This window comes from Pseudoalteromonas apostichopi (assembly GCF_030297135.1).
Lineage (GTDB): Bacteria > Pseudomonadota > Gammaproteobacteria > Enterobacterales > Alteromonadaceae > Pseudoalteromonas > Pseudoalteromonas apostichopi.
Genome location: NZ_AP028065.1, coordinates 807,399 through 922,741 on the forward strand (window position 1 = coordinate 807,399; position 115,343 = coordinate 922,741).

Annotated in this window: 100 protein-coding genes and 6 tRNA genes (1 of these 106 only partly in view); 28 read left to right on the forward strand and 78 right to left on the reverse strand. The window is 41.6% G+C overall.

The window, feature by feature from the left end; translation table 11 throughout:
- Positions 1–39: 39 nt before the first annotated feature.
- The gene (locus QUE86_RS03605; RefSeq protein ID WP_054551284.1) at positions 40–231 is read left to right on the forward strand and encodes a hypothetical protein; all 192 of its coding nucleotides are present in this window, start codon (positions 40–42) and stop codon (positions 229–231) included.
- 526 nt (positions 232–757) lie between these two features.
- Here the strand turns inward: QUE86_RS03605 and QUE86_RS03610 are convergent.
- On the reverse strand, positions 758–1,681 hold the full coding sequence (locus tag QUE86_RS03610; protein WP_286259262.1) for a hypothetical protein: 924 nt from the start codon (positions 1,679–1,681) through the stop codon (positions 758–760).
- Positions 1,682–1,804: 123 nt separating this feature from the next.
- On the opposite strand from QUE86_RS03610, the gene QUE86_RS03615 reads away from it, so the two are divergent.
- Positions 1,805–2,272 (forward strand): YcxB family protein, encoded by a 468-nt coding sequence (locus QUE86_RS03615; RefSeq protein ID WP_286259264.1) that lies wholly within the window; start codon positions 1,805–1,807, stop codon positions 2,270–2,272.
- A gap of 27 nt (positions 2,273–2,299) precedes the next feature.
- Here the strand turns inward: QUE86_RS03615 and csrA are convergent, their stop codons facing one another.
- The 6 genes from csrA to QUE86_RS03645 form a co-directional block, all read right to left on the reverse strand.
- Positions 2,300–2,491: a carbon storage regulator CsrA gene (csrA, locus tag QUE86_RS03620; RefSeq protein WP_036970495.1), complete on the reverse strand. Its 192-nt coding sequence runs from the start codon at positions 2,489–2,491 to the stop codon at positions 2,300–2,302.
- Between the two features lie 93 nt (positions 2,492–2,584).
- Positions 2,585–3,802 carry an aspartate kinase gene (locus tag QUE86_RS03625; RefSeq protein ID WP_130050821.1) on the reverse strand — a complete coding sequence of 406 codons (1,218 nt, stop codon included), beginning with the start codon at positions 3,800–3,802 and terminating at the stop codon, positions 2,585–2,587.
- Positions 3,803–3,808: 6 nt separating this feature from the next.
- A complete protein-coding gene (alaS, locus tag QUE86_RS03630) occupies positions 3,809–6,409 on the reverse strand; it encodes an alanine--tRNA ligase (protein WP_286259269.1) in 2,601 nt (866 codons plus the stop codon).
- Between the two features lie 17 nt (positions 6,410–6,426).
- On the reverse strand, positions 6,427–6,879 hold the full coding sequence (locus QUE86_RS03635; RefSeq protein WP_130050819.1) for a regulatory protein RecX: 453 nt from the start codon (positions 6,877–6,879) through the stop codon (positions 6,427–6,429).
- Positions 6,879–7,673 carry a BPSS1780 family membrane protein gene (locus tag QUE86_RS03640; protein WP_130050818.1) on the reverse strand — a complete coding sequence of 265 codons (795 nt, stop codon included), beginning with the start codon at positions 7,671–7,673 and terminating at the stop codon, positions 6,879–6,881. The genes QUE86_RS03635 and QUE86_RS03640 overlap by 1 nt, the downstream gene beginning before the upstream one ends.
- A 78-nt stretch (positions 7,674–7,751) precedes the next feature.
- Positions 7,752–8,378: a GTP cyclohydrolase II gene (locus tag QUE86_RS03645; RefSeq protein WP_130050817.1), complete on the reverse strand. Its 627-nt coding sequence runs from the start codon at positions 8,376–8,378 to the stop codon at positions 7,752–7,754.
- Positions 8,379–8,921: 543 nt separating this feature from the next.
- Between QUE86_RS03645 and QUE86_RS03650 the strand changes: the two genes are divergently transcribed.
- Entirely contained in the window at positions 8,922–9,995 is a 1,074-nt protein-coding gene (locus tag QUE86_RS03650) for an energy transducer TonB (RefSeq protein ID WP_250661142.1), read from the forward strand.
- Between the two features lie 190 nt (positions 9,996–10,185).
- On the opposite strand, the gene QUE86_RS03655 is transcribed toward QUE86_RS03650, so the two are convergent.
- A complete protein-coding gene (locus QUE86_RS03655; protein ID WP_286259274.1) occupies positions 10,186–10,635 on the reverse strand; it encodes a low molecular weight protein-tyrosine-phosphatase in 450 nt (149 codons plus the stop codon).
- Between the two features lie 9 nt (positions 10,636–10,644).
- The gene (locus QUE86_RS03660) at positions 10,645–11,151 is read right to left on the reverse strand and encodes a DUF3087 domain-containing protein (RefSeq protein WP_130050814.1); all 507 of its coding nucleotides are present in this window, start codon (positions 11,149–11,151) and stop codon (positions 10,645–10,647) included.
- A 118-nt stretch (positions 11,152–11,269) separates the two neighbouring features.
- Here QUE86_RS03660 and QUE86_RS03665 point away from each other — a divergent pair, with 118 nt between their 5' ends.
- The 3 genes from QUE86_RS03665 to QUE86_RS03675 are packed head-to-tail and all read left to right on the forward strand — an operon-like array spanning position 11,270 to position 13,064.
- Positions 11,270–11,917, forward strand: a complete 648-nt coding sequence (locus QUE86_RS03665; RefSeq protein WP_250661144.1) for an energy transducer TonB — start codon at positions 11,270–11,272, stop codon at positions 11,915–11,917.
- A 6-nt stretch (positions 11,918–11,923) separates the two neighbouring features.
- Positions 11,924–12,475 (forward strand): RNA polymerase sigma factor, encoded by a 552-nt coding sequence (locus tag QUE86_RS03670; protein WP_286259275.1) that lies wholly within the window; start codon positions 11,924–11,926, stop codon positions 12,473–12,475.
- Positions 12,465–13,064 carry a hypothetical protein gene (locus tag QUE86_RS03675; RefSeq protein ID WP_286259276.1) on the forward strand — a complete coding sequence of 200 codons (600 nt, stop codon included), beginning with the start codon at positions 12,465–12,467 and terminating at the stop codon, positions 13,062–13,064. The genes QUE86_RS03670 and QUE86_RS03675 overlap by 11 nt, the downstream gene beginning before the upstream one ends.
- A 260-nt stretch (positions 13,065–13,324) precedes the next feature.
- On the opposite strand, the gene QUE86_RS03680 is transcribed toward QUE86_RS03675, so the two are convergent.
- Positions 13,325–14,071, reverse strand: coding sequence for a hypothetical protein (locus QUE86_RS03680; RefSeq protein ID WP_286259277.1), 747 nt, complete (start codon positions 14,069–14,071; stop codon positions 13,325–13,327).
- A gap of 268 nt (positions 14,072–14,339) precedes the next feature.
- Between QUE86_RS03680 and QUE86_RS03685 the strand changes: the two genes are divergently transcribed.
- Positions 14,340–15,476: a PQQ-dependent sugar dehydrogenase gene (locus QUE86_RS03685; protein ID WP_286259278.1), complete on the forward strand. Its 1,137-nt coding sequence runs from the start codon at positions 14,340–14,342 to the stop codon at positions 15,474–15,476.
- 293 nt (positions 15,477–15,769) lie between these two features.
- Here the strand turns inward: QUE86_RS03685 and QUE86_RS03690 are convergent, their stop codons facing one another.
- Entirely contained in the window at positions 15,770–17,146 is a 1,377-nt protein-coding gene (locus tag QUE86_RS03690; RefSeq protein WP_130050807.1) for a Na+/H+ antiporter NhaC family protein, read from the reverse strand.
- A 94-nt stretch (positions 17,147–17,240) separates the two neighbouring features.
- Positions 17,241–19,688, reverse strand: coding sequence for a penicillin binding protein PBP4B (gene pbp4b / locus QUE86_RS03695; protein WP_130050806.1), 2,448 nt, complete (start codon positions 19,686–19,688; stop codon positions 17,241–17,243).
- 337 nt (positions 19,689–20,025) lie between these two features.
- Here pbp4b and QUE86_RS03700 point away from each other — a divergent pair, with 337 nt between their 5' ends.
- On the forward strand, positions 20,026–20,871 hold the full coding sequence (locus tag QUE86_RS03700; RefSeq protein WP_054560797.1) for a MurR/RpiR family transcriptional regulator: 846 nt from the start codon (positions 20,026–20,028) through the stop codon (positions 20,869–20,871).
- A 377-nt stretch (positions 20,872–21,248) separates the two neighbouring features.
- On the forward strand, positions 21,249–24,269 hold the full coding sequence (locus QUE86_RS03705) for a carboxypeptidase regulatory-like domain-containing protein (protein WP_286259281.1): 3,021 nt from the start codon (positions 21,249–21,251) through the stop codon (positions 24,267–24,269).
- A 69-nt stretch (positions 24,270–24,338) separates the two neighbouring features.
- Here QUE86_RS03705 and QUE86_RS03710 read toward each other — a convergent pair whose 3' ends face one another.
- From QUE86_RS03710 to xerD, 20 genes are all read right to left on the reverse strand, one after another.
- The gene (locus QUE86_RS03710; protein WP_130050804.1) at positions 24,339–24,770 is read right to left on the reverse strand and encodes an energy transducer TonB; all 432 of its coding nucleotides are present in this window, start codon (positions 24,768–24,770) and stop codon (positions 24,339–24,341) included.
- 153 nt (positions 24,771–24,923) lie between these two features.
- Complete coding sequence (locus QUE86_RS03715) at positions 24,924–26,102, reverse strand: exo-beta-N-acetylmuramidase NamZ family protein (RefSeq protein WP_286259283.1); 1,179 nt, start codon at positions 26,100–26,102, stop codon at positions 24,924–24,926.
- Positions 26,102–27,037, reverse strand: coding sequence for an N-acetylmuramic acid 6-phosphate etherase (murQ, locus tag QUE86_RS03720; protein ID WP_130050802.1), 936 nt, complete (start codon positions 27,035–27,037; stop codon positions 26,102–26,104). The genes QUE86_RS03715 and murQ overlap by 1 nt, the downstream gene beginning before the upstream one ends.
- Complete coding sequence (locus tag QUE86_RS03725; RefSeq protein ID WP_167659079.1) at positions 27,027–27,938, reverse strand: glucosamine kinase nucleotide-binding domain-containing protein; 912 nt, start codon at positions 27,936–27,938, stop codon at positions 27,027–27,029. Before QUE86_RS03725 ends, murQ begins: the two co-directional genes overlap by 11 nt.
- Positions 27,939–29,507, reverse strand: coding sequence for a sodium:solute symporter (locus QUE86_RS03730; RefSeq protein WP_286259287.1), 1,569 nt, complete (start codon positions 29,505–29,507; stop codon positions 27,939–27,941).
- An 80-nt stretch (positions 29,508–29,587) separates the two neighbouring features.
- Positions 29,588–30,337, reverse strand: a complete 750-nt coding sequence (locus QUE86_RS03735; protein ID WP_256854179.1) for a L,D-transpeptidase family protein — start codon at positions 30,335–30,337, stop codon at positions 29,588–29,590.
- Complete coding sequence (locus QUE86_RS03740) at positions 30,334–31,446, reverse strand: dipeptide epimerase (RefSeq protein ID WP_130050798.1); 1,113 nt, start codon at positions 31,444–31,446, stop codon at positions 30,334–30,336. Before QUE86_RS03740 ends, QUE86_RS03735 begins: the two co-directional genes overlap by 4 nt.
- 8 nt (positions 31,447–31,454) lie before the next feature.
- A complete protein-coding gene (locus tag QUE86_RS03745; protein ID WP_130050797.1) occupies positions 31,455–32,831 on the reverse strand; it encodes an SH3 domain-containing protein in 1,377 nt (458 codons plus the stop codon).
- A 16-nt stretch (positions 32,832–32,847) separates the two neighbouring features.
- On the reverse strand, positions 32,848–34,107 hold the full coding sequence (locus QUE86_RS03750; protein ID WP_286259293.1) for a peptide deformylase: 1,260 nt from the start codon (positions 34,105–34,107) through the stop codon (positions 32,848–32,850).
- A 476-nt stretch (positions 34,108–34,583) separates the two neighbouring features.
- Positions 34,584–34,660: transfer RNA gene (locus QUE86_RS03755), tRNA-Arg, on the reverse strand.
- A gap of 111 nt (positions 34,661–34,771) precedes the next feature.
- A tRNA-Arg gene (locus tag QUE86_RS03760) sits at positions 34,772–34,848 on the reverse strand.
- A 46-nt stretch (positions 34,849–34,894) separates the two neighbouring features.
- Positions 34,895–34,971: transfer RNA gene (locus QUE86_RS03765), tRNA-Arg, on the reverse strand.
- A gap of 22 nt (positions 34,972–34,993) precedes the next feature.
- Positions 34,994–35,070: transfer RNA gene (locus QUE86_RS03770), tRNA-Arg, on the reverse strand.
- A gap of 33 nt (positions 35,071–35,103) precedes the next feature.
- Positions 35,104–35,196, reverse strand: a tRNA-Ser gene (locus QUE86_RS03775).
- A gap of 112 nt (positions 35,197–35,308) precedes the next feature.
- Positions 35,309–35,506 (reverse strand): hypothetical protein, encoded by a 198-nt coding sequence (locus QUE86_RS03780; protein WP_130050795.1) that lies wholly within the window; start codon positions 35,504–35,506, stop codon positions 35,309–35,311.
- A 252-nt stretch (positions 35,507–35,758) separates the two neighbouring features.
- Positions 35,759–37,294 carry a lysine--tRNA ligase gene (gene lysS / locus QUE86_RS03785; protein WP_130050794.1) on the reverse strand — a complete coding sequence of 512 codons (1,536 nt, stop codon included), beginning with the start codon at positions 37,292–37,294 and terminating at the stop codon, positions 35,759–35,761.
- Positions 37,295–37,320: 26 nt separating this feature from the next.
- Positions 37,321–38,419 (reverse strand): peptide chain release factor 2 gene (prfB, locus tag QUE86_RS03790; RefSeq protein ID WP_130050793.1). Its coding sequence is split into 2 segments (ribosomal slippage): positions 37,321–38,343 and positions 38,345–38,419, totalling 1,098 coding nucleotides; the frame shifts between segments, so codons are not numbered across the junction.
- Positions 38,420–38,562: 143 nt separating this feature from the next.
- On the reverse strand, positions 38,563–40,284 hold the full coding sequence (recJ, locus tag QUE86_RS03795; protein ID WP_286259296.1) for a single-stranded-DNA-specific exonuclease RecJ: 1,722 nt from the start codon (positions 40,282–40,284) through the stop codon (positions 38,563–38,565).
- 75 nt (positions 40,285–40,359) lie between these two features.
- The gene (gene dsbC / locus QUE86_RS03800) at positions 40,360–41,094 is read right to left on the reverse strand and encodes a bifunctional protein-disulfide isomerase/oxidoreductase DsbC (RefSeq protein WP_130050791.1); all 735 of its coding nucleotides are present in this window, start codon (positions 41,092–41,094) and stop codon (positions 40,360–40,362) included.
- Between the two features lie 59 nt (positions 41,095–41,153).
- The gene (gene xerD / locus QUE86_RS03805) at positions 41,154–42,041 is read right to left on the reverse strand and encodes a site-specific tyrosine recombinase XerD (protein ID WP_233786810.1); all 888 of its coding nucleotides are present in this window, start codon (positions 42,039–42,041) and stop codon (positions 41,154–41,156) included.
- A gap of 128 nt (positions 42,042–42,169) precedes the next feature.
- On the opposite strand from xerD, the gene fldB reads away from it, so the two are divergent.
- The gene (gene fldB / locus QUE86_RS03810) at positions 42,170–42,691 is read left to right on the forward strand and encodes a flavodoxin FldB (protein ID WP_130050789.1); all 522 of its coding nucleotides are present in this window, start codon (positions 42,170–42,172) and stop codon (positions 42,689–42,691) included.
- Positions 42,692–42,738: 47 nt separating this feature from the next.
- Here fldB and QUE86_RS03815 read toward each other — a convergent pair whose 3' ends face one another.
- Entirely contained in the window at positions 42,739–43,167 is a 429-nt protein-coding gene (locus QUE86_RS03815) for a DUF2147 domain-containing protein (RefSeq protein WP_130050788.1), read from the reverse strand.
- A 104-nt stretch (positions 43,168–43,271) separates the two neighbouring features.
- Here QUE86_RS03815 and QUE86_RS03820 point away from each other — a divergent pair, with 104 nt between their 5' ends.
- Positions 43,272–43,709 carry a hypothetical protein gene (locus QUE86_RS03820; RefSeq protein WP_130050787.1) on the forward strand — a complete coding sequence of 146 codons (438 nt, stop codon included), beginning with the start codon at positions 43,272–43,274 and terminating at the stop codon, positions 43,707–43,709.
- On the opposite strand, the gene QUE86_RS03825 is transcribed toward QUE86_RS03820, so the two are convergent.
- Positions 43,710–44,408: a tRNA1(Val) (adenine(37)-N6)-methyltransferase gene (locus QUE86_RS03825; protein ID WP_178927332.1), complete on the reverse strand. Its 699-nt coding sequence runs from the start codon at positions 44,406–44,408 to the stop codon at positions 43,710–43,712. It abuts the gene before it with no gap.
- 76 nt (positions 44,409–44,484) lie between these two features.
- Between QUE86_RS03825 and srmB the strand changes: the two genes are divergently transcribed.
- Positions 44,485–45,717, forward strand: coding sequence for an ATP-dependent RNA helicase SrmB (gene srmB / locus QUE86_RS03830; protein ID WP_130050785.1), 1,233 nt, complete (start codon positions 44,485–44,487; stop codon positions 45,715–45,717).
- Positions 45,718–45,932: 215 nt separating this feature from the next.
- Positions 45,933–46,271, forward strand: a complete 339-nt coding sequence (locus QUE86_RS03835; RefSeq protein ID WP_130050784.1) for a BON domain-containing protein — start codon at positions 45,933–45,935, stop codon at positions 46,269–46,271.
- 25 nt (positions 46,272–46,296) lie between these two features.
- Here the strand turns inward: QUE86_RS03835 and QUE86_RS03840 are convergent, their stop codons facing one another.
- Positions 46,297–47,229: an aq_1923 C-terminal domain gene (locus QUE86_RS03840; protein WP_130050783.1), complete on the reverse strand. Its 933-nt coding sequence runs from the start codon at positions 47,227–47,229 to the stop codon at positions 46,297–46,299.
- Between the two features lie 50 nt (positions 47,230–47,279).
- Complete coding sequence (gene radA, locus QUE86_RS03845) at positions 47,280–48,665, reverse strand: DNA repair protein RadA (RefSeq protein ID WP_167658776.1); 1,386 nt, start codon at positions 48,663–48,665, stop codon at positions 47,280–47,282.
- Positions 48,666–49,016: 351 nt separating this feature from the next.
- Between radA and QUE86_RS03850 the strand changes: the two genes are divergently transcribed.
- Complete coding sequence (locus QUE86_RS03850; protein ID WP_286259303.1) at positions 49,017–51,497, forward strand: PilZ domain-containing protein; 2,481 nt, start codon at positions 49,017–49,019, stop codon at positions 51,495–51,497.
- On the opposite strand, the gene serB is transcribed toward QUE86_RS03850, so the two are convergent.
- On the reverse strand, positions 51,480–52,499 hold the full coding sequence (gene serB, locus QUE86_RS03855) for a phosphoserine phosphatase SerB (RefSeq protein ID WP_250661160.1): 1,020 nt from the start codon (positions 52,497–52,499) through the stop codon (positions 51,480–51,482). The two genes, QUE86_RS03850 and serB, sit on opposite strands and share 18 nt — an antisense overlap.
- 125 nt (positions 52,500–52,624) lie before the next feature.
- On the opposite strand from serB, the gene QUE86_RS03860 reads away from it, so the two are divergent.
- A complete protein-coding gene (locus QUE86_RS03860; protein WP_239976542.1) occupies positions 52,625–53,245 on the forward strand; it encodes an AhpA/YtjB family protein in 621 nt (206 codons plus the stop codon).
- On the opposite strand, the gene QUE86_RS03865 is transcribed toward QUE86_RS03860, so the two are convergent.
- The 4 genes from QUE86_RS03865 to prfC all read right to left on the reverse strand — a co-directional run bounded on the left by QUE86_RS03865 (position 53,212) and on the right by prfC (position 58,359).
- A complete protein-coding gene (locus QUE86_RS03865; RefSeq protein ID WP_286259305.1) occupies positions 53,212–53,985 on the reverse strand; it encodes a TatD family hydrolase in 774 nt (257 codons plus the stop codon). The genes QUE86_RS03860 and QUE86_RS03865 overlap by 34 nt on opposite strands.
- Positions 53,986–54,624 (reverse strand): pyridoxamine 5'-phosphate oxidase, encoded by a 639-nt coding sequence (pdxH, locus tag QUE86_RS03870; RefSeq protein WP_130050777.1) that lies wholly within the window; start codon positions 54,622–54,624, stop codon positions 53,986–53,988.
- Between the two features lie 347 nt (positions 54,625–54,971).
- A complete protein-coding gene (gene argS, locus QUE86_RS03875) occupies positions 54,972–56,714 on the reverse strand; it encodes an arginine--tRNA ligase (protein WP_286259308.1) in 1,743 nt (580 codons plus the stop codon).
- Positions 56,715–56,775: 61 nt separating this feature from the next.
- Positions 56,776–58,359 (reverse strand): peptide chain release factor 3, encoded by a 1,584-nt coding sequence (prfC, locus tag QUE86_RS03880; protein WP_178927336.1) that lies wholly within the window; start codon positions 58,357–58,359, stop codon positions 56,776–56,778.
- 251 nt (positions 58,360–58,610) lie between these two features.
- Here prfC and QUE86_RS03885 point away from each other — a divergent pair, with 251 nt between their 5' ends.
- Positions 58,611–61,265, forward strand: coding sequence for a hybrid sensor histidine kinase/response regulator (locus QUE86_RS03885; protein WP_167658771.1), 2,655 nt, complete (start codon positions 58,611–58,613; stop codon positions 61,263–61,265).
- Here the strand turns inward: QUE86_RS03885 and rimI are convergent.
- The 16 genes from rimI to QUE86_RS03965 all read right to left on the reverse strand — a co-directional run bounded on the left by rimI (position 61,262) and on the right by QUE86_RS03965 (position 74,243).
- Positions 61,262–61,708: a ribosomal protein S18-alanine N-acetyltransferase gene (gene rimI / locus QUE86_RS03890; protein ID WP_175580473.1), complete on the reverse strand. Its 447-nt coding sequence runs from the start codon at positions 61,706–61,708 to the stop codon at positions 61,262–61,264. The two genes, QUE86_RS03885 and rimI, sit on opposite strands and share 4 nt — an antisense overlap.
- Positions 61,695–61,997 (reverse strand): hypothetical protein, encoded by a 303-nt coding sequence (locus tag QUE86_RS03895; RefSeq protein WP_130050773.1) that lies wholly within the window; start codon positions 61,995–61,997, stop codon positions 61,695–61,697. The genes rimI and QUE86_RS03895 overlap by 14 nt, the downstream gene beginning before the upstream one ends.
- 68 nt (positions 61,998–62,065) lie before the next feature.
- Positions 62,066–62,142 (reverse strand) — tRNA-Trp (locus tag QUE86_RS03900).
- A 627-nt stretch (positions 62,143–62,769) separates the two neighbouring features.
- Positions 62,770–64,809, reverse strand: coding sequence for an antiviral reverse transcriptase Drt3b (drt3b, locus tag QUE86_RS03905; RefSeq protein WP_286259311.1), 2,040 nt, complete (start codon positions 64,807–64,809; stop codon positions 62,770–62,772).
- Entirely contained in the window at positions 64,802–66,148 is a 1,347-nt protein-coding gene (gene drt3a / locus QUE86_RS03910) for an antiviral reverse transcriptase Drt3a (protein WP_286259313.1), read from the reverse strand. The genes drt3b and drt3a overlap by 8 nt, the downstream gene beginning before the upstream one ends.
- A 197-nt stretch (positions 66,149–66,345) precedes the next feature.
- Complete coding sequence (gene traJ / locus QUE86_RS03915; RefSeq protein WP_222104067.1) at positions 66,346–66,717, reverse strand: conjugal transfer transcriptional regulator TraJ; 372 nt, start codon at positions 66,715–66,717, stop codon at positions 66,346–66,348.
- The gene (locus tag QUE86_RS03920; protein ID WP_144221975.1) at positions 66,714–66,953 is read right to left on the reverse strand and encodes a type I toxin-antitoxin system ptaRNA1 family toxin; all 240 of its coding nucleotides are present in this window, start codon (positions 66,951–66,953) and stop codon (positions 66,714–66,716) included. Before QUE86_RS03920 ends, traJ (QUE86_RS03915) begins: the two co-directional genes overlap by 4 nt.
- Before the next feature lie 72 nt (positions 66,954–67,025).
- Positions 67,026–67,280 (reverse strand): hypothetical protein, encoded by a 255-nt coding sequence (locus QUE86_RS03925; protein WP_144221974.1) that lies wholly within the window; start codon positions 67,278–67,280, stop codon positions 67,026–67,028.
- Between the two features lie 20 nt (positions 67,281–67,300).
- The gene (locus tag QUE86_RS03930) at positions 67,301–67,579 is read right to left on the reverse strand and encodes a hypothetical protein (protein WP_434784469.1); all 279 of its coding nucleotides are present in this window, start codon (positions 67,577–67,579) and stop codon (positions 67,301–67,303) included.
- Positions 67,554–68,849 carry a P-type conjugative transfer protein TrbL gene (gene trbL / locus QUE86_RS03935; protein WP_248407845.1) on the reverse strand — a complete coding sequence of 432 codons (1,296 nt, stop codon included), beginning with the start codon at positions 68,847–68,849 and terminating at the stop codon, positions 67,554–67,556. Before trbL ends, QUE86_RS03930 begins: the two co-directional genes overlap by 26 nt.
- A gap of 2 nt (positions 68,850–68,851) precedes the next feature.
- Positions 68,852–69,049 carry a hypothetical protein gene (locus QUE86_RS03940; RefSeq protein WP_144221970.1) on the reverse strand — a complete coding sequence of 66 codons (198 nt, stop codon included), beginning with the start codon at positions 69,047–69,049 and terminating at the stop codon, positions 68,852–68,854.
- A 2-nt stretch (positions 69,050–69,051) separates the two neighbouring features.
- Positions 69,052–69,825, reverse strand: a complete 774-nt coding sequence (trbJ, locus tag QUE86_RS03945) for a P-type conjugative transfer protein TrbJ (protein ID WP_286259326.1) — start codon at positions 69,823–69,825, stop codon at positions 69,052–69,054.
- A 237-nt stretch (positions 69,826–70,062) separates the two neighbouring features.
- Positions 70,063–71,823: a TraI/MobA(P) family conjugative relaxase gene (traI, locus tag QUE86_RS03950; protein WP_286259328.1), complete on the reverse strand. Its 1,761-nt coding sequence runs from the start codon at positions 71,821–71,823 to the stop codon at positions 70,063–70,065.
- Entirely contained in the window at positions 71,820–72,290 is a 471-nt protein-coding gene (gene traJ, locus QUE86_RS03955; RefSeq protein WP_434784470.1) for a conjugal transfer transcriptional regulator TraJ, read from the reverse strand. The genes traI and traJ (QUE86_RS03955) overlap by 4 nt, the downstream gene beginning before the upstream one ends.
- A gap of 717 nt (positions 72,291–73,007) precedes the next feature.
- Positions 73,008–74,003 (reverse strand): replication protein RepA, encoded by a 996-nt coding sequence (locus tag QUE86_RS03960; protein WP_000172730.1) that lies wholly within the window; start codon positions 74,001–74,003, stop codon positions 73,008–73,010.
- A gap of 12 nt (positions 74,004–74,015) precedes the next feature.
- Positions 74,016–74,243 (reverse strand): helix-turn-helix transcriptional regulator, encoded by a 228-nt coding sequence (locus tag QUE86_RS03965; RefSeq protein ID WP_001069954.1) that lies wholly within the window; start codon positions 74,241–74,243, stop codon positions 74,016–74,018.
- A gap of 85 nt (positions 74,244–74,328) precedes the next feature.
- Here QUE86_RS03965 and QUE86_RS03970 point away from each other — a divergent pair, with 85 nt between their 5' ends.
- A complete protein-coding gene (locus QUE86_RS03970; protein WP_286259330.1) occupies positions 74,329–75,384 on the forward strand; it encodes a transcriptional regulator in 1,056 nt (351 codons plus the stop codon).
- A gap of 118 nt (positions 75,385–75,502) precedes the next feature.
- Here QUE86_RS03970 and QUE86_RS03975 read toward each other — a convergent pair whose 3' ends face one another.
- The 6 genes from QUE86_RS03975 to guaB all read right to left on the reverse strand — a co-directional run bounded on the left by QUE86_RS03975 (position 75,503) and on the right by guaB (position 83,670).
- Positions 75,503–77,344 (reverse strand): AAA family ATPase, encoded by a 1,842-nt coding sequence (locus tag QUE86_RS03975; protein ID WP_286259332.1) that lies wholly within the window; start codon positions 77,342–77,344, stop codon positions 75,503–75,505.
- On the reverse strand, positions 77,344–77,778 hold the full coding sequence (locus QUE86_RS03980; RefSeq protein WP_072668755.1) for an ABC-three component system middle component 2: 435 nt from the start codon (positions 77,776–77,778) through the stop codon (positions 77,344–77,346). The genes QUE86_RS03975 and QUE86_RS03980 overlap by 1 nt, the downstream gene beginning before the upstream one ends.
- Complete coding sequence (locus QUE86_RS03985; protein WP_222802950.1) at positions 77,778–78,785, reverse strand: ABC-three component system protein; 1,008 nt, start codon at positions 78,783–78,785, stop codon at positions 77,778–77,780. The genes QUE86_RS03980 and QUE86_RS03985 overlap by 1 nt, the downstream gene beginning before the upstream one ends.
- 242 nt (positions 78,786–79,027) lie before the next feature.
- The gene (locus QUE86_RS03990; RefSeq protein WP_286259337.1) at positions 79,028–80,215 is read right to left on the reverse strand and encodes a tyrosine-type recombinase/integrase; all 1,188 of its coding nucleotides are present in this window, start codon (positions 80,213–80,215) and stop codon (positions 79,028–79,030) included.
- A 307-nt stretch (positions 80,216–80,522) separates the two neighbouring features.
- Positions 80,523–82,100, reverse strand: a complete 1,578-nt coding sequence (guaA, locus tag QUE86_RS03995; RefSeq protein ID WP_130050772.1) for a glutamine-hydrolyzing GMP synthase — start codon at positions 82,098–82,100, stop codon at positions 80,523–80,525.
- A 100-nt stretch (positions 82,101–82,200) separates the two neighbouring features.
- The gene (guaB, locus tag QUE86_RS04000; RefSeq protein ID WP_054551225.1) at positions 82,201–83,670 is read right to left on the reverse strand and encodes an IMP dehydrogenase; all 1,470 of its coding nucleotides are present in this window, start codon (positions 83,668–83,670) and stop codon (positions 82,201–82,203) included.
- Between the two features lie 134 nt (positions 83,671–83,804).
- Here guaB and xseA point away from each other — a divergent pair, with 134 nt between their 5' ends.
- Positions 83,805–85,139 carry an exodeoxyribonuclease VII large subunit gene (gene xseA, locus QUE86_RS04005; protein WP_286259341.1) on the forward strand — a complete coding sequence of 445 codons (1,335 nt, stop codon included), beginning with the start codon at positions 83,805–83,807 and terminating at the stop codon, positions 85,137–85,139.
- 2 nt (positions 85,140–85,141) lie between these two features.
- On the opposite strand, the gene QUE86_RS04010 is transcribed toward xseA, so the two are convergent.
- Together QUE86_RS04010 and cysE are read right to left on the reverse strand one after the other, a co-directional pair.
- Positions 85,142–85,729, reverse strand: coding sequence for a hypothetical protein (locus tag QUE86_RS04010; protein ID WP_256854185.1), 588 nt, complete (start codon positions 85,727–85,729; stop codon positions 85,142–85,144).
- Positions 85,730–85,815: 86 nt separating this feature from the next.
- A complete protein-coding gene (cysE, locus tag QUE86_RS04015) occupies positions 85,816–86,640 on the reverse strand; it encodes a serine O-acetyltransferase (protein ID WP_130050769.1) in 825 nt (274 codons plus the stop codon).
- Positions 86,641–86,978: 338 nt separating this feature from the next.
- Between cysE and QUE86_RS04020 the strand changes: the two genes are divergently transcribed.
- The 3 genes from QUE86_RS04020 (at position 86,979) to QUE86_RS04030 (ending at position 88,969) form a co-directional block, all read left to right on the forward strand.
- Positions 86,979–87,383: a hypothetical protein gene (locus QUE86_RS04020; protein ID WP_130050768.1), complete on the forward strand. Its 405-nt coding sequence runs from the start codon at positions 86,979–86,981 to the stop codon at positions 87,381–87,383.
- 3 nt (positions 87,384–87,386) lie between these two features.
- Positions 87,387–87,704 (forward strand): helix-turn-helix transcriptional regulator, encoded by a 318-nt coding sequence (locus QUE86_RS04025; protein ID WP_130050767.1) that lies wholly within the window; start codon positions 87,387–87,389, stop codon positions 87,702–87,704.
- Positions 87,705–88,027: 323 nt separating this feature from the next.
- Complete coding sequence (locus QUE86_RS04030; protein ID WP_130050766.1) at positions 88,028–88,969, forward strand: sensor domain-containing diguanylate cyclase; 942 nt, start codon at positions 88,028–88,030, stop codon at positions 88,967–88,969.
- A gap of 28 nt (positions 88,970–88,997) precedes the next feature.
- Here QUE86_RS04030 and QUE86_RS04035 read toward each other — a convergent pair whose 3' ends face one another.
- Positions 88,998–91,883, reverse strand: a complete 2,886-nt coding sequence (locus tag QUE86_RS04035) for a M16 family metallopeptidase (RefSeq protein ID WP_130050765.1) — start codon at positions 91,881–91,883, stop codon at positions 88,998–89,000.
- A 246-nt stretch (positions 91,884–92,129) separates the two neighbouring features.
- On the opposite strand from QUE86_RS04035, the gene QUE86_RS04040 reads away from it, so the two are divergent.
- On the forward strand, positions 92,130–93,086 hold the full coding sequence (locus QUE86_RS04040) for a methylenetetrahydrofolate reductase (RefSeq protein WP_130050764.1): 957 nt from the start codon (positions 92,130–92,132) through the stop codon (positions 93,084–93,086).
- Here QUE86_RS04040 and QUE86_RS04045 read toward each other — a convergent pair.
- The 3 genes from QUE86_RS04045 to QUE86_RS04055 form a co-directional block, all read right to left on the reverse strand.
- Entirely contained in the window at positions 93,083–94,051 is a 969-nt protein-coding gene (locus QUE86_RS04045) for a sensor domain-containing diguanylate cyclase (RefSeq protein WP_167658766.1), read from the reverse strand. The two genes, QUE86_RS04040 and QUE86_RS04045, sit on opposite strands and share 4 nt — an antisense overlap.
- Positions 94,052–94,099: 48 nt before the next feature.
- Positions 94,100–95,335 (reverse strand): DEAD/DEAH box helicase, encoded by a 1,236-nt coding sequence (locus tag QUE86_RS04050; protein WP_167658765.1) that lies wholly within the window; start codon positions 95,333–95,335, stop codon positions 94,100–94,102.
- Between the two features lie 95 nt (positions 95,336–95,430).
- On the reverse strand, positions 95,431–96,132 hold the full coding sequence (locus QUE86_RS04055) for a DUF3581 domain-containing protein (protein WP_250661163.1): 702 nt from the start codon (positions 96,130–96,132) through the stop codon (positions 95,431–95,433).
- 538 nt (positions 96,133–96,670) lie between these two features.
- Between QUE86_RS04055 and QUE86_RS20025 the strand changes: the two genes are divergently transcribed.
- Genes QUE86_RS20025 through QUE86_RS04065 form a run of 3 tightly spaced genes read left to right on the forward strand, consistent with a single transcriptional unit; the run spans position 96,671 to position 98,948 of the window.
- The gene (locus QUE86_RS20025) at positions 96,671–97,072 is read left to right on the forward strand and encodes a DUF3019 domain-containing protein (RefSeq protein WP_130050760.1); all 402 of its coding nucleotides are present in this window, start codon (positions 96,671–96,673) and stop codon (positions 97,070–97,072) included.
- Positions 97,072–97,761: a response regulator transcription factor gene (locus tag QUE86_RS04060; RefSeq protein ID WP_130050759.1), complete on the forward strand. Its 690-nt coding sequence runs from the start codon at positions 97,072–97,074 to the stop codon at positions 97,759–97,761. The genes QUE86_RS20025 and QUE86_RS04060 overlap by 1 nt, the downstream gene beginning before the upstream one ends.
- Entirely contained in the window at positions 97,758–98,948 is a 1,191-nt protein-coding gene (locus tag QUE86_RS04065) for an ATP-binding protein (protein ID WP_130050758.1), read from the forward strand. The genes QUE86_RS04060 and QUE86_RS04065 overlap by 4 nt, the downstream gene beginning before the upstream one ends.
- Here QUE86_RS04065 and QUE86_RS04070 read toward each other — a convergent pair.
- From QUE86_RS04070 to proB, 6 genes are all read right to left on the reverse strand, one after another.
- Positions 98,932–99,774: a MipA/OmpV family protein gene (locus QUE86_RS04070; RefSeq protein ID WP_167658762.1), complete on the reverse strand. Its 843-nt coding sequence runs from the start codon at positions 99,772–99,774 to the stop codon at positions 98,932–98,934. The two genes, QUE86_RS04065 and QUE86_RS04070, sit on opposite strands and share 17 nt — an antisense overlap.
- A 332-nt stretch (positions 99,775–100,106) precedes the next feature.
- Complete coding sequence (locus tag QUE86_RS04075; protein WP_286259351.1) at positions 100,107–105,428, reverse strand: S8 family serine peptidase; 5,322 nt, start codon at positions 105,426–105,428, stop codon at positions 100,107–100,109.
- A 394-nt stretch (positions 105,429–105,822) separates the two neighbouring features.
- Positions 105,823–107,307, reverse strand: a complete 1,485-nt coding sequence (gltX, locus tag QUE86_RS04080) for a glutamate--tRNA ligase (RefSeq protein ID WP_130050755.1) — start codon at positions 107,305–107,307, stop codon at positions 105,823–105,825.
- An 80-nt stretch (positions 107,308–107,387) separates the two neighbouring features.
- A complete protein-coding gene (locus QUE86_RS04085; protein ID WP_054560852.1) occupies positions 107,388–107,747 on the reverse strand; it encodes a glutathione S-transferase N-terminal domain-containing protein in 360 nt (119 codons plus the stop codon).
- A gap of 66 nt (positions 107,748–107,813) precedes the next feature.
- On the reverse strand, positions 107,814–108,788 hold the full coding sequence (locus QUE86_RS04090) for a GGDEF domain-containing protein (RefSeq protein WP_286259355.1): 975 nt from the start codon (positions 108,786–108,788) through the stop codon (positions 107,814–107,816).
- 65 nt (positions 108,789–108,853) lie between these two features.
- Positions 108,854–109,957 (reverse strand): glutamate 5-kinase, encoded by a 1,104-nt coding sequence (gene proB / locus QUE86_RS04095; protein ID WP_286259357.1) that lies wholly within the window; start codon positions 109,955–109,957, stop codon positions 108,854–108,856.
- Between the two features lie 125 nt (positions 109,958–110,082).
- Between proB and QUE86_RS04100 the strand changes: the two genes are divergently transcribed.
- Positions 110,083–111,027, forward strand: a complete 945-nt coding sequence (locus QUE86_RS04100; protein WP_130050752.1) for a DMT family transporter — start codon at positions 110,083–110,085, stop codon at positions 111,025–111,027.
- On the opposite strand, the gene QUE86_RS04105 is transcribed toward QUE86_RS04100, so the two are convergent.
- The 3 genes from QUE86_RS04105 to pdsO are packed head-to-tail and all read right to left on the reverse strand — an operon-like array spanning position 110,937 to position 114,258.
- Entirely contained in the window at positions 110,937–111,521 is a 585-nt protein-coding gene (locus QUE86_RS04105) for a class GN sortase (protein WP_178927345.1), read from the reverse strand. The genes QUE86_RS04100 and QUE86_RS04105 overlap by 91 nt on opposite strands.
- Positions 111,509–113,494, reverse strand: a complete 1,986-nt coding sequence (locus QUE86_RS04110) for a marine proteobacterial sortase target protein (RefSeq protein ID WP_286259360.1) — start codon at positions 113,492–113,494, stop codon at positions 111,509–111,511. Before QUE86_RS04110 ends, QUE86_RS04105 begins: the two co-directional genes overlap by 13 nt.
- Positions 113,495–113,520: 26 nt before the next feature.
- Complete coding sequence (gene pdsO, locus QUE86_RS04115) at positions 113,521–114,258, reverse strand: sortase-associated OmpA-like protein PdsO (protein ID WP_167658758.1); 738 nt, start codon at positions 114,256–114,258, stop codon at positions 113,521–113,523.
- Positions 114,259–114,477: 219 nt separating this feature from the next.
- On the opposite strand from pdsO, the gene pdsR reads away from it, so the two are divergent.
- On the forward strand, positions 114,478–115,167 hold the full coding sequence (pdsR, locus tag QUE86_RS04120; RefSeq protein ID WP_063527939.1) for a proteobacterial dedicated sortase system response regulator: 690 nt from the start codon (positions 114,478–114,480) through the stop codon (positions 115,165–115,167).
- A protein-coding gene (gene pdsS, locus QUE86_RS04125) for a proteobacterial dedicated sortase system histidine kinase (protein ID WP_178927347.1) crosses the window boundary here: on the forward strand, positions 115,167–115,343 show its 5' portion. 1,950 nt of this gene lie beyond the right edge of the window; only the first 177 of its 2,127 coding nucleotides appear in the window; its start codon is at positions 115,167–115,169; the stop codon falls past the right edge of the window. The genes pdsR and pdsS overlap by 1 nt, the downstream gene beginning before the upstream one ends.

Below are 115,343 nucleotides of genomic sequence, written 5' to 3' on the forward strand. Positions count from 1 at the left end.
ATAACCACTTAATTTATTTTATTTACAAGGAATTTCGTTATGAAAAATTCAACTTTGAAAGCCGCTACTATCGCTCTATTTTCAGGTCTATTCATCATGGGTTGTGAAGATAACTCGGCAGAAGATGCAGGTGAGCGTATTGATGAAGCAATTACTGATACACAAAATGCTGTTGAAGACGCATGTGAAGAAGTAAAAGAAGGTGTTAACGCAGAAGAAACTAACTGCTAATCACAACACTTTATGAAGAAAGCGGCCAAGTGTCGCTTTTTTTGTGTATGCAAGTTAGCAAGTTAGCAAGTTAGCAAGTTAGCAAGTTAGCAAGTTAGCAAGTTAGCAAGTTAGCAAGTTAGCAAGTTAGCAAGTTAGCAAGTTAGCAAGTTAGCAAGTTAGCAAGTTAGCAAGTTAGCAAGTTAGCAAGTTAGCAAGTTAGCAAGTTAGCAAGTTAGCAAGTTAGCAAGTTAGCAAGTCTAGGCTGCCTGCTGCTTGTGTCAAGGAGCTTGCTAACTTTACTCTTTCCCCCAGAAACTCGCTAATTTGTTAGGTTTCGCTCCGCTCTACCCTACGCCACGTAGGTCGTTATTTATGGCGACACGTGTTTTATCACACATACGTGACGGGCTAAAGCCCGACTTACAGCCGCATAAATTGAGAGAATCGCGCGAAATAAATTTCACGCCTACGCGGGGTAAACCCGCAGCTACCTTAAGCTCGTAACTTTACTCTTTCCCCTAGAAACTCGCTAACTTGTTGGGTTTCACTTACAACCCGTTGTGAGGGGCTCGTTTGTCGTTACACTCGCTATATGCCACTTCCCATCAACAAAGCTCACTTTTGCTACATCACTCACAGCAAAATCACCAGGTACATTCAAGCGTGTTAAGTTACTTGCTAACTGTTGTTTACAGTATGGACCTGTATCACCATGCATCACTAACACAGGCTTATTGGTGTGCTTTGCGAAGTCACTGATGGCATCACGGTATACTTTAAAAGCATCACAGTTTGAGCGCTGTGATTCACTACAAACTGGTTTACTGGTCGGGTGGTAAATATCAGCCTGAAAGCCAAACACATACGCCTTAGCATCTTGCTGAATGAGTGCTTGTTTTAACCAAATTAAATTGTACTTATCACGTTTGTCGGCTGCATCAAGTGCTGCGCTTTTGTCACTTTTTAAAATTTGCGAGCGACCATTAAAAGTACCTGGTATATGTAAGGTGCGAAACTCAATGCCATCGAATTGCCAACGAGCATTCTCTAGCATTTCAGCTTGTGTTACATAACCCTGTAACTGTTTTGCTTTTTGTCTATAAGCATCGTCGAACATTAAGCCTTTAACAAAACTTAGCCGTTCGAGCTCATCGAATTGAGGAGTTAATGTGACGCGGTCGCAATCTGTCCACTCATTATCACCTGGGGTGTAAATAAAAGGCTGCGTAGTCAGCGATGTTAATAACGCCTTATTAGTTTGCAAAAGCTTATTCGTGCAAGCAAGCGCTCCTGATTTCATGTCGCCAAGGTGCATTAAAAAGCCATGGGGTGTTGCAGCGATTGCCTTAGTAATTTTTCCGTCATTTGCGAGATTAATTTCATCAATCGGGGTGTATGGCATATCGCCCATAACTAAAAAAGTATTTGAAGTCATTGCAAGCGCTAATGACATTGAACTAACAAACATACAACTTACCCCTAAAAATACAGATACCTTAAGCTCTCATAATGACAACTAAATGAAAACCAACTGCGGCAGTTTTTTTCTATCAATGTTAAACTGCTGCCAGTCGAATAAGTGAGTCTGAGAATGACATTAAGTACAAATTACACACTAGATAAACCGTATTATTACGAATGCTTTGATGAGTCTTTACCTTATTCATCACAAGCCAAGCCTAAATACCCGCTGTTGGCATTGTTAATAACCTTAGGCTTATTAGCTTTTTATCAATTAGAGAACCATTATCTGGGCAGCTTTATGATTATGCTTGCTGTCGTTGAGTGTTTATCGTTTTATTACAAGCGCCCATGGTGGGTCGCAAGACAAATGATGAGCCGAGCATCAGGTAGCGAAGTGACCATCATCTTTGATGATGAAGGAGTGAAGGCCGAAAACCCATATAAAAGCTACCAATTAAGCTGGCAACAAATTAGTGAGATTATTGAAACTGAACGAGGTTATATTTTAAAGGCGCAGCGCGGTATGCAATATATTTCTAAACAAGCGCTAAATGATGAAATAACAGCTGAACTAAATAAAAGAGCCACTCAATGAGTGGCTCTTAAAAATATCTATCGCTGATTAAACATTGCCCGGATTTGGGTTAGATTTCTCTGCTTGGATTCGCATGTAGATTTCTTCACGATGTACTGATACATCTTTAGGTGCATTTACACCAATGCGAACTTGATTTCCTTTAACACCAAGAACAGTAACTGTTACTTCGTCACCGATCATAAGGGTTTCACCTACTCTACGAGTTAGTATTAGCATTCTCTTGCTCCCATGTTCCAAAAAATTAAAAGATTCCGCGTCAAAAACATTCTAATGAAATCTAGACTTAAAAGTAAGTAAAAACTCTAGATCTTATTCATTTTCAGTTAAAAAAACTTTGTGTAGTGCACGTACAGCCAGTTCTAAATATTTTTCATCAATTAAAACTGATATCTTTATTTCTGATGTCGACACAAGCATCACTTTGATGTTTTCTTCGCCAAGCGCATTAAAAAATAAGCTTGCCACACCAGAGTGAGATTTCATCCCTACACCTACTGCAGACACTTTGGCAACATTGCTGACCCCTTTAATAGATTCTGCGCTGATACCATCTTGGTTTTTGGTCAGAATTTCGAGTGCTTGCTCAAAATCATTCGTGTGCACAGTAAAAGCATAGTCTATTTTTTCAAAGTTATGATTAACTTGATTAATCATATCTATTTCGATGCCGAATTCTGCGAAAAGTTTCAATATTTTTGCAAGGTTTTCCGTCCCTTGGTGCACGCCATTGACGTAAATCAAACTTTCGTCACGATTAAAGGCGATACCCGACACAATGTTTGCTTGCACATCCGGTTCCTCAAAACTGATCAAGGTTCCTTGATCCGGGTTAAAACTCGATAACACTCTGAGCGGTATATTGTATTTTCCTGCGGCTTCGACACTGCGAATATGCAGAACCTTAGCCCCAAGACTGGCCATTTCAAGCATCTCTTCGAAGGTAACATGGCTCATACGTCGCGCATTTGGTTCAATACGCGGATCAGTGGTGTATACCCCATCAACATCGGTGTAAATTTGACATTCATCCGCATTGACAGCACCTGCAATCTCAACCGCAGAAGTATCTGTACCACCGCGACCGAGCGTGGTGATATTACCTTCAATATCGCGCCCCTGAAAGCCTGCAATTATGGCAATACGGTTATGCTCAAGCTCATGCTTTAGACGAGTCGCAGCAACCTCTTCAATACGCGCTTTACCAAACATATTGTCGGTGCGAATATTAACCTGATCGGCAAGTAAGCTTACCGCTGAATGACCACGTTTAATGATAGCCATTGCCAATAAAGAGACTGAGACTTGCTCACCTGTGGTCAGCAATACATCAAGCTCACGAGCGCTAGGTCGAGAATCGATTTGTTTAGCGAGTTCAATAAGACGGTTAGTTTCTCCCGACATAGCCGAAAGCACTACCACAACTTGGTGGCCTTGTTGCTTAGTTTTTACAACAAGGTCGGCGACGGCCTCAATTCGCTCTATTGAGCCAACTGAGGTGCCACCGAATTTTTGGACGATAAGTGCCACTAGTGATTAAGAACGCTCAGTTAACCAGCCAGTTACACTTTCTAAGGCTGCAGTAAGGTTCTCTGGCTGAGTACCACCTGCTTGTGCCATATCAGGACGACCACCGCCCTTACCACCTACTTGTGCAGCCATGTGATTTACAAGCTCACCAGCTTTCACTTTACTTGTTAGGTCTTTAGTTACACCCGCGATCAGGCTTACTTTATCGCCATTGGCTACACCAAGAGCAATTACACCTGAACCAATCTTAGTTTTCAGGTCATCAACCATGCCACGTAGTGCTTTAGATTCAGTACCAGCAACATCAGCGACCAGAAGTTTGATACCATTCACTTCAACTACAGAGTCAAGTAACGATGCCCCTGCCGCACTTGCTAGCTTGTCGTTAAGCTGGGCAATTTGCTTCTCAAGACCTTTTGACTTCTCAAGTAATGCTGTCACTTTTTCAAGTACACTGCTGCTATCACCTTTTACTAGCGCTGCAACATCATTTAGCTGTTGCTCTTGCTCATTAACATAGGCAACAGCTTCTGCACCTGTTACTGCTTCGATACGGCGAATACCTGCAGCGATACCACTTTCTGACACAATTTTGAATAAGCCGATATCACCAGCACGCTTAACGTGTGTACCACCACATAGTTCAATTGAGTAATCACCAATGGTTACTACGCGAACTTCGTCGTCGTATTTTTCACCGAATAATGCCATTGCACCTTTTGCTTTGGCATCTTCAATAGCCATTAGCTCAGTTTCAAGAGCAAAGTTACGACGGATCTCATCATTCACTGCGCGCTCGATTTGACGTAATTCGTCTTTTGTTACCGCTTCAAAGTGAGAGAAGTCAAAACGTAAACGCTCAGGGTCAACAAGTGAACCTTTTTGATTTACGTGCTCACCTAAAATTTGACGTAACGTCTCGTGCAATATGTGTGTTGCAGTGTGGTTTTTCTTGATGCTATCGCGACGTGCTGCATCAATTGTTGCCTCTGCTTTATCATTTGTACCAATGCGTCCTTGAACACGACCGTGGTGCGCAAATGCGTTACCAAGCTTAGTAGTGTTAGTGACTACGAACTCACCACCAGCGACTTTTAACACACCCGTATCACCAACCTGGCCACCAGATTCAGCATAAAAAGGTGTACGGTCTAAGATTGCGATACCTTCTTGACCATCTTCAAGTACAGAAACTGATTGACCTTCAGAGAAAAGCTCAACCACAGTGCCAGTGTAATGCTCTGCATCGTAGCCTTTAAAGTCAGTGTGTTTTTCTGACTTAAGTTGTTGGTTGTAATCAGCACCAAACTTACCAGCTTGCTGTGCTTGCTTACGCTGTACGGCCATACATTCTTGGAAGCCGTGCTCATCAATCGTCATGAAACGCTCACGCGCCACATCTGCTGTTAAGTCAGCAGGGAAACCGTAAGTGTCATAAAGCTTGAACACTAAGTCGCCAGGGATCACATCACCTTTGATGTCAGTTAGGCTTTCTTCTAAAATAGCAAGACCACGCTCAAGTGTTTTACCAAACTGCTCTTCTTCAATACGTAGTACTTTCTCGATAATTTCTTGTTGCTTAGCAAGCTCTGGGTACGCTTGGCCCATTTGTTCGATTAGAGCAGCAACTAGCTTGTAGAAGAACGCACCTTTCGCGCCTAGCTTATTACCGTGACGAACTGCACGACGAATAATACGACGTAACACATAGCCACGGCCTTCGTTTGATGGCATAACGCCATCAGATACTAAGAACGCACATGAACGAATGTGGTCAGCAACAACGCGTAGTGATTTATCATCTAAGTCTTGCGCGTTTGTTACTTTAGCTGCAGCGGCAATAAGTGCTTGGAATAAATCGATTTCATAGTTTGAGTGAACGCCTTGTAAAATTGCAGAGATACGCTCAAGACCCATACCTGTATCAACAGACTGCTTAGGAAGAGGTTCCATTGTGCCGTCGGCATGGCGGTTATACTGCATAAATACTAGGTTCCAGATCTCGATGAAACGGTCACCGTCTTCTTCTGGAGAGCCAGGAGGACCACCCCAAATTTCTTCACCGTGATCGTAAAAGATTTCAGAACATGGACCACAAGGACCCGTATCACCCATTGACCAGAAGTTATCGCTAGTTGCAATGCGAATAATGCGATCTTCACTTAGACCCACTTCTTTATGCCAAATGTTGAAGGCTTCTTCATCATCGTGATAAATGGTTACTAGTAGCTTTTCTTGCGGTAGTTTTACAACATCAGTTAGAAACTCCCACGCAAACTTGATTGCGTCTTGCTTGAAGTAATCACCAAAGCTGAAGTTACCTAACATTTCAAAGAATGTATGGTGACGTGCAGTGTAACCTACGTTTTCTAGGTCGTTATGTTTACCACCTGCACGCACACAACGTTGTGAGCTGGTCGCACGTGAGTAAGGGCGGCTTTCGGCACCTAAAAATACATCTTTAAATTGCACCATACCGGCGTTATTAAATAATAACGTGGCATCGTTACCCGGGATCAGCGAGCTTGAAGGAACAATTTGGTGTTGTTTAGAGGCAAAAAAGTCTAAGAACTGTTGCCTGATCTGTGCGGTAGTCATATGCTGCATGTGAAAATCTCACCCGTTTATTGCTGTGCTTGCATTGCAAAATCAATTTGTTCGTAATTAAAGCCTCGATACATCAAGTAGCGTACACGTTTCGCTCTTTCTTTATGGTCGAGTTCTTTACCTGAATTTGAAAACTTCTTTAAATATGCGTCCTGCGCGAGTTCGAACCAATCGACTTCGAACTCCTCGAGCGTCTTATCTAATAATGCTCGGTCTATCCCTTTTGCCATTGCTTCGCTCTGAATGCGTTTTGCACCATGATACTTAGCTAAATGGCGGCGTACAAACCCTTCACAGTAGCGCTGTTCGTTGATAAAGTTGTGTGACTCACACCAGTCTAACAAGCGTTCTGTGAACTCCGGCGACGCCTCTTTTTGCAGTAACTTTCGTGTTAAATCTCGACGCGAATAATCTTGTCGAGACAGTAACCAAAGTACATAATTCTTTAACTTTTGTTCTTTATCATCCATTACGCGTCAAAGCGTCCTGATTGTGACTGTGCTTCAGGTGCTTTTGTTTGGTCATCACCTTTTGGCACAACCGGCATAAAAATAGCCTGAAAAGACACAAAGAAACTAATGTAACAAATTGGCATTAAAACCAATAGAGGAATAAATGATAAAGGAATACAGATTACCATTAAAACGGCGCAAATTAGACCATAAACACTCAGTGGCGCCATATTATGGTAAAACACCATGAATGAGGTTTTTAAAACCTGAAACATATTGCTTTGTTTTTGAAAGTAAACCAATGGCACTGCATAAGCAAAAGCTGTTAGATACACACAGATAGCCAATAGAAATACCGCAACTTGCCCCATTGAAATGGTTGCCAATAAATCTGTAATGTGTGTTTGGTTCTGCGGATCAAAAGTCTGGCTCGAAATAACTGCGTAGGCATCAGCAAAAATGAAATTAGAAAGTAAGGCTAATAAAATACCTGCTGCCATCTGATACACTGCAACGCGCACTAAACCTATACGGTTTCCTTTATTACTAAACGGCTTAAAGATATCAGCTTGGCTGATAGTCCCGCCTTGTTGTTTTGTTAATACAGCTTGATAAAAACCAGCCATCAAAAACGGGGTTACAAATGCACCAACAACTTGCAGTAAAGGTAGCAGCAATGCCAAAAAGCTAATTATCACGATTAGCAGGTGCATTAAAATAAAGGTAAACGGTTGCAGCTTAAAGATTTCCCATCCAGCTTTAAACCATTTAACGCCTGCACCTGCTTTAAAAATACGTACTTCGATCGACATAGTTTCTCATTCAATAACAACAAAACGCACCGAGTATAACTGGGTGCGCTACTTGTTTATAGTCACCTATAGTGAAAATTACTCAGGCTTTTTAATTTTTTTAATATCAAGCATGTGCGAGCCATGTTTGATTTTCGTTTCGAGGTAAGCTCGGTTACCTACCACACCCGCTTTGATGTGTGCATGAGTGCCAACCACCGACTCAACCTCAATGCCTGCATCACGCAGTGCTTTAAGCTTATTTGGGTTGTTTGTCATTAACTTAACGTGATTTAAGTTAAGCGCTTCTAACATTAACACTGCGTCTGAAAAGTCACGCAAATCGTCAGCAAAACCCAAGTGGTTATTCGCTTCGTAAGTATTCATGCCTTGTGACTGCAATACATACGCATCAATTTTATTGTATAAACCAATGCCACGGCCTTCTTGGCGTAAATATAATAAAATGCCACCTTGCTGGTGCATCATTTCGATACACTCATTTAATTGCTCACCACAATCACAACGAGACGAGTGAAATACATCTCCCGTTAAACATTCTGAATGCATACGAATTAATGGTACGTCTTGCTCTGTGTCGGCTTGATTAAAAACTAAAGCAACATGCTCTTGGCCATCTTTTAAGCCACTGAAAGATACGATTTCTGCAGGGATATCACTGTTTTTGCCAACATTCAGCTGGACTCTTGCTCTTACTTGCGCCACGACAAATCCAAATTAAAAAATAAATGCGATACTGCAAATGTGATTACAACAGCTTGAAGGTTGTAAGGATGCAACATACGACGAGTGATAACTAATATTGAGGCAGTTACCAGCAATTCAAGTATTATACACTCAAACCACCCCAAGATACGAGCTTTGCGCCTCGCTTTAGTGGCGCTAATAAAGTACCTTAAAAGCTCTACCCTCTACAGCTAGGCTATTGAATTAAAAAAATTACTTAATAAACCTTTGCAGATATTCGAAAAAATAGATTAGTTTAATCTCAATAAACCGCTAAGCCTTTTTTCAAACCATTAATAAAAACAACAATAATAGGGAATATTATGAAAAAAGCCTTCGTGCTAATTTGTAGCGCCCTGCGACTAAGCCTGCCAATCATCAGTTCAACGAATCATACTTCGTACCTTAAACCTTAACAGTGACACATCGAGTGTAATTTGCTACCTTGCACCTAATGATGATAATAATTATCATCAACAAGTATTAATCCCCCCTTCTCTGGGCAAAATAATAAGGACTATTATGAAAAAAAGCTCACTTGCCTTATGCATTACACTACTGTTTAGCCAGCAAGGCATTGCCAATGAAACGACCACCCAAGAATTTAACGAGACCTACCGCGCTTATGTCGCCGCTGTAGAAAATAAGCAAGACAGTAGTGAGCTTGCCAAAAAAGCGTTTGAGCTTGGCAAAGAAATTTATGGAGAAAGCGCCGACAACACCGCTAATCTTGCTATTAACTATGCAAACAGCCTTGCTGAATACAAACAAGAACAACGCTTTGAGTTATATCGTACAGCCTACGAAATACTAGAACAAAACCATGGCAAGCTAAGTGTACAAGTGTATGACTCATTAATCGGCATGGCAGAATCAACTCCCTCAGCAAAGCGTGCTGATACATATCTTGATGATGTCATTGCTATTGCTGAAAAACAAAACTCAGCCAAGCTTGTTGCAGATGCAAAAATGACCGCCGCTCGTATCCTCGCTTACAAAGGTAGTGGCGAGCGCTATTACACAGCAAAGGAATATCTTGAAGAAGCCGATAAGTACTACCAAGAAAACTTACCAAATAACGCAGTTGATCGGATCAGTGCAGACTTTTTAGTTGCCGCATTTGCAGAAAATCAACGTAAATACAGCACCGCCATTGAACGTTTAAATCACGTAGTTAGTGTATTTGATCAAGAGTTAGACTTTGATCATCAAACCGAATTAAACGCCCATTCAAAGCTAGTTCACTTATACGAAAAAACAGGTAAAAGCGACGAAGCAACTAAACATTGCTTAGCGATAGCGAAAATGGTGCCATGGAAAGAGAGCCAAGAACAAGAACCGTTATACCGCGTGCATCCTAAATATCCAAAATCAAAAGTTCAACGTATGGAAGATGGCAGTGTCGTAATGGAGTTTGAAGTAACCCCGTCTGGCTTTGTAGACAACATAACTGTGGTAGGTTCTGAGGGTGGCTCTGCATTTGAAAGAGAAGCGGTTAAAGCAGTAAAACAATGGCGTTATGCCCCTAAGTTTGAAAACGGTCAAGCGATTGCTGCGACTTCTCGGGTGCAATTAGACTTTAAAATCAACAACTAAATAACAGGGTCGCAATGCGACCCTTTTTTATACCAATTCGCTTTATTAAGTAATCTATTTTGAGGCAAGAAAACCTCGTTGATAGCAAGGCAAAAATTTCGTTATTTAGTTGTTCTAAATCAGAAATTTTTAACGTAGATAGCGACAGGTTTAATCCCTCAAAATGATTAAGTATTATTGCGGATTGGTATCATAGCTTTTTAAGCAGGTTATCGGCTGCATCCTCAATTAAATCGAGTACCTTTTCAAAGCCTTGATCGCCACCATAATAGGGATCGGGGATTTCGCTCTCTCCTGCATCACCATGACTTAAAAACAGCGACAACTTATATTCTAAGTGCTCTGGGCAAATGGCATGTAAATCAGCAAGATTTTGCTTGTCGGCTGCGAGAATTAAGTCAAACTCATGAAAATCAGCTTGAGCCACTGGTCGCGAATAAATCCCTTTAAAACTATAACCGCGCTTTTCAGCTGCTGCTTTTGAGCGTGAATCTGGAGGATTACCTTGGTGGTAACCAATGGTGCCAGCAGAATCAACTTTGACATTGACACCCAGCGCCTTAGCACGACTTCTAAGTACCGCTTCAGCAGTAGGTGAACGGCAAATGTTGCCTAAGCAAACAATCAAAACCTTTTTCATTATTCGTCCTTAAAATTGCTTTAAGATTGACTCATCATAACGTTCTGCATCAAGAGTAAGGTTGTATTTATCTGCAACATTATCAAGCTCTGCCTGCTTAATTGCCAGCTCATCCATGGTAATGGTGTTGTCATCAAGCTGCCATAACAAACGCGAACCAGCATAGCTGTATTGAATTGCTAATAAAGCATCTGCATTGCCTTCACGCCCTGCTGCTTTTAACTTTGGCATTTTACGGGTGATTTTATTAAGGGCTTTTTTAAGCTCCCACACATACACTATTTCAGTCATGTAATCATGATTGCGGTATTTATTAAGCACAAAGCCCACCAGCAAACTACACACAACAACACCTAATAGGTTCCAATGAAAATGACTACCGCTTGAGTCAGGGAATAACGCAATTAGCGTTTGTGAAATGGCTAAACTGCCAATGGCTAAAGCAATTACACAGGCAATAATCACTTGGTTTAAATGTTTACGGTAACGTGCTTTGTCTATTTGAATAAGTTTCATAACAACCTAAAAAGTCACACTAAAATTGGTGAAGAAATAAAAAGTGAAAAAAATTTCACCCCTTTTTTATTTGCCAGCCGTTTTAGCTATGAAAGCAATTATCCAAAGAGGAACGGCTATGCATACTTTACCACTAAACTCAGCAAGCTTGAATAACAGCAAGGCGGCTTTAAAGACAACCGCAGCAATTATTGGCGGCGGTGTCATGACCTTTGCAGCATTTGCATTTATGCAGTACTTAATTTCTGCTGAGCAAAGAGCCGATGTAAAAACAGGCCCAGATATCACGGTTGAAATTTATGAAGTACCCAAAGACTCAAAAGTACAAGTAAAGCAAACACTGCCGCCACCACCAACTGCAAAAATGCCACCAAAAACGCCACCACGCCCAGCGATTGATAACCCTGATACAGTTGTGGTAGCAGATTTAACACCAACGATGACATTCGATAACATTGGCGACACGCTAAGCAAAAGCATTAATCAACCAACGGGAGATGCAACGCCAATTGTGCGCATAAACCCTAAGTACCCACCAGTAGCAGCTCGTGATGGCATTGAGGGCTGGGTACAAATTAGCTTTAGCATTTCACCGACTGGCGAAGTGATTAACCCTGTTATTATTGATGCTGAGCCTAAGCGAGTATTTGACCGTGAAGCAATTCGCGCTATTAAACGTTGGAAATATCGCCCTAAAGTTGTTGAAGGTGTGGCACAATTACAAGCAAACCAAAGTGTTCAACTTGATTTTAAAATAGATGGATAACTGCCTATGCTAATGAGCATCAAGACATGGTTATTTGACAAGCCAAACACAGATTGTTTGGCGCAGTATGCCAAAACGGGCGACAACCGTTACCTTAACCAACTCGTTGCTCAATACGGGAACGATCTTTATCACTACCTAGTCACTCAGAGTGATAAAGATCTGGCCCTTGATATATGCCAGCAAACCTGGTTAAAAGTCATTGATAAACGCGACTTTTACAATGATAAGAACAACCCAAAAGCGTGGCTTTTCCGGTTAGCACGTAATTTATTAATTGATGAATTTCGTAAGCAACAAAAGTTCGTTGAGTTAGAAGACAACCAACTATTTACTGAATCTCAGGATACAAGTTATCACTACGACTACGAAGCCTTTGATAAAGCACTAATGGCACTTAGCTTTGTACAACGTGAAGCGCTGACCTTACAACAAGAAGGCTTTAGCCTCGAAGATATTGTTGCTATCACACAAAGTAACCCAGAGACCATTAAAACTCGGCTGCGATATGCCCGTCAAAACCTGAAACAACAACTAGGAGGCCATCATGAAGCGTAACGACGAGCAACTCGATGCTGATTTAAAAGCACATTTTCAAAAGCGTAAAGCACAGCACAGCTTAAGCAGCGACGAGCTTTCAAAAATGTCAAAGCCACAGTCAGCCACACCAACACCACAGCGCTTTTTAGGCCTACAAATGACCGGAGTTTTTGCTGCTTTAGCCATTCTTGGTTTTGTCATGCTGCAATACAACAACCGTGAGTTAACCGATGTTTATGCGGTAGATTTATCAGATTATCAATGGCTTGAGGTACACGAACTCGACGCCAAAGGCAGCTATGTGAGCAACCTTAAACAACAAAAACAAAACCTAGATGCGAACTACCAACAAGCATTAGCCAATCACCAAGCCCGCACCAGCTTCACTGGCCGTCTCGTCAGTGTTGATAATGACTGGTATATCGCCGACTGCGAGCAAAATGTCATAGTACAAATTAAACAATCACTCCTTGAAGAGCTACAAAAACACGGCACCCTAGATACTCATATTCACCAGGGTGACCTACTCGCTCTAGACCAAAACAAACAAGGCCAAATCATCGCACTCAAACAGCTGACTCATGAGGCGAAAAATTGTAAAGCTTGAAAACAGCTGTCAGCTATCAGATTTAAAACAAGTTAGCGAGTTACAAGGGGAAAGAGTAAAGGAGTACCGTAGGCGTGAAATTTATTTCGCGCGATGGTTCAACGAGCCATCAGCTTTCAGCCGTCAGCTCTCAGATTTAAAACAAGTTAGCGGGCTACAAGAGTAAAGTCGCAAGTTTTTAAGTAGCAGCGGGTTTACCCCGCGTAGTTAGTTTTCAGATGTCAGATCATTCTTCTGACATCTGATACCTAATATCAATCTCACTCCCCTACCTTCGGTAGCATGCTTTTACTAATCACTTCAAATTTACCTAGGTCTATCAGCATTGAGTAAACTTCATCGTTGTTAATAAATACAACGAATAAATTGCCTTCAGCATTGAGGTTAGACTCTACAATGCGGTTGTAACCTGAAATAACTTCGCTGTAGTTTGAGCCATCAATCTTGCTTAGCGCGAAGGTGCGCTTATCTTTGCCATCGAGCAGTTTGTCGTTGTTGGTATCGTTTTTGATAACTTCATACGAAACTGCCTTAGGAGCATAGACTTTTTGCTCCTTGTAAGGACGAGTATCAAACTCTTTGTAATGGCTTAAAGCACCAAACTCTATGATCAACTGATCCGTTGTTTTAAATAGCCACTTGGCGTGATTGGTTTTGTCATTAAGAAACAAGATGTTCTTTGAGCGCGTAGGTCTGTATTTATAACCACCGCTAAAATTATTGTAAACTGTTACGTCAGCTTTCACCTCAATATCCAGTTTTTCTGATTCCAACGGGATAAAGTAAAAATCACTCCCCTCGACCTTACGGGGGTAACCCAGTTTCCACTTTTCTTGCTGCTTTTCATCTTCAGCTAAGTTTAGTGTTTGTTGCTGTACATAGTTATCGGACTTTAGTAAGTAAGCAACAAAGTTATACCCTATTGCTGCTGCTCCAATGATTAAGCCTAAAAGTAAAATTAGGCCGTTAACATTCCACACCCATTTAAAAAACTTTTCTGACTTCATACGACTTGTTAAATCCTTTTAAGAATAAGAACTTGCTAAGCTAGCAGGTATCCACAAGCAAAGCTAGACTGAGAGCCATCAACTTTCAGGCTGACGGCTGACGGCTGACGGCTGACGGCTGACGGCTGACGGCTGACGGCTGACGGCAATACTCCGCTCTTTACCTCGCTTTTCCTACCAATAATCGCACATTGCTCTAATGTTAATAACACTTTAATGCTGAACCAGCTAGGCTAGTAACATCGTGTTTAAATATTATGGAGTTACCATGAAAAGGTCTTTGTTTAACAGTTTAATCATTGCCTCAATTAGCTTGTCGAGTTTGCAAGCGTGTGCTCAGCCGGAGCAAAAGATTCCTCTGGATGCCAGCGCTAATAACTACAAACTAGAATTAGTAAGCGAAGGAATTCAAATTCCTTGGGGTATGGCTTGGCTTAACGAGCGTGACTTACTCGTTACTGATCGACGTGGCGAGCTTAGATTGATTCGTGATGGCAAACTCGTTGAGCAAGCAGTTAAAGGCACACCTAAAGTACATGATGAAGGTCAAGGGGGCTTATTAGACATAGAGCTTGATCCGAACTTTACCGAAAATGGCTGGATTTACTTTTCGTACTCGGGCTATGAAGGCGATGGTGAGGGTTACAATACCTCGATTATGCGCGCCCGCTTTAAGGATATGACGCTCGTCGATCAGCAATTATTGTTTAATGGCGAGCCAAATATTAAAACAACAAAACACTATGGTTCGCGTATTGAGTTCGACAAAGAAGGTTACTTGTACTTCTCTATTGGCGACCGTGGCAAAAGAGGCGTTCACCCACAAAGCCTTGACTATGATGCAGGCAAAATTCACCGTATCAATAGCGATGGTTCTATCCCTAAATCAAACCCGTTTTATAACCATAAAACAACTCACAAAAGCATTTATTCATATGGACACCGTAACCCTCAAGGTATGGCAATGCACCCTGAAACGGGGGTTATATGGAGTCATGAACATGGCCCTCGTGGCGGCGATGAAATCAATATAGTTAAAGCAGGTGCAAACTATGGTTGGCCTGAGATCACTTATGGGATCAACTACATTGGTACAAAAATTACCGACGAAACCAGTCGCGATGGAATGGAACAACCTGATTGGTATTGGGTGCCTTCAATTGCCCCATCAGGCATGGAGTTTATCACCAGTGATAAATACCCACAGTGGCAAGGTCAAATTGCCGTAGGCTCGATGAAGTTTGGTCATCTTGTTTTGGTGAAACTTGATGGTGACAAAGTAATAGGCCACAGCAAGGTATTTGAAGGTGTAGGTCGTGTGCGCAGCCTTGCCACCCATCCTAATGGTGATTTATATCTTGGTGTTGATGGTGTGGGTGTTTATAAGGTTGTACCGAAAATATAGCTTTCAGTTTTCAGCCGTCAGCTATCAGATTTAATACAAGGTAGCGAGTTACAAGAGTAAAGTCGCAAGCTTTTAGGTAACAGCGGGTTTACCCCTCGTAGGCGTGAAATTTATTTCGCACGATGGTTCAACGAGCCATCAGCTTTCAAACTGACGGCTGACGGCTGACGGCTGACGGCTGACGGCTATCAGATTTGAATATGCGAGTTATCGAAATTCAAGCAATAAAAAACCACAGACTCCCTCTGTGGTTTTTTACTTATAACTTAAGACTTAAAGCTCAAAGCTATTACTTATAAAACAATAATACTCGTCACTAGGTAAGCGATGAAAGTTAATGCGCCGCCGAATAAGGCGTATGGCATTTGGGTTTTTACGTGAGTTAATAAATCACACCCAGATGCAATGGCCGACACCGCGCTGGTATCTGAGATTGGCGAGCAGTGATCGCCAAACACACCACCACCTAAAATAGCCGCAATGACCAATGAAGGTGGTAACCCTAAAGCTTGAATGAGCGGTACACCAATCGGAATAAGAATTGCGAAAGTGCCCCACGAGGTACCTGTGGTAAATGAAATCACCGCACCGGTTAAAAACAGTACTGGCACAACCAAATATATAGGTAAGAAATCACCCACAAGGCCTGCTACAAACACACCTGTACCTAAGTCTTTTAAGCTGGCGCCTAAGGTCAGCGATAACAATACAATAGCAACCAGTGGTAACAGCTCTCCCATACCTTTAAAGCCGATATCCACCAGCTTATGGTGAGTAAAGTCACGAGAGCTGATCATTAAGAAGTAAGCTACAACACACGCTAAAATAGTTGCATACAGCACTGATTTAGAACCACTGCCACTGGCAATATCACCATCGCCAGTCCAGAACATAAAGCCAACCATACTACCAATTAAAGTAATAAGCGGAACAAGCATATAACGCGCTTTTGAGCCTTTAACTTCTTCAGTCAGTTCGGTTTCTTGTTGTTCAATATTTTCTTCAGCTTGCTTTAATGGGCCATGTACCTTGTCAAAAGTAATAGTGTAAAACACGATGAGCAAAGTAATAATGGCGTAAAAGTTATAGCCAATACTGCCCCACAAAACGGATACCGCCGACTCTTCCATTTCGTAATTGCCAAGTAGGCCCAGCACGTAAGCGCCCCAGCCATTTAGCAAGATTAAGATACACACAGGAGCGCTGGTACTGTCGATAATATAAGCAAGGCGTGCTCGGCTCATTTTGAATTTATCGAATAAACCACGCGATAAAATCCCCGAGGTTAATACACTTAAGTTCGATTCAATGAATACCGCAATACCTGAGAACATGGTTAAGTAACCCACTTGGCGCTTACTTTTGGCAACCCCTTTGTTCATCAGTAAATTAACTGTAGCAGCCACACCGCCAGATTCACGAATGTAAGCAAGTAAAGCACCAATTAGAATACTAAAGATAAGGATACGGCTATTACCAGGGGAGCTGGCAACTTCAATAACTCGCTCAATGGTATTGATAAAGGTGAAAAACAAGGTATTACCTTCACCATTCAGAGCAAGTAAAAACTCAGACGACGCAACCGCGACCAATAACGCCATGATCACTTCTTTGCGCCAAAACACAATTAAGATAGCAATCAAGGGTGGTAAAATTGAATACCAAGACATAAAAACCCTTTTAAATTAAGAACAACATTTTATTTTTATTATGCGAAAACTCGCTAAGCTTAATGGCTTTGCCACTAAACTCAACTTAATTCGACTAGTGATTTAATATACTCTCATAAATCAGTGAGATAATAGAGCCATACTTACCCGTTTCGAAACGTTTGCCAACAAACTCGTAATTTTCTTGCGAACCTTCAATAGGTGTATGACGAGCATTAGTTAGTAGTACGATGGCAAGGTCATACTCGGGATCTATTACGGTTACAGTGCCAGTCCAGCCTGTATGACCAAAAGCTCGCGGGCTGGCATAAGGGCCAAAATGCCATTTACGCGCTTGATGCCCAGCTCGTCGCCACCCTAAGCCATAGGTCTCATCACTCGCCTCTGGCTTTGTAAATTGTTCGAGTACTTGCGGTGTAAAAATCTGCTTGTTATCGTAGCCGCCACCATTAAGTAGTACTTGCATTAACACTGACAAGTCACTGGCGGTACTAAAAAGCCCTGCATGTCCTGCTACGCCACCCAAGGCATAAAACGCTTTTTCGTCATGTACTTCACCTTGTAGTACATCGGTACGAATATTTTCAAACTCGATGCGTCCACCTCGGGTGTTACCATTAATCTCAGTGGCGGCAATTTGTGAGGCTAGAAAACCTTTTTGCAGCGGGTTATAAACTGTATGCGTTAAACCAAGCGGCTGATAAATTTGGCTTTCAACATAAGTATCGAGCGCCATACCACTAATGCGTTCAACCAGTACACCTAGCAACATATAATCGATATCAGAATATAAGTGTTTTACGTTACGGCCAGCGACGAAAGGGACGCCAGTTAATAGCAGGTTTTTAGTACGCAGGCTGTTTTGCGAAAAAAAGCGCTCACCAAATTTATTATCTTTGCGATGAAAATCAACCACCGCAGGATAACCCGCACTGTGGGTGAGTAAGTCTTTTACTAAGCGCTGCTCACGCCCGCTGCCTCTAAATTCTGGCAGGTAATAAAATAAAGGTTTCTCTACGTCTAGTTTACCTTCGCTGGCAAGCTTCATGAGTGCAAAGTTAGTGGCAAACATTTTTGAGTTTGAAGCTATATCAAACAAGGTATCGTTTTGCATGGCTTGTGGGCTGTTAAGCTCACTGCCATCAGCATGATACTTCTTAGCCACACCATAATGGCTTAATTTAATCAGTTTGCCATCTTTAACAACGGCAAGTACAGCGCCCGGAAAGCCCTCTTTAATCTCTTGATTTATTAATTCATCAACGGCAGTAAAGCGTTTTTGTGTGCTGCTTTTGTCCAGCTTTGGATAGGGAAAACGTAAGGTTAAGCTTGCCCCCTCAGGCAATACATTCTCTACTTTATAAGTGTTAATGCCATTATGGGTACGCTTAGCTAAACTGTATTGATATATTTTTTCAGCTGTTAATGGCGATGCTATATTAATTTTTTCGCCATTTATAAAAATGTCAGCACTGGTTGCATCCTGATTTTCAATGATGATCTCCCCGCGACCTTTATAAGCTGTAAATGTACCTCTGTCATTAACAAGCGCGCGACTACTCGGATCAAGCGCAGGAATTCGCGCGATTACTTGTGCATTAGAAAGTGTTTTTGGCTCTGGCTCAACCGCTTGCTGTTGTTGCTGGTATTCTTGGAATAATCGCTCAAGCTTTTTAGGAAAGTATTTATCTAATAAAGCAAATAACACTGCAGCACTTCTTGCATCATTATTACCGCTTACATGCCAAGGCAAAAAGTGCATTTGAAAAGCACTTAAAGCATCTAGCGTTTGCGAATCAAGCTGCCCCGTTGCAATCACCTCATAGCCGTAGCTGCGCAGCGCTTTTTGCATCAACTCAACTGATGGTTTTGATGCACTAAATACTTGCCAATATTTATCAAGGGTGTCGCTGTCGTACCACGCACCGATACCCGCTTTATATAGTTGATACCAAGGAAAGCGCGGACCAGGGTCGTTCTTACGGCTTGGGGCTATATCAGAATGGCCAATAACTTGAGTTGGGCCAATATCAGGGTTACGAGCAAGAATATCTTTACTTAACTTTATTAATAGCTCTATTTGCTTGGCGTCATAGTCTGGAAAAATACATAACTTACTAGCGTCATTTTCCATCGCAAGCTTAGTTTGCTCAGGAATATGACACGTTGGTACATTCACTATTTCAATACCAATTGAATGGTCATTTAAATCTTCTCGGCCTTGCCAAAAACTGCGTCCGGCGTGCCATGCTCTGTCTTTTTCATCAACGAGCTGAATAATTTCTAAATCGTCTTTTGGATAACTTGGATCGCCTGACTCAGGTAATAAATAATGAGAGCTCAAGCCCCCTTCATCGACTAAAGCGTGCATTGATTTTTCGTAATCAATTGCGGTGTAATGCATTACTAAAAACTTAACACGGTGGCTATAATTAGCTGACTGTGTGTAGGTATATGGATTACTGGCACAGCTTACTAATAATGCCGCACTACTGAGATAACACAGCTGTTTAAGAAATGTTTTCAAAGGGGTAAAACTCATAACAGATTCATACCTGATGATTTAAGCGTTGACGATTTTCAGCAATACAGTAGCAACACCTACTTAACATGTAAAATATTTTATTTCACAAATAAAGAATAAAAAGCATATATTATCGATAAGCTACTAAAAATAGAGCTATCTCAATAATTAGTGTTGTATCTATTATGGAATAAAACTATATTATTCCATCTAAATTAAGAAAAATATTCCAAACTTAGGTTAGCTAAAACAAAAATAAGTCGTCATGTTAAGCAAACAATGCGCCCAAGCCCTGTGTTTATAATTGAACCATTGCTTTGCGTTTTGACTAAGTTAAGCAAACAAAGTGAGCCCTATGTCTACTTTTGTAAAAATAAAAGCCTTACGTCAATCTCTATCGAGCAGCGAAGCCAAGCTTGCTGACTTTACGTTAAATTCAGCGAATGCTATTCGTAATTTATCATCGGTTGAACTAGCAAAAGTGGTTGGTGTAAGCCAATCAAGTGTGGTGAAGTTTTCACAAAAATTAGGTTATAAAGGCTTTCCTGCTTTTAAGCTTGCGGTAATTGATGCCCTTAATGATGAAAGCAGCGAACCTAAGCTACATGGTAAAATCACCCTTAATGACTCGCTAGAGCAAATCGCCGAAAAACTATTAAGCAGTAAACTGGCGGTATTAACCGAAACCAAGAACCTAAACGAAGCGCCGGCAGTCGAAAAAGCAGTAGAGCTATTAAAATCTGCAAAACGCATTCTAATTTGTGGTTTAGGTGGCTCGGCTCTGGTTGCAAAAGATTTTTCTTATAAATTACAAAAACTCGGTATGCCAGCAATTGCGGAGCCGGATGGGCACGCACAACTTGCGTATGTGGCGACGTTTTCAAAAGGTGATTTGGTCATTGCGATAAGTGAATCAGGTATGACTCGCGAAATTGCCGAAGTTGTAAAGCAAGCCAAGAAAAATTCAAGCTCGGTGATCTCAGTCACAAAATTTGGTAGTAGCCTTGTAGCCGACTCAGCAGATGTAAAGCTTTATTCGGTTGCTGAAGGCGAATCTGTGCGTTTATCATCAATTTTAGCGCGTACGGCACAAGATTTTGTAATCGACATTTTGTTTATCGCCCTAACGCAATCGAGCCGCCAAGGTCGCAAGTTACTAGAACATTCTAATGAAGTTGTTGGGGAATTTAAGAATAACTAATTTCTTATTTTCTACGATAAGAACACAAATAAGCAGCTCTGGCTGCTTTTTTAGTGCCTGAATTTTACCTTAAATTAACGACTCAATACTGCCTTCACCCCATATAATGCTTCTGTTAAGCCACTGACTAAGAAGTCATAATTTCTTACAAAATTGTACTAAGAATAAATTAGCACCCTGCTAAAGCCAGTCATTACTGAGCTTTACCTAAAATCGGTTATATATTTTATTCCTAAAAACCAACCTTTAAATGAAAAAATATTCTTGACCAACTTAGATAACACCTGTTTAATATGTGGGCAACATAATTTTAAAGTTCATAAGTCTCAATTGGGTAAGTAGTCCAGCAAAGCATATAAATATAAGGACGGGAAACAATGAAACAACATGCATCCACACTCGCAATGAGCTATATAGCAAAAGCGACAAGCAATGCACTTCGCGCAAAGAAAACAGCCTTCACCGGTGTTGTTATGGCCGCAGCTCTAGCCAGCGCGCCAGCCTTTGCAAATCTAACCGGCGGGATCAAAGGTAAAGTATCATCACCTAAAGCGCAGCAGTCACTGGCGGGGATCACAGTTACAGCAAAAAGTAATGTGATGCCAAAACCACGTACAGTCGTTACGCGAGAAGATGGCAGCTACGACTTACCGCAATTAAAACCAGGTACTTATGAACTGACTTTCACTGATAAAAACGGTGTAACTCAAACCATGACTGTCGACGTTTTACTTGAGCAAACATCAAGCTTAAATGTCACTATGGGCGGTGCTAACGAAAACGTTGAAGTCATTACAGTTACTGGCAGTAAATTATTCCGCCAAGGTAAGTCTGCACTGACTAACTCATTAGGCGAAGAAGCAATCAACAGCGTGCCAGTTGGTCAAGATTACCGTGACCTACTAAAACTTGTTCCGGGTGTTGAGCTATCAGAAAATGCAACGCTTGGTCCATCAGCAGGTGGTTCGGGTGTTGATAACTCTTACGGCTTTGACGGCGTAGATGTTTCACTCCCAATGTTTGGTAACTTAGCATCTGAGCCATCAACCCATGACGTTGCTTACGTTACTATGGACCGCGGTGGTGCAAAAGCCGTTGGCTTTAACCGCTCAGGTGGTTTCTCAATTAACACCGTATCAAAATCAGGTACTGACGAATTCCACGGCAATGTTGAATACAAAGTTCAACCTAAGAGTTTAGTGGCAACACCAACAGGCCAGGAAAGCTATGAGCTTGATAAAAGCTGGTTAACAGCAAGTTTAGGCGGCCCACTCATTGAAGATACCTTGTATTTTTATACTTCTTATTACCGCCCAGAAGAAAAGCGTACCAATAAAGATACTGCCTATGGTGCTGTAAAAGACTTTAAAAGTGTTCGTGATGAGTATTTTGGTAAATTAACTTGGGCACCTACTGACGATATTTTACTTAATATTTCACAGCGTACCTCAGAAAAAACCATTGAAGGCCGTTCAATTGGCGCTTACGAAACTGACAGTGTATCTGCTGGTGATGAAGCCAACCAAGATATCTTTACTTTAGATGGTTCGTGGATTTTAGGCGATGCAACAACTCTTTCATTCCAATACAGTAAATTAGAGATAGAAACAGCAGGTAAGCCAGATACTGAATTATCAGTAGTACCTTCATTAACGAGCCAGCTTGACTTAAATAATCTAACTGAAATGGGTTACTTCAGTGTCCCTAGCTTATTAGATGCTGATGATAACTACACTGCGGAACAAATTGCTGCATATAATGCAGGCGCAGCACCACTAATTGCACAATACGGTTATACCGAAGATGGTCAAATGCGAGGCGGCGGCGGTGTTGGTGCGTATTACCGATACGATAATATCGACTTCTACCGTGATAGTTTTGAGTTAAATCTAGAACATGAATTTACTTGGGGCGATAGCTACCATACATTACATTTAGGTGGCGAGTGGAAAGAAGGTAAAGAAGTACTGTCTCGTCTTTCAAATGGTTGGGGTAGCATCTCTTATGTTGGCGGCCTAGATGAAAGCTTAGAAGAAGGCAGCTCTGCGCCGGTTATTTACCGTGCTCGCGTGCAACAAATGAGCTTAGTAGCAGGTGGTGATGCCGTTTCTGCTATTAACTCAGAAATGGAAACCCTTAACTTCGAAATCAACGACACCATTGAAGTAGGTGATTGGACTTACAATGTGGGTGTGTTAGTGAGCCGCGATACTTGGTATGGCCAAGGCCTTAAATCGGCATCTGGTACCCTCTCTGGTTATGAGTTAGCCCCAGGCGAAAAATACAAAATGTACCAAACAGATTGGTCAGATATGATCCAACCGCGTTTAGGTGTGAATTGGAACTATGCAGATCAAGACGCTATATTTGCTAACTTCTCAATGTATAACCCAGAAGCAAGCTCACTTGCACGTGCCGCCTCTTGGGACCGTAATACCCGTGCCGAAATCGAAGTTGAATTTGATGCAGACGGCAACGTAATTTATGCAGAGCCGCGTCAAGGTTCATCTGGTAAAGTATTTGCTGATAACTTAAAACCTCGTCAAATCAAAGAGTTTACGCTTGGTACTACTAAATATGTGGGCTCTGATTTAGTATTACGTGCTCATGTTCGTCACCGTAAGGCATCGCATTTCTGGGAAGATATGCCAAACAATGCCCGCTTAACTGACTACTCTGGCGTTGATGCTGATGGCGTACCACAACATATTGCAGACAAAGGCCTTTATGTCGATAACCTCGCTGAAATCCGCGATGAAATTGGTGGTTCATCTTATGTTATTGCCGAAGTAGATGGTGGCGAGACTAAATATTGGGAAGCAAGCATCGAAGCTGAATACCTAGGTGAAAACAGCTATATCAATGCTTCTTATGTTTGGAGTCATTACTACGGTAACTTCGACCAAGATAACACCACAGCAACAACAGATGCGAATACCTTCATTGGTTCATCAAACTATGGTGATGGCCGTGGTCGTTACCCTTGGGATTACAAATACGGCACATTATCAGGTGATAAACCGCATAAAGTAAAAGTCTATGGTTACTATACAGTGCCATGGGATGCAAACATTGGTGCATACTTTGTATTCCAGTCGGGTAAACCTTGGGAAGCATGGGATGGTTCAATCTACGGTTACTCAAGTGGCACAACGCGTTACAGCGAGCCTGCAGGCAGTCGTCGTAGTCCAAGCCATTGGCAACTTGACTTAAACTACACCCAAGACTTTAAGTTCTCAGGTGATATGGAACTACAATTCCGTGCTGATATTTTCAATGTATTTGACCGTCAAACAGGTTACAACAATAACCCATATGTCTCGTCAGAAAACTTTGGTGAATATCGTAACTACTACAGCCCACGTCGCGTGCAGCTGTCGTTTAACTTCAAGTTCTAAGTTAATTTATCCTGTTGGGGCCGCTATTGCGGCCCTTTTTTATGCCTGAAAAAAGTAAAAGCCAAAAGCTTAAATTGTACAAAATGCTTTTGCCGCAGCTAAATTAGTCGCTTCTTTCATAAAGTAGTCGAGCTGCACAGTTCGAATAATCGCTCGCGACTCGTTGTTACTTGTACTTGCCTGCCATTGCCAATTTTTAAGCGACTCTCGTGACACATCGACAAACAGCCCTTCTGGGAAGCTCTCCACAAAACGAATATCGGTGGTATTACCCTGATTATCAATGGTAATTACAAAGCGAGCACAGCCCGTCTGCTTAGATATTAAAGCTGCTTTTGGGTAGTTAGGCTTTGTTGCATTTTTAAGTGTCCACAACTGCTCTGCTGCATTTTTATCATCACGAAGGTCGAGTACATCGGTTGAGTTACTTTTTGAAGTGTTAGGGAGTTGTGAGCAGCCAGCTAGTAAAGCAAGTACGGCAATGCTTAAATAAGCTTTCATGGTATATCCTTAATGATACCAACTCGTAATAATACATAATTGAATTAAGCAAACTGGTATGAAAACAAGTTCCTGAATATACCACAATTAATTTTTAGAGATATTAAAAAACGAGGCAAGCGCCTCGTTCTTTTTTATCTAGTTATCTAGCTATTATTGATACAGCAAATATGGGGCTCGCTTGCGTTTAAAAGCACTTAAATCGGCTTGCCAGCTTTGCTTTATTTGCTGCTCAGTTTGGCCTGCTTCAATGGCTAAACGCAATTTATCAGTACCTGCAAGTTTGTCCATAAAGTCAGCGCGTTCAAAAAATTCTTGATCATTCGCGCTCAGCTGTTGGTATGCCGAAATAAACACACTTAAATCTAAGCCATGAATATCAGCATCTCGTAAGTCTTGACCAAATACTTCAACTCCTTTGAATTTAGGGTTCATTGAAGCGCCTTTAATCGCCCTTGGCGTGAAACTAAATTCACCCAATTTTACTGGTGAATAGCCCACCACTTGGAACGGAAAGTCAGTGCCACGACCAATAGTCACGGGTGTTGCTTCAAAGAAACATAGTGATGGATAAAGCGCAATTGACTGTGCATTCGGTAAGTTAGGGCTAGGCTTTATTGGTAGCTCATAAGCCATAGTACGGTCATAATTCGCAACGGGCACAACGCTTAGTTCAAGCTTATTAGCATCATTTATCCAGCCTTCACCTTTGATCATTTGAGCAAGTTCCGCCACTGTCATACCGTGCAAAACAGGAATTTCGTGCATGCCAACAAACGAACGAAATTGTGGGTCAAGGATAGGTCCATCAACATAGGCAATATTCGGGTTTGGTCTGTCTAGTACCACAACCTCTTTACTATTTTCAGCAGCGGCTTCCATCACGTAGTGCATTGAGCTGATGTAAGTGTAAAAACGCACACCGACATCTTGAATATCAAAAATAATGACATCTAAATCTGCAAGCATCTCAGGGCTTGGTTTTTTGTTACTGCCATAAATCGACACAACATCGATGCCAGTTTTAGCATCTACTGTGCTTTTAACATGAGCTCCAGCGTCATGATCGCCGCGAAAGCCATGCTCAGGGGCAAATATTTTGCTAACGACAACGCCTTTATCTAGTAATGCATCAACCAAATGTTGACCATTAACGACTGATGTTTGATTAACCACTAACCCGACACGTTTACCTTTTAGTGCTGGAACGTAGGCTTGAAAATTAGCAGCCCCTACTTGCAAAGGCTGGGTTTTCTCAGGTGCTTGTACAGGCGTTTCTTGGCAACCTAAAAGCGCGAAACAACTAACGAGTAAAACAGCTAAAAAACGCATTATTCTTCAACCGCCTTACGTAAAAAGCCGCCGGCTTTTGAAAGTAACTGTTTTGCTTCAGGCGCAGGTTTTCCTGTTAGCACAATTAAAATAGCAAGTTTAGCACTTTGATCTGCTTGCTTTAATGCATCAACAGCTTGCTGCTGAGTACAGTCTGTTGCTTGCATAACAATACGAATAGCACGAGCATATAGTTTTTCATTACTAGCATTCACATCAACCATCAGGTTTTTATACACCTTGCCAGTGCGGATCATGCTAGCTGTACTTAGCATATTAAGTACGAGTTTCTGCGCAGTGCCCGATTTCATTCGTGTTGAGCCAGTTACGGCTTCAGCTCCAACAACAGGACAAATGCCGATTTGAGGTAAAAGCATCACCGCTGAATTTGGATTACATGTGACACCCACAGTCACACAACCGAGTGATTTAGCGTATTCAATTGCCGAGCAAACATAAGGAGTACGGCCACTGGCAGCAATGCCAACCACCACGTCTTTACTATTTAAATTAACATTTTTTAAGTCTTCAACGGCAAGTGTCGTACTATCTTCAGCACCTTCAACAGCCTTCTTAACAGCAGTGTCACCACCAGCAATAATACCCAACACTTGCTGATCGCTCACGCTATAGGTAGGAGCACATTCAACCGCATCCAAAATCCCTAAACGACCACTAGTGCCTGCCCCAATGTAAATCAACCTACCACCATTTTGAAAGGCTTCGACTACGTGGTCTACCGCTTCACTAATTTGCGGGATAACTAATTTAACCGCCTCAGCCACTTTGTGATCTTCATTATTGATTTTAGTGAGGATCTCAGTGGAGCTGAGCAGATCGATATCCAAAGTGTCTGGGTTTTGTCCTTCGGAGACAATGCCGTTTAACTCTTCGAGTAACTCACGCTGTTGCTTAAATACGTGCTCAGGGCTCATTGGGTTGTCCTTTTTCAATAATGTCATGGTAATGCTCTGCTGCTAAAATCGCAGCACCAGTTAATGAATCTCCCTTGCAAGGAGATAATTCGTTTTGTAAAGCAAGTGGCAATAATGGTTGGCTAACTTTCGCCAAACCACCAATTAAAATCACTGGTAATAGTGAGTTTCCTCGGCTTTTATTAATTAACTGAACTACCGATTGAGTGTGCTCTGTTAATACACTATTTGCCGCTTTACAGTCATTTTTCAAGCTAAACACTAAAGGACTAAATGCTGCATAGTCCGCAGGTTTTGCTTGTTTAAGCCAACTACTAATTGCTTGTCGAGTGCATCCTAGCTGCTCACTCAAACGAATCGTTAATCGGCTTTTTGGTAAATCATAAATATCTATATCGTTTAATAATTGCTGCACAGCCATAAGACCTATACGGGCACCACCGCCAAAATCATCAACAGTAAAGCCCCAGCCACTAACCAACTTTGTTTGCTTTTGAGCATTTAATCTTGCTCCGACAGCACCTGTGCCAAGTGCAATAACTACACATGGCTCGCCAAGGTTTGCACCATATAATGAAGTAATTGCATCACTGGTGATTTGCAAACTGGCAAATTCAATTTCGTACACCAGTTTAAGCATCACTTTTAATTGCTCAGCAAGGCTTACCGATGAGCCACCAGCCACTCCCATAACGGTGACGATTTCACTTGGCTCTGCGCCACTTTGCTGGCATACATCGCGGGTCACTTTAACAATATTTTCTAACGCTAAATCAAGATCATTCGAAATTGACGCCGAACCGGCCTGAGCATGAAAAACAGCATCACTTGCCAGCTCCTTAAGCTCAGCTAACACTTTAGTGCCGCCACCATCAATGGCTAGAATATAGCGAACTGCCATTTATGCACTCTTCTCGTTCGATGATTTACCAAAGCAACACACAAGTGTCGCAAGCAAAGTGCCTATACACAGTTGCCAAGTAAATCCTAGGTAAAAACGCATTGTCTCAGGTAGTAACCAGTCAATCATGTATGGCTGCATTAATAAGGTCACCATAAAACCTGCTATCAGCGCAGCTAACACTGAGCTTTCACTGCCACGTTTGGTGAACAACGTCGTAAAGTACACACCTAACAAGCCACTGTACGAGAACACCATCACACTTAAAGCAAATTTTAATAATGGCATATCACTGTATTGCTGCCAGAAATAACAAAGAATAGCCATTAGCGCTAAGGCAAGGCTCACCACTGCCATACCGACACGACCTGCTTTGACAAAGTGATGATCACTAACTTGTTTATTATGTTTTTCTAAATACGGACGATAGATATCTTGTACGATGACTGAAGACATCGAACTAAGCCCTGAGTTCAACGTAGAAATAGCGGCAGCAATAATACCAACGCTCACCAAACCTTTAACTCCTGCTGGTACTTCGTTCAATACGTAGTACATAAAGATTGTGATTTTTTCGCCATTAAACTCTTGTACAACGGCTTGGCCTGCCTCGCTGTTCATCAATGCTGGTTGCTGATAAACAATATAAAGCAGAAAACCTATAAAGATAAAAATAGCCATAACGGGAATCACCATCACTACAGATAGTAATAACGCCTTACTGCCTTCTTTAGGGCTTTTACAGGTTAATAAACGCTGCGTCATATCTTGGTCTAAACCAAATGCAGCGATGTTTAAAAGTACAAAACCTGTTAAAACAGAGGCCATGTTAAACACCCCAGACGGGCCAAAATCTAAATCAAATTTAAACAGTGCTAGTTTAGAATCTGCACCTGGGCTTGGCTCATTGAGTGTTGCGATAATAGTCGAAAAATCAGCAGGAATAACGGCAAGTAAGCTCCATATGACCGCTATAGCAGCACTCACGTAAACAATACTTTGCAACACGTCTGAGTAAATAACACTGCGAATCCCCCCCAAAAAGGTATAAAGCAAGCCAGCAAGTGCTAACACCAGAGTAGCTATAACCACACTGTCTGCATCTATATTTCCGTATAAAATCATCGCCACGGCAATGGCCGCCATGTACAAACGCGCACCACTGGCAAACACACGGCCAAATAAATACATCAAGCCACTGCGACGCTTTGCCTTTGGACCGATGCGTTTTTCTAGTAGCTCATAAACCGTAAATACTTTTTGCTGATAGAACTTTGGAATTAAAAATGCCGATACGACAAAGGCGGCAATAAACGCACCGATATTAGTGGCTATGTAGGAAAAGTCACCTTGATAGCCTTGATCTGGCCCACCGATAAAGGTTGCTGCAGATTGTGAGGTAGCTAAAACAGAAATAGCCACCATCCAAGTTGGCATACTATTTCCGCCTAGAAAAAAATCTTGGCTTGAGTTAGCGCGTTTGCGATTAAACCACCAGCCACTTAGCAATAAAATTGCACCGTAACTTGCGAATACTAGCCAATCAAGTAAAGCGTAATTTGCACTCATTTATTATCCTAACCCAAACCTCAATGGAATATATTATTCCATCATTATGACAGAATTAAAATACTTTTATTTTATTATTTTTATTCAGCTAAGTTAGGTAATTGCCACTGACTTTGCTTTTGTTGATATTGCGCCTTGGTCAAGCTAACTAATAAAGGCTTTTTACGTTCATCTAACCAAGCAAGCAAAGCGTCCATATTGCGTTCTGTCATTGCTGTACAACCAGCTGTAGGCTTGCTAGGCGCACGCCATAAATGCATAAAGATACAACTACCCGCGCCATTGATATTGCTTGGATTATGCTTAACAACAATGCCTTTTTTATACAAATTATCTTGGCTGTATATATCACGGCGCATCCATTCTGAAGAGTCTTTTACTGCGTCTTCGCCTACTTGTGTTTTGTCGACCAGTTGATTGTAAAAAGGCGAGCCTTTCACATCAATGCAGTAATCGTTTGCAGTCATTGCTTGATAACTTAGGTTCGTTTGTAATGAATCTAAATACCCAAATGCAGTACCTAGCTCAAAAATACCAGCAGGCGCTTTACCATCCCCTTCTTGTTTTTGCTGACCTGGTTGTGCAGGGTGCAGCCCCACTCCCCAAGCAAGACCGGTACGACCAAGTACTACCGCATGTTGTTCGCCTTGTTGTTGCCATTTACCGGCGTCTTTTTCAAAGCGATACAGCGTGGCATCAATAGCATCACTGTCATTAGCGACCACCACCACGAGTTGCTGATGACTGTTATCAATAACAGGTTTAGGTGACTCTTTGCTTGCACAAGCCGTTAAACTCATAGCTGCAATAAGACTAACTAGTTTTTTCATGCTGGCCATACTCCGTTTGTTATTAGTTCAAGCCCTTTTATTGATTCAATACCAAGACCTGGTTTATCTGATAAGCTTATTTGAGGGCCGATAAACTCAACCCCACCTTGTACAGGGTCATACTGACCAAGAGCTGGACCATCTAGGTCAATTTTACTGATTTGTTGTGCTTTGGCAGAAGCTAAATGCGCAGCCCCTGCGACAGCAATACTGCCCTCTAGCATACAACCAATCATACATTCAGCTTGATATTGGGCTGTGATGTTAGCAATCTCAATTGCCCGGCTTAAACCGCCCGTTTTCATTAACTTGATGTTGATAATATCAACCGCTCCCAACTCTAAAAGCTGGATTACTTGCTTAGGTGAAAAGGCGCTTTCATCAGCCATAATCGGTGTATTCACCCGCTCAGTAATATATTTGAGACCTTGAAAGTCACTGCTTTTTACTGGTTGCTCAACTAACTCTAACACCACGCCAGCTTGCTCAAGTTGTTGTAATGCAAACACAGTTTGTTTGGCATTCCAACCTTGGTTTACATCTAAACGTAATTGCGCCTTAGCAGCAAAGCCCGCGTGGATTGCTTTGACACGTTCAATATCTTGATTAAGGTTATTGCCAATTTTTATTTTTAATACGTCAAAGCCCTGCTCAACGGCTAGCTGACAGTCACTGAGCATTTTATCTATGTTATCGACGCTAATGGTAATATCCGTTTTAAGTTCTGACTTACCGCCGCCAAGTAACTTATATAAAGGTGCTTGATAGAGCTTACCCCACAAGTCGTACACAGCCAGCTCTAGGGCGGCTTTTGCGCTACTGTTGCCAACCACGGTTGATTGAATAATTTGAGTGAGCTGGTTGATGTTTTCAATTTCTTGCCCCACCAACTTAGGCGCAATAAACTGCTTAATGACCGCTATCATCCCTTGATGGGTATCACCAGTGATAACCGGTGTTGAGGCCGCTGAGCCATAGCCAGTTTGACCACATTCAGTGTCGATTAAAACCACTAAGTCTTCGATAAAACTCACTTCTCTCAGTGCTGTTTTAAATGGGGTAACTAACGGCACTTTGAGCTTTGCAAAGCGAACAGCTTTAATTTTCATATCGGCCTCTAGCGAATACGCTTAATGTTATAAACACGGTCTAAATAACTGGTTTCTTGAGATAATCTTAGTGGCAATAAAGGTGTCACAGACACCCCATTCAAGGCACTACTATAAAAGCTGCCATCGCCTTTGTTGTAACCTAATCCTTTGACATCATGAATAACATACGGCTCGCCGTGATGCTCCCCTAAGTACATCATCACGTGACCAGGAATATAGATCAGATCGCCAATTGCCATATTTTTAACCGTTGGTATCTTGGCATCCGCAGCGGTATTCTTATCAAAACGATTATTTTGCCCATATTCACTACTGCCTTGCTGCCCTGAATTACGCGGCATTAATAGGCCAAAGCTTTTATAAATTTCACCAACAAACCCGGTGCAGTCGCGGCCATTGTAATCATGCCCCCAACCATAACGCTCACCTAAAAACTTAAAGCCTTGTTTAATTAGATTTTGCTCGTTGTAGTCTAAGTAACCTAAATTTACATCGGCAGTTTTGCTGATCATCGCTGGTTTAATTACAAGTTGACCTTGCTCATCACGAGTAGGTAACTGTACAACATGGCTGGCATAGCTATTTTGGCCGTTTAGCAAATAAGGTACTTTCTCACTATCAACTAAGGGTAAGCGTACCCCCATATCTAGTTGCACTTCTGAGCGGCTTTCATCGTTTGGCACATAAGCAGTATTTACTTTTGCACCTGTCACAACCAAGAAGTTATCTTGTTCACGATAAGCTTTTATTTTATCCGCATCAGCAAAGGCAAGATCTTCGGCAGGTGCCCATGCTAAGTAGTTGTAAGCACGTACTAACAACCACTTTTTATCTGCGCTTTGATGTAATACAGCCACAGCCTCACCCGGGAACATGCCACTTTCTTGGAAGCGATCTAAGTCTTGATCAAGGCCACTATTTAAAACCCGATCCCAAGTTGGAAATGTACGTAATGCAGTACGTTTAACTACCACTGCAAAACGCACCTTATTAGTATCTGCGACTTTGTTAAGATTTAAGTTAGCCTGATATTTAGCAAAATCTTTCGCAGTGAGTTGTCGGCCGTCGGTAAAAAAACGCGGGCTTTTTGGAATTGCACTTGCCGAGTGAATGGCACTTGTTAGCTCGTCTTTACTGAGCGATTTTTGGAAAGACAGTGGATCAACAATGTATTTATTATCTTTAATAAGTTTTTCGTTGAAGGCAGCAATTTGAGCCTCCGTCATAATCATTTTTGCCGATGCCCCTTGCGCTAACCAGTAGCTAGGAGAAAGCTGTGACTGCGTGACCCCGATAACATCTGATTGCCAATCTTCGGCATGCATGGGTGCACTAAAGGCAACACCTAAAGTAATTGATAAAGCGATAATTGAACGACGCATAGCTGTACCTTAATTCTTATTGAAAGCGTGAATCTAATAATTTTGTAAAAGCATGCTGCAATTTTTGCTGCATTTGCTTACCGACTGTCGGCAAATTGGCTTCGTCAGCCCCCTGAGTTGACTGCTGTACACTAAATGTAAACTCACGCCCACCTTGATAATTTCCTAGACACACATGTGCCAGCATCACGGCTTCTGTGGTGGAGCGCGTTTCACTTGGTCCCCAACCAATTTTTTGCCATACACGCCACTGCCCATTGGTTGCGCTATCGAGCACCTCTTTTGCAGAGCGACTATCATTTGGAGCAATAACATCTGCCAACGCATTTGTAACAATATGACTGATACCTACCATCATGCCGCCTACTTGAGCCTGTTCGTAGGTATGACCTGTGCCGTTAAGTAGCACATCAACATCACTTGCTTGTAAATAAGGCATTTGTGTACTTGGCTCACGCTGGTGACTAACCAAGCGCTTTAACCATTCAGCTTGAGCAAGTGTAGTCATTGCTTTGTTGCCCGTTAAGCCACAACTGTCGCAACGATATCCTAAATAGCCGGGATCATCACTGCTTGTTATATAATGAACGACTTTTGCATCAAGCTCATTATTTGCAGGGTTATGCCAATACTCGTCTGATGGCATAAACTGCTCTGAGCCATATGCGCCGTTAAATAACAAACGCTCATCCTGTAGTTTGAGCCAGCCATCATTAAAAAGTCCACGTAAGTACTCTCGCCCTGCCACATTCACAAAATAACTGGCAATAGCATTTGAGTTGCCATCGGCTTTACCAAATGCTTCATAGCTATTAATACTGCTGATCAAATCTGCCAGCGCTGTATCACCTGCATAGAGCGTTGCACCAAGCTCTGGGTGGGTTTGTCTTACTTTAGATAGCGCACCGCTAAATGCTTGAATTTTTGATGAGCTCCAAGGCTCATACAATTTATTATGGCTGCCATCACTTAAATAGCGATAGGCTAGCTGCCCTGCCTGTACTTGATAATCTATTAATAGAAATTTACCTGGCTGCTCAGAGGCTAAGAAATACTGCCAATCGGCCGCCACTCTGTTTTGCCAACCTGCCTGTTGATAATTAACCTCAGTTGCTGATTTATAGCCTGGCTGCTGACTTTCACCTTCCAGTGATAAGCAACCAGTATTTTTTAAATCTTTTGGCAAAATAGCGGGAGCTAACATTACCTGCTCAAAGTATTGTTGGTCGGTTAATGGGGTTTTTTCTGTGTTCGCTTCACAACCAGTCAAAAGCATCAAGCCGCAACTTATAGCCAGCCGTTTTTGATATGCACCTTTCGCATACATAAAATAAAATTCCCACTTGTTATTTTTTTTGGAATATTTTATTAAATCTAACACAATTTCTTCATGAAGCAAATTAACTCGGTTTTATTGCCTATAAGACGCTGGCTTAAAAAATAATTTAACGATTAAAGTCTATCGTCTCGAAGGGGTATTGTTCATCGTCTGGAGCGACATTATCTTAATGCGCGATGCGCGCGAAACAAGTTTCACGCCTACTGGGTGTATTTTTTGTATTTTGAGTTGGGGTTTAATTTGTGGAGTGGAAGCGTGATGTTCACGACTGAAGTCGCTGCTACGAATATTACGATAATAAACGCGATATAAAATCGCTGCTACAGGTTTATATCGAGTTTTCAAGCTCCTACGCGAATTGCAGGCACAAAAAAACCGACTTTCGTCGGTTTATGTCACTTTCCAGAAGAAAGTGGCGGACGCGGGAGGATTCGAACCTCCGACCGCCTGGTTCGTAGCCAGGTACTCTATCCAGCTGAGCTACGCGTCCGCAATGGTTCTGCTTATTTACGTCTTGCAATGACGGTGTTATTAAAACACAAAAAAACCGACATTTAGTCGGTTTGCACTTTCGAACATTGCAGTATGAATGTATAGAAAGTGGTGGGCGCAGGAGGATTCGAACCTCCGACCGCCTGGTTCGTAGCCAGGTACTCTATCCAGCTGAGCTATGCGCCCACATTCTATTTTAGTTAGTTTAAGTCTCACTAAGACTTTTCAAAAGTGGTGGGCGCAGGAGGATTCGAACCTCCGACCGCCTGGTTCGTAGCCAGGTACTCTATCCAGCTGAGCTATGCGCCCACATTTTGATTTTAGTAAAGGATGGTGGGCGCAGGAGGATTCGAACCTCCGACCGCCTGGTTCGTAGCCAGGTACTCTATCCAGCTGAGCTATGCGCCCATTCTTTACTTTACAAGAAAACCATTTAAAAAATGGTGGAGAAGGAGGGATTCGAACCCTCGATAGAGCTACAAACCCTATACTCCCTTAGCAGGGGAGCGCCTTCGGCCACTCGGCCACCTCTCCGTCTTGTGGGGCGTATAATAAAGATTTCAGGAAATATGTCAAACACTTTTCAAGGAAAATCGTATAGATGGTTATAGATTGTCCATAACGAGCTAAAACAACTTATTTTTGTTTATCCTTTCGCCACTTTTTCTTTATCACTCAACGGCTCAAGACCCGTCAATGGGATCAGCTCATCGGTTAATTCAGCGAGGTATTGATCTTGGTAACCTAATTGTTGAAATTCAGCTATACAAGCACGATAAAAATCTTCACGTTGATGCTCGTTTTTATTTGTATCTGTTGGCAACTGCGAAGGCTTTTTTGTCATTAGAATTAAGTCCATTTATGCGTTGAACGAATATGGCGCAATGATGTCATATCTTGGCTAAAAAAAACACTATCCAACTTTAGGTTTGTATAAAAAATTTACAATCTAGTAACTTTATTTGAAGGCTAATTCGGTATTTCTTTTTAGATCAGCTAATTACAATTTAGTAGTAAATTTGTGAGTAATAAAAATCAGAAATTTCTGATAAAAAAACGCCGCTAAAAAGCGGCGTTTTTAAAGACTTTTAGCTGATTAGTCAGCTTGAGGACGCATGTGTGGGAATAGGATCACGTCTTTAATCGTTGGTGAGTCTGTAAATAACATCACCAGACGGTCGATACCAATACCCTCACCCGCTGTTGGAGGTAAACCATACTCTAATGCGCGGATGTAGTCTTCATCGAAGTGCATTGCTTCATCATCACCCGCATCTTTCTCTTCAACTTGACGCGTAAAGCGTTCAGCTTGGTCTTGTGCATCATTAAGCTCAGAGAAACCATTCGCTAACTCGCGGCCACCAACGAAGAATTCGAAACGGTCAGTCACAAATGGGTTTTCATCGTTACGACGTGCAAGTGGTGACACTTCCCACGGGTAAGCGGTAATGAAAGTAGGTTGAATTAACTTATGCTCAGCAGTCTCTTCGAAGATTTCACATAAGAACTTACCAGGGCCCCATACACAGTTTTCAGGGATCTTAACGTGTACTTGCTTCGCATATGCTTTAAGTTCTTCAAAATGATTTTCTGGGTCATTAAATACCGCTGCATCGAAGTCAGGGTTGTACTTAAGAATAGCTTCGCTCATAGTTAGACGAGCAAAAGGCTGACCAAAATCGTACTCTACCGAATCAACCACTTCACCGTTTTCATCTTTAGTTGTGTTTACAACAATTGGTGAACCAAGTACGTCTGTAGCAACAGTACGTAACATGTCTTCAGTAATGTTCATCAGATCAATGTAATCAGCGTAAGCCTGGTAGAATTCAATCATCGTGAATTCTGGGTTATGACGTGTAGATAAACCTTCGTTACGGAAGTTACGGTTGATTTCGAATACACGCTCAAAACCACCAACGACTAAACGTTTTAGGTAAAGCTCAGGTGCGATTCGTAAATACATATCGATATCAAGTGCATTATGGTGTGTTACGAATGGACGTGCAGACGCACCACCTGGGATCACTTGTAGCATCGGCGTTTCAACTTCCATGAAATCACGCTCAGCTAAGAAACGACGAATACCTTCAACAACTTTTGAACGAATACGGAACGTTTCACGTGTCGCATCATTAGTAATTAAATCAACATAACGTTGACGGTACTTTGTTTCTTGGTCAGATAAACCGTGGAACTTTTCAGGTAACGGACGTAATGACTTAGTCAGTAACTCGTACTCAGTCATTTCTACGTATAGGTCACCTTTACCAGACTTATTTAGTGCGCCTTTAACACCGATGATGTCACCAATATCTAGTTGACCGTATTTAGCTTTTAATTCTTTTTGTACGTCTTTTGATGCGTACGCTTGAATTTGGCCTTTCATATCTTGTAATGCTAGGAAAGGACCACGTTTAGCAAGGATACGACCAGCAACTGATACAACGTGTTGTTCAGCAACTAATTCTTCTTTCGATTTATCACCAAACTCAGCTTGCAAATCAGCCGTGTAATGTTCACGACGGAATTGGTTTGGATGACCGTTGGCTGGGCAATTTTCGCGGATTGCGTCTAATTTGCCACGACGCTCAGCGATTAACTTATTTTCGTCTTGGATTTGATCAGTCATTTTTTAGCTCTTTTTTAGCTTGGTGGTTATAGGCCAGATTTAAGGCTGGCTTCAATAAATTTATCTAAGTCGCCGTCAAGAACCGCTTGAGTGTTACGGTTTTCAACGCCTGTACGTAAGTCTTTAATGCGCGAGTCATCAAGTACGTATGAACGTATTTGACTACCCCAGCCAATGTCAGATTTAGCATCTTCTTGACTTTGCTTCTCTGCATTCTGCTTTTGAATTTCAAGTTCAAACAACTTCGCTTTTAGCTGTTTCATTGCTTGGTCTTTATTCTTATGCTGTGAACGCTCATTTTGGCACTGTACAACAGTATTGGTTGGTATGTGAGTAATACGAACCGCAGATTCTGTCGTATTTACGTGCTGACCACCGGCACCTGATGCGCGGTAAACGTCAATACGTAAGTCAGCCGGATTAATATCAATTTCGATATTATCGTCGATTTCTGGATATACGAATGCTGATGCAAACGAAGTATGGCGACGACCACTCGAGTCAAATGGGCTCTTACGTACTAGACGGTGAACACCTGTTTCTGTTCGCAGCCAACCGTATGCATATTCGCCAACAAAGCGCACTGTTGCACCCTTAATACCAGCCACATCACCGTCAGTTGCTTCAACTAGCTCAACTTTAAAGCCTTTTGCTTCACCCCAGCGTAAGTACATACGCAACAGCATGTTACACCAGTCTTGAGCTTCAGTACCGCCAGAACCTGATTGCAAATCAAGGTAAGCATCGTTTTGGTCATGATCGCCTGAGAACATTCGACGGAACTCTAGCTTTTCAAGTTGTGCGTTTAAATCGCCCAATTCAGCTTCTGCTTCAGCAAAGGTTTCTTCATCTTCAGCTTCAACTGCAAGCTCTACTAAACCTTCAACATCTTCGGTACCTGCCACTAGATTATCAATGGTCTCTACGATAGCTTCGAGTGCCGACTTTTCACGGCCAAGGGCTTGAGCTCGTTCTGGCTCATTCCACACGGCTGAATCTTCAAGTTCTGCGTTAACTTCTTCTAACCGCTCTTTCTTAAGAGGGTAGTCAAAGGTACCCCCGAAGCAGTTCAGTACGTTCGCGAATTTCCTTGATTTGATTAATCACAGGATTCACTTCAAACATGTACATTACTCCAAAATGGCTGATTTACCGTGCACCGATATCGACGATAATTACGGTAAATTATCTACAAATATTAAAAACGCCCGATTTTAACAAAAAACCGAGCGTTTTATTAGCCTTTTATGTCGATTATAACGATATTTTTATGTCGCTTTTTGTAGCTCTCGAATAATCAACTGTAAGGTATATTTACCACGGAATTCATTTATATCGAGTTGGTAAGCTGCTTTTACATAACGCACTTCGGTATCTGGCCATGCACGCACATCCACGCCAAATGCAATCCCATCAACTAACCGCCCAGACTGATGTTTTAAAACCAGTTTTAGGTGTTTTTCGCCAACAATTCGCTGCTGTATTACTTCGAATACATGTTCGAACACTGGCTCAGGAAATTGCTGCCCCCAAGGACCTGCATTTTTTAGTTGATTGGCAAACTCCATCGAAAAGCAATCATTTGGCAGCTCACCATCGGTAAGTAAGATGCTTTGCTTATGCTCTTCAGTAAGAGTATCTGTCACCATTTGCTCAAACACTGTTTTAAACTCATTAAAACAGTGTTCATTGATACTCAGCCCCGCCGCCATAGCATGACCACCAAATTTACTGATCAAATGCGGATAGAGAGTATTTACTCGCTCTAGCAAATCACGCATATGCAGCCCTTCAATGGAACGACAAGAACCTTTTATTTCGCCGTTATCGCCAGCTGCAAAAATAATCGTAGGACGGTGATACTTTTCTTTTAAACGACCAGCCAAAATACCAATTACACCTTGATGCCAATCAGCTTGGTATAGACAAATGGCATCAGGCACGGACTCGGTTTTGAAGGCTAAACGGTCAAGCACGGCTTGTGCTTCAGTTTGCATGCCCTGCTCTATTTCACGGCGCTCGTGATTAAGGCTGTCGAGCTCACTGGCAATACGGCGTGCTTGATTTATATCGCTAGATAACAAACAGGCTATACCTAAACTCATATCATCTAAACGCCCTGCTGCATTTAAGCGTGGCGCTAATGAAAAACCAAAGTCACTGGCACTTAAACGCCCTGCATTGCGATTTGCCACTTCAATAAGTGCACTAATTCCGGGCCGTGTTTTACCACTGCGAATGCGTGCTAAACCTTGATGAACTAAGGTACGGTTATTGGCATCAAGAGCGACCACATCGGCAACGGTACCAAGGGCTACAATATCAAGTAACTCAGCCAAATTTGGCATTGGCTGATGCTGAAAATACCCTTGCTCACGTAAGTGGCTTCGTAAAGCAATAAGCAAATAAAAAGCGACCCCAACGCCTGCTATCGACTTCGATGGAAACTGACAGTCATGACGATTCGGATTCACAATGGCATCAGCATCTGGCAGGGATTCACCTTGCAAGTGATGATCAGTCACCAGCACTTTAATACCAGCTTTCTTTACTATAGCAATACCATCAATACATGAAATACCGTTATCAACGGTGATCACAAGCTCAGGCTGCATGGAAACGATTTGCTCTGCAAGTGCAGGGCTTAGGCCATAACCAAGGCTGAATCTGTCTGGTACTAAATAATCAAGATTCTTTAAGCCAAACATAGCAAGACCTTGCATCAAAGTTGCAGTGCTGGTTGCACCGTCAGCATCAAAGTCTCCTACAATTAAAACGCGGCTTTGTGCGGCAATTGCTTCTTGCAATAACGCAACAGCTTTGTCGATGTCTTTAAACAGCTTAAAGTCATGTAATGTCGCAGCGCTATTATCGAGTTCAGTTGCATTTTGCACCTGTCGAGTCGCGTAAATCTGCTTGATAACAGGGTGTAAATGGTGCGGTAAGTGTGAATCATCAACACGTGGACGAGCTTGAATTATTTTTTCCATGTCGGAAACGGTACTTCTTAAGCAAAGGCAAGTAAAAAGGCCTACAACAAATAGGCCTTTTCGTTTAAAAAACAGTTATGAAGATGTTTTTGGTAAAGCATCAAGTGCTTGGCTGATTTGCGCAGCTGATTGATAACCTGGGATCATCGTGCCATCTTCTAAAATAATTGCTGGTGTCCCCGACATACCAAAACTTTGACCAAGTTGGTAATGCTCTGCAATTGGTGCGTGGCAACCAGGCACCGCTGCTACTTCTGCACCCGCTTTTGCTTCTGTTAACGCTTCAGCTGGATCTTTAGCACACCATACATTCATTAAATCTTGATACCCTTTACCACGTAAACCACCACGTGGGAAAGCAAGGTATTTAACTGTGATACCCGCTTCTAAGAAATCATCAAGTTCACGGTGTAACTTACGGCAATAACCACAGCTAATGTCAGTAAACACCGTGATTGAATGCTTTTCGTTTTTCGCTTTGTAAACGATCATCGAATCTTCGTATTCAGCTATACCTTCTTTACGTACATCGCTCAGTGCATGCTCTGTTAGGTTAACTCGGTTATTAAGGTCAATCAGTGTTCCTTGCATAAGAAATTGACCGTCAGGGCTTGCATACAGCACGCCTTTGTCAGTAATTAGTTCTTTAAGGCCTGCCACTGGGCTTGGATTGATTTGCTTAACGGTTACGCCTAATTCGGCAAACTTAGCAATAATTGGAGCATCAGCAGCGTCTGTTGTTGATACGCCATTGGCAAACACATTTAAGCTTGTGCCTAGTAGTGCTGTGGCTAAAACTAACTTTTTCATAAATATCCTATATCCTGATCATTTTTTATATAGACCGGTACATCTTTAAAAATCTTGCACTAAGCTCGTGGATGATGTTGCTCGTGTACCGACTTCAATCTTTCATTCGCTACATGGGTATAAATTTGTGTTGTTGATAAGTCACTGTGACCTAACATCATTTGCACGACTCTTAGGTCCGCCCCATGATTAAGCAAATGCGTTGCAAACGCGTGTCTGAGCGTATGCGGTGATAACGGCGATTCAACTGATGCCAAAATAGCATAGTGTTTGATGCGATGCCAAAAAGTTTGTCGCGTCATACCAATCCCACGCTTAGATGGGAACACAAAGTCAGTGGCATGCTTTATCATTTGCGAACGGCCCACTTTTAAGAATTGCTCAAGCCAATACATTGCTTCTTCACCCAAGGGAACTAAGCGCTCCTTATTACCCTTACCTTTTACAAAAACCACAGCTTGGCGCAAATTAATTTGCTCCATTCTGAGCCCCACCAGCTCAGTAACACGAAGCCCTGTAGCATATAAAAGCTCAAGCATGGCTTTATCGCGAAGTCCCATAGGGTCTTCTATGTCTGGGGCTGCAAGCAATGCTTCTACTTCGGCTTCGGATAGGGTTTTCGGTAATGATTGCCCAGCTTTTGGTTGAGCAATGTTTACCATGGGTGAATCTGCAATCACTTTTTCGCGCACAAAATACTGATAGAAACGTTTCAGTGCACTAATGCTACGTGCGGTGCTGCGCGACTTCAGTCCTAGATCTACGCGGTAAGCTAAATACGCTTCGATATCATCTGAGCTAACGGCAAGAAGGTCTTTATCTTTTATAAATTGGCAAAACTTTTCAAGGTCACTGCGATAGGCCGCCAATGTATTTTCGCTGACGCCTTGCTCAAGATACAGAGTATCTAAAAATAACTCTAAATGTTCGGCGTTATTTGCTGTCATTACACCTTTTTGTGCTTGTGAATTATTATCAGCCACGCGTACTCTCATCCTTATCAAGGTATCAATTGATTATACCTTACGGTAAACTTAGGCCTATCATATCAGGCAAATACACAGTGATAAATACGATGCAGATTGGTTTATTTTATGGTTCTACAACCTGCTACACAGAAATAGCGGCAGAGAAAATTCGCGATATTATTGGCCACGACATAGTGAGCCTTCACAATATCAAAGATGAGCCATTAAAAAATGCAGAGCAATTTGATTTCGTTATCTTCGGCATCTCAACTTGGGACTTTGGTGAGCTGCAAGAAGATTGGGAATCAATCTGGGACGACATTAAAGATGTTAACTTAAACGGCAAAACCGTGGCTCTGTTTGGAATGGGTGATCAACAAGGTTATGGTCAATGGTTCCAAGATGCACTTGGCATGTTACACGATGAGATTTGTGATCAGAGTATTACCTTGCTCGGTAAATGGCCTAACGATACAAGTTATGAATTCGAAGCCTCAAAAGCGCTCACAGAAGATGGTAAACAGTTTGTAGGCTTAGCCCTTGATGAAGACAGCCAATACGAGCTGAGCGATGACCGTATTGCAACCTGGGTTGAGCAAGTAATGACTGAATACAGCGAAAGCTTGTAACATCCTGTTATTTATAAAAAGCCAAGCATTGCTTGGCTTTTTAATTTTTATTCAACACGTTGCCAATATTGATTACGGTAGAAAAAAGCAATATAGCCGCGCACTTCAAGTACCTTACCCTGTTCTTTTGGAGTCAATTTTAGGGTATAAGTTTTACCATTGTTTGGGTCCAGAATTTCACCATCTTGCCAGCTACCATCCCCAGCATCTTTAGCACCTTCAATAATTTGTAACCCAAGAATAGGCTGATTTTTCTTATCACCTTTACACTTTTCGCATATTGCATCTTGCTTGGCTGGGTTAAGTATTTTTTCAACACTACCAATCAGCACGCCATCTTGCTCACTAATACGCACTAAAGATTTCGCTTCATTGGTTTCTTCGTCAATGGTTTTCCAAAGACCCACGGGTGTCAAAGCAGCAAAGCACAGCTTAGAAAATAATAAGGCAAATAAAACAATTGATAAACGGATCATAAAAAACTCGTATAAAACTTAAGACTTTGGCACTATATCAGGACTTAGTAAAACACACCATTTTGCTATTTTCAGAAATAGACAACACATTGCGAGGGAACACAATGAGTCAATTTACATTACTTACCGGTGATATTGTCAGTTATGACAGTAATCAGGTTACCAAAATTAACGCAGCAGGAGATATAATAATAAATCGCTTTGCTGAGCCATTGTTTATCCCTGATAGCGCTAAAGCCGCTCTTGAACTGGGTCGGCTTGACGATAACTTATTCAATTTAAATAAGTTAATGCGCTCAGGCTATGCCGATCCCTGCCCAACTACCCGCGTTCTTATCGAAACCACAAAACCTTTACCAGAAATTAAAGGCCTGTTGATCAAACGCCGCTTTAATATTATTGATTTTTGCAGCGCTGAAATAGAAAAATCACACAGTAAGTCGGTGTTAGATGCCTTATTAAAGCTTGAGTATGTTCAGCAAATTCAACTTGATGAGGTTATGCAATTACAGCCACCTTCCATGCAAAAACCACAGATATAATTACATTTTTAGGTAATAAGCTTTACATAGCTCTTTGTAATCTTGGCTGTAGCTACCATCAGCTGCGTGTATCGTTAACGACGTTGTTTCACATTCACACTTGCTTTGGCTGAATAACAAAAGGCTACGACTTGGTTGCTTTTCCTCGGTAGTGCGTACCAAGCAATGACGTGTTAAGTACCAGTCTGCTTGCTCTGCCACAGCAATAAATTGTTGCGCTTCGACGCAAGGCAAAATTACATTCAATACAGTTTTGCCGTGGCTAAGCCGAGTACAAGCCGCAATTAAATCACTAAAGCTAAGACCATCTGTGTGGCGAGCAGTATTGCGAGCATCGTTATCACCTTTTAAGCTCGCATTAAAATACGGCGGATTGCTAATGATTGCATCAAAAGGCTTTACTGCACTGAACGACTGCACCGCACCTTGAAAAAGACTAATATCAGGCCAAGGGCTATTGGCGAAATTTTCTCGAGCATCACTGCAAGCACCAGAATCAATTTCGATGGCACTGATATTTGCTTCAGGTGATCTTTGCTTTGCCATCAAAGCCAGTAGTCCTGTGCCAGTGCCTATATCTAAGATGCGTTCAGCCCTTTTCAGATTAGCCCACGCACCTAATAAAATACCGTCGGTTGAGACTTTCATCGCAGTGCGTGTTTGCGTTACTGTAAATTGTTTAAACACAAAGCCTGACATTTTTTCACCTTTTCATTCACCACAGCCGCGTTAACGCGTATAATTAGGCTTAATTGTCCTCTATTTATGTCACTCTATGCAATTTTCTGAATTTGATATTGATAACAAGCTGTTAAATGCCATTAATAAAATGGGTTTTGATACGCCAACCAGTATTCAACAACAAGCGATCCCTGAAGCACTTCAAGGTCGTGATATTTTGGCATCTGCCCCTACTGGTACGGGTAAAACAGCCGCGTTTTTGATCCCTGCAATTCAATACTTGCTCGATTTCCCGCGTCGTGAACCTGGTTTTGCACGTGTCTTGATCATGACACCAACCCGTGAGCTTGCGTATCAAATTCATGAGCAATGTGAATTACTTGCAGCACAAACTCATCTTAAAATTGGCGTTGTGACTGGAGGTATAAACTACGGGACCCACAAAGAAATTTTCGAAAGCAATAACGACATTCTAATTGCGACGCCGGGACGCTTAATGGAGTATCTCGAGACAGAGAACTTTCATGCCGAAAACGTTGAAGTGCTGATCCTTGATGAAGCAGACCGCATGTTAGACATGGGCTTTCGTAAAGAAATGCTTCGCATTTGTGATGAGGCGCGAAACCGCCGCCAATGTTTCTTATTTTCAGCCACCCTTGAAGGTGACAGCGTTGAGTTATTTGCAGAGCGTATCTTAAATGATCCTGCACTACTTGAAGCTGAATCATCACGAAAAGAGAAAGGCAAAATTCACCAGTGGGTTCACCTTGCAGATGACTACAACCACAAGCTGAAAATGCTAGTTGAAACGTTAAATGGTGATGACATTCAGAAAGCTATTGTGTTTGTTAAAACTCGTGAGCGCCTAGAAACACTGATTGGTGAATTAAACAACGAAGGCATTCGTGTTGCTTGGTTACGCGGTGAAATGCCGCAAGACAAACGAATGAAGACAATGGAGAATTTCCACTCTGGGCGAAATAATATATTAGTTGCAACGGATGTTGCCGCACGTGGTATTGATGTTGCTGATATCAGTCACGTTATCAACTTTGATATGCCACGCACCGCAGATGTATATGTTCACCGTATTGGTCGTACCGCTCGCGCTGGCAAAAAAGGCATCGCGATTTCATTTGTTGAAGCCCATGACGTAGCAATTGTTGGTAAAGTTGAACGTTATATCGAACAAAAACTCAAACGCCGAGTTATCAAAGGGCTCGAGCCACAGCATAAAGAAGCTAAGCTCCCATCCAAAAAGAAGAAAGATCCAGAAAAAATGAAGGCAAAGAAAAAAGCCAAGTCTAAAACTAAGAAGAAAAAATAGTTTTACTGACACTGTTATAAAAATGCCGAGTTTGTCTCGGCATTTTTATGCCCTACCTTTTTTACTTATTAAGTGTGTAATTAGTTCACACTTTCTTACCCTCACATACTCAACACAAAAATAAAAGCATAAAAATCAATTAGTTAAATTTTGGAATAATAATTGTAACAGGTTCAGCAATAGTTCACAGCAGACTAGATTAACGAGGGAATTGTATGAGCCGCTTCAAATTAACCATAGCACTTACTTTATTAAGTTGTTTGTTTTTACTTGCTTGCGCAACTACTGTAAGCGCCAATACCAGCGTACTAACAACCAGCACATCGGCACAACCACGTCTACAGCAAATGGCATTGCAAAAATTAACGAGCAATCCAAATTTTCAAATTGAAAACCTACAAGTAATTGTTGATGGTGATACTGTTGAACTAAAAGGCATTACAGAAACAGGGTTTCAGCGAGCTTTGGCACAAAAGTTTTTAGAGCACAGCCAAGGTGTGATGCAGATAAAAAACAACCTTAAAGTGAGCAAGCTTAATCACTCATCACTTTAAGGCTAAGTTTACAAGTGGTGTGAGATTATTCGCCGCTTGCTTGTAAGTTAATAAATTTAGCAAGCTCTTCTGGTTGACCCATCAGCATTTGAATTTGCTGATTAATCTCCATCATGGTTTTACCTTCAGGTAATTTAGCAGACACAGAAAAAGACGATAAACCACTCACAAAATTGCTAATCGCTGTTGCAAGTTCTTCACTCACAGGCACTTGTTGTAACTGCATGGTAACGACTTGCTTAAATTGCTCATGAGTCATTCCTTGTGCAGTTAAAAAGCTTTCAAATACCGCTTTAAGCTCACCTTCGTCAGCAATCGACATATTTATGCTACGCGGTTCTAACTGAGTTAATGCTGCCATCATTTTCGATTGCTGTTGTAACTGCTGCTCTAATGTTAATTGGCCGTCAGCTGCTTCATTTTGCATCTGGCTAACAGCCAAAGATGCTTCCATCAGTGCTGTGGTTTTAGCCAAGCCTAGATTAAAATTAACATCAGCCACCTCATTCGCAGTGACTTTAAGTGCAAAATCACTATCGCCTGAATCTTTATTGTAATCAAGAGATGAGTCAACGTTATAACTTGTTGATGCTAGCTTGTTATTTGAATTTTCAGGAAGCTGTGCCAAAAACTCATCGCTAAAACGAAAGTTTTTCATCACAAAACCTGTGTGCGGCGGTACAGCATCAACTTCGTAACCCGACACATCAATACTATCGATTGTCGCAACTTGCTCATTACTCAGGCTGTTCGAAACAGTGATTTCTGTTAACTGCATACTACTATCAAAAATACTGGCTGAGATATCGCTGTATTTAATATCTACACCGCTTTGTGTTGATAATGCACTGATTTGCTTATCAACCACCTTTTTCACTTCCTGTGTAGCTGCGTAATTTGCGTAAGCTACGCCACCGACAGCCGCAGCAACAACCGCTGCAATAATTAACTTCTTCATTATATTTCCTTTAATTGGTGTAAATTTTTTATCAGTGTATCAAATTGTATTTAGTTTATTAACGACAGTAATTCATGCACTGTTTTCACTGGCGTGATCTTAGCTCCAAGTCCTTCCATTGATTTATGGTAATTGCGATGCGGAATAAAAATTTCAGTAAAGCCGTGTTGGGCAGCTTCTTTAACTCTGGGTACTCCGCTGTCTATTGGTCTAACATCGCCATTAAGACTTAGCTCGCCCATAATACAAGTTGTGCGAGGCACTACAAACTCGTTCAAACTGCTTAATAACGCTGTTACTAATGCTAAATCGATACAGGTTTCTGATTCATCTATTTTTAAACCACCAACAATGTTAAAAAAGGTGTCATGAAAGATTTTTGTTTTTGTATGTTTGCGTAAAATTCCCGTAAGCATCTTGATACGGTTCATGTTTAAACCAACACACACCCGCTGCGGAAACTCAGCTTCTGTTTCTGTAGTTAAGCACTGGATTTCGAGAAGTAAATTACGGTTACCTTTACGAATACAAGTAATAGCAGATCCCGGAGACTCGGTACTAGAACCAGATAAAAAGATTTCACTCGGGTTATCAACACTCAGCATTCCGCGCTCACACATTCTGAAAATACCCACAGTGTCGATATCACCAAAACGGTTTTTATTAGCTCGTAGCGTTCTGATTTGCCCATCGTTAGTATCGATATGTAATAAAGCATCGACGATATGTACTAACGTTTGCGGCCCGGCAATTTCATTATTTTTGTTTACATGGGCAATGATGAACATAGTTACATCATTTTGCTTACAGTATTGCGTTAATGCTTGGGCTGCACTTTTTACCTGTGAAGGTGAACCTGGACTACCATTTGCCGTTTCTGTTACTACAGCCTGAATTGAGTCTATCACCGCAAACTTAATTTTATTTTTATCAAGCTCTTCAATAATAGCTTCAACGCTGGTTTCAGAAAGCAAATACAACTCTTCTTCGTTGTAATCTAAACGTAGGCGATTCACACGGTTTTTAAACTGCGATAAAGACTCTTCGGCTGTACAGTACAAAGACGGCATGAGCTTTGACATACGTGCAACCAAGTCTGACAACAAGGTGGTTTTACCTGCACCTGGGTCACCAGAAATAATATTGACTGAACCTGTGGTTACGCCACCACTTAATACTCTATCTAGCTCACCAATTTCAGTGAGACGTTTTTCAGCCTCTGCTGTGGCTACTTCATTTATTTTCTTTGAACCACCGCTTACGACACCGGCATAACCTGCCACAGCGGCGCGGCTTGCTGCTTGTTTTGATTGCCCTGCTGAGGGTTTAAACTCTGCGAGCGTATTCCACGCTCCACACTTACACTGTCCTTGCCAGCGCTGATAGTTCATGCCGCACTCAGTGCAGACAAATTCGATTTTTGCTGATTTTGCCATTCGGCCTTACCTATTTTGGTAGCTGATTTGTGACTATTTCTGTATTTTCAAGCATATAATAGCTAAAGTAAAACATACGACTCAGGCGATTTAATTAGAGCCAATTTATAGTCACAAATGATAACATGCTGTAACCTGCCCCTAAAAAGTACTTAATTTAGCTAAGCACTTATTTAAGAAATAGTTAAGGGCACAGTTTTTGCTTACAAATAAAACTTTACAGTGCTTGCCATTTAATTGGCGAATACATATAACAATAACTAATAAAATAAAGAAGTAGTCACACTGTTTTGGCTTTAAATAGCCCGCTAGTATACCTACTTTTTTAGATAGACGGTGATGGTTTTATAAATGGCTGAAGACATTCTGCTTAAATATGAAAGCCTAGTTGATGAACTAAAGGCACATTTAGGCACTCCCCAGTTCGATAAACTGTTTAAATCAAAGACAGCTAGCTTAACAAAGCCAGAGCAGTTTTTGATCAAAATGGAAATGTCGCGCTTATCTCAGCCTGTAGCTCGCTTTATTGATTTACGTGGTCAAGTAACCGGCCAAGTGAAACCTTACGAATATGACGGCAAGCAACACTTTATGGACGATACCGCCATTGAAGTGTTTGAAGATGCCATAAAACGCCACGGTGGTTACACGCTTGCCGTTTACGAAGCGGTGATGAACACTGAAAATAATCACCGAGTAATGCAAAAAAAGGCTGCAGAACAAGCTTTAACCGACGATAGTACAGCTACAGAGCAGCCAGCCAAGGTCATTAAATTTGCATCTTACGAGAGTCGCCGCGAAGAGCGGATGAACTATTCAATTAAAATCACCGTTGAGCTTGATAAAGACCGCAAAGTTGCTGCATCAACCTCAGATATTTCTTTAAGCGGTGCCAAAATTAAGCTGGGGCCTCGTTACTCAGTTAAAAAAGGTCAATTAATTGGTTTACGTCTGGTTGGCCTAGAGCAAGACTTCGAACTGGGCCTAAAAAACGGTATTCAATACGAAGTGGTTGCGGTAGAAAAGGTCTCTCGTGAATACAATCATGTACGCTTAAAACGCACCTTTATTGAGAATAATGAAAAATTTGATGAGTTTTTAGAAAGCTTTATCCACGGCAACAAACGCCGCTATAAAGTTAATTTAGACAATACGCTAGATGCTGTTGTCTCAAAAGGCTACGAGCAATACTATATTCCACGCGTTACCTCGTTTTATGCTTTTTTAAGCTTACAAGGCGACAAACTTTACCCTAGCCTTGCATTAACCACTGAGAATAATATTTTTATTCAGCGCTATTTTTGTGATGAACGTAAGTTGTCATGTTTATACAGTATTATTAATCAGCAGCGTTTGGGTCACTTACTTAGCTCACCTGATGCAGTAAAAGAAGAATACCTTTATACTTTCACGCATACGGCTGCGGGCAAAATTTATTATTATTCCGCTACAAAAACTGAGCTTGAAAGCCAACCACACCTAAGAGATTTATTCCTCGGGTTTGGCAGCCAAAAAGACAGCTGGCAGTGCTTTAAGCTACAGTTGATGCCAAGCCATCCGGAAGACTCTTACATTCCATTGTCACTGCCAAGCAGTGCTGGCAAAAATATCGAAAAACTAAATAAACCACCTACACCACGAGTGCAGGGGTTGATCAAAGATGTTAAATATCTACTAATTTTAACTTCGGTTGGTACAAAGTTTGAACAACGAACATATCAACAACTTGATTACAGTAAAGATGCAGTAAACCAGCTCAAGCTTTTCGGTCACAGTAAGCACAAAACGCCCCCTCATTTAGAGCCTGTGGCGCTCGAATATGTAAACCTTAGAGCTCATAAACGCTACTTATACAAAACAGCTGTCAGCATTGAACACCATGAGCAAACTATTACAGGGCATACCCGAGACTTATCAGTGATGGGATTGCAAATTGAATGCGACCAACCAGTTGAGTTCAAAAAAGGCGATATCATTAAGTTAAACTTGCCTGATTTGCAAAAAATTACCAAAAAGCATGATTTGACGAATCTTGCCTATGAAGTGATGGCTGTGAGTAAATCACTGACAACAGTAAACTTAAAAGTCCATCGGATTGGTGACCTACCACATATGGCAATTAAGTTTTTCACTGTTTTAATCGATAACAACAAAGACAAATTACGTGTCTGCGAAGAAACGCCTAAGATTCCGGGGTTATCGACCGCACTCAGAAACATGGTGACCAAAAGTGTATGCCAATTTCCGTTTTATTTACATAAAGAAGCAGCTCACTTTAAAGCTGGCGCAATTGGTCAAGGTTTATATCCAAGCCCACTACATGTGTTACTGCAAAACTTTGCGTTATTAAATGAGACGACCAGCATCGATGGTTTCTTATCGACGGATCAAATTACAGAGGTGATCACCCCGTTAATAAAAGATCGTAGTCGCCAAGATCCGCCATTACCATTTACTTTATTTTTACGCTTTGATCCGCGCCAAGCCGAAATTAGCGATGCAATTACTAGTCGCTGTATCAGTGAAGATGACTACAAACCACAAACTTTATTTGTGAAAAAAGCGCTGAAAAACGATTTAGTATTTGTGTTTCGTTTATATGTTTCACGTACTGGTCGACCTGATATTGATTACTTAGCGAATGAGCTTAAATATATTAGTCAGTACGCATTGCACAAAGCAAAAGATTTAGAAGAAGCGCTGTGGGCAGTAGCCGGTGTAGGTGATTTAATTGATATAACCGAAGAAGCGCTTACCCATTTTGATATTGACCAAAAGCTGATCACGGAAATGAGTAAACGCAAAGCGACTTGGTTAAAGCGAGTAATCTAACGGTAGAGAGAGTAAGTAAGCAACTTGCAGTAATGAACCTTCATTAATTGCAGTTTGTGCTTGCTCAACTACTTTAGGTTTACCATGCACAGCAACGCCAAGCCCTGCCGCAGCCATCATTTTCAAATCGTTAGCACCATCACCCATGGCAACTGTTTGACGATTATTTAAAGTCAGCTTTTGTTCGATTCGTTTAAGTACACGAGCCTTTTCTTCAGCATCAACAATAGTGCCAATGACTTTACCCGTTAAGCGATTATCTTTGAATTCAAGAGTATTGGCATGCACCTCATCTAAACCAAGCAGTGACTGCACTTGCTCTGCAAAAGGCACAAAGCCACCTGATGCGATTGCTAAATGCCAGTTATGCGCTTTTAGGTATTGGCATAATTCACTCACGCCCGGCATAAGCGGTAAACGCGCTTTTAAGCCGTCAATTAAATCTACATCGATGCCCTCAAGCTTCGCGACACGCTGCTTTAAGCTTTGTGCAAAGTCGAGCTGCCCGGCCATAGCTTGCGCGGTTACAGCGGCAACTTCGTCATACACATCGGCAAGGCGCGCAATTTCGTCGATACACTCAATAGTAATGGCTGTTGAGTCCATATCCATTAGTAATAAGCCTGGCTCATTCACTGTCGGTGGATTAGTTAGTTGCACCAGTTGAATACCTAACTGCTTGGCAAACTCAACTAATACGAGTGGGCTCAGTAAAATTGTAGCATCGCTATGAAAGCTCCATGCCACAGGTATATCTGTAATTGGTTGATAACAACAAAGCGATAAATTACTTAACCCATGTGACGCTAAAAAATCACTAATAGTAAGCAGTTTCTCTGCATTAAGCTCATTACCAAAGGCAACACTAAACACGCCTTGGTTTGCTTTTGGCGTAAAGTCTGTTGTAATAAGGTGTTTGTTTTCAATTTTATACCAACAATTTAGACTGATTTGTTCTGCTAAATTTGCTGAAGGTGTAGCAGCTAAGCTAAGCTGTGACATAGTGGCTCCACATTAGACTTATGTCTGTCCTTGGTCGTGCATTTGGCACTCGCACACAAGGGGCTGTTAAAGTTATCATGTTGTACCATCAAAATTAAAAGCTGTCAGTAACGTATACGGTGACTATGAAAAATAACCAACTTAAAATTCCCTTTTCAGCCACTTATCGCCAGCGCTTTGTGCGCTTGAGTTTGGCTACAGCCTGCTTTGTGCTGTTAAGTTGGGTTGCCATGAATAGTAGCTTCCAAAGTCACCAATTACTTTACGATAGTGCTGATAGCACAGCAATAAGCTTAACCAAGTTTATGGCACTAAATGCAAAGACCCCACTGCAAGAGAAAAACAAACCAGAGTTAAATGAACTATGTAATCATATTGCTGAAGATGAGTATGTGTTAGCTGCAACTATTTACGATCAACAAGGAATTCAACTTGCTGCCAGCGATAATTGGCAAAGTCATCACACATTTGGTTTATTACCAGACTCAACACCGGGTATCAGTAAACTCAAAACGCCATTTGTTGAGCCGGTGATAAGTGATGATGAAAGACCTATTGGTTTTGTATCAATTACCTATTTAACACAGGCTTCCATTGCGACCAGCCACAGTAGTTTTCATGATTTAGGTCGCCAAGTGTTATTAATGTTAGTGATCACCTGTATTTTTACTTGGCAGCTAGGTCGCGGGTTAAAACTCTGGCAAATCAACCGTTACATCAAAAAAAGCGCAGAGCAAGAATCGTAAAGTTCAGCAGCGAGTTGCTGCTGTGCATCACCTGTCACACCTTTGAGCTCACATAAATGAGCGAATACGTTGCGCACTTTAAGTGGCGTATTAACCTGCCCCTGAAAGCCTGCCAGCGGCATTGACGGCGAGTCGGTTTCTAACACTAAATGTTGTGGTTCAATTGCGCTTATAACTTTACGAGTTTTAGCAGCACGCGGATAACTGATAACGCCCCCCACTCCGAGCTTAAAATTTTGTTTTATATAACTTTGAGCTTGTTGTTCAGAGCCTGAGAAAGCATGAATCACACCACCAAACTTTGGCTTGCAGCGCTTAAATGAGCGAGCAATTAAATCATGGCTTTGTCTGTGATGCACAATCAGTGGTAGAGCGAGTTGATTGGCAAGCTCTATTTGCCCTTCAAAAAGCCATGTTTGTTTATCGAGGTTGTCGATACTGCGATCAAGCCCGCACTCGCCGATGGCAATAAATTTTCCTAAATGGGCTTTTGCTAACTGCTCTAACTCAGCAAGGTGATGAGCTTGGTGATCAGATAAAAAATAAGGGTGTAGACCTAAAGCAACTGAGATACTAGGCTCTGATTTAGCAAAAGAAAAAAGTGCTGTAGATTGTGCCAAGCTCACACCCGGCACAATAAAATGTTCGATCCCTACTTGCTTGCACTCTTTGATGAGCTCTGAACGAGTCTCATCAAACTCACTAAAATCAAGATGGCAGTGAGAATCGATGAAGTGCATTTACGGATTTAAACGACCAAACAGCCAACTGCCATCGGCATGGCGTTGATACATAAACCGGTCATGTAAGCGGTGTGCACCACCTTGCCAAAACTCAATTTTAGTAGGCTCAACGCAATAGCCCCCCCAAAAATCAGGCAATGGAATTTCACCATCAGAAAACTTTTGCTTCATTTTCGCAAATGTTTCCATTAATACCTTACGTGATGACACTGGACGGCTTTGCTGAGATGCCCAAGCTGCTAATTGGCTTTCTTTTGGACGCGATAAAAAGTACTTAGCCACAGCGGTTGTTGGTAATGGTTTTGCCTCACCATACACAATGACTTGTCGCTCCATATGATGCCAAGGAAAGTGCAAGGAAATTTTGTTATTACCTTTAAGTTCTTGCGCCTTGCGCGAGCCAGTATTAGTAAAAAACACAAAGCCATTTTCATCAAGATGCTTTAACAGCACGATACGCTGTGAAGGTTGGCCATGTTCATCAACCGTAGCAACCACCATCGCCGTAGGATCAGGTAAGTTAGTTGCAACAGCTTGTTCTAGCCATTTTTCAAACTGCTTGATTGGAGACGCATCAAGCATGTCTTCAGATAAACCATCCTGTAAATATTCACGGCGAATATCTTCAAGTTTCATAAAATTCCCTCTACGCTATCGGCTAAAGATTAATCAAGGTTATTGAGCTATCAATTTTGTTGGGTTTCGCTACGCTCTACCCAACCTACGAAGCTATGAGCTCTTAAACGTTCTGCAAGTGTAGAAGTGCTTTCAAAGCGAACTACACGAGGCAGAGTTCACCTAAGTAGTTTAGCCTAAGACAAGGCGGAAAACCGACTTATCCCTATGAGTTCTTAAACTTTCTGCAAGTGAAGGAGTGCTAGCAAGGCAATGAGTTTATTTATGCCAAGGAGCATACGTGTTTTGTATGTGACTTAGGCTAAATAAACTCATTAACGCAGCTAAAGCGAACTACACGAAGCAGATTACATTTGCTCCATTACTTCGATACCTAAAAGATCCAACCCTGATTTCAGGGTCTTAGCAACCAAATTACATAACACTAAACGGCTGTCACGTACATTTGGCTCCACTCCTTCTTTTAGGACTGGGCACGCCTCATAGAACGTCATGTATAGGCTTGCTAGTTCATATAGGTATCCACATAATACGTGCGGTGTTGCTTCGCTGATCATTAGATCAAGTACTTCTTCTAATTGTAGAAGTTTAAGTGCGAGTGCTTTTTCTTGTGGCTCGTTGATTGCAACGTCTACTGTTAATGACGCAGCATCAATACCTGATTTACGGAAGATACTGCGAACGCGGGTGTATGCGTATTGAAGATAAGGCGCTGTAGCACCTTCAAAGCTCAGCATACTATCCCAGTTGAAGATATAGTCGCTAGTGCGGTGTTTAGAAAGATCCGCATATTTCACTGCGCCAATACCGACTTTACGGGCTATTTCGCTACGCTCTTCGTCGCTTAAGTCTGACTCACGCTCAGCAAGTTTAGCTGCAGCACGAGTGATTGACTCTTCTAGCAAGTCTGCAAGTTTAACTGTACCGCCAGTACGAGTTTTGAATGGCTTACCGTCGGCCCCCATCATGGTACCAAATGGGCAGAATTCATAACTTGTTTCATCACGTAATAAACCAGCTTTACGTGCTGTTAGCTCAACTTGATTGAAGTGCAAGCTTTGACGCGCATCAACGAAGATTAGGATACGATCCGCACCCAGTTTGTTTGAACGGTAATCACAGGCTGCTAGGTCAGTTGTGGCATATAAGAAACCACCACCTGATTTCTGTACGATAAATACTGAAGGCTCACCGTCTTTATTAGCAAGCTCATCTAAGAACACCACTTGTGCACCATTAGATTCAACCGCAATTTCTTTGCCTTTTAATAGCGCAATAATGTTTGCAAGTTCACTGTTATAAGCACTTTCAGCCATGATGTCATCGGATGTAAGCGTTACGTTTAGACGCTTATAAACTTCTTCAGAATGCTTCACAGAAGTCGCAATGAATAGCTTCCATAGTTTTTCACAGTGTGCGTCGCCACCTTGTAATTTAACAACGTAATCACGCGCTTTATCAGCAAAACCTTCTTCATCATCAAAGCGTTTTTTCGCATCACGATAGAAGGTCTCTAAATCAGCTAGTGCAACTTTGTCTAGATCAACACCTTGGTTGATTTGATCTTCTAAGTGCGCGATTAGCATACCAAACTGAGTACCCCAGTCACCCATGTGGTTTTGACGGATAACTTCATCGCCACGGAACTCAAGGGCACGAACAACCGCATCACCAATGATAGTCGAACGTAAATGACCTACATGCATTTCTTTAGCAAGGTTAGGTGATGAGTAATCAACAACCACTTTTTGCGCCGTTGCATGCGGTGCAACAGCCAGCTTTTCATCTTCATTTGCCGCTTTTAAGCTAGCTGATAAAAACGCAGGCTTTAAGTGAATATTGATAAAACCAGGGCCTGCAATTTCAGTTTTTTCTGCGATATCAGCAAGATCTAGGTTATCGATAATTTTTTGTGCTAGCTCACGCGGGTTCGATTTTAGTTTTTTTGCAGCCCCCATCGCGCCATTGATTTGGTAATCACCAAATTGCGGGCGTGTGCTTTGCGTTACCGCTGGGTTTGTGTCTTCTGGTAACCCTGCTGCAACCATCGCAGCAATTGCTTTTTCGATTAAAAGAGTACGAATATTCATTGTAATTTTTACCTTTATGGCCCGTAGTACGGGCCCTTAAATTTGAAGCAGTCTTAGCGTATTAGTTTTCGCGCGTGTGGTTAAACTTGATATCTGGATAGCGTTCCATCGACAAGTTTAGGTTTACACGGCTTGGCGCGATATAAGTAAGGTTATCGCCACCATCAAGCGCTAAGTTGCTTTCGCACTTACGCTTAAACTCTTCAAGCTTTTTGTTATCGTCTGAGCTTACCCAACGTGCAGTATTAACACTGACACCTTCGTAAATCGCATCAACGTTGTATTCAGCTTTTAAGCGAGCAACAACCACATCAAACTGTAGTACACCTACCGCACCAACGATAAGGTCGTTATTTATAAGCGGTCTAAATACTTGCACAGCACCTTCTTCAGATAACTGAACTAAGCCTTTTAGCAATTGCTTTTGTTTTAATGGATCTTTTAAGCGAATACGGCGGAATAATTCTGGTGCGAAGTTAGGAATACCACCAAACTTCATTTTTTCACCTTGCGTAAAAGTATCACCTATTTGAATTGTACCGTGGTTGTGTAAACCAATGATGTCACCCGCATAAGCATCTTGCGCTCGCTCACGGTCACCTGCCATGAAGGTTACCGCATCAGAAATACTCACTTGCTTACCAATACGCACATGGTTCATCTTCATACCTTGGCTGTATTTGCCCGATACAATTCGCATAAAGGCAATACGGTCACGGTGTTTAGGGTCCATGTTTGCTTGAATTTTAAATACGAAGCCAGAGAAGTTATCTTCAGTTGCCGCTACTTGGCGGTCTTCTGTTTCACGAGGTAGTGGCGCCGGAGCCCATTCAGTTAAGCCATCAAGAACATGGTCAACACCAAAGTTACCAAGTGCCGTACCAAAATACACAGGCGATAGCTCACCCGCTAAGAACAGATCTAAATCAAATTCGTGTGATGCACCAATCACAAGCTCTAGCTCTTCACGAAGCTGCTCCGCAAGTTCGCTACCAATTGCATCATCAAGTTCTGGGTTATCTAAACCTTTAATAACACGTACTTCTTGAATCGTGTGACCTTGGCCTGTGCTATACAAAATCGTTTCTTCACGGTGAATGTGATACACACCTTTGAATTCTTTACCACACCCAATCGGCCAAGTAACAGGCGCACAGGCGATGTTAAGCTCAGTCTCAACTTCGTCTAATAACTCCATTGGGTCACGAATATCACGGTCACACTTATTCATGAAAGTTACGATAGGTGTAGTACGTAAGCGTGTTACTTCCATTAATTTACGAGTACGATCCTCAACACCTTTCGCCGCGTCGATTACCATTAGACACGAGTCAACCGCAGTCAGTGTACGATAAGTATCTTCAGAGAAGTCTTCGTGCCCTGGAGTATCAAGTAAGTTAACTAGACGCTCATTGTAAGGAAATTGCATAACAGACGTGGTTACCGAGATACCACGTTCTTTTTCCATTTCCATCCAGTCTGATTTTGCGTGCTGGTTTGAGCCACGACCCTTTACGGTACCCGCTTTTTGAATCGCTTGTCCGAATAACAGAACTTTTTCTGTAATAGTGGTTTTACCCGCATCCGGGTGCGAGATGATCGCAAAGGTGCGTCGTTTATTAATTTCGGTAGTTAAATTAGACATGTAAGCTGCTTTTAGTCATAACAAAGCGCACTTGGCTGCCCTATAAATTATAAAGCTCGGTGCGCACTGTAAAAATAAAATAGAATTGCCGACTATTATACCTTGTTTGTCTTAGCCAAAAAAGCAACGATTGTAAGTAATTATTCACCATAGGCTGGGTATATGGGTTGTTCACTTTTTTGCTAAGCTTGTGTAATCAAGTTGTAACGCATACTATTGATAAATTGCACGGAGGGATATCAATTTAGGTCATGAAAACCAGTAAGCTCAGTATTCGATTATTATGGTATATCACACCTTTAGTGATCTTACCTTTGTTGTTTTTAGGTGGCTTTACGTTAACCAATGTGACCAATTCAACAAAAAAACAAGCAGAGCTTATTGTCAGTCGCTTTGTTGAGCAACAGCAACAAAAAATCTTCAATTACATTGACTCATTTCATTCGATTACCCGGTTACTTTCGACTTCTCCAGTATTGGCGGACTTTTTAGCCCGTGAACCCGAATCAAAAAACCAATACATTGAACGCCTTGGCGAGTTAATGAATGTATTTGCAAGTTATTCAGAAGCTTACCCTGATATAGTCAGCATTAACTATGTTGCCCCAGACGGCAAAAGTGATGCATTTTATTCAAGCCAATTAACCCCTGCGCCTAAAAGCTACCCGTTTTTTGATCAAGTACTGCAATCAAATTTGCGCCAGCAGCAATTTATGATCCCCAAAGAAGATGGCTCCACCAGTTTGTACTTTGTGCACCCTATTTACAATATCGATTACTACTTAAAACAGCCGCAACAGTTAGGATTTATTGTTGTACATGTAGAACCATCGATATTAAATGCCAGCATTTTAGAAGCGCCTTTTAATAACACCCTAAATTTGTTTTTGACAACTAAAGGACAAATTTTATTTAGCTCAGACTATGACTTACGGGGCAGCTACTTAAGTGAATACGAGCTTGAACAAATTAAGAGTTTGGCCGATTACGGCAAACTAGCCAGCATTGAGCTTTCGAGTATCGATAAAGAAGAGCGTATCATCTATGCGGTGCAAATGACCGACGGCGATTACTTCATCTCGACCACCCCCAAAGATTTACTGTATCAGTCAGGGAAAGCCATCAGTTTAATTACTGCATTAATTGTAATTATCTCTGTGATTTCACTACCTATTCTGATTTACATTGTGGTGCGTAATTTACTACTCACCCCAGTCGAGTTATTAGGCGCTGCAAGCCATCGCGTTGGTGATGGTGATTTATCTGTGTATTTGCCCGCCCATACAAATGATGAAGTAGGTGTGCTTTTCAACGACTTCAATCACATGGTGAACCAAATTCGTCATTACCAAGACGAACTCGAAGAATATAAGCATCACCTAGAAGAAAAGGTTGAAAGCCGTACTAAAGCGCTCGAAGCAATGAATAGCAAGCTAGAAGTGGCAATCGCGCAAGCCGAACAAGCCAACCAACTAAAAAGCCGCTTTTTAGCAAATATGAGTCATGAAATTCGCACCCCACTTACCGCAATTATGGGTTTTACAGAGCAACTTCTGCACAACAAAGATGCGGTGAATGATGAACAACATTTAAGCACCATTTTACGTAACTCTAAGCACTTGCTTGAGCTCATCAATAACATTCTTGATTTATCAAAAATTGAAGCTGAAAAACTCGCCGTTGAGCGTGGGCCATGTAATGTAGTGCAGCTTATTCATGATATTGATTCGATTATTCGCCCACTGGCTAATGAGAAGCAACTGGCGTTTAATATCAACTACAAGCTACCAATCCCCAAAACCATTAATAGCGATACCACACGTTTAAAACAAATCTTGATCAATATTGCCAGTAATGCGGTTAAATTTACTGAGAAAGGCAGTATCTCGATTGATATTAGCTACAACAGCGAAAAACAACATTTACAATTTGCGATTCAAGACACAGGTATTGGTATGTCAGAGCGCGAAGTTGAACGGGTATTTAAACCGTTTGAACAAGCTGATGCGACGACAACTCGCCGCTTTGGTGGTACAGGTCTTGGCTTGTGTATTTCGAAGAACTTAGCCCAGTTATTGGGTGGTGATGTGCAACTTATCAGTGAACCTGGAAACGGCAGTTGTTTTACCGTGCAAGTTGCAGCTCACTTAAATGCCGAGCAGCTTAAGTATGAGGCCTTTATTCATAACTATGAGCAGCTCTCGCCGAGTAAAGACGTACAGCTTTCATTCGCTGCTAATAGCTTTGATGCCAATATACTGGTGGCCGAAGATAATCCAGATAACCAGTTGCTGATCAAACTACTGTTACAAACTTGGGGGCTTGAGCCTGACATCGCAAAAAATGGTGCTGAAGCGGTAGAAATGGCATTGGTTAATGATTATCAGTTGATCATCATGGATATGCAGATGCCTGTAATGGGCGGCTTAGAAGCGACGCAAATGTTACGTCATGCAGCCTACGATGGACCTATTATCGCACTTACAGCCAATGTGATGAAAACCGATGTCGATACTTACATAGAAGCGGGCTGTGATGAAGCCCTTGCAAAACCAATCGATAAAGACGCATTAGAGCAAGTTCTCGTAAGCTACTTACATATTGAAAAAGATAGCCAAAACAAATGGGAAAATTTACTGAAAAGTGAAAAATTCCAACAAATTAACGACAACTATCGTTCAAAGCTGCCTGATTACTTAAGCCAGGTCGTGCAGTTGTATCGCACTAAAGAGTGGGAAGCGCTGCGCTCAGTAGCGCATAGCCTAAAAGGCAGTGCTGGGTGTTTTAGTTTTGAAGCAATTCATAAGACCGCAGGACAACTTGAAAATGCCTTACGTAGTAATCAAACTGAACAAATCGAGCAATGCTACAACGCGCTTATAAGCGCCCTTGAAGAGGCATCTTAAAGGCTAAAGCTCATGCCCATTAAAATAGCGTCTTCATTCCCTGTTGCGGTTGGGTAGTAGTTCTTTCGCACTGACATATGTGAAAAGCCAGCACTTTCGTACAAGCCAATAGCAGGTGCATTAGACTCACGCACTTCTAAGAAGAGGTTTTCAGCTTGGTGCTGTTCACCATGCTCAATAAAAGCATTTAACAACTGCTTAGCAATGCCCTGCCCTTGGTGCTTTGGCGCAACACAAATATCCATCAGGGTGTAATCTGGGCCCGCTTGCTCACCGATATAAAAACCTAGCATATCATCGCCATGAAAAGCAGCCAGGTTAAAGTAACGGCCCGCTAAACACGACAGCATGGTTTTCTCTGTCCACGGGTGACTATGGCAGGCATTTTCAATAGCCATTAACTGGCTGATATAAGTTGCATCTACAGATTTAAAGCTTATCAAGTTGTTCACCGATTAAAGACCAAAGTTGTTTTTTCTGTTTACTATTAAGCTTATCGCTCGGTAAACCCAAGCACCCCTCTTGCCAGCTAATACTTGTTGTTTTAACGATTTCAGTAATAACTAACGGCGCAAATGCTTTTTCGAGGTCTTGGTGAAACTGTAACGGTAGCGTAAGTGTTTCTTGTTGAGTATTTGACATCTCTTCGCTAGAAACGTCAGGCACAGTTCGATAGTGTTGATTCAACTCTAAAGATTGTACAGAGAATATCGCAGCGTAACTTGGATTCATAACGACTCAATCATGATTAAGAGCAAGTAATATAGGGAGATTTGCGATTAAAGTAAAGAAGGAAGAAATGGCAGGGGCGGAGAGATTCGAACTCCCAACCGTCGGTTTTGGAGACCGCTGTTCTACCAATTGGAACTACGCCCCTGCAATGACGACGAATTATATAGAGCTTTTTTCAAAGGTAAAGTAAAAAAACACAGTTTTTAGTTTAACTGCTTTTTAAATAAACAAAACGGCGAATTAGCAAGCTAATTCGCCGTTTTTGAACCAATTCAGGTCAGAATAATAAAATTATTCCCACTCGAATATCAATACGAAGAAAATACATTTACATAACAGCTAGTTAGATAGGTAAATTTTCTCAATACCATCATCTATACCATGCTCAGAATTTTTTTGATTTTTCTGCTCGTCGGCGTTTTAGCTCAACCTTGGCCCAAGCTGAGGATTCGGCCATGTCCTGCCGTAACTGAACGATCTCTTCAGGGGTTAGCATGCGCACCTTAGCTTCTTTTCTATCAGAGCCAAAATCAGGGAGGGAAGGTTTATCTGAACTATGTGTCATACAAGCAAAGGTTATATAAGAGAGTCTAGGCAGCCCCACCCTCCATGCGACTTAGCTTTCGCCTCGCCTCACGTCTGGTAGGACTGCCGAAACCGAGCGGCTCATGCGGACCGCTCAGGCATACATCTCCATGCGTAGGACAATGTCTACCCATGCGCGCTGGTGTGTGAGCTGCAAACAGCCATTAAGTCGCACGATGCGCTTTTTTCAGTATACATCTTGGCTCACTTTAGCGTCTAGCTCTTTAGCGAAGTTGTACCCTGACCACTTAGTGAACCAAGTCGAGCAATAGCTGATAACTTTTTTTCGACACGCCTTAGGAACATCACTTTTTTCTAAAATTTCATCTTTGAGTTTATCACTCACATATGGACACGCAATCAAATCAAGTGTCATATGTGTGATTTCACTATCAATGTTTATTATCGAATTTTTTTGTGCATATTTTTGCAAAACGTATTCTTCAATTGGCTCTTTTAAAAAATCATACCGTTTTTTGTTCTCTATATAAAACAGCAAAACAACAATAGAAAAGTAGTTTAAATCTTTTTCAAAATTAATGCCCTCAGAGCTTTTTACAATCCCAAAATATTTGCACAAGGAAAATTCATCAAGCCAATAGAACTTACCTAGCTGACGCATTAAAACAAGCAGGTACAATGTCTCAACTGGAGTTTCATTTCCTACCTTTATGTCTTCCAATACAGAACAAGAGCCATTAAATATAGAACGAAATATTACATCACGGTATTCAATCCCCAGAGTGCGATCATTAACAAACAGAATAATCTGCTGCATAATCCTACAGAGCTTAATGGTTCCATTAACTTTTGGAGACATTGAATATATGAAGAATGAAAATTCAATTAAACTAACTAGCGAACTTACAAGTTGTTTATCAACATTTTCACCTTCAGGAACCTTGGTATAAACAAGCAATATTTTTCTTACTTTTTTCTCTAATATAGAAAGGGTGTAGTTGAGTATATCCCCATATGAAACATCTGACGTATGGAGGATAGATTTAAAGTCTGTAATTAAACTTGATTTTCTGAAATACAAACTAGCTTTCTCAATCTCCTTAGTTCCCTCTATATATTCTATATTATATTTCAGCTTGTCTGACAAAAGATCAGCAATTTTCTTTTTTGCTATTGTGATAGGCGTTATCACAGGCCTATCAAAAAAGTACTCTTTACTTTTATTCAGGTTAAGCTTGTATTTTGCCAAACAAAGACTAATTGAAGACTTTATTTTAGAGAAAACCTCTTGGTCATTATAAAAAACAAAGAAGTCATCAACATACCTAAATACATGGTAGTCAACCCCAAAGAAAACACTCTTTCCCTCCAAGTCTGAGACAATATCACTATCAATAGCTTGAAGTATAATTTCGGCAAATATTCTAGACAATTCAGGACCAATTACAATTCCATTTGTCTCATTATAGTTAAGCTGCTGCATCAAACTATCAAAAACATTTGGAAAAGTTGATTTAGTTTGACTAAGATTATTTTTGGCATATTCTTTACTGTATACAGCCCAAGCTATCGAGTGGGTATAAATGGAATCAAAACAATTCGAGATATCAAGCTTTGATAAAAAACTATACCTTCCCTCGCAATCATGATATTCATCAGATTCGTAAAAATTAAAGATACTGCTATATTTGTCATATACAAAAAACGATTTCAAATTTTCGTAATTCTCGCCTTCAACCTCTATTACTTCACCATCAGTATCAAACTGCTCAATAAGTGACTTCTTATCTACATATGTACAACCAGCAACTCGCTTCGCCGACCTGAGACTAAACTGGCTTTTATCGCAATAGTAAGTGATCAAATCTTTATTGTTCTTGTAAAATTCTACAGCAAAAACTTGTGACCTTGGGTGGATTAAAGATAAATGTCTATACTGATCCGCTTTGTGTGATATATTAAATGTGAAAGGTATAGTAAAAGGGTTTATCTTCTTTGCACTAACTTTGCTGTACTTGATACCTTCTTTCTCAAAGTTCTGAACCTGCTTACTTTTAGGCAGGCCAAGCAACAGCATAACAAGGCTATCAAAAGCGGTATCTTTTTTCTTCCAGTAAAAATAATCATTCGAATACTTAACTTGATTATCTACTATGAAGTTATAAAAATGCCTATTCGAAAATGTTATTGGAACCTCATATGGAAGCAGGTCTGAAAGGACTACTCTCTCAATTGGAAAATTGATCGATAATGTTTTCTTAGGCATCCTTCCATCCTCTAGTTATATTTTTCAAGTCAGCAGTAGTAAAACTTCTGAATACTTTATTTTCAAATCCCTCAACAAAAGAAAATTTATTTAGACGCCTATGTAACCTCTGATCTGTTATTGCCAGAAACTTATTTCTCAGGTACTTATCAATCTCTTCCAGATCACTAATGTCATTTATATACATGTTATTAAAATAGACACCAGTAAACGCTTTGCTTTTGGCATGCAAAAGCCGAGTATTTCCAGTTAAAAAACGAATTTTATCTATTAGAAGGTCAGCTTTTTTATCAGGATTATATTTGCACTTTTTAAAATAGTTATCGAAAGCCTGATTGATACGATCTTTGTATTTATCAACCCTTTTACTGCTAATCCGGATTGCTATATCTTTACCTTTAAATAAAAACCTATACCCCAGATACTCAAACTCTTGAGCTTTATCCGCTGTCAGATCAATTTCTTTTGTTTTATTATTTAATTTTAATTTCTTCCTACCAACAGCTTCATCTACAACTTGGAGATAATAAGACTTATCCTTTATAACATCTGGGGAGTATATCAATATTAAATCATCAACGTAGCGAGAATAAAAAGTTAAATCTGGATTATTCACCAGCTCATCATCCAAGTCTTTCATATATACTTCTGATAAATAGGCGCTCAAACCAACACCTCTTGGAAGCCCTTTATCACACCCCACCAATTTAGCATATGATCTAAGAAGTTGGGTAAGTATTCTCTTAGGCAATACAGACAGTTTTGTAGATGCATGCAGCTTTTTTATAATTAGCTCATGCTCAATGCTTTCGTAAAAATCTTTTACGTCAGCTTTAACAATATATTTAGGACTTTTATCCAAACAAATACTTTTAACTCTGCTAACGATTAAGTCACGATGCGATTGCTTTATATTATAAGTACTTCTTATTATGTTATGTAAATGCCTTGTAACAAATACACTCTCCACGCTTTTCCCAATTGTAAATACATCTTTACCAGAAATCTGATTGGGAAGCTTTGATAGTGGGAGATTATACCCCTTCCTATTTACCTTATTGCAAATACTTTCAATTTCATCATTTACAAAACTATTGTATCTACCCTTTCTAACCTCCAATAACTTACGGATCAAATCCACCCTTTTCTCATAGGATTCTTTTGTTATCACGCCTTTTTTAAATCTGGATAGAATCCGACACTTAAATTTTTTTAAAACTCTAATTTTCAGTCTTTCTGCATATGCTTTTTCGAAGTATTCACGCTCTAAATCTCCTCGATTTTTCAGATCAAGATCATAAATACTCCGGAAGTTTTTAACTGAAAAAGACTGTTCCATAATCGATCACCTTACTCCATCCCTAGCCCACTAAATAAATATGGAACTAAAATATAAAGATTTATACTTATATACTACTTTACCATTCTCGCTACAGTAATCGATATACTGACATAAATCCAACGGTAGATCCTTCGTTGGTTTAACGTTAAAAAGGCGACCAGTTGGCCGCCTGCTCTGAATCAACCTGTTGTGATTCATATCTTCGGCATGACCACCTTGGTCATAACCTTTCCCATTTCCTCCTGTGTAGCCTCAATCTTGCTGAGGACAGCGAGGATAGTTGCCTGGCCGAACTGAGCCGTACGCATGTCATCTGACAGCCATAACTTCAATAGGCCGCCCAAACGGCCAAGGTCACCGTTGATTCGAGCCAACTCCCGGACCTGCTCATAGTCCACCACACCAGAGATGTGATAACCCTGACCGACTTCGCGTAAGTACCGCGCAGCACTCATACCAGCTCGTTTTGCCTGCGCCTCGATCTGCTCCTTTTCCTCTGGCAGGCAGTACACTTTGATAGGTGTGCTGCTCTTCCTCGTTATTCGTTCTGTCTTATCGTTCATCATCTTTTGCCTTGGTTCCTTGTCACATGGCGGATAGTATCCAGCGCCTGCTCGAAGTCCTCCGGCGTCACCCGGCCAGTCTCAGCCTGGTAGTAGAGGATCGTAAACATATTGGCGACCGCCTCCGCGACGGGCGAAACCTGCCGGGCGGTTTCCTGGTCAATGAACTCCAGGGCGGCCAGCTTGGTCGCTGCCTGATGAATTGCTTGCTGAACTTCGATATTATGCGTGGTTGTCATGTGTCACCTCTCTGACAGGTGGTATGTGAAAATGCGGGCCGGTGCACCATCACCGGCCCGTGTGCTTTCTAACTACTTGCGTCGGCCAAACGGCCAGCGTCTCATTTTGTCGATTTGATCGACCGATCTCGTCATGTCCTTGTAAGCACGCCCGGCCAACCTGTTTTGGAATACCTCCATTTTAACGGCAATGGCTTTCATCTTCTGGCCGTGTCCGGTGTTGTGCAGCCACTGCCCCAAAAAATAGAAGGCCAGCATCACAATGAACATCACTGCGAAGAAACCAAATACCTCCGCAAGGTTTTGAGGTGGAAAGCTAAACTCCATAATCAGTAATCCTTATCTAGTTAGGCCATGCGACCCTTTTTAACAAAACTGGCAACCTCTTCGTTGCGCTCCTGCTGGCGTTCCTGGGCATACGACACGTAGTCCTCAACGTCGAAGGTGTGCTTTTCCGGGTCGCGCTCTTGCCATTCTGCGTGTGCTTGGCGGGCTTCTTCCTGGTCCTCACTGGACAGGCCATCAAAGCCGCCTGTTTGATTCATCCAGCCAGTGCCGACACCGCCTAAGCTATCGTTGTCAAATGCAAGGGAAGCGTCGTCAATCGCCCTCCTTGTCGTCATCATCCCCGTCATTTTTCGTACTGTTTCGGATCGAGCTAGCTAAACGACCTCCAGCAGTGCGGCCAATTCGATCCCCGGCCATATCACTCATTCCCTTCATCAAATTCGCACCGGTATCCGCTGCAATACGACCCGCTTTTACAGCGCTGCCTTTAAAGCCGCCGCCAGAGGATTCGCCACCGCTAGAGGATTGGCCAGAGGCTTGGGAAAAGGAGCCAGCTTCGTCAGAATCGCCGCCACCGCTAAATGCTCCGCCCAGGCTCGACATAACGTCAGTATTGTTCGCTACGTTCTCACCTGCTTTTGCAAATGCAGCCTGAATAGCAGACGCACCGCCGGCGGTAGCCATTGCTGCACCAGCAGCCATACCACCAGTGGCAACAGCCGCTCCGGCCATCGCTCCGGCACTGATACTGCCTGCACCTGCCGCCGCGCCGCCTCCAGGAACCAGGCTGGCGACCACATAGGGAACCGAGTGAATAAGCATCACGAGAACCAGTGAAACTACAAAGATCACCAGCAGTTCACGCATAGGGGCATCATTGGATAGATCGGCATAGAAACCGTCCATGATCGACATGGCAATGCCAATGAGCAACGTCATTGTCATCAACTTCAAAGCAACGCCCAATACGCTTTTGAAGTAGTTGATTGCTATATCTGAAGTCCAGCGCGAACCACCAAACCCCAGCACGAAGACACCGGCATAGATCAATATCCAAGCCGTCACCAAGGCCAACAACACATTGGCCGCCACTACCGCCATACATGCTAAAATTGCCAGCGTGATTAAGAAGATAGACAAGTTATCTATCGGGCTTGTGATGCTGTAGGACTCACCAGCTTTCACAATAATGTCGAACGCAATACTAATAGGCTCTGACGGGGTTAGGTCTCTCGGAAGGCCACCGGCTTGAGCACCGATCATTCTCAACGAGTCGATGATTGACGTCGCAAAGTCTGGGCCGTTTCTGAGCAACCAGAGAAAGAAACCAAACGTCAGGATGAAGCGCACGAACTCGGCAAAGAACTCCCTTATATCCGCTTGTTTAAGGATTAAGGTCCCGCCAGTCCAAACAAGGGATATAGTACCCAGCGTCCAGAACAGCCAGGCGGCATAGTTTGTAATTACCGTGCCCCAAGTAGCACTGGCCGTCATGAAACGCACGGCCACTTCATCCAAGACACCATTAGGCTCAATGGCCGCTGACGCAGTTTGCGAAGTCAGTACAACTGCTAGGAGCATCACAAGTCGAATGAATATCTTGCTCATGATTAGAACCCCTTGTTCTTGGAGCGATCCGTGGGTTCGCCCATATCCCAAAGACAGTTCCCTTCTTCCCTCTGCTCTTTCGTCAGGTTCGGGTTGTCACAGTTGATCGTTGCAGGGTTTGGCCCGTCATCTTCACCGCACCCCACCAGAACAAAAGAGGCCAACGCGCTAACGATAAAAACTCGGGTGATTTTCTTCATGATTAAAACCCCCTGTTTTCTGAACGGTCGGTTGGCTCGCCCATATCGAACAACCTTTCACGAGACGCTTGATATTGAGCTTCGCGGTCAGCCTCTGCCTGCATTCGAGTGCCAACGGCATTCTGCTGGGCAATCAACAGGCTTCGGATTTGCAGGAGCTGGTTGGCCTGGTTGCTAGCGAGCTGGTTAGCGTAACCAATGGCGGCCAGTTGGCCGTCCGCGCCTTGGGCGGCAGATTGCAGACGCTGGAGCTGTCGAGCGTCGGCCTGCAAGTTGTCTTGCTGCTGCTCCAGGCCCTTAAACAGCGCGTCGTTGGCCTTCTTCTGCGATTCAGATGCCAAGCGGCGGTTCTCGGCCATAGCGACCCGTTCGGCATCGCTGCATCCCGCCGACGAGAAACAAGGCGAGCTGCGGTAATAGGCCACGTCCTGGAACTTGCCTAGGTAAGCATCGAGGCTACCAAGCTGGTTTTGGTAATAGGCTAGTGTGTTGGTCGCCTGGTTCAGATCGTTGATGGTGCGCTGCGCCTGGTCCCAAATATGAGCCGCCGGGGCCATTGTGTTTTGCAGTTGGTTTTCATACTGCTGGAGTTGGGTTTGGTATTCCTGAATCTGCTTGAGTGTCTGCGCTACGGCTTCCATCGCAGACATGATGTTCTGAACTAGATTCGTACCATCAGCAACCGGAATCCCCGCATATACAGGATTAGAAAGGTTTAACGCCAAGGAGATGGCAAGCACGGGAATTTTAGCCGCTAAAATTTTTCGTTTTAGCATGGTTAATTACTCTTAGTTGTTATGACTAAAAGTTGCATTCACCAACCTGTAGAAACTTGATCTCTACTCCTGCCGTTACCAGCGGTGAATGTGGGCCTGTACAGAGCTAGCTCGCCACTTACTATCTCGGTGCCCGACCAGCGCGACACCGTTAAACGCGCGGTCAAATAGGGTTAAACATCGGTGTCATTACCAACCGAAGCGGTTAGGGCTTCCGTCGATTCCTTTGCCATCACATCAACGTGATCGGCTCTTATGTTGTCGTTTCGCTTTTTTAGCTGCCTGCTCAGCTTGCAGCTTGGCTTTACGCTGCTCTAATGCTGGCATGACCACCGCTTTTTCAGTTACAGGGGCTGACTGAATAGCTAAAACCTCTAACTGAGATAGATTCTGCAACCGGCCACGGCGTGAAGGTGGCACTTTGCCAATCGGTAACACACCAGGCTTATCTGACCGTTTGGCCTTTTTGCTCTGGGCTATTAATGCCTGACGGCGACGCTCTAGCCCTGGGTCGGCAAACTTTATAGACAGGTTGCCATCTACTGCCGCCTTGATCACTCGCGCCTTGAACTCAGGCGAGCCATTCACGGTAATACGATCACCGTAACGCTCCATTGCTACCTTTAGCGCAGCTAAAACACTGGTTTGGTTGGAAGCCGTCGACACTTGTAGACGCTCACCATCATCACGCACAGCACTGTTACCTACTCGATAAATAATGGTGCCTTTTTTCGTAATCGTATCGACCGTTGCTTTGGGCTCGGCCTGAACGGCATCTCCTTTGAGGGTATTGCCTTTAAGCTTTTGTGCAGCCTCTCGGCTACGTAGAGCTTTCAGGGCTTCTCTATCTCCCTGCAATGCCTGGCTCTTTAACCAATCCGCCCAGGCTTGGCGTTTATTGCTTTGATATATCGTTTGCCGTTGCTCTTGGTAACGCTTGTGAATGCGCTCAAGATCGCTTTTCAATGCATCGCTGGCCTGTTTGTACAAAAGCTTCTTAGTAAGCTTATTACTACCGGTTAACTTAATCGCTGCGCGACGGCCACGCCCTTTCCTCTTGGCGTTTTCAACCTGTCGATCTTTATCACGACGAGCCTGTTCAAGGGCTTGCGACTTACTCGCTGCGGCACGTTTCTGCTCTGCTTGATAACGGGCATATAGCTCGGTGGTATTCACCTTCAAGCGAACAGGTCGGTGTGTATATTGGCGGCTCGGCTTAACAGAATCCGATGCAGTCTCTTCAAAGGGACCAAGGCGCGCTTCGAGTTTGGGTTTAGAAAACTCACGTCCCAAGGTGCTCGCTTTGATGATCGCTTCACCGTCGGCAACGATCACTAGACCATTTCCTCTGGTTCTTAACTGCAAACCATTGTCCTGCATAACCTGGTGCAACGCCTGCCAGCTATTGGCTGATTTAATCTCGTCTATGCATTCGCGCCTCACCCACCCCACTAAGCTTTCAATACCCGAATGCCACTCCATATCCATCGCACGTGATTCGGCCCCGCGCTTGCGCGGTATATGATTATCCGGCTGCAAATCAAAGTCCTGCTCGATGGCCTCGCACATTTCCGCTAGCTTCTTATGCGGGTAGTACGGCTCATGGATTGTGTTGCGAGTAGGGTGAATCTTGTTAATTGCGATATGGATATGTTGATTGTCCGTATCGTTGTGTACAGCACTGACACGCTGATGCTCGCCATAACCCAAGCCTTGGCAAATGCGCTCTTCTATGGCGGCTAAAGCATGCGCTTCTAACTGTTCACCATTAGGGAAGCTCACTATCAGGTGGTAGGTTTTATCACTCTTCGCTCGGGTGTTCGCAAACTGAGTCGCCAACACCTCACTGATCGCATCGCGCACGGTTTCCGCTTCACAGTTATTTAAACGAACGCTACCAAGTCGATGTTCTTTGCTCTGGTGATCGGTGATGTAATTCACCAAGCCTGCAAAGTCAGATTTCCCCTGAGAACGCATCGGTACATGCTTGGCGATCATTGGTCCGCCCTCGGGCGAAGAATAGACTCCATAAGTGAACTCATTTGGTCTTGCGTCGCCTCAATACGATTAAGCACTGCCAAGATCGTATTGGCCCCAACATGTGCCACCTTGGCATCGTTACTAAGCCATAACTTCAGCAATCCCCCCAGACGTCCTAAGTCACCATTCACTCTTACCAGTTCGCGAACCTGTTCAACATCAGTAACTCCTTGAATGCGATAACCTTGGCCGACTTCGCGCAAATAGGTCGAAGCACTGAGCCCAGCCTGTGCTGACATGGATTCGATCAGCGCACGCTCTTCCGGTAGGCAATAGACCTTAATCGGAGGACTATTCTTTCTCGTCGTCTTATTTGTGTTGTTCTCCATCTGGGTATCCTCTCTCAGGCCCCGCAGGGCAGGATCAACGTTGAGTGCCGAAGGTGCGAATAAGTCATAAGTGAAGAGGCTTCGCCATGCTTGCATGGAGGGCCTACTTCACACATCCTGCCCGCATTTCAACTTTGGTTTTATCACGGAAAGTTATGCATGCCCTTGTGCATTTCTCTGTATTTAACTGTTTATTCCTGTGTAAACCTGTTTAACCGATAAGTGCGCCACTTATCACGGTATGACACCGCACTTATAGTGATTTAATAGCGCTAAAATAGCGGTCTTATAGTGATTTATCTGTATTGGCTTTACTCAATATCACGACACAGAAAAACACAGCTTTCCTACACTTTCCGCTCTAGGCTAAATTCAAAGCCTTCGTGTTTAACTGCCCCTCAAGTGTCAATGAATGTTTAGACGTCAAGGAGAAAAAATAAAAAAATGCTTTATTTTCATTAAGTTAAAAATACATAACTTCCAAAAAAATGATTTCATTGACAGTTTTAAGCCATTTATTTTTATCAATCTTATCCACAATATCTGTTTGCTTAACTACAGGTTAATTTTTATATAGGTATACCTACAGGAAAGTACTATAGGGGGTTCTACAACCACCTGTTATTAAAAAGATTTTTAGCACTTCGCGGGACAGAACATGCGCACTCCGGGACAGAACATGCGTAAGCCGGGACAGAACATGCGCAAAATACCCCCTTTAAAGCGGGACAGAACATGCGTGGATAACTTTCTAAATACCCAGGCTTAATAACATCAAGAATGGTGCGTACATAATGTTTCATGCCGCTCACTCTACCTCTTTGTCCGTCGAGGTACTTGCGGAGCACTTGGTTTCAAAAGCAATCCTTTTTCGGTTGAAGTAGCATCTAGCTCTGGCCATGCATATTGAACCTTTTTAAGCCCGTCGAGAAACCGTTTTCTGAAATCTCGATGCCCCTGAGAAGTATTAGGATAATTGGCTCCTATTTGGTCCATTAGCCCTTCCCAAGGAATGACTGTTGAACGTTTTAAATAGCTGACTCGGTATGTTGCCCAGCAATATATATCGAGAGCCATAGGAGAACGCTTAATCAACCGTAATACCCTCATATCTAGAGGAACTGGTTTATCTGTTATCAGTTGAAAAAACTTTGGCGACAGATCTACCCAAGAGCCCCATAATGAATTTTGATCTGGATGCTTTGTGCTCCACCATATATGTGAAACATCCGCTACTCTGGCACCAATCTCATCCTCAGAAATATATTCATCACCTTCATTATGTTCCGTAAACATAACGCTAATGGTGGTTTTAAAAAGTTTGCTCATCTGCTCACGCAAACGCGGAATAGAACCATCTTTCCCCCCAGTTCCCGATAACCCTAGTTCGGCCATAAAGCTTCTCTGAGAATTCCCTAATTCAAGCCTACGCGCCTCTGTCTCACCGATATAACCCTTATCCAATCTGGACTTGTTTCTTACTGCTTGAGTGGTCATCCAAACCAGAAGCAAACGTGCATAGCAACCGTAAGGCAAACCTACAGATGAGGGGGCCATCATGTGCATTGTGAAATTACCATTCTTCCGACTCCACTCATTCGATTCTGGCTTACTGTGCGGTATGGTTGCTTGAATCAGAAGCCGAGCAATAAAACCGAGTTCATTAGCCTCCTGAGCACTGCACTCCTGGATTGCTATGATGTTGTCTATATATTTCGTGCTTAGATCTAGTTTACCGCTGGCACCCGAGGCACTTTTTTGCCGAGTAGTTCCCCTAGCCTGAACATCCGTTACATCTTTAAGCGTCATGTGAACTCAGACTTACCAAATAAAACCAGGTCTTGCGGCTTTTAACGCAGACCTACGCTTTTCTTCTATCCAGTTCTCCACTTCAGCCAGGTCCCAAGCAACACTTCGGCTGGTCAGAACAATACGACGAGGAAATTCACCCCGCTGTTCCAGGTTATAGATGGTTCGATCAGACAAAGGAATCATGCTGAGTAAGGTCTTGCGATTTATCAGCGTTTTGTTTGTCATTGATGGATTCATAACCCTCTCCTTTTCAACATTCTTGGGTTGATAATGCCAGGAGCTGCCTGTAGATTAGACTAATCATTGGACAAAAAAGTTGGATATGAAAATATTTGAAACTGAGATGGATGCGTCAGAACGACTAGGTCAGTTTTATATCCCTGTATGGGAGAATTCTGACAACTCTGTGGCAAATGCCATTCGCATTTTTAGGGAGAAATGGCATTCATACTCGGAAGAGTCTAAAAGCCACAACATCATAAACTTGATTAAACAGGTGATTGATCCCGTGGTATCGGAATACTTGAGTAGCCTTCCAAGCCAGTATTTGTCCTTTTGCCCTATCTCAAGAGAAAAGTGTAACTATAGTGACCTCATCAAGTTGAGAGGTTTTCGTTATACGGTCGACCAAATTCACTTTTATTTACGCGACTTTGTTGATAAGAGTTCCCACACAGAGCAAGACATAATATTCATATCGACTCAAGATATGCTCAAATCATTGTTTATGATTTGTGAAGGAAAGAAACCTAATAGGTCAAAACTAGCGCCTGATATCAGTTTAAAAGCGGATAAAAAAACACGAATATGTCATCTGTGTGGAAACCCAACAGAGTTTTCACAGTTCATGCACGCATGGACAAAAAACGGATATATTGAGAGAGAAAACAATGATAGTGACAATGATGAAAAAGAAGGAAAGAAAAAGCGACCAGATCTGAGTACGAATTACTGTCTAAACCATCGTCCCAAGCTTCATGATGGTTCTTGGAATTCTCTATATAAGCAAGCCAAACGCTCTGCAGAACAGTTTGAGCAAGAAGTCTTGAGATTACGACGCCAAATCGCGCATCCAGACCGTCATAACGCTAAGTCCGGAGATAGATTAATTGATGAGTACTTTTACCACTACATGCTGGACTCTTCACTGAACCCAACTAATGTGCCCGAACTGCGCGACTTAGCCCGAAAGATGGTAGATTCTCGGCTAACGGACAATAAAAAACGCATGCTGGTTCTTCGTAAACAGAACCACTCTAATAAACAGATTGGTATATTGCTGGGTGAAATCACTGGTAAGCAGTTGTCAAATCAAGCTGTTTCGAAAGCGATAAAGTCAATTCGTGAAGAGTTTCTATTATCTGGTTCGAAGACCTAAAAATTTTAGCGGCTAAAAGCACTAATTGACTACCAAAGATTCAATTAGGCTAAAGAAGTAACTAAAGAATACGTTAAACCTATTCCACCACTAAGGTTTAACGTACTACCTTATAACTTTAGAGTAAACCAGCCCTTTGACCATTTTCAGCATTATTACCGTAAAATGTATCTACACCAATACTATTTGTGATCGAATCGGGTATATCTATATTTTCGACAATAATAAATTGCCCAATATTATTTTCGGCTAAATATTTTAAGAAATGATAACTAACCTTAGTATTTGCCAACTCTTTCTCATCATCATCTAAATCTCCATGTTTACTTTTAAATGGATCTCTATAAGTAACTAAAGGAGAATCGAGCACAATAATCCCTGGGTGGTAAAGGCTACTTTCCTTACAGTGTTTAAGGAGAGCAATTTTAAACACTGAATGTAATATTGCCCTAACTCCTTTACCATTTAAACTTCTAGGCTTACCATCGATAACCACATCAAAAGTAGAAAAGTCGAAAGAAACCTCATTATTACCAGGAAAATTTATTTGATTTAAAATATCTTTATATATCCTACAAAAATTGTCTATAGCTTCATTTTCAGGATAAAAATCATGGGATTTATATTTCTTCGGTGTAGAGGCGACTTCTGTTTCTTGGAGTCTTTTATAGAAAAGATTTATACGTTCAAGCAATCGGATATCTGATAAAACAAGATTTCGCTCTTCCGTCAACTCTGATATTTTTTTATCAATAATCTTTATTTCTGGAGTTCTATTTTCAACTTCATCATCTATACACTTCAAGTCATAGCTTAAGCTTTGCGATCTTGAATAATAAGTATCTAGCTGGGATTTTAATTTTAATCTTGTTTCATTTAACTCTAATAATTTATATTTTATTTTTTTAATTTCTACTTGAGATGATTTAGCTAATTTTTCAACATCCATCAAGTCTTCACATATTTTCTCTGGTGTCTTACCGCAATGTTCACATTGAGCATGATGTCCGACGCCTAATAGGAATGCAGCTTCCTCTTGAGAACTCAATCTTTCGATATCGCTAATATATATTTTCTCTAATATTTCAAAATTAGCTAGATTTGATTTAATATTATCATTTCTTTCATCAACACTAATTAATTCATTGGCAATATTTCTTTTATTCTTTACAACTTCTGATAGAGACTCTTTCATCAAACTCATACTATGATTCAACTTTTCTATCGTACTATCTAGCTTAACCTCTCTTTCTTTAAGATCTTCATAACTCTCATCTTTAAACATCAAATCAGATTGTAAAGTCTCTACAACATCTCGTAATACATCTAACTGCCCTTTCTTTTCGCTCTTAAATTCATTACCACGAACTACAGTTTTTACGTTAGAGTCATCATTTCCAGTAAGTAGAAACTTAAATATATTTTTATTTTTACTATCTTCGCTAGTATCTCCAACGACAATCGGAGAATTAGAACTGATTATTTTCTCCTCACTAGAAAAGAAAACCCTTGATAATAATCGTATTGTAAGAGAACTTTTTTCACCATATAGATTAGATGATATTTCTACATCCCTTAAACCACTTAGATAAAAGTCACTAATATTTTTTACTGTTTTTGTTTCTTTTCCTACTTTAAAATAGCTATAAAATTTTTCACCATCTTTTTCTTCAACGAAATCATGATATATTTCAAAAGAGTTCGAGGGCCATTTTCTAAAAACAGTATAAGGTTTACTATTTAGATAAAGCTGCATTACTACTTCTGAGTATTTTTCACTTTCTGGTTTAACCTCTTTAAGCTCCTCAGAACCAAACATATAATCTATAGCTTCAATTAATAGAGATTTCCCTGTATTCGAGGCACCATGCACAATATGAAGGTGATTGGAAAAATCAATCGATGCTTTATTATCATCACCAATAAATAGTATTTTATTTATAAAAAAACCAGAATTCATTAAAACACCTTATTTTCCAGAGTTATGTTAAACTTTTCAAATCCATTTTTGTTTAATTCTTTTGCTAGCCATTCTGATATTGTAATTAATGATAACGAATAATTGGACTTCATTAGATCTAAGTAAGGACTAACATACTCTGATGCTTTATAAGCGACTCCATTATTTGTGTAATCAACTTCGACAAGCCCAAACTTTCTCATAAGATCAAGTCCTGATCTGACTTTCTCTCTACGGGAAAAGTATTCCCCTTTTCGATTAGGTGTTACTGGATGAAGACTTTCCGGGCCACCAAAGTCACTAGAATGAACAAGTATGAAATCAATTTTCATCAATCCATCAAAATCCATACTCTCTGGAAAGTATGAATCAAGAAAGCAGATAGTCCTAACACCGGCTTCTAACGAGCTATTGAAAACATGTGTATTGGACATTATTTTTTCCTCCAGTGTAACTTATCTTCATTAGCAAACTGATGACAATACCCTTGTTTGACGTCTATCTTTCCATGAATTGCTAATTTACCAGATGGCTGTAGTTTTCCAGCTTCAGACAAGACAGTACACATTCTTATAAATGAATTAGGATAATCTAACCTAAGAGTTGGTTTTACACCTTTAAGTATTTCTTTCTCAAAACAATCTAAAACACCATCTACTGTATTATCTCTATAAAATAAACGAAATGCTTCTGCACTATAAAAACGTTCTCTTTGCTCCACAAAGTCTTCTTCAAACTCATCATGACCAACCACCTCTTCTGGCTTTGAGTATATTATTTGGTCATGATCACTATAAGCATCTAGAATTTTATTAACATAATTTAGTTCACTATCGTCGATATTTTTAGGAACCTCTACAGCTGGAGCACTAGGAAGCTCCCCACCATATAAATCGACTAAAATTGCTCTAAAATTCGAATCATCGACTATATCATCTATTCCAATAATACTTACAGAAGAGAAATCATAACTTAAAATAAATCGTTCCAGCTCTGGTTCGAGAATGATTTTCTTACCATCAACAATAGTGTCTTCACAATATTTACCCCAGTTTTCTATTAAACCTTTCTTCAATTGTGAGGGGTTTAGTATCCAAGTTCTAAGGTTTCTATTAATACCTTTTGGCGCTACAAAATAGTAATTTTTTGGTTTTGAGAACTCACCTAAGTAAGAATAATATAATATTTTTCCAAGCTCATGCATTCCTTTATCTGTTGGGACTGCTTTATTGTATTGTTTGCATTGATAGTTATCCCAATCTCCTTCAAATTTATTTGGAGTATAGAAACCTATTACGTCACAACCTCTATCACCGGCTCCCGCAGGCCGATGTACTGAGGCATACTTACTTGATTGGGCGCTTACCCACTTTCTAACCAATATCTCCAGTTCATCCGAACCCATTGATAGAATATAACGTGTGTAATCAAATATGTTCACATTCTCGTCCTAATGATTGATTAAGTGGACAAGCCTCTGCCTGCCGCCATTTCCCTACTTATCGTCATTACAGCGAACTACTCAAATAATTGAAGTTACTATATTATTGACTGGCATAGGTATTCTATCATTTGAAAACTCTAGAACTATTCAAACTAACACATATGACAAAAAAAATTTGCTCAAAAGTAAATTTTATTGATCTAGCTATTGCTATAACCCTGATTCGCTCATCTACATATCTAGACTGTCCACTCATCAATCATGTCAGCCCAATCCTGCAACATGGCCGCGCGCTGTTCTCGGTACTCGGCTTTGTTGTAAACCGCCCTCACCCCTTTCTGTTCGTGCGCCAGGCATTTTTCTATCCAATCCGTGTTGTATCCAGCTTCATGCAATAAGGTGCTCGCGGTTCGACGCAGGTCATGCGGCCCAAACTTACTTAGTGACAGACCTTCCTTTTGCGCGGCCTTGTATGTCAAATCCATGACTCGGTTCATCGTCGCACTACTCATGGGAGCATCAGAGTCATAACGGGAAGGAAGAATGTAATCAGACCCACCGGCAAATGTCTTCAAGGCAATAAGAATGTCCATCGCCTGGCGTGACAAAAATACCAGGTGAGGTTTTCGTCGTTTCATTCTTTCTTTCGGAATCGTCCACAACGCTTCGCTAAAGTTAATTTCACTCCAGGTCGCATTGGTTAATTCGCTTTTGCGTACCATGGTCAGCAAAAGCAACTTTACCGCAGCACGAATCGAAGGCGTGGTTCCTACCTTTTCCATATAGCGGTACATCAAACCGATCTCAGCCGGTGTTAACGTTCGGTCTCTTGGCTCAAACCGCGCGATACTTGCGGGCCGAACCAGGTCTGCTGGGTTCTCAACTTTCTGCCCTCTCTCAATCGCCCATCGATACACCTGGAGTACAATGTCACGCGTATGCACAGCCGTTGCGGGCGCGCCACGCTCTACTATGGCGTCAGTCAATGCTCGTAAATCTTCATGTGTGATTTCTGTTAGCTTCTGATTGCCAAATTTTCCCTCTAACTCTCGGGCATAAACTGAGCGACGCATATCCCGGGTAGAGTCGGCCATCTGATAGCCACGTAGCCATTTCTGAGCCCAGGCACCAAAGGTTTCAGCATCTTTCGTTCTCGCCTTAGCACGAGCTTTCTCTTTGGCCGGAGACTTTCCATCAGTAACCATTCGCTTCGCTTCATTGAGACGCTCACGAGCTTCAGCTAACGTGATGCCTCCTACTCCGTAGCGGCCAAAGGTAATGGTTTCTTGCCTGCCATTGATCGAGTAGTTGTAACGAAAGGAGATAGATCCCGCGGTGGTGACGGCAACATAGAGGCCATCACGGTCATTGACTTTGTATAGTTTATCTTTGGGTTTGAGATTGCGTAGCTTGGTATCAGTCAGCATGTTTCGACCTTTTATTCTTGTTTGATACCATGCTGAAAAACCTCTAAATAATAAGAAGTTAATCTTTATAAAACAGATAGATATAAAAATTTAATACCATGCCCCATCAAAAACATTCAGCATGGTATCGGGCGTAATCCATGGCATTACCGATGAATCATACCCATCAAAATACCACGGTCAAACCGTGCTTGGCGTTGCCAGACATTGCCAAAAATGACTAGGCCAAAAACAAAAAAAGTCCGCAATTACGCGGACTTAAGTATGATTTAGTGCTTGTTAATGCCAGACCTTTCTTAAAGGAGCATTATTCCCACTCAATTGTTGCCGGTGGCTTACCTGAAATATCGTAAACAACACGTGAGATACCATCGATTTCGTTGATGATACGGTTTGAAACCACACCTAAGAATTCGTAAGGTAAGTGTGACCAACGTGCCGTCATAAAGTCGATTGTCTCTACACAACGTAGTGATACAACCCAGTCGTATTTACGTGCATCACCCATTACACCTACCGATTTAACTGGTAAGAATACAGTGAATGCTTGGCTTACTTTATGGTATAGCTCAGCTTTGTGTAGCTCTTCGATGAAGATAGCATCTGCACGACGTAGTAAATCACAGTACTCTTTCTTGATTTCACCAAGTACACGAACACCTAAACCAGGACCCGGGAATGGGTGACGGTAAAGCATGTCGTAAGGCAGACCAAGCTCAAGACCAATTTTACGTACTTCATCTTTAAATAGCTCACGTAATGGCTCAACAAGACCCATTTTCATGTCGTCAGGTAAACCACCTACGTTGTGGTGAGACTTGATTACATGTGCTTTACCTGTTGCTGATGCAGCAGATTCGATTACGTCTGGGTAGATAGTACCTTGACCTAACCATTTAGCGTTTTTCAGCTTTTTAGCTTGCTCGTCGAATACTTTAATGAACGTATGACCAATCGCTTTACGCTTATCTTCAGGGTCAGACTTACCTGCTAAGTCTGCTAAGAATTGATCTTCAGCATCCACTTTAACAATGTTTAGGCCAAACTTGTTGCCAAACATGTCCATGACTTGCTGACCTTCGTTTAAACGAAGAAGACCGTTATCAACGAATACACATGTTAGCTTGTCGCCAATTGCACGGTGAATAAGCATAGCTACAACAGATGAATCAACACCACCTGATAAACCTAAGATAACTTCGTCATCACCTACCGTTTCTTTAATACGCTCAATAGCATCGTCGATGATTTTAGCGGGTGTCCATAGCTTTTCACAGCCACAGATATCAATCGCGAAGCGCTCAAGTAAGCGTAAACCTTGGTGAGTATGAGTTACTTCTGGGTGGAACTGTACGCCGTAAAAACGTTTTTCTTCCCAAGACATTGCAGCATGCGGACACGTTGATGTTTTAGCAGTTGTTTTGAAAGTCTCTGGTACTTCCATCACTTTATCGCCGTGGCTCATCCAAACGTCTAGTACGCCTGCACCGCCGTCAGTAATGTGGTCTTCGATAGCATCGAATAACGCACAGTTACCTACTTTTTCAACTTGCGCATAACCAAACTCTTTCTTATCAGAGCTGTGTACGCTACCACCTAGTTGCGTTGCCATTGTTTGCATGCCGTAACAGATACCAAGTACTGGAACGCCTGCGTTAAATACATACTCAGGAGCACGTGGGCTGTTTTCAAGTGTTGTAGACTCAGGGCCACCCGACAAAATAATACCTTGTGGATTAAATTCGCGGATTTGCTCTTCAGTTACATCCCATGCCCATAGCTCACAGTAAACACCAATCTCACGTATACGACGTGCGATTAACTGTGTGTATTGCGAACCAAAATCTAAAATGAGAATTCGTGAATCGTGAATGTCTTTGCTCATGGAGTATCTCGTTAGTCAGGAACTGCTCTCCCAAAGGGAGATGATCAATAAATTAGGGCTAGCAAATGCTAGCCCATGTAATTTCAATACCTTAAGGTAATTAACCTAAGCGGTAGTTTGGCGCTTCTTTGGTGATTTGCACGTCGTGAACGTGTGACTCACCCATACCAGCTGAAGTAACGCGAACAAATTGAGGTTTAGTGTTTAACTCTTCAATTGTTGCACAGCCTGTTAAGCCCATTGCACTGCGAAGACCACCCACTTGTTGGTGAATGATTGTCGCGATAGGACCTTTATAAGCAACACGGCCTTCGATACCTTCAGGAACAAGCTTGTCTGCTTCGTTCGATTTTTGGAAGTAACGGTCTGATGAACCTTCTTTTTGGTCCATAGCACCAAGGCTACCCATACCACGGTATGATTTGTAGTAACGGCCTTGATATAGCTCGACTTCACCCGGTGCTTCTTCAGTACCCGCTAACATTGAACCAACCATTACACATGATGCACCCGCAACAAGTGCTTTTACGATGTCACCAGAGAAACGAATACCACCGTCAGCAATAACAGGAATATCACGGCCTTTTAAGCCTTCAACTGCGTCAGAAATAGCAGTAATTTGTGGAACACCACAACCTGTTACGATACGAGTAGTACAAATAGAACCAGGACCGATACCTACTTTAACAGCATCAACACCTGCATCAGCAAGGGCAATCGCGCCTTCAGCTGTTGCAACGTTACCCGCTACGATTTGTAAATCAGGGTATGCTTGACGTGTTTGTGCAACACGGTCGATAACACCTTGAGAGTGACCATGTGATGTATCGATAAGTAGTACATCAACACCTGCTTCAACAAGCGCTGCGATACGCTCATCGGTACCCGCGCCAACACCAACAGCTGCACCTACACGTAGACGACCTTGCTCGTCTTTACATGCATGCGGCTTGTCTTGTGCTTTTTGATAATCTTTTACAGTGATCATGCCTTTAAGTTTAAATGCATCATCAACTACGAGAATTTTTTCGATACGGTGCTCGTGCATTAGACCTAAGATTTCATCACGGTCTGCACCCTCTTTAACAGTCACTAACGATTCTTTTTTCGTCATTACTGTAGATACAGGTTGCTCAAGCTTAGTTTCAAAACGCATATCACGGCTTGTAACAATACCAACAAGGTTATTGTCAGCGTCAGTTACAGGGAAACCTGAAAAACCTTTGTCTTCTGAAAGCGCGATAGCATCAGCAATTGTAAGATCCGCAGTCACAGTAACAGGGAAAGAAACAATGCCCGCTTCGTAAGTTTTTACTTTACGAACGTTTTTAGCTTGCTCTTCGATTGTCATGTTCTTGTGGATGAAACCTAAACCGCCCTCTTGCGCTAAAGCAATCGCTAAGCGTGCTTCTGTTACAGTATCCATAGATGCTGAAACTAACGGCAAGTTAAGATTGATACCACGCGTTAAGCGAGTTGAAATATTTGCCGTGTGTGGCAAAACAGTAGAATGACCTGGTACTAAAAGTACGTCGTCAAAGGTAAGAGCTTCTTTAGCGATTCTTAGCATAGTGCAACTTCTCACATGTGGATCTGAGTATAAGGAATTGCGGCCAAATTTTATCAGCGTTGTGAGCACGAGTAAATAAAATTATTCATTTATTTGTGTTAAAGTACACACAGAATTTGTTACTGGGGTTATTAATGGCTTTTACGCACTCAACACAGCCTGTTTACACGGTCTCGCGCCTAAATAAGGAAATTCGCCATGTTTTAGAACAAGGCTTCTCATCGCTTATCTTAAATGGTGAAATTTCTAACTTTATAGCCCCTGCATCTGGACACTGGTACTTCACTCTAAAAGACGACCGAGCACAGGTAAAAGCGGCGATGTGGCGCGGCAATAATCGCGGCCAAACTTTTCGCCCAAGCAATGGTGCACAAGTAACTGTGCGCGCCCGCGTATCCTTGTATGAACCCCGTGGTGATTATCAGCTGATTGTTGAGCACATGGCCCCTGCTGGTGAAGGTTTATTAAAACAAGAGTTTGATGCGCTTAAAATGCGCTTAGCTGCCGAAGGCCTATTTAGCTCAGCTCACAAAAAACCATTACCAACCAATATCAATCGTATTGGGGTGATTACCTCAGCCACTGGGGCAGCTATTCGCGATATTCTTACCGTACTAAAACGCCGTGCTCCGCAGCTTGAAGTCGTGATTTATCCAGCGATGGTACAAGGCGCAGATGCCCACAGCCAATTAATAGAAAAAATAAACATCGCCAATCAGCGTAATGAAGTGGATGTACTTATATTAGGTCGCGGTGGTGGTTCACTCGAAGATTTGTGGTGCTTTAACCATGAGCAATTGGCTCGCGCCATTTTCGCAAGTCACTTACCAATCGTTAGTGCCGTTGGTCACGAAGTCGATACCACAATAAGTGACTATGTAGCCGATATTCGTGCCGCAACCCCTTCGGCTGCTGCTGAGCTAGTTAGCCCAAACACGGAAGAGCTACATAATAAAGTTACGCAGTTAGTTAGGCACTTAAATCATGCTTTTAAACATTCCTTGGCAGTAAAGCGCAGTACTGCAACACAATTTGAGCATCGCTTACAACTTTGCCATCCACGTAATCAACTCAATCAGCAAGCGCAAAAATTAGATGAGCTTAGTTTAGCCTTGCATGGTGCAATGAATAACAAAATTCAGCGATATGAGCGAGTACTTGCTAACTTAACACCACGCTTGATGCAACGTTCACCTGAAAATCAGCTCGCAAAAAACGAGCATCAGCTCGCGCAACTACACGCCCGACTGAGACAAACGATGCAGCAGCAACTTTCAAGTTCACGCAATCAGCTTTCTTTGCAAGCGAGCCGCTTAGATTCTGTAAGCCCACTCAGTGTATTAGCTCGTGGTTATAGCATTACCAAGAACCAGCAAGGCAAAGTGGTGAAATCAGTTAACGATGTAAGTTCAGGAGAGTTTATAACCACCGAACTTACCGATGGTCAGCTGCACTCGAAGGTCGTTTAACTTTACTCGGTACTAGCGATAACGGTTAGACTGCCATCACTCGAAGTGCTGGAAGTAAATTTAAACTGCTTCCACCAGCTTTGTTCCATCATTTTATCGCCTAAATCACGCCAATAACGACTTGGTAAGTCATCTACACCCTCTGGTTGCAGTAGCTTAAACTGACAAACGGAGCTTTTGCACGTTGCGATTTTTAGCTCTGGTTGTACAGGTAAATCTGCCATGATTAAAAAATCGCTCATCGCAGTTTCAACTTGGTAAGCCCACGCTTCATCACGAGATTGCTCTTCTAACAAGGTATAAAGTTCTTCAAGATGTGAATCAATTTGCTGCGGGGGAATTGCACTTGAACGGTAGTTAGCAATCACAGCTTGTTGGCTTTCAACTTGTAGCTTTAGCTCAGCAATTTGTTGTTCAAGCTCACTTTTACTCAGATTTTCTGGTACGTCAGCTTTAGGTGCAGCGATTTTTTTAGCATTCACAGGGACTACCGACTTGGTTTGCTGTGGCGCCTCAACAGTTTGCGCTTCAATAAATTCTTGCTGGTGAGTTTGAGTCTGTTCTAGTGGATTAGACTGAAAGAGTGACATAGCAAGAGCGCCACAAAAAAATGACGCTATAACAGCTAATCCGAAGGATAATTTAGACAATTCCATTGCTCTTTATTGATGTAAAACTACAACATAGCACTGGTGTGTGAGGCATTACTAGCGGTAGTTGTGCCATCATCTAAAAAGTTTTGGTTCATGCTTTCGGCTGGACAGGGACAGCTCGGTTTGCCGACCACTTTAGCAGGTACCCCAACCACAGTTGTGTGTGCAGGAACCGGACTTAACACCACTGAATTAGCACCAATACGCGCCCCCTCACCGACTTCGATGTTACCTAGTACTTTAGCACCTGCGCCAATCAATACACCGGCACGTATTTTAGGGTGGCGATCACCTTGTTCATTACCTGTACCACCTAAGGTTACAGATTGTAGAATCGAAACGTTATCTTCGATAACTGCAGTTTCACCAATTACAATCCCAGTTGCATGGTCAAACATAATACCATGACCAACTTTACAAGCAGGATGGATGTCAACGCCAAATACTTCTGAGGTTCTGCTCTGAATGAAACGAGCAAGCTCTTTTCGGTTTTGTTGCCATAAGCAGTTTGCGAGTCGGTGTGCTTGTATTGCATGGAAGCCTTTAAGGTTCAAAATAACAGTTAAGTAACTATCGGCCGCAGGGTCGCGATCTTTAACTGCTTTTATGTCATGAGCCACATGTGTCAGCATGAGGTCACATTTAACAAAGGCTTGATCGAATAATTCACGGATAGTAAATGCTGATACCACCGCATCTGCGAGTTTATTCGCGACAATAAAGCTAAGCGCCGAACCTAAGCATTCATGATTTAACACACACGAATAAACGTGACTTGCTAAAAGCGGTTCACGGGAAACGACTTCGTTTGCTTCATCTCGAAGCTTTTGCCAAATTTCATGACGCATAATATTGCCTTTCTGGTTGTACCTAACTGCTAAGCCTTTAGTTTAACGGATTTGTAGCAAGATGTACTAACCCGTTATTTATTTGTTCTGGTTATATGTAATAACCAGAGTATCAAACCTTATTTTTGATCATTTGCAGGTGTTTTTAAATCAATCTCATATGACAGCTGCAAACTCTAATGACAGGCACGCGGTTTAATTAAAGTACTTATTTTTCAACAACAAAACAGATATGACATCTTGTCTGTCATATGCCAAAATAGGAACTGGCGTATTACTGACGGCGTAAAAAACAAAAATAATCATTAAATTTACATCATCAACTTAACAAGGAAACGATGATGAAAAACGACGTACTAAACTCACACAAATTAGGTTATAAGTTCTACTTTCAAGATGGTGATAATCAAATCGCATGCTTTGGTCACATCATGAGTGGTAAAGAAAAAATATATGTAAACGATGAATTGGTTAGTGAAAAGCGCAGCTTCGGTTTTAAAAGTCACCACGACTTTAATTACCAAGAGAATGCTTATGCAGTCGAATTTGAGATGCAAAATATACTAACAGGTAAGCTTGAATGCTCGTTTTACAAAGCAGGTAAATTAGTTCAACAGAGCACACAGACTTCACTTACAGATAACCCAAAGCAAGTGGCTATGGTTACCTTAGGGTGTTTTATTGGTGGAGCAATTTTTGGTTTTGCCCTAATCACGTTAATTGAACCGTTCATTGGGAAGTAAGTAATGCAACTGAACCCTAATACAATTAAAGCATTGAGGCTTAAATTCGAGTGGACGCAGCAACAACTGGCCGATGCCTGTGATGTAAGCCTACGAACCATTCAACGAGTTGAAAAAGAAGGCGCTGCGTCAAAAGAAACTACCATGAGCTTATGCGCAGTGTTTGAAGTACGCCAAGGTGAGCTCATCAAGCTCGATGACGAATCAACTAATGACAGCAAAGCACACGCAGTGAGTAAGCAAAACCTAGCTGTAATCGTAGCGACTTCTTCGTTTATTAGTTTCGCCCTTGGTATGGCAACAGTATTTGTTATTTTTTAGGAGTGAAATATGACCAAAGAACAACGCGGCTATGCCACACTTATCGGCTTTGTAATAGTAACCATGCTATTTGCGCTAGGTGTTAAAATTGGTTCTATACTTTAGCATTTCCTGATGCTTTACTTAGAGACTTAGGCCAACTGTCAGAACTGAACTTAAAATGCAGTACTGACAGCTGTTAACTACATGAGCTAAATAGGAGCTTTACACTCCCCCTTCAGGACTCTAGCAAAACACTTTTATGAAAGCTTTAAGCGTAGCTTAGAGGAAAATTCGCCATTTATTGCTAACCTTAAATAACTAAGCACTGGCTAGGTTATAAAGTGGTTGAATCAAAAGAGTTTCTAAAGTTAATACTCGATACTATCTCTGAGCATATTGTGGTGATTAATGACTCGGGGGATATCACATTTGTAAATCGCAGCTGGCTATCATTCGGCGATGAGAATGGATGCGAGTGTAACACTCAGTGGGAAAGTCAAAACTATCTAGCTATTTGTAGATCAGCTGCGGCCCATGGCGATGAGTTTGGTGAAAAGGCCTACACCGGAATAAACCAAGTTATCAATCAACAGCTCGCAGAGTTTTACTTGGAATATCCTTGTCATAGTGATACTGAAAGCCGCTGGTTTATGATGCGCGCAGTACCTTTAAAACTTGGCAAAACAGATTATGTTGTGATCAGCCACTTAAATATTACTGAACGTAAACTTGCCGAGCAGCAAGTTCGAGAGCTTGCTCGTATCGATGGTCTAACGCAAGTTGCTAACCGACGTCATTTTGATGATTTTTATTCGCAAGAATGGAGTCGCTGTGCACGCTTAAAACATCCCTTATCCATAGCGATGGTCGATCTTGATAACTTTAAGTCTCTTAACGATAACCTTGGTCATCTAGTTGGTGATAATTGCTTAAAAGAAGTGGCAAAACTATTGTCTGAATTTACTCGCAGGCCCAGTGACTTGTGCGCAAGATACGGCGGTGAAGAATTTGTTCTAGTACTTGGTAATACTCAAAGCCATAATGCTCAATTACTCGTAACACGTTTTATGACAAAACTTGCTACGCTAAAGTTGGCTGAACTGGCTGGCTACCCATTAACAGTAAGTGTCGGGTTAGCCACGCTATATCCTAGTAGTTGTGATGATGCCATGTTACTCATTGAAATGGCTGATAGCGCGCTTTATCAAGCAAAAGAAGCTGGCCGAAATCAACTTGTAGTTGCTGATAACATCGAGCCATTAAGCATAGAAAAATGCCCCTAAATAGGGGCATTGATTAGTTAATTAGTAATTATTGAAATACTTTTTCGACATCAAGTACTTTAATATTTTTCGCTGGTATTGCAAGTTTATAGTCTGCAATCACTTTATCTTCAGCAACAAGTTCTGCCGGTTTTTCAGCGTTATACACCATAGGTGATGTTTGCTCTGATGCTAAACGTTTTTGCATATCTTTGCCGTCACCGGTAATAAATACATAGTGAATATTCTCGGTTTGCAGGTTATCGCGAATAACGCGGTTAACATCATCAAGGGTTAGCTTTTCAAGCTTGCCGCGCACATAGTCTACAAAGCTCTCTGTGTTATAGAACTCACTATCAAGTGCATAGCCTAATTGACGATCTTGGCTTGCAACCATTTGCGGCACAAAGTTAATTAAGAAATTACGAGTCGCTTCAAAATCTTCCTTACTAATGCCATTTTTAATTAGCTTATCAAGCTCAAATAATGCCGTACGTGTTGCAAAGTGAGCATCGTTATTAGAACGCAGCGGGCGTAACCATACTTGGAAAATTTGCTCTGAACGACCTAAGTTAGCATCTGGTTTTGTTTGGAACATACCACGTGGGAAGTATTCGATGTATGCATAGTCGCCGTAGTTCATACCACGGGTTTGACGAATGCGTTGATATAAGAAGCTGTTTGAACTGCGGTGTTCACCAAAATAAGAGCGAACTAACCAAAGGGCTGTCCAATCATCGCTGCTACGAATTGTATCAATTGGGAAACCAAAGGACACTGCGGTAGATTGCGCTGATTTCTCAACAATAGTCGCATGATGACCTTTAAGTACTGGCGCATCAGGGATCATTAAACGGCTTTCTTTACCTTGTGGAAGTTGGGTTAAATCTTTCATCATTGTCGATTTAACATCACTTGGGATAGCACCAATTAGACCCACTGTTAGTTTAGATTGTGTAAACTGGCTATTATAAAACGCTTTGACGTCATCAAGTGTCAATGCTTCAAGATCTGATATGTCACCGTAGTTATAACTTTCGTAAGGATGACCTTTATAAAGCTGATGATAAAGCACTTCTTTACCTAGTTCCTCATCATTTGACGCTTTAAGGCCCGCTTTAATGCTATCTATAAGCTCTTTTTTCAGACGCTTGAAATCATCTTCTCTAAAGCCAGGGTTTAACAATTGATCGCTAACAAGCGCATACCATTTCGCAGCATTATCTTTGTGTACTCGACCACGAAGTGAAATCATCTCTTTATCAAGTTGATAACCAAAGCTTCCCGCCAAAGGATATAAGGCTTTCTTAATATCTTTATAGCTCATTGATTCTGAACCACCTTGCGCTAGCATCGCGGCTGTTAGCGCCGCTAAACCTTTTTTGCCTTGTGGATCAGCTGCCGCACCGGTATTGAATAACCAGTTTACATCAACCAGTGGTGAACTATTTGTTTTATCAAGTACTTTAAAATGACGTTCTGTTGGTGCTTGCTCGATACTTGCCACCGCTGCATTTAAATCAACTTCCTGCTCAAAACCAGTTACTTTATCAAGCGCCGACATTGTCACAGTGGTACGGCTTGAATCAACAAAATACTTGTTTGCTACTGCTTTGATATCTTCTGGAGTGATGCTATCAGCAGTGGCGTAAAGTTGGTTAATAACTTCAGGGTCGCGCTCAAAGTGCATGTAGCTTGCAAGCGTTGAGGCTATTGATTGCGATGAATCAAGACCATTGATAAAGCTGTATTTTAAGTTAGATTTTAAATCAGCTAACTTTTGCGCATCAACTAACTCAGTACGTGCTTGTGCATAAGTACGGTTAATCGCATCACGGGCTTTAGCAAGATCAGCTTCGTTTTCTACTTTTACAAAAACATGTAATAAACCGGGGTCTTTAGTATCTGGGTTATAGGTAAACATTTGACTGGCAATTTGTTTATCAACAACAAGTTCTTGATAAAGTGCCGAGTTATTTGAGAAATAAAGCTGCGAAATCAAATCAAGCGCAGCACGGTCTTTTTGAGTTGGATCCCATGCTGTGCCTTTGTAAGACACTAGTAACCAATGACCCGGTAAACCATCATATTTTTCATGAACGTACTTAGGTGCTTGTTGTTTCGGTTCAGTTGGAATGTCGGCTTGGTAATCACCTTTTTTCCAGTTACCCCAATGCTTTTTCACCATTGCCATAGTTTCTTGTGGATCAACATCACCAACAATGACTAAAGAGACGTACTCAGGCTTATAAAACTTAGCGAAAAACTCTTTACCATATGCCATTTGATCAGGCATGGCTTCGATGTCTTCAAAAAAGCCCATCGTGGTGTGTTTATATGTGTGCTTCTCGAATGCTTCGTTACGAACGGCAGAAAGTAACTTACGAATTGGGCTAGCATTATTCTTTAAATATTCACCTTTTACAGTCAGTGCTTCAGTACGGAACTGCTCTTCGCTGTAAGTCAGGTTTTGGAAAATATCAGCTTCGATTTCGAGTACTTTATCTAAGTGCTCTTTTGAGAAATTTAAGTGATAGTTAGTGTAATCGTTGGTCGTATACGCGCGATTATCAACACCTGAGTTCTTTAAAATATCTGAATAGACATCTTGCGGGAATTTTTCAGAGCCTTTAAACATCATATGCTCAAAGAAGTGTGCAAAACCAGTTTTACCTGCTTCAACTTCATTACGTGAGCCAACCGATACCGGAATTTGCAGTGACACAACATCTGGGTAATCGGTTTTTACTACCATTACGCGAAGGCCGTTCTCAAGCTCTTCTAATAGGTAATCTTGGCTAAATACACGGTTATCATCTTGGCTTACTTGCTGCTCAATTTCGACTTCTTTAACCATATTTGACTGTGAGTTACTTGCGCAGCCACTCAGCGCAAGTGTTACAGCAAAACTGGTTGCTAATAATCTAAATTTCATAATGTTCCCTTGTTAGTTATTTTTCTCATAATGATTGCAGCTTGATTATGCATCAAAGCGCCAGAAAATATGAGGGTCAGGGCAATAATTTATGTAAACAGGTGTGTCAATTTCGTAGAACACCTCACATTCAACTTGAGTAAAATTCATAGTCATTGAAAAACTTTCATCAGAAAAATCTATCTAGACGTCTAAATGGCTGCTATATTGTTTACATAGACATTAGCACAAGCTGGAATGAGGATTATGGCTTTATCATTACAAGAGAAAATTGAAGACACCAATCAAGGCGTCTACCTTATCGGTACCACACCACCAAAATCAGGTACTGATAAAGCCATGCTTGAAACTATTGCCCAAAAGCTACTAGGTCGCTTGCACGAAATTGAATACGATGGTGTGATCATTTACGACATTCAAGATGAAAGCAGCCGAATTGCTAAACCGCGCCCTTTTCCGTTTAAAGAAACGGTTGATCCACGTGAATATAGTCAACTACTTCGCAGCCTCTCACAACTGGATGTAATCACTTATAAAAGTGTTGCCCAACGTGGTGAAGCTGAGTTTACCGAGTGGTTAAATGAAACTCGAAATGATTTTGAATTAAAGAACTTAGTGCTAGTAGGTAGTCCATCATCTCATGGTGACATCAAATTAAGCCTTTCTGATGCTTATAAAACGCTAGTAAAACAGAATAGCGATGTATTTTTAGGTGGCGTTACTATTGCAGAGCGTCACGCTAGCAAACGTAATGAACATGAGCGTTTAGTCGAAAAAACAGCGCAAGGCTGTAAGTTTTTCATCTCACAAGCCGTTTACAATGCCCAAGCGACTATTGATTTGATTACCAGCTATGCCCGCAGCTGTAAAGCACAAGGCACAACCCCAAAGCGTATTATTCTAACGTTTACTCCATGTGGCGGTGAAAAAACCTTAGAATTTATGGAGTGGTTAGGAATTTCGGTACCAGAGGCGACTAAGTACCGTATGTTAGATTCGGCAAATACATTGAGTGAATCGGTGCGTATTTGCCGTGAGAATCTTGACTTAATTTTACAAAGCTGCGCGCATTTAGATGTACCGCTCGGTTTAAATATCGAAAGCTTAACTAATCGTAAAGAAGAAATTGATGCGTCAATTAACCTTTATCGTTTACTTAAAGCGACCATGGAGCTGAACCTAGCTGAGAAACAAATAGCTTAACGTGCTGCCTTCGAGGCTTGCTTTTTCTCATACATATCTTCATCTGCTCGTTTTAATAGCTCAGCAAAGTTTTCTTTTGGCTGAGCTATCACCCCAGAACCAATACTTAAACTCGTAACTGGAATGCCCCGCTTTGCTAAATTAGATTGATAGGTGGTGTTGAGCTTATCGGCTATGCTTTCTATGCAATCACCTGGCTGAACTTGCAATAAAGCAATAAACTCATCGCCCCCTAAGCGGCCAATAATATCGGTTTCACGAAGACACTCTTTCATAGTGTCAGCTAAACAAATAAGCGCGAGATCGCCAACTTCATGGCCGTAAGTATCGTTGAGCGGTTTAAAACTGTTTATATCAATAAACAAACAGCTAATGTCAAAGCCAAGACGTTTCGATATATTCAGTTTATGTTGACAAAGTAGGTCTATTGCGCGGCGATTATAAATATTGGTAAGTGAATCGAGCATGGCAATTTCACGCATCTGCGTAAAATTATCTAACAACGCAAGGTCGTCCTCAACCATATCGCGAAGTTGCTCTATTAATTCTAAAAAGCTCTGTTGATAGTGAGTCTGCTTAAAATCCATTACACAAAATGTGCCAAACGGTTCACCATTAGGCCAACTAATAGGTACGCCAAGGTAAGATTCAAAACCATCTTTCACTAGTGGGCTATCATCCCACTGAGAGTCTTTACTTGCATGATCAACATAAAGTGGTGCCATATCTCGCACAACTTTTTTACAGAAGATATTATCGTCAGCATTTAATTCAGCCCCTGCTTCATAGGGGTTTTCTTGCTGCTCACTGGATACAATAATACGATAAACATTGTCAGTTTTATGGACGATAAAACCCGCAGGAGCAGAAAACAACTCAGTCATGAGATTAATTGTTTTCTGCCACTTTTCTAAGGAAAATTGTTTATCAGCGCGGCGAAAAACCCACTTATTTTCTTCTAACATACTAAACTCTCAACTTTAGCCTGAGGATAGTATAAATATATGCCAAATTTAGGAACGTCTCCTACTTTTTTGCCCTAAGATACGTTTTTTATCACGCGAGCGCCGTGCTTTATTTGTATTTTTACGAACCTGTTTTGGCTCTTTGGTTAAATCAGGCTCATATCCTGGTAACCACTGTGGAGTAAGTCTCGTGTCGAGTAAGATATCTATTTCATCCAGTAACCATTGCTCATCAATACTAACCAGCGACATCGCCATCCCTTTCTCGCCAGCACGACCTGTACGACCAATACGGTGTACATAATCTTCGGCCACATAAGGCAGTTCGTAATTGATTACATACTTTAACGAAGCAATATCAAGGCCACGAGCAGCAACATCTGTCGCTACCAGTACTCTTGTTGCACCGGATTTAAAGTTATGTAGCGCTTTATCTCGTGCTCCTTGGCTTTTATCACCATGAATAGATTCAGTTTTTAAACCGTCTTTACACATTTCTTTTGCAAGCACATCAGCGGTTTGTTTAGTACGAGTGAATATTAGTACTTGCTGCCAATTCTTCATACCGATCATATGCGATACCAGTTCACGCTTACGATCTTCATCAACCGCATAAACTAGCTGCTCAACTTCAACCGCTGCTGAGTTGCGTTTATTTACTTCAACTAATTTAGGATCATTCAATAACTGCTTACTTAGCTTAAAGATGCTGTCGTCAAATGTTGCTGAAAACAGTAAGGTTTGACGATCTTTTGGCACGTGACGCAAGATACGATTGATCTCGTCAATAAAGCCCATATCAAGCATGCGATCAGCTTCATCGAATACCAAAGCATTAATACTAGAGAGCTTAATACTGCCCTTGATCACATGATCAAGTAAGCGCCCAGGTGTTGCGATGACAACCTGTGCAGCTTTTATGGCTTTAATTTGTGGGCCAATACTGGCGCCGCCATAAGCAAGCGCCGCTTTTATATCTGTGTGCGCAGCATAGCGCTCTACACTTGCAAATACTTGCTGAGCGAGCTCTCGGGTGGGCGTTAAAATAAGTACCTTAACAGCATCAGGGAGTACTTCAGCAGACATCAAGTTGTGCAGTAGTGGTAAAACAAAGGCGGCTGTTTTGCCCGTTCCGGTTTGTGCACTGCCCATTACATCAGCTCCCGCTAAAATGAGTGGGATGGTTTGCGCTTGAATTGCTGTGGGGGTGTGATAATTCTCTTCTTGCAAAGCACTTAGCAATGCAGGTGCAAGATTTAACTCTGAAAAGGTCGCTACTGACATATTCTGAAGTACATTTGGCTATAAAAACGCTATTGTACGCTGAACATCAGCAACAAAAAAGGCGCAATGAGCGCCCTTTATAGCAAATGTAGAGATTACTCTGGTTTAAGTGATTCTTTACGGTGATTATAAAAACTAATTAAGTCATCAACCGTTGCTTGGCAATAATCACGAATACCAGATACAAGCATGTGCTTTTCACCTGAGCCTACTTTCTTGCCGTTTTCTAAAAGGTTAAAGCGAAGCGTAATTTTTCCACGCTTGCCAGTAAATTCAAAATCAGGTTCAGCAAATTGTAATTCAGGTGCGCTAATATCAAGACGATCTAGGTTAATCAGCATTGACTCGTAAATCACCATAGGGCGCGCAGGGTTGATCATCACGTCTTGCTTACCCATTAATGGGATGATGACATGCGGAAACGTAGTACCAGAAAACTCAACATAATTTTTAATTAAGCTATTCGTTAATTCTGGACACTGGCTAACAGCACCTTCTCGTTTAACTTTTAGCATTACTTTTTCGCCATCGGTAATCGCAAATTCATCAGCACCATCAGGGAAAGTTAGCTTTGAATTTTCATCAACCATACCAGCGAAAGTAAACTCCATTTTTTCACTTATGCCGTAACGGTTTAAAACCAGCGAAAAAAGTAAATCGCCCGGTACACAAAACTTTTTAGCGTCTTTATCGTGTAACGGATTGAAATCATCAGCCACTAATTTGGCGAAACGACAGCCTTGCTCACGTGAGATAGAAACGTAATCAGCATGCTGCTGATAATAAGGACTTAACATAATTGTTCACTGCTTAAACTACTTATAACCTGACTATACTACCAGAAAAATAGAAAATAGAGGTCGAATCTGTTAATTATAAATCACGAACTTAGGAGATGTTTAATGACATCAGCTAAAATATTGGTTTCGATAGGCTAAATCTAAATTGTATCAATTTGTACGAAAGGATTAACAAATAAAGCAGATTAGTAAACACTTAGACTCAGCTAAACATAATGAAAAACTATTAGCTAAAACTAAATATAAATTCAGTTTTCTTTTTAAAACAACAAACTAACTTTTTAAACATTAAGAAATATGCCAACAAGCTGAAAATACAGGCTTTGCATAGCACCTATTTGTAGCTACAACGATAAGTAAGGTATGATAGAACCGCTTTTTTATCGTGTAATCGCCGCTCATAGGCTGCATAAATAACAATTATAATAAGCGGCAAAAAAATGAGTACTCAAAGTGAGTTGAGCAGATTACATCAATTTTCGATGGTTATTGTTACTTTGAAGAAAAGACTATTAAAAAACAGAGACTTGGTTAGATGATATACCGATTAAGTTGGCTATTGCTGTTTTTTTGTCTTTGTTTTTCGTCGCTTTGCTTAAGTGATGACAATCCTGAGCAACCTTTTTTTAAAGTCTCTCCCACCGTGTGTGTGACAGATACGAAACAAAAGGTCTGTGAATTTAATATACAAATTCATTTTCGAATTGCTCCCTTTAAAGAGCTTTGTTTAGAAATAACTCAGCGTCCACAGTATACGCAGTGTTATAAACAAGGAGGTTTAATTAGCGAAAAGTTTAAGATTAAAACTGAGCACCCACTTACTGTGAAATTAATAAATCCATTGAGTAATCAGGTTGTTAAACAACAACTACTCTCAATAGCAAGCTATGAAGCTAAAGATTACCGAATAAAGCGGCGCTTTGGCTGGAGTTTATAATGCAGCATATTTTTATAATTGAAGATGATGTGAAATTAGCAAGCTTAATTCAAACATTTTTGTTAAAGCATGGCTATACAATTGATGTGTTTAATACTACGGAGGCTTACCGTAGCAGTGAAATCACCTTCATGCCTTCACTAATTATTTGTGATGTTATGCTACCGGATGGCAATGGCTTTGAGTTAATTTCCCAGTTGAAAGAAAAATACAGTTGTCCTGTCATTTTTTTAACAGCGCTGGACTCAGTACAATCACAAATTAAAGGTTTGAACTTAGGCGCCTATGACTACCTTGTAAAACCCATTAAGCCTGAACTGTTATTAGCTAAGGTTAAAACAATTATCGCCCATACTGTTGGCCAAGATAACTTTTCACATCAAAGTGATATTTTGCGTATCGACACTAAAAAACGTGATATCTACTTTCATAATACTGCATTGAACCTCAATGAAAGTGAGTTTGAGATCATTGCCTATCTAGCTAAAAGCACACCCCAACCGGTTTCTCGAGAAGTATTATTTAAGCATGTTATTGGTCGTGAGTATGATGGACTTGACCGAGCTATTGATTTAAAAATTAGCCGTTTACGTAAAAAGCTTAAAGAAACCATTAGCAAACATAAGGAGTCGTTGGATATTAAGTCTGTTCGGGGTAAAGGATACAGCCTGGATATTTCAAAAATATGAAACAGCAATTTTTTAAGCTGTATTTAATTATCACTGTCAGCTTAATTGCCTTAGTTTTGGCTTTTGGTCAGCTTTATAATCAATTTTTCTCTGAGCAGATACCGAGTGTGCAAATCAGCGTCGCAGAACTTGCGCAAATCGCAGAGCAAAAAGCATCTAGGATCAGTACCTTTAACCAAAACGAACTTGTGTTACCCGATTCATTGCAAGCTAGTTTCAATAAAGATGGCATTATCAGCGTCACCGAGAATAATCAGCAGTATATATACCTGAAAGGAAGTTTCGGCAGCATTCAAAAAATAGGCCCTATTTCCTTGATTTCACAAGCAAAGACTGACTGGTTTGCATTTTTTGCCTTTTACTTTTTACTTGGTGCCATGATCTTGTTGTTCATTCGCCCTGTATTTCGTGATTTGAGTTTATTACAACGCGCAGCCTACCACTTTAGCAAAAAGCCACAGCGGATAGAGCTAGATATAAAACCTAATTCATCTATCGCGCCATTGGCTAGCACGTTTACCCATATGTCTGAGCGCATTAATAAATTTGTGCAATTACATAACGATTTATCACGCATTATTTCTCATGAAATTCGTACGCCTCTTACCCGTATGCGATTTGCTTTATCGATTGCAGAGCTAGAATCACAAGAAAGTAGGCAAATAGAACGCGATATCGATGAAATTGAATTACGTTTAGAGCAATACTTATCGTTTGCTCGCTTAGAGCACCAGCAAAGCGTGTTTAATCAGGAGAAAGTTAACTTAACTAAACTTATCAATACGGAAGTAGCTAAATTCGATTTATACAAAGAACTCGAATTCATTTCAGCGCTTGAAGTAGATACTGCCTATTGTGAAGCAAGCTTTATGGCTATTGCAGTGCAAAATTTACTGATCAATGCCACTAAATACGCAAAAAACACTATCCATATAAGCAGTAAAGAACAAGCGGGCTATTACCTTATAAGTATTGCAGATGATGGACCTGGCTTACCAATTAATGCAGATGCGCTGATTGAGCCTTTTAAACAAGGTGAAGGAGATAAGTTGGCTAGTGGTTATGGATTAGGGCTTTATATAGTTCATCGTATTGCCAGTTGGCATGGCGGTAAAATAAGCTTAGCCAATTGCCCACAAACGGGCGGTGCACAAATCACAATACACTGGCCTAAAAGTGGTAGGTAATACCTGTAAAGCCTGAGAAGTATCCGTTTTTATTGATCATGTTTGAATTGGCTAAGTTGCTGTCTAGCCATGTATGTTTGAGTTTGAAATCAAGACTGAAACTATCGCTGATCGGATATTCATAGCTCACTTTCAAATAGTAGTTGGTGGCACTTTCTAAATTGTAGCTTAGTAAGCGGGTTTTACTTTCAGTTGGGTAAACTGTGTAATAATAGTCAATCAACTCTTCATTTTTGTAATTAATGCCCGCCTCAATACCAGCAGTACCAGAAAACAGCTCAAATATTTGGTAGCCGTTAAACAAGATTTCATAACCATTATGAACATTGGTCACATCGTTCACATAAGCTGCACTTAACCAGATGTCATCATAAACGTTTACAGCAGACGATAGCCCAGCCATATAAGAAAGGTCACGCTCTATGGGCGTTAGCTCAATGGGTGAAGCTGTTGGTAAAGTTGGTCTTCCTGAACTCGATCTTACAACACCTACCGCATAAAGTTTATCTACTCCATCAAGCTCAAAGAAAAAGCCATCGTCATTAAAGCGACCAAGTAAATCGACATAAAACTTTTCTGTTTCATATAAACTGTAGCCAACAGAAAAGTCATCGAAATACCAATTATCACTGTAATAAGCAAAGCTTGGCAGAATTGGCGAAGTGACGTCATCAGCATCAAGTACTGGGTTTTCAATACCCCCATAGCCAACTGTGATGCTGGCATGTATTGTCGACTTTTTAATTAATTGCGGCTGTATACCTTCAACCTGCGCAAATGCAGTTGATGCAGATAAGCAACACACTAAGCCAAACAATTTCTTCATTAACCCAATTCACCTTTATGTCATAACAAATAATTATTATGACAACTTAATACTACTAAAAACTTTTTAGTCTTTACCCAATCGGGAACGATCATATCGTTTGCACGCATCTTTGTATAATTTTTTTACCATACAAAGTGCACAAGGCACCCCTTTTATACCTTATCTTTAAATTAACACACTGAAAAAAATATAAAACTGCCTGTACATTTTGCTACATAGGTTTTCAATTTTAGATATTCTTTTTGGTTATTAATAAATGCCCATTAGGTTTTACTAGACGCAAAAAAGGGCCCTAGGGCCCTTTGTCACATAACATACTTAGGGATTTATTAGTTTCGTTTTACACGGCGACGAACACCTGCAAAACCTGCTAATAACATAGTTAACCAAGCAAGTGAGCCACTTGATGATTTCGCTTTTTCTTCAGGAACCACAGTTGTTTCTTGTGCGGTTACCGTCACAGTTACACCAAGCTCCATCGCTTCAATACCATCACTTACCGTTACAGTAAACTGATGCTCACCAGCCGTTAAACCTGATACTTCAGTGATTGCTGATGCTGGGCTTGCTATTGCACCTGGGCCTTCCCATGAGAAAGTTAACTCATCGTTGTCTAAATCATGTGATGCAGATGCATCTAAAGTAATAACGCTGCCCTCAGTAACTTGCTGAGCACTTGCTTCAACAACTACAACTGGTGCGTCATTAACAGCTTCAACCGTTAACATGAAGGTTGTACTTGCAGCATCTGATGGATATTCGATATCAGACACCATTACAGTTACTTCTGTTTCACCAGAGAAGTTCTCGTTTGGTGTAATCGTTACTGTATCGCCATCAACTTCATAGGTAACATCATCAGAAATTACTGAGATTTCATTCTTCGAGTTCTTCTCATCAATGTGATGAACTTCAAAGCTAATTGGTGTTTCCTCAGTAGTTACCATGTCATCAAGTGCAACAACAGTGATATTACCCGGAATTGCCAGTGTCGCTGTTGAAATCATGTCATTAAGACCTGAGATAGCAGCTTTCGCACCAACTTCAAGTGTTTGACCTGCTGCCGAAGGCATAACTTCAGCCCATGCAGTCACTTCAAACTGTGATGATTCTGGACCTATGTAATCCATACAAACAACATAATCATCGCTAATTACTTCATCTAGGTTGTTATAAGCAATTTGGATACCACGGTAATTTTCAAGTGGACCATACTCATACTGCGCACCACGGAAACCTTGTAAGCCGATACTACCTGCAGGACGAGTGCTGCCAAAATCTAAATTATCGTATGCGTAGTAAATTTCATGTTCACCTTTACCAAAACGAGTATTAGCATTGAATAACACTTGGAAGTCAAATGAGTTATCACGTTTTGTATAAGTGTATTTACCCGTAGAGCGATCATAAACAGGGTTGTCGTAGTCTGATGCGTTATCCCACTCAACGATACCCCAACCTGTTGTTGTGCTTGCAAGTGAAATACCTTCGTCAGACGATAAGCCAACCGACATTACAGAGCGTAATAAACCGTGGTCACTAAATTCCCAACCACGCCATAATGGACCCATGTTCTCATATGGGAATGAGTTATAAGGGAACGGATTATGCACAGGGTAGAAGTAACGGCTGCCATTGGTGTTTACTGTACCCATACCACGAATTTGAATTATCGAGTTTTGGATATTAGTATTTTCAGCATTATTATAAAGGCTGAATGTGTCGTATGCGCCATTATAAAAACTAGCAATTGGGAGTGAATAACCCATGCGAGAGTTGTACAGGTTATCCTCATCAAAACCAGATAGCATAGGCATAATACCGAACTCTGCCAAGTCAACATAGCCACCTGGGTTTGAGTTACCAAAATCAGGCGTACGGCACATTTCATCAGTGATGTTATCGGTTACGATATAGTCAGGCTCAACATCGCGAGTATCCGCTTGTGTGCCAGTTACAATTACTTTGCCGTCAGCAATTTCAACATTGATTTCAGATGCTGTTGAAACCATTACGTTTTCTGCTTTGATATCAAGACCTGCAGGGATATCAAGTTCCAATGAGAACTCACGGTCTACACCTGAGTTATTCGCTAACACTTCAAACGTGTAAGGTACCATATCGCCTACTTTTGCACCTGTATATGGCGCATCAAGATGAGCAACGTCATTACCACGATTAAGTTTAAATGGAATAGAACCTAGGTTGCCATGGTTTACTGCCGACGTGCCTACATCAAGAAGTGAGTAGTACACACTGTCAGCATCAAGGTCCATATCCCAGTCAACAGTCATTTCAACAGTATTTTGACCATCACTTCCTGGAAGGCTCGCAGTCATACCTGAAGCAACTTGGTCTGAGACAACCGCTGTTGCAAGTTCAAAGGTTTCTTCAACTGCACCCACTGACGCTTTATTCGGACTATAAGCAACAACCCAATACTCGCCTTCTTCTGGGTTATTAATATTACAGAAGTTTTTATAAATCTTGTGGTTAGATGCACACAAAATTTCATCTTGTGGCTGAACAATCCCATCACCATTGTAGTCTTTACCTACATAAATAATAGGGTTTAATACATTCAAGGTGCCTTCTAGTTCAGATTCAACAGCAACAGTTTCTGCAATAAAACGTTTTGAGTTAGCTGGTACTGTCACAAACTTAGTAAATGTTGCTTCATCTAAAATATCAGCTGTATCCACATCACCTGTGCGGTTCATCGTCCAAGGGAAGGTACGTTCATCATCTTTTGGTAAAGTCACCGTTGTGATATCTGCTTTTACTGGCTGATATGCACGTGCTACTGGCGCTTCTACATTTGGCAATACAATGCCCTTAGCAACATATGTTCCCTCATTAGAGTGAGCTGTCGTCTCTAATGATGATGGTAAGTTACCACGGTCATATTTGAATGCCACAGGCCAATGCGCATCAGGGATATTCGCTTCTTCGGCTTGGAAAACAAGGTTTGTATGAAGCTCAACTTCAGAGTTACTGAACCAATCTTGGGTATCCATGATTGATGCTTTAACAATGATTGTTTGTGTTTCACCTTTTTTCAGCGTGAAGGTTTTCGGGAAGATATCAATGTTCACACCGTTTTGAGCTGATTGTGAATTAACATCAAACGCCCAGTTTTCAACATCTTCATGACTTACAGTCCACGTGCCATCTTCAGTTGCCTTAATGGTACGAACCCACTGACACTCTGGCGCACATGAGAAGTTAACAAGGTTTGGTAAGTTTAATTTATGCGGCGTACCACCATTGTATGGATCTGCTGCTAAAAAGTTATCAGCAGTTTCATCCATAACAAAGCCAGCCTTTGCTGCTAATGCTACATTAATTCGACCAGCACCAGAGCGATAAGTTTTCGCATCTGCAACCACATCATTTTGGTCGTTTAAACGGTGATATTTAACAACATTCTCAGCTGTCATTGATAATGCTGATTGTACTTCAGCAGCAGTCCAATCAGGGTGAACCTGACGAAGTAATGCCATTGAACCGGCAACATGTGGTGATGCCATCGACGTGCCGCTGATTGCCGCATAATCTTGACCATGCGGCGTCACGAACGGATGCTCATCAGAGTAAGCTGCGTAAATATCTACACCTGGTGCAGCTAGAGTCGGCGCTAAAACTTCAACGTTTGAGTATGACGGACCACGTGATGAGAAAGTAGCTAGCCAATCCGCATCTTCAGCATCCACACGACGCTCAATTACGGTTGGTTTAATAGTAACCATGTGGCCTTTCTCTGAATAGCTATCTACCCAGTCTTCTAAACCATCTTCTGGGTATACTCCATTCCATTGATCATATGTAAAGTGAACACCTGGTAATGAATAGCTTTGAGGAACAGTACCTTGATCACGGTCACGGTTAAACAGGATAAAACCATCTGCACCGCCTGCTTTAACATGATCTACTTTTGCGGTTCGCGCGTTAGCTTCTGGGTCATTGGCATCATGGCGCTGACAGATAACAATAACATTCGTGCTACCATCGGCCGCACCTGCGATTTCAGTACCATCTTTGTAGAAGTTAAAAGTATTTTCTGGGTAATCTGCAGTACAGTAACCGTTGTAATCTTTATAGCCATTTACGTCTTCGTAATCTTTAGCCCAAACAACCACACCAGTAATTTCTTCACTGTTGATTGATCCCCCAACAAGCCCCATTTCTGACCAGCTTGGTACTTCTGAACCTAAAGTTTCGTCCGCAAAGCCTGCAAACTCTACCGCAGTTTCAACAGCGACAGTACGACCATGAGTTGTTGCAGCAACTTGTGCAAGCCAAGGTGAAGAGTTATCAAGATAACCAAAACATTCTGATGAACCACAAGCTTGACCACTGTTACCAGCCGCAGCTGCAACGTTGATACCCGCTTCTCGTGCTGCTAAGAATGCTAGTTGCACTGGATCTGCCCAAACATTTGAATCTGCACCGCCGATTGAGAAGTTGATTACATCAACACCATCCGATATCGCATCTTCAATACCTGCAACAAGTGCCTCGCCGGGACAGCCAACGTATTCATCACTTGATGGGTAACATACTTGATAAGCAATAATATTTGCGTGCGGTGCCACACCTGAGATTTCAGGGAAAAGGTCTTCTTTTAAAATATTACCATCGGTATTTTCACCGTAGCTTGGAAGCATAAATGGTACGTTCTTAACCACGTTACCAGCAGCAGTTGATGCAACATGCGAACCGTGACCTTGATAATCTTCACCAATTGCTGGCCAACCAGGGATCATGGCATCAAACGAATCAGTGATCACATCATAAGAACGCACACCGATTAATTTATTATTACATTGAATTTCTTCAGGTTCTTCAACACAGTCACCTACATAAACGCCCGCACCAAATGGGTTTTCATGTTCGTAACCATCACCGCCAACGGCCGCAAATGATGGATGATCTGAGTTAATACCTGTATCGATGATACCAACGATTTGACCTTCACCTTTGCCCTTGATGCCACTTGGAACGCTTGAACCATCCCAAACTTGATCTGCGCCAATGTGCTTAGGACCTTCATCTGAAAGCAAGTCATAGTTCTTAGAGCGCATCACAGAAACAACCGCACCAAGCTCAGCAACGCGCATTGCTTCTTGCTCTGTCATTTTTACAGAGAAACCATTTAATGCTTTAGTGAATTGACGACGCATCTCTGTACGGCCTGTCACGGCTGTGACGCTTTGCATTACAGTGCGTTGTTTTGAAAGCAATTTATTTTGATAATCAGTTACGGCAGAGACTGCCGCTTGACCTTTTTCGAATACTTTTGAAACGCCTTGTGCTTGAAGTGATTGTGATAATGGCGAGGTTAAATCGCGTGCTTCTAGGGCAACAGCATTATCACGTAAACGAATGATGTAAATATGTTCGCCATCAATGCCTTCTTCTTTAAATTTATTAGCTTTGCTGTTTAGCTGAACATTAAGACCATCGTTTTGCAACATGCTTGAAGAGTTACCTTGACTAAGCTCTTTGCTAAACGCTTTTACTTCTTCAAATGTAATATTAGGTGCTTTTAATTGGTGTTTGACTAGATTGTTATCAACACCCACTGCGTGTGCAGCACTGGCACTATAGAGAGCTGCAGCGACAGCGATCGAAAGTGTTTTGACTTGCATAAGTATCCCCTGGATAGTTAGTTAGAGTAATTATTCAAGCTCTGTGAACATCCATTTCACTGCTTGCGACTACAATATAACCACAGGGTGTTTTAAAACTGTTGCAAATTCGTGTAGCGTTTTGTACACACTGTTAACATTGAAGTTACTTTGTAGAGGGAAAAATATTTTTAAAAACCCCATTCCTATTGAATGTTATAGGAAAGCTGCACGCGAATAGTTTTATAAAAACGAAGGAGGGTTGAGTAATCAACAACTATTTTCTTGTTACTGATAAGGGGTTCTTGCCTTAAAATAGACCTCTTAATTAAGCATGTTGTTAAAAGTGTGAATTAGCTTGATTTCAAAAACAAAAAACCGAGCATAAGCTCGGTTTTTGCAACTAATTGTACGATTAAGCTTGTGGATAATCGCGGTATGCACGCTCAATTTTTTTCGCTTGCTTTTTAGACACACCTAAGTGTGCTAATGCAACACGTAAACGAGCACGCGAAAGATCTGAGCCTAAAATTTCCATTGCATCAAGTACTGATGTTGATGAAGTCTTACCTGTGATAGCCACAAAAATTGGCTCAAGAAAGTCTTTAATCTTCAGTTCATGGAAAGTCGCCACTTCTTTTGCGATTGCAAAAATCGCTGGTTTTTCCCAACTGCGTAAGCCTTCTAATTGCCAGATGAAGAACTGTAATGCTTGACGGATTACGTCTTCATCAGCTTTACCTGCTGTTAATAGTGCAGGATCATAGCTTGGAATACCACCCACAAAGTGACCGGCAAGATCAACCATGTCAGAAAGCGTATTAATACGCGTTTTTGCTTCTGGCAATACTTTCGCGAATAGCTCTGAATTAAATTTCCAATCAACAAAACGTTGCATTAATTCTGCATCAGATAAGTTTTCACGGATCCACATACCGTTTAACCAGCTTAACTTATCAATATCAAAGATAGGACCACCAAGCGACACTCGTTTCATATCAAAGTGTTCAATCATCTCTGCTAACGTGAACTTTTCACGCTCGTCTGGCATTGACCAACCCATACGGCCTAAATAGTTTAATAGTGCCTCTGGTAGGTACCCCATTTCTTTGTAGTAATTGATTGAAGTTGGGTTTTTACGCTTAGATAACTTTGATTTATCTGGGTTACGAAGTAACGGTAAGTGACCTAATACAGGCGCTTCCCAACCAAAATCTTCATATAATTTTAATAGCTTAGGCGCTGAGTTGATCCATTCTTCACCACGGAAAATATGGCTAATTTGCATGTGGTGATCATCAACAACGTTTGCAAGGAAGTAAGTTGGGAAACCATCAGCTTTAAGTAGCACTTGCATGTCTACATTTTCCCATGGGATCTCAATCTCGCCACGCAGATAATCGTTAAACTTAAACGTACCCTCGCTTGGGATCTTCATACGTATTACGTAAGGTTTACCAGCTTCAAGATTCGCTTTAATTTCATCTTCAGAAAGATTTAAACCACGACCGTCGTATTTTGGGCGTAGGCCTTCTGCCATTTGCTCTTCACGCATTTGGTCAAGTTCTTCGCTCGTTGCAAAACAGTAAAATGCTTTACCTTGCTCAACTAGCTGATGCGCAAATTTCTTATATAAATCGCTACGCTCAGATTGACGGTATGGACCAAACTCACCGCCTACATCTGGACCGTGATCCCAGTTCAAGCCTAACCATTTTAAGCTATCCATAATAGCTTGCTCTGATTCTGGTGTACTACGAACTTGGTCTGTATCTTCAATACGTAGCACAAACTCACCGCCTTGCTGCTTAGCAAAACAGTAATTAAATAATGCGATGTATGCAGTACCTAGGTGCGGGTCGCCAGTTGGTGACGGAGCAACACGGGTGCGAATTGTCATGGTAATATCTCTCAAAAGACAATTAAAAATTTGCCCAAATGCTAGCACAGCACGGACTATAATCGAAGTGAAAAGCCGCCTTATGCAGCGACTTTATCTAAATAAGCAATGATATCGTTTGATTCATACAACCAAGTTACTTGGCCGTTTTCTTCAATACGTAAACATGGTACTTTAACTTTTCCGCCCTGCTCTAAAAGCTCTTGGCGAAACTGCTCGTTACCTTTTGCATCACGGGTTTCAACTGATAGACCTTGGCGTTTAATAGCACGACGTACTTTCACGCAAAATGGGCAGGCCTTAAATTGATATAGCTTAAATTGTGATGTTACTGAATCAAGCGCCGCTTGCTCAGCTGCCGGACGCTTTTTACTACGTGGTGTGAATACAAAATCAAAAAACAAAATGATGCGGCCTAATAACCAACGAACGAACTTCATCTCACCTTCTCATAGGGTTCTAAAAATAGTGGGCAATTTTAACACAGCAAAGCGCGCTGCAACACCTTAAAACAACTCTATTGAATCATCATCTAGAGGTTGGCTTTGTTGGATATCTAATTCGGAATAAGCAGTAACGCAATTTCGTCCACTATTTTTAGAATGGTATAGGGCTTGATCGGCTTTTTGTACAAGGCTTGCAACCATTTCAAACTCGTAAACCGGCATAAAACCACTACTCACAGTTAAATTACCAACCTGAGGAAATGGGTATTCTGCAACACAACCTCGAAAACGGTTAAGAGCATTTCGTGCATCTAACTCGTCACTTGCTTGAAATAACACGGCAAATTCTTCACCGCCATAACGAAAAACGTAATCTTCAATGCGAAAGTTATTTTTTAATAGTTGTGCCACTAACAAGATAACTTCATCACCAATAACGTGGCCATAATTATCATTCACACGTTTAAAGTAATCAATATCGACTATAGCCAGATACCAATGACGATACTTAGAGTCAAGCTCCTTGGTATGCAATGAGGCTTCTGAAGCTATTTCAATTACTTTTTTATCAAAGGTCTGTCTGTTAAGCAGTTCAGTTAAAGGATCTAATTGAGATTTATAAAGCAAAGATACCTGATTGGCATATATATTAAGCATGTAAATAGCTAACATACTTACACGCTCTGAAAGCTCTTTCTCTGACTCAATTACTAACACACCAATAACGTTACCCATGAAATAAATAGGCACATAGGTAGAAACATACCCATAGTTACGGCTAATACGAATTTTATTACGGCTGACTTTTTCGATGAGCTCATTGACTTCATGTTCGCTGAGCTCTTCGATAACAGAATCTCTATTTAAAAGTCGTGCTGGAAGGCCTGGTTTAAAGAACTTATTGATATAGATAGCAAAGCGAGAGAATCCTTCTAACTCAGTCACGGCATTAATTAGTGCCCGATCCAACCCTAACTCATCTTCTTGCTGCGTAATATCTACAACCCAGTCATGTCCGCAAGGGTTAGCTGCCATCTATTAAAGCCTCAAAAGCTGTTTCTCACTTTAGTTTAGTTAACTTTATCAGATTTACTAAAAAACTATAACAAAATCATATCATCTCGGTGAATTACTTCACTGCTTGATGCAAATGTAAGCAGCTCAGTAATTTGCGATGAATGACAACCTTTAATTTGATCAATTTCTTGATGGTTAAAGTTTACAAGTCCTTTAGCAATGTATTGCCCCTGACTCGACACGACGTCAATAAAATCACCGCGCTCAAAACAGCCACGTACAGTTTTGACTCCTTTCGCTAACAAACTTGCGCCACGCTCTTTAAGCGCAACGATCGCTCCATCGTCTATTACCAACTGGCCCGTACTTTTTGGCCCTGCAAGTAGCCATTTTTTACGGCCATCTTTTGGTGCCTTTAGTTTTAAAAAGCGTGTGCCTGGGAGCTCATCGGCCATGCAATTTAGAATCACATTTTTACCCGCGCCTTTGGCGATAATTACTTCTACACCAGCGCGACGTGCAATATCGGCAGCTTGCAGTTTGGTAGCCATACCACCGGTACCTAGGGTGGTGCCACTTCCACCAGCGAGTTCTCTTAGCTCATCGTTAATGTGCTCAACTTCATTAATGAGCGTTGCATTAGCATCAGAGCGAGGATCGCCTGTAAATAAGCCTTCTTGGTCAGTTAAGAGTAAAAGCTTTTCTGCATTCGCTAAAATTGCCACTAAGGCTGATAGGTTATCGTTATCACCCACTTTAATCTCGGCGGTTGCCACGGCGTCGTTCTCGTTAATAATTGGCACCACATTATGTGCAAGTAGCGCATTTAAGGTATCGCGGGCATTTAAGTAACGTTCACGGTCTTCTACATCTGCACGTGTAAGTAACATTTGCCCAACATTCACCCCATACAAAGCGAACAGACTTTGCCATATATGAATAAGCTGGCCTTGGCCGATAGCAGCAAGCATTTGTTTTTCAATCAAAGAACGACCACAGGGGGTAATTAGTTGCTCACGACCTGCAGCAACCGCGCCGCTTGATACTAAAACAACCTGATAACCCTGTTTTTTTAATTCGCAACATTGGCGAACAAGTTCAACCATGTGCGCTTTATCTAATTTGTCGGTACCGCCTGTCAGCACACTTGTGCCCAGCTTTACAACAACGACGTGTGGTCTTTGCATTTGATTCTTATATTCTGCATATTGAGGTAGTTTGGGTATATATATACCAGCTAACAGTTTTTGAACAAGTTAAATAAATTCATGCTAGGATCGCGTTCTCGTTTTTTTACTCAATAGCGACACCTATGCCAGCCAGTTTATGCTTAATTATCGCGACCTTTTTATGGGGCAGCTCCTACATTGCTTTAAAGCACGCAATCAATATTTATGATCCTGTGTTAGTCATTTTTTTAAGAATGCTAACCACGTTATTGATTAGCTTATGTTTATGGCGCTACATAATCCGTTTTGAGTTTAAAAAAGGTGACTGGAAGTACTTAATTGGTATGTCACTAGCTGAGCCTTGCTTTTATTATTTATTTGAGGGCCATGCACTAGAATACACTTCTGCATCGCAAGCAGGGGTAATTGTCTCTTGCTTGCCAATTATTGTCGCTATTTTGGCGTTCTTAATATTAAAAGAGTACATCAGTAAAGCCATCGTCGTTGGTTTTACCTTGTGTATTGGTGGCAGTATTTTATTAACGCTATTATCACCAAGTACTGAACAAGCCCCTAATCCACTGCTTGGTAACTTTTTAGAGCTGATGGCGATGGTATGCGCCGCATTTTATACCGTGAGTGTAAAACACTTAGTAGCGCGTTACTCACCGCTGACCTTAATAGCAATTCAAGGGTTTAGTGGTAGCTTGTTCTTTGCGCCTTTTTTATTTTTTATCGAATTACCAAGCGAAAATCAGCACGATTTAAGTGCCCTACTGAGCATTTTATATTTAGGTTCTTGTGTCACTTTAGGTGGCTATGGCATGTACAATTACGCCATCAGTAAGGTGTCGGTGTTAACCGCTGCCGCTTACTCAAACCTGATTCCAATTTTTGCGTTAATTTTGTCAGCCATTCTACTAGGCGAAGTACTAACCGTATGGCAATGGGTGAGTATTGCGGTAGTATTCGCCGGTGTTATTGTTAGTCAGCGCCATCAAGAACTCAAAGTTGACGTAGACGATAATTTATCAGCCGACACCAGTAGCCTAAACTCAGTTCCAGAAGCTAACGAGTCAAAAGGGTAACAGGTTAATAAATAAAGGCCTGATTGAGCTAAAAAGTCCTGTTCGCTTTGATGAATAATATCTATGCTGCGAACTTGATAGTGTTCAATCTGGCCATTTTGCAATTGCACACTGAACTGCTCACCCACTATAACATTTTTTAAAAATGCAAAGTGGGTGTCGTTATGGCCAGCTATTAACACCCCTTTTGAGCTGCCAAGTTCACCGCTTGGCAAAAAGTGCCCGGGGGCAAACGCGAGGTTTCGCCCCGATGCACCAGCAAGTACTGTCAATTCTTGCTGCTGACTTGGCCAATTTATGTGTGCGGTGACATAACCATCGGCGTAAAACCATGGCCTTACTTGCTCATAAGGACTCAGCAAAGCTTGCTGCCAAGCCGACTCAATTAACACCTGAGCAAGCCAAGCCTTCGCCTGCATATATCCCCCATTAGCAAACAATGCGATACCTAGTAATGCGCAGCAAACTGGCAGCGCTTTTTTTAGCGTCGCCATTGCCATAACCACGAGGATGCAATCAACATCAACCCCAGTAGCATAAACACCCGGCTTTGTCCGTCGGTTTGCGGAAGTGTCATGCCGTTCGGTAGTTTGTTTCGTACTTGCATTGAACGCTCTGCAATCTCATTACCCGCATAGTTATCAACCGCAATAAAAGCTGTAAAAGGGCTGAGTAAATGATGCTGAAGTGCCAATGTTTCGACTTCTGCGCGTACCGCCTGTTTTTCGTTATATAGCAGCAGAGACTTAATTTTTTGTCTTGCCCAAAGCCTTGCTATACCTTCACCGCTTGCGGCATTATTCGTTGCTAAATTAATAGTCATTGGCCCTGAATTTGTTTGCCCCTTTAACGTTAAGTGCTGACTGCCATCAAGCTTTACTGCAACCAAAACAGGCTCAGAAAAATACAGGTCCGGTAACGGCGATGGCCAATATTCAAGTGCACCTTTATCGCCTTCAAGAGCAAGCTTTGTAACAGCGGGGTGTGCCAGCTTATTAAAAAGCAGTTGCATTTTTGGCTGTACTTGACTGGTACTACTAATAAAAGTGAAAGTACCACGGCCAATATCGGCAGCCCTAGTCATAAAAAAGCTATTAGGTGCGCTGCCGATACCGACAGTAAAGAGCCTACTGTCACCTAAACCCGTTTGAATTTGCTTAAATAGCTGCGTTTCATTACCAACACTGCCATCTGTTAAAAACACCACTTGGCGTACAAAACCATCATGCTGTTTACCATCAAGTACCTGAGTCAGTGCTTTTGCTATTTCGGTGCCACCATCTGCTTGTAAACCATAAATAAAGCGCTCTGCGCGGCGGATGTTAAAATCATTGGCAATCATAGGTGTATCACTTAATACCGACACTTCGTCATCAAAACCTATAATGTTAAAACTGTCATTTTCATCTAATAACGATAAGGCATAGAACAGGGCTTGTTTGGCCTGTTCCATAGATTGACCATGCATTGAGCCAGAGGTATCAATAACAAACACCATTTCACGCGAAAGGCGTGCCTGCGAGGTAAAGTGATCGCTTGGCGGCACTAACATCAGTAAGCCATATTCTTGCCCTGCTACTGTTTCGGTAAAAAATGCAGCTTGTGAATGGGCTTTATCAAGGGGTTTAAATTCGAGCTCAAAGTCTCTATCCATTGGAACATCACGATTAAGTGATAATTGGTACTGACCAAAGCTTGGATTATCGATTTGCATGCCCGCTAAATTAGCGCTGATATCACTCAGTTCAAGGCCAATATCCATCGAGATAACAAGGTTTAAGCTCGCATCAGACTCTTGGCTTTTCGCACGGTAAAAAACAGGTTTTAACCAAGCTGATGCCACTTGCTCTGTGTCAGTTGTTGGCTCAAACTTTTTCTCTGTATTAACTGTTTGCTGAAGCGCTGCCGTCAAAGGTTCGTAACGCGGTGTAATCGCTGTAGGAAAACGCAATGAAAATACACCATCACGAAAACCGATGATCTCCTGATATTGCAAGGTGATTTCAATTTCTTCACCAGCTCCAAGGTTTGCCACATCGGTAGAGAAAATATTAGCACGTTGCTGACGCACTAAAGCGGCACGTTTACCCTGCTTTTGAGCTTGCTCAAATTGCTGTTCAGCCTGCTGCTTAAGGGCAATATTGCCTGTGATAATACGCTCACCAATTTGCATTTGCATGGCATGAACAGCACTTTCATCAGGCAACGGAAACACATACCGGGCATTTACCGAAAATGGGTGCGGGTTTTGATAACGCTGTTTAACAACAACATGATTAATAAGCCCGGTGAGCGTCATAGTGACATCGTTTTTCACTAATAAACCCGACGACACTTGGCTATTTGAGTCATCATAAAAACGCAGTTCGGCACTGGCATTTTCAGCAAATGCTGGATTAACGGCATAGCCTAATAAGAGGATAAAAAGGCTCCCAAAAAGAAGCCTTTTGGTACGGTTACTCAACATATTATGTCACTCCATCGACAGATGAATTAGTGGTTACTTTGCGCTGTGCGTAAACGACTTTGTGCCACAGGGCGTGTCGTTAAGGTTACGCGGCGATCAAACACGTTGTCTTCGTAGTTATTTGAATCAGCGACACTTTGCTGCTCACCAAAGGCGGTTGCGGTTAAACGGGTATGAGGCACGCCTTGCTTAATCAAATAACTTTGCACTGCATTTACACGCTGTTTCGAGAGCATTAAATTAGCTAGCTCATCACCGCGCTGATCAGCAAAACCACTTAAATCGATAGCAAGATTTGGCTGGGCTATGAGTAACTGCGCGACTTTGTCGAGTTGATTAGCAAAGTGCGGAGCTATTTCGCTAGAGCCGGTTTTAAACTGTACCGTCATAGCCAGTAAGGTGTTTAATTGGGCTTGTAGTAACTGCTCTTTTTCATCAGCTAATAATTCAAGTTGCTCACTAAGGGCTTCATTATCAGCAATCACTTGTTGGTAATCTGCGGTTTGCTCTTTCATTAAAACTAATGCGTGGGCTTGCTCATCAATGGTGTTTTCTGCCGCTTCTTTTTCGCCAATTAAGCCACCAGCAAACGCGCCAATAAATGCGCCAACTGGGCCTCCTACTATGCCACCTACAACTGCACCAGCACCTAGGCCAATGGCCGTTTCTTTCGGTGTCTCTTGTTTTGTTTTACTCGCAGCTTCTGCAAAAGGGGTTGCAGTTAGAGCTGATGTGATGACAGCGGCAATAATTAATTTTTTCATGTTTTAATCCTTTTTCTACTTAATTGCTTGGCAACATTGGTTGGTGTTGCGAACTTGGTATGGAGCTATTGAAACAAGTCGAAATGGCAATAAAAGGGATCAAAAAAGGCAAACTGCTGAGCAATTGTGGCAGAAAAATGGCAATCGCGTTTTTGCCAGTACGCAAGGCAAAAAATTAGGTATAGTTCGCTATAGAAAGAATTTAAGTAAGTATTAACAATGAAGAAAATAGCAATCGTTGAAGATGAAACAGCAATCCGCGAAAACTACACAGAAATGCTCAGTGCTCAGGGCTATCAAGTTGTAGGCTTTGCTGACAGAGCTAGTGCTGAACTGGCATTTAGTCAATCTTTACCAGATTTAGCCATTGTTGATATTGGCCTTGGCCATGAAGTGGATGGTGGTTTTTTACTTTGCCAAACATTACGCAGTCTATCTAAAACCTTACCGATTATATTTTTAACCGCCCGTGATAGCGAAATTGATACCGTATGCGGCCTGCGTATGGGAGCTGACGATTACTTAACCAAAGACATCAGTATGGCACATCTTGCTGCTCGCATTGGCGCATTGTTTAGGCGCCTTGATGCCTTCGACCAACCAGCTGATCAAACCGCTCTTTTGCATCGCGGTCCATTAAAGTTAGATACCCAGCGCATGCAGGTTTTTTGGCAAGAGCAACTGGTTGATTTAACTGTGACAGAATTTTGGATGGTGCATTCACTTGCACAGCGCCCAGGCCATGTAAAAAGCCGTAACGAATTAATGAGTGATGCGAAAATTTATGTTGATGACAGCACCATTACCTCGCACGTAAAACGCATTCGTAAAAAGTTTATTGCCTTAGATGATGCGTTTGACTGCATTGATACAGTGTACGGTATGGGTTACCGCTGGGAGCAAGCTTAATGCTGCGTTTTGGGCTTAGAACAAAGTTTATTTTCTTATCCTGCTTTTTGTTTTTATTGCCTTGGCTTGGCTATGAATATGTTTGGGAAATGGAAAAGTTCTTAAGACAAGGCCAAGAAAAAACCTTAGTTGGTACAACCCGCGCGCTAGCAACTGCATTACATGAGCGGCCCGCT

Coding starts and splice junctions, on each gene's coding strand:
- QUE86_RS03605 (WP_054551284.1), top strand. CDS start 40: ATGAAAAATTCAACTTTGAAAGCCGCTACTATCGCTCTATTTTCAGGT.
- QUE86_RS03610 (WP_286259262.1), bottom strand. CDS start 1,681: ATGTTTGTTAGTTCAATGTCATTAGCGCTTGCAATGACTTCAAATACT.
- QUE86_RS03615 (WP_286259264.1), top strand. CDS start 1,805: ATGACATTAAGTACAAATTACACACTAGATAAACCGTATTATTACGAA.
- csrA (WP_036970495.1), bottom strand. CDS start 2,491: ATGCTAATACTAACTCGTAGAGTAGGTGAAACCCTTATGATCGGTGAC.
- alaS (WP_286259269.1), bottom strand. CDS start 6,409: ATGCAGCATATGACTACCGCACAGATCAGGCAACAGTTCTTAGACTTT.
- QUE86_RS03635 (WP_130050819.1), bottom strand. CDS start 6,879: ATGGATGATAAAGAACAAAAGTTAAAGAATTATGTACTTTGGTTACTG.
- QUE86_RS03640 (WP_130050818.1), bottom strand. CDS start 7,673: ATGTCGATCGAAGTACGTATTTTTAAAGCAGGTGCAGGCGTTAAATGG.
- QUE86_RS03650 (WP_250661142.1), top strand. CDS start 8,922: ATGAAAAAAAGCTCACTTGCCTTATGCATTACACTACTGTTTAGCCAG.
- QUE86_RS03655 (WP_286259274.1), bottom strand. CDS start 10,635: ATGAAAAAGGTTTTGATTGTTTGCTTAGGCAACATTTGCCGTTCACCT.
- QUE86_RS03660 (WP_130050814.1), bottom strand. CDS start 11,151: ATGAAACTTATTCAAATAGACAAAGCACGTTACCGTAAACATTTAAAC.
- QUE86_RS03665 (WP_250661144.1), top strand. CDS start 11,270: ATGCATACTTTACCACTAAACTCAGCAAGCTTGAATAACAGCAAGGCG.
- QUE86_RS03670 (WP_286259275.1), top strand. CDS start 11,924: ATGCTAATGAGCATCAAGACATGGTTATTTGACAAGCCAAACACAGAT.
- QUE86_RS03675 (WP_286259276.1), top strand. CDS start 12,465: ATGAAGCGTAACGACGAGCAACTCGATGCTGATTTAAAAGCACATTTT.
- QUE86_RS03680 (WP_286259277.1), bottom strand. CDS start 14,071: ATGAAGTCAGAAAAGTTTTTTAAATGGGTGTGGAATGTTAACGGCCTA.
- QUE86_RS03685 (WP_286259278.1), top strand. CDS start 14,340: ATGAAAAGGTCTTTGTTTAACAGTTTAATCATTGCCTCAATTAGCTTG.
- QUE86_RS03690 (WP_130050807.1), bottom strand. CDS start 17,146: ATGTCTTGGTATTCAATTTTACCACCCTTGATTGCTATCTTAATTGTG.
- pbp4b (WP_130050806.1), bottom strand. CDS start 19,688: ATGAGTTTTACCCCTTTGAAAACATTTCTTAAACAGCTGTGTTATCTC.
- QUE86_RS03700 (WP_054560797.1), top strand. CDS start 20,026: ATGTCTACTTTTGTAAAAATAAAAGCCTTACGTCAATCTCTATCGAGC.
- QUE86_RS03705 (WP_286259281.1), top strand. CDS start 21,249: ATGAAACAACATGCATCCACACTCGCAATGAGCTATATAGCAAAAGCG.
- QUE86_RS03710 (WP_130050804.1), bottom strand. CDS start 24,770: ATGAAAGCTTATTTAAGCATTGCCGTACTTGCTTTACTAGCTGGCTGC.
- QUE86_RS03715 (WP_286259283.1), bottom strand. CDS start 26,102: ATGCGTTTTTTAGCTGTTTTACTCGTTAGTTGTTTCGCGCTTTTAGGT.
- murQ (WP_130050802.1), bottom strand. CDS start 27,037: ATGAGCCCTGAGCACGTATTTAAGCAACAGCGTGAGTTACTCGAAGAG.
- QUE86_RS03725 (WP_167659079.1), bottom strand. CDS start 27,938: ATGGCAGTTCGCTATATTCTAGCCATTGATGGTGGCGGCACTAAAGTG.
- QUE86_RS03730 (WP_286259287.1), bottom strand. CDS start 29,507: ATGAGTGCAAATTACGCTTTACTTGATTGGCTAGTATTCGCAAGTTAC.
- QUE86_RS03735 (WP_256854179.1), bottom strand. CDS start 30,337: ATGAAAAAACTAGTTAGTCTTATTGCAGCTATGAGTTTAACGGCTTGT.
- QUE86_RS03740 (WP_130050798.1), bottom strand. CDS start 31,446: ATGAAAATTAAAGCTGTTCGCTTTGCAAAGCTCAAAGTGCCGTTAGTT.
- QUE86_RS03745 (WP_130050797.1), bottom strand. CDS start 32,831: ATGCGTCGTTCAATTATCGCTTTATCAATTACTTTAGGTGTTGCCTTT.
- QUE86_RS03750 (WP_286259293.1), bottom strand. CDS start 34,107: ATGCTTTTGACTGGTTGTGAAGCGAACACAGAAAAAACCCCATTAACC.
- QUE86_RS03780 (WP_130050795.1), bottom strand. CDS start 35,506: ATGACAAAAAAGCCTTCGCAGTTGCCAACAGATACAAATAAAAACGAG.
- lysS (WP_130050794.1), bottom strand. CDS start 37,294: ATGACTGATCAAATCCAAGACGAAAATAAGTTAATCGCTGAGCGTCGT.
- recJ (WP_286259296.1), bottom strand. CDS start 40,284: ATGGAAAAAATAATTCAAGCTCGTCCACGTGTTGATGATTCACACTTA.
- dsbC (WP_130050791.1), bottom strand. CDS start 41,094: ATGAAAAAGTTAGTTTTAGCCACAGCACTACTAGGCACAAGCTTAAAT.
- xerD (WP_233786810.1), bottom strand. CDS start 42,041: ATGACAGCAAATAACGCCGAACATTTAGAGTTATTTTTAGATACTCTG.
- fldB (WP_130050789.1), top strand. CDS start 42,170: ATGCAGATTGGTTTATTTTATGGTTCTACAACCTGCTACACAGAAATA.
- QUE86_RS03815 (WP_130050788.1), bottom strand. CDS start 43,167: ATGATCCGTTTATCAATTGTTTTATTTGCCTTATTATTTTCTAAGCTG.
- QUE86_RS03820 (WP_130050787.1), top strand. CDS start 43,272: ATGAGTCAATTTACATTACTTACCGGTGATATTGTCAGTTATGACAGT.
- QUE86_RS03825 (WP_178927332.1), bottom strand. CDS start 44,408: ATGTCAGGCTTTGTGTTTAAACAATTTACAGTAACGCAAACACGCACT.
- srmB (WP_130050785.1), top strand. CDS start 44,485: ATGCAATTTTCTGAATTTGATATTGATAACAAGCTGTTAAATGCCATT.
- QUE86_RS03835 (WP_130050784.1), top strand. CDS start 45,933: ATGAGCCGCTTCAAATTAACCATAGCACTTACTTTATTAAGTTGTTTG.
- QUE86_RS03840 (WP_130050783.1), bottom strand. CDS start 47,229: ATGAAGAAGTTAATTATTGCAGCGGTTGTTGCTGCGGCTGTCGGTGGC.
- radA (WP_167658776.1), bottom strand. CDS start 48,665: ATGGCAAAATCAGCAAAAATCGAATTTGTCTGCACTGAGTGCGGCATG.
- QUE86_RS03850 (WP_286259303.1), top strand. CDS start 49,017: ATGGCTGAAGACATTCTGCTTAAATATGAAAGCCTAGTTGATGAACTA.
- serB (WP_250661160.1), bottom strand. CDS start 52,499: ATGTCACAGCTTAGCTTAGCTGCTACACCTTCAGCAAATTTAGCAGAA.
- QUE86_RS03860 (WP_239976542.1), top strand. CDS start 52,625: ATGAAAAATAACCAACTTAAAATTCCCTTTTCAGCCACTTATCGCCAG.
- QUE86_RS03865 (WP_286259305.1), bottom strand. CDS start 53,985: ATGCACTTCATCGATTCTCACTGCCATCTTGATTTTAGTGAGTTTGAT.
- pdxH (WP_130050777.1), bottom strand. CDS start 54,624: ATGAAACTTGAAGATATTCGCCGTGAATATTTACAGGATGGTTTATCT.
- argS (WP_286259308.1), bottom strand. CDS start 56,714: ATGAATATTCGTACTCTTTTAATCGAAAAAGCAATTGCTGCGATGGTT.
- prfC (WP_178927336.1), bottom strand. CDS start 58,359: ATGTCTAATTTAACTACCGAAATTAATAAACGACGCACCTTTGCGATC.
- QUE86_RS03885 (WP_167658771.1), top strand. CDS start 58,611: ATGAAAACCAGTAAGCTCAGTATTCGATTATTATGGTATATCACACCT.
- QUE86_RS03895 (WP_130050773.1), bottom strand. CDS start 61,997: ATGAATCCAAGTTACGCTGCGATATTCTCTGTACAATCTTTAGAGTTG.
- drt3b (WP_286259311.1), bottom strand. CDS start 64,809: ATGCCTAAGAAAACATTATCGATCAATTTTCCAATTGAGAGAGTAGTC.
- drt3a (WP_286259313.1), bottom strand. CDS start 66,148: ATGGAACAGTCTTTTTCAGTTAAAAACTTCCGGAGTATTTATGATCTT.
- traJ (WP_222104067.1), bottom strand. CDS start 66,717: ATGATGAACGATAAGACAGAACGAATAACGAGGAAGAGCAGCACACCT.
- QUE86_RS03920 (WP_144221975.1), bottom strand. CDS start 66,953: ATGACAACCACGCATAATATCGAAGTTCAGCAAGCAATTCATCAGGCA.
- QUE86_RS03925 (WP_144221974.1), bottom strand. CDS start 67,280: ATGGAGTTTAGCTTTCCACCTCAAAACCTTGCGGAGGTATTTGGTTTC.
- QUE86_RS03930 (WP_434784469.1), bottom strand. CDS start 67,579: ATGATGACGACAAGGAGGGCGATTGACGACGCTTCCCTTGCATTTGAC.
- trbL (WP_248407845.1), bottom strand. CDS start 68,849: ATGAGCAAGATATTCATTCGACTTGTGATGCTCCTAGCAGTTGTACTG.
- QUE86_RS03940 (WP_144221970.1), bottom strand. CDS start 69,049: ATGAAGAAAATCACCCGAGTTTTTATCGTTAGCGCGTTGGCCTCTTTT.
- trbJ (WP_286259326.1), bottom strand. CDS start 69,825: ATGCTAAAACGAAAAATTTTAGCGGCTAAAATTCCCGTGCTTGCCATC.
- traI (WP_286259328.1), bottom strand. CDS start 71,823: ATGATCGCCAAGCATGTACCGATGCGTTCTCAGGGGAAATCTGACTTT.
- traJ (WP_434784470.1), bottom strand. CDS start 72,290: ATGCAAGCATGGCGAAGCCTCTTCACTTATGACTTATTCGCACCTTCG.
- QUE86_RS03960 (WP_000172730.1), bottom strand. CDS start 74,003: ATGACGCTTAAAGATGTAACGGATGTTCAGGCTAGGGGAACTACTCGG.
- QUE86_RS03965 (WP_001069954.1), bottom strand. CDS start 74,243: ATGAATCCATCAATGACAAACAAAACGCTGATAAATCGCAAGACCTTA.
- QUE86_RS03970 (WP_286259330.1), top strand. CDS start 74,329: ATGAAAATATTTGAAACTGAGATGGATGCGTCAGAACGACTAGGTCAG.
- QUE86_RS03975 (WP_286259332.1), bottom strand. CDS start 77,344: ATGAATTCTGGTTTTTTTATAAATAAAATACTATTTATTGGTGATGAT.
- QUE86_RS03980 (WP_072668755.1), bottom strand. CDS start 77,778: ATGTCCAATACACATGTTTTCAATAGCTCGTTAGAAGCCGGTGTTAGG.
- QUE86_RS03990 (WP_286259337.1), bottom strand. CDS start 80,215: ATGCTGACTGATACCAAGCTACGCAATCTCAAACCCAAAGATAAACTA.
- guaA (WP_130050772.1), bottom strand. CDS start 82,100: ATGAGCAAAGACATTCACGATTCACGAATTCTCATTTTAGATTTTGGT.
- guaB (WP_054551225.1), bottom strand. CDS start 83,670: ATGCTAAGAATCGCTAAAGAAGCTCTTACCTTTGACGACGTACTTTTA.
- xseA (WP_286259341.1), top strand. CDS start 83,805: ATGGCTTTTACGCACTCAACACAGCCTGTTTACACGGTCTCGCGCCTA.
- QUE86_RS04010 (WP_256854185.1), bottom strand. CDS start 85,729: ATGTCACTCTTTCAGTCTAATCCACTAGAACAGACTCAAACTCACCAG.
- cysE (WP_130050769.1), bottom strand. CDS start 86,640: ATGCGTCATGAAATTTGGCAAAAGCTTCGAGATGAAGCAAACGAAGTC.
- QUE86_RS04020 (WP_130050768.1), top strand. CDS start 86,979: ATGATGAAAAACGACGTACTAAACTCACACAAATTAGGTTATAAGTTC.
- QUE86_RS04025 (WP_130050767.1), top strand. CDS start 87,387: ATGCAACTGAACCCTAATACAATTAAAGCATTGAGGCTTAAATTCGAG.
- QUE86_RS04035 (WP_130050765.1), bottom strand. CDS start 91,883: ATGAAATTTAGATTATTAGCAACCAGTTTTGCTGTAACACTTGCGCTG.
- QUE86_RS04040 (WP_130050764.1), top strand. CDS start 92,130: ATGGCTTTATCATTACAAGAGAAAATTGAAGACACCAATCAAGGCGTC.
- QUE86_RS04045 (WP_167658766.1), bottom strand. CDS start 94,051: ATGTTAGAAGAAAATAAGTGGGTTTTTCGCCGCGCTGATAAACAATTT.
- QUE86_RS04050 (WP_167658765.1), bottom strand. CDS start 95,335: ATGTCAGTAGCGACCTTTTCAGAGTTAAATCTTGCACCTGCATTGCTA.
- QUE86_RS04055 (WP_250661163.1), bottom strand. CDS start 96,132: ATGTTAAGTCCTTATTATCAGCAGCATGCTGATTACGTTTCTATCTCA.
- QUE86_RS20025 (WP_130050760.1), top strand. CDS start 96,671: ATGATATACCGATTAAGTTGGCTATTGCTGTTTTTTTGTCTTTGTTTT.
- QUE86_RS04060 (WP_130050759.1), top strand. CDS start 97,072: ATGCAGCATATTTTTATAATTGAAGATGATGTGAAATTAGCAAGCTTA.
- QUE86_RS04065 (WP_130050758.1), top strand. CDS start 97,758: ATGAAACAGCAATTTTTTAAGCTGTATTTAATTATCACTGTCAGCTTA.
- QUE86_RS04070 (WP_167658762.1), bottom strand. CDS start 99,774: ATGAAGAAATTGTTTGGCTTAGTGTGTTGCTTATCTGCATCAACTGCA.
- QUE86_RS04075 (WP_286259351.1), bottom strand. CDS start 105,428: ATGCAAGTCAAAACACTTTCGATCGCTGTCGCTGCAGCTCTCTATAGT.
- gltX (WP_130050755.1), bottom strand. CDS start 107,307: ATGACAATTCGCACCCGTGTTGCTCCGTCACCAACTGGCGACCCGCAC.
- QUE86_RS04085 (WP_054560852.1), bottom strand. CDS start 107,747: ATGAAGTTCGTTCGTTGGTTATTAGGCCGCATCATTTTGTTTTTTGAT.
- QUE86_RS04090 (WP_286259355.1), bottom strand. CDS start 108,788: ATGGCAGCTAACCCTTGCGGACATGACTGGGTTGTAGATATTACGCAG.
- proB (WP_286259357.1), bottom strand. CDS start 109,957: ATGCAAAGACCACACGTCGTTGTTGTAAAGCTGGGCACAAGTGTGCTG.
- QUE86_RS04100 (WP_130050752.1), top strand. CDS start 110,083: ATGCCAGCCAGTTTATGCTTAATTATCGCGACCTTTTTATGGGGCAGC.
- QUE86_RS04105 (WP_178927345.1), bottom strand. CDS start 111,521: ATGGCGACGCTAAAAAAAGCGCTGCCAGTTTGCTGCGCATTACTAGGT.
- QUE86_RS04110 (WP_286259360.1), bottom strand. CDS start 113,494: ATGTTGAGTAACCGTACCAAAAGGCTTCTTTTTGGGAGCCTTTTTATC.
- pdsO (WP_167658758.1), bottom strand. CDS start 114,258: ATGAAAAAATTAATTATTGCCGCTGTCATCACATCAGCTCTAACTGCA.
- pdsR (WP_063527939.1), top strand. CDS start 114,478: ATGAAGAAAATAGCAATCGTTGAAGATGAAACAGCAATCCGCGAAAAC.